The 115343-nt window shown below is 39.8% G+C and carries 103 protein-coding genes, 1 tRNA gene, 1 other RNA gene and 1 pseudogene (2 of these 106 only partly in view); 49 read left to right on the top strand and 57 right to left on the bottom strand.

Going from position 1 to position 115343, the window contains the following annotated elements; translation table 11 throughout:
- The 9 genes from G3341_RS03995 to G3341_RS03955 all read right to left on the bottom strand — a co-directional run.
- Positions 1 to 247, bottom strand: the start of a protein-coding gene (locus tag G3341_RS03995) for a fimbrial protein (RefSeq protein ID WP_230085829.1). 1361 nt of this gene lie to the left of the window's left edge; the window shows 247 of its 1608 coding nt (coding positions 1-247); it begins with the start codon at positions 245 to 247; its stop codon lies beyond the left edge, outside the window.
- A 12-nt stretch (positions 248 to 259) separates the two neighbouring features.
- Positions 260 to 2755 (bottom strand): TcfC E-set like domain-containing protein, encoded by a 2496-nt coding sequence (locus G3341_RS03990; RefSeq protein WP_163860743.1) that lies wholly within the window; start codon positions 2753 to 2755, stop codon positions 260 to 262.
- Between the two features lie 19 nt (positions 2756 to 2774).
- Entirely contained in the window at positions 2775 to 3461 is a 687-nt protein-coding gene (locus tag G3341_RS03985) for a hypothetical protein (RefSeq protein WP_208852756.1), read from the bottom strand.
- A gap of 93 nt (positions 3462 to 3554) precedes the next feature.
- Positions 3555 to 4178: a common pilus major fimbrillin subunit EcpA gene (gene ecpA / locus G3341_RS03980; protein ID WP_154623300.1), complete on the bottom strand. Its 624-nt coding sequence runs from the start codon at positions 4176 to 4178 to the stop codon at positions 3555 to 3557.
- Positions 4179 to 4395: 217 nt separating this feature from the next.
- Positions 4396 to 4716 (bottom strand): helix-turn-helix domain-containing protein, encoded by a 321-nt coding sequence (locus tag G3341_RS03975; RefSeq protein ID WP_154635647.1) that lies wholly within the window; start codon positions 4714 to 4716, stop codon positions 4396 to 4398.
- A gap of 1113 nt (positions 4717 to 5829) precedes the next feature.
- Positions 5830 to 6144, bottom strand: a complete 315-nt coding sequence (locus G3341_RS20840) for a helix-turn-helix domain-containing protein (protein WP_154635646.1) — start codon at positions 6142 to 6144, stop codon at positions 5830 to 5832.
- A 277-nt stretch (positions 6145 to 6421) separates the two neighbouring features.
- On the bottom strand, positions 6422 to 7087 hold the full coding sequence (gene ccmB, locus G3341_RS03965; protein ID WP_154621793.1) for a heme exporter protein CcmB: 666 nt from the start codon (positions 7085 to 7087) through the stop codon (positions 6422 to 6424).
- On the bottom strand, positions 7087 to 7704 hold the full coding sequence (gene ccmA, locus G3341_RS03960; protein ID WP_154621792.1) for a cytochrome c biogenesis heme-transporting ATPase CcmA: 618 nt from the start codon (positions 7702 to 7704) through the stop codon (positions 7087 to 7089). Before ccmA ends, ccmB begins: the two co-directional genes overlap by 1 nt.
- A gap of 29 nt (positions 7705 to 7733) precedes the next feature.
- A complete protein-coding gene (locus tag G3341_RS03955) occupies positions 7734 to 8909 on the bottom strand; it encodes an ion channel (RefSeq protein WP_154621791.1) in 1176 nt (391 codons plus the stop codon).
- Between the two features lie 379 nt (positions 8910 to 9288).
- Between G3341_RS03955 and cptA the strand changes: the two genes are divergently transcribed.
- A complete protein-coding gene (cptA, locus tag G3341_RS03950; RefSeq protein ID WP_154621790.1) occupies positions 9289 to 10998 on the top strand; it encodes a phosphoethanolamine transferase CptA in 1710 nt (569 codons plus the stop codon).
- Between the two features lie 103 nt (positions 10999 to 11101).
- Here the strand turns inward: cptA and G3341_RS03945 are convergent, their stop codons facing one another.
- A complete protein-coding gene (locus tag G3341_RS03945) occupies positions 11102 to 11710 on the bottom strand; it encodes a DUF421 domain-containing protein (RefSeq protein WP_163860742.1) in 609 nt (202 codons plus the stop codon).
- A gap of 308 nt (positions 11711 to 12018) precedes the next feature.
- Between G3341_RS03945 and G3341_RS03940 the strand changes: the two genes are divergently transcribed.
- The 4 genes from G3341_RS03940 (at position 12019) to G3341_RS03925 (ending at position 15995) form a co-directional block, all read left to right on the top strand.
- Complete coding sequence (locus tag G3341_RS03940; protein WP_163860741.1) at positions 12019 to 12564, top strand: hypothetical protein; 546 nt, start codon at positions 12019 to 12021, stop codon at positions 12562 to 12564.
- 172 nt (positions 12565 to 12736) lie between these two features.
- Positions 12737 to 13174, top strand: coding sequence for a GNAT family N-acetyltransferase (locus G3341_RS03935; RefSeq protein WP_163860740.1), 438 nt, complete (start codon positions 12737 to 12739; stop codon positions 13172 to 13174).
- A gap of 73 nt (positions 13175 to 13247) precedes the next feature.
- Entirely contained in the window at positions 13248 to 13514 is a 267-nt protein-coding gene (locus G3341_RS03930) for a DksA/TraR family C4-type zinc finger protein (protein ID WP_154623328.1), read from the top strand.
- 474 nt (positions 13515 to 13988) lie between these two features.
- Positions 13989 to 15995, top strand: a complete 2007-nt coding sequence (locus G3341_RS03925) for a BCCT family transporter (RefSeq protein WP_154623327.1) — start codon at positions 13989 to 13991, stop codon at positions 15993 to 15995.
- A 106-nt stretch (positions 15996 to 16101) separates the two neighbouring features.
- Here the strand turns inward: G3341_RS03925 and hpaR are convergent, their stop codons facing one another.
- Positions 16102 to 16554 carry a homoprotocatechuate degradation operon regulator HpaR gene (gene hpaR / locus G3341_RS03920; protein WP_154623326.1) on the bottom strand — a complete coding sequence of 151 codons (453 nt, stop codon included), beginning with the start codon at positions 16552 to 16554 and terminating at the stop codon, positions 16102 to 16104.
- Positions 16555 to 16959: 405 nt separating this feature from the next.
- On the opposite strand from hpaR, the gene G3341_RS03915 reads away from it, so the two are divergent.
- From G3341_RS03915 to G3341_RS03810, 22 genes are all read left to right on the top strand, one after another.
- Positions 16960 to 17589 (top strand): fumarylacetoacetate hydrolase family protein, encoded by a 630-nt coding sequence (locus G3341_RS03915; protein ID WP_154623391.1) that lies wholly within the window; start codon positions 16960 to 16962, stop codon positions 17587 to 17589.
- The gene (locus G3341_RS03910; protein WP_154623390.1) at positions 17589 to 18362 is read left to right on the top strand and encodes a fumarylacetoacetate hydrolase family protein; all 774 of its coding nucleotides are present in this window, start codon (positions 17589 to 17591) and stop codon (positions 18360 to 18362) included. The genes G3341_RS03915 and G3341_RS03910 overlap by 1 nt, the downstream gene beginning before the upstream one ends.
- On the top strand, positions 18355 to 19821 hold the full coding sequence (gene hpaE / locus G3341_RS03905) for a 5-carboxymethyl-2-hydroxymuconate semialdehyde dehydrogenase (protein ID WP_154623389.1): 1467 nt from the start codon (positions 18355 to 18357) through the stop codon (positions 19819 to 19821). Before G3341_RS03910 ends, hpaE begins: the two co-directional genes overlap by 8 nt.
- Positions 19822 to 19958: 137 nt before the next feature.
- Positions 19959 to 20840, top strand: coding sequence for a 3,4-dihydroxyphenylacetate 2,3-dioxygenase (gene hpaD, locus G3341_RS03900; RefSeq protein WP_154623388.1), 882 nt, complete (start codon positions 19959 to 19961; stop codon positions 20838 to 20840).
- A gap of 9 nt (positions 20841 to 20849) precedes the next feature.
- On the top strand, positions 20850 to 21230 hold the full coding sequence (locus G3341_RS03895) for a 5-carboxymethyl-2-hydroxymuconate Delta-isomerase (protein ID WP_154623387.1): 381 nt from the start codon (positions 20850 to 20852) through the stop codon (positions 21228 to 21230).
- Between the two features lie 9 nt (positions 21231 to 21239).
- Positions 21240 to 22466 carry a Bcr/CflA family multidrug efflux MFS transporter gene (locus G3341_RS03890; RefSeq protein WP_154623386.1) on the top strand — a complete coding sequence of 409 codons (1227 nt, stop codon included), beginning with the start codon at positions 21240 to 21242 and terminating at the stop codon, positions 22464 to 22466.
- The gene (locus G3341_RS03885; RefSeq protein ID WP_163860739.1) at positions 22463 to 23929 is read left to right on the top strand and encodes an NAD-dependent succinate-semialdehyde dehydrogenase; all 1467 of its coding nucleotides are present in this window, start codon (positions 22463 to 22465) and stop codon (positions 23927 to 23929) included. The genes G3341_RS03890 and G3341_RS03885 overlap by 4 nt, the downstream gene beginning before the upstream one ends.
- 104 nt (positions 23930 to 24033) lie before the next feature.
- The gene (gene hpaH, locus G3341_RS03880; RefSeq protein WP_154623384.1) at positions 24034 to 24837 is read left to right on the top strand and encodes a 2-oxo-hept-4-ene-1,7-dioate hydratase; all 804 of its coding nucleotides are present in this window, start codon (positions 24034 to 24036) and stop codon (positions 24835 to 24837) included.
- 9 nt (positions 24838 to 24846) lie between these two features.
- Positions 24847 to 25653: a 4-hydroxy-2-oxoheptanedioate aldolase gene (gene hpaI / locus G3341_RS03875; protein WP_163860738.1), complete on the top strand. Its 807-nt coding sequence runs from the start codon at positions 24847 to 24849 to the stop codon at positions 25651 to 25653.
- A 199-nt stretch (positions 25654 to 25852) separates the two neighbouring features.
- Positions 25853 to 27223, top strand: coding sequence for a 4-hydroxyphenylacetate permease (gene hpaX, locus G3341_RS03870; protein WP_154623383.1), 1371 nt, complete (start codon positions 25853 to 25855; stop codon positions 27221 to 27223).
- A 76-nt stretch (positions 27224 to 27299) separates the two neighbouring features.
- Positions 27300 to 28187, top strand: coding sequence for a 4-hydroxyphenylacetate catabolism regulatory protein HpaA (hpaA, locus tag G3341_RS03865; protein WP_154623382.1), 888 nt, complete (start codon positions 27300 to 27302; stop codon positions 28185 to 28187).
- Between the two features lie 452 nt (positions 28188 to 28639).
- Positions 28640 to 28966 carry a hypothetical protein gene (locus tag G3341_RS03860; protein WP_163860737.1) on the top strand — a complete coding sequence of 109 codons (327 nt, stop codon included), beginning with the start codon at positions 28640 to 28642 and terminating at the stop codon, positions 28964 to 28966.
- A gap of 41 nt (positions 28967 to 29007) precedes the next feature.
- The gene (bcsA, locus tag G3341_RS03855; RefSeq protein WP_163860736.1) at positions 29008 to 31119 is read left to right on the top strand and encodes a UDP-forming cellulose synthase catalytic subunit; all 2112 of its coding nucleotides are present in this window, start codon (positions 29008 to 29010) and stop codon (positions 31117 to 31119) included.
- Complete coding sequence (locus G3341_RS03850; protein WP_163860735.1) at positions 31112 to 33427, top strand: cellulose biosynthesis cyclic di-GMP-binding regulatory protein BcsB; 2316 nt, start codon at positions 31112 to 31114, stop codon at positions 33425 to 33427. The genes bcsA and G3341_RS03850 overlap by 8 nt, the downstream gene beginning before the upstream one ends.
- On the top strand, positions 33417 to 37112 hold the full coding sequence (locus G3341_RS03845; RefSeq protein ID WP_163860734.1) for a cellulose synthase subunit BcsC-related outer membrane protein: 3696 nt from the start codon (positions 33417 to 33419) through the stop codon (positions 37110 to 37112). Before G3341_RS03850 ends, G3341_RS03845 begins: the two co-directional genes overlap by 11 nt.
- Positions 37113 to 37114: 2 nt before the next feature.
- Complete coding sequence (gene bcsD / locus G3341_RS03840; protein ID WP_154622188.1) at positions 37115 to 37570, top strand: cellulose biosynthesis protein BcsD; 456 nt, start codon at positions 37115 to 37117, stop codon at positions 37568 to 37570.
- 18 nt (positions 37571 to 37588) lie between these two features.
- Positions 37589 to 38482 carry a GGDEF domain-containing protein gene (locus G3341_RS03835; protein ID WP_163860733.1) on the top strand — a complete coding sequence of 298 codons (894 nt, stop codon included), beginning with the start codon at positions 37589 to 37591 and terminating at the stop codon, positions 38480 to 38482.
- 107 nt (positions 38483 to 38589) lie between these two features.
- A complete protein-coding gene (galU, locus tag G3341_RS03830; protein ID WP_163860732.1) occupies positions 38590 to 39480 on the top strand; it encodes a UTP--glucose-1-phosphate uridylyltransferase GalU in 891 nt (296 codons plus the stop codon).
- A 487-nt stretch (positions 39481 to 39967) separates the two neighbouring features.
- On the top strand, positions 39968 to 40648 hold the full coding sequence (locus G3341_RS03825) for a LysR family transcriptional regulator (RefSeq protein WP_154635622.1): 681 nt from the start codon (positions 39968 to 39970) through the stop codon (positions 40646 to 40648).
- Between the two features lie 545 nt (positions 40649 to 41193).
- Complete coding sequence (gene hpaB, locus G3341_RS03820; protein WP_154622657.1) at positions 41194 to 42756, top strand: 4-hydroxyphenylacetate 3-monooxygenase, oxygenase component; 1563 nt, start codon at positions 41194 to 41196, stop codon at positions 42754 to 42756.
- Positions 42757 to 42775: 19 nt separating this feature from the next.
- The gene (hpaC, locus tag G3341_RS03815) at positions 42776 to 43294 is read left to right on the top strand and encodes a 4-hydroxyphenylacetate 3-monooxygenase, reductase component (RefSeq protein WP_154622656.1); all 519 of its coding nucleotides are present in this window, start codon (positions 42776 to 42778) and stop codon (positions 43292 to 43294) included.
- Between the two features lie 400 nt (positions 43295 to 43694).
- Positions 43695 to 46262 (top strand): TonB-dependent receptor domain-containing protein, encoded by a 2568-nt coding sequence (locus G3341_RS03810; RefSeq protein WP_244316474.1) that lies wholly within the window; start codon positions 43695 to 43697, stop codon positions 46260 to 46262.
- 142 nt (positions 46263 to 46404) lie between these two features.
- On the opposite strand, the gene G3341_RS03805 is transcribed toward G3341_RS03810, so the two are convergent.
- The 8 genes from G3341_RS03805 to G3341_RS03770 form a co-directional block, all read right to left on the bottom strand.
- Positions 46405 to 47628 (bottom strand): RhtX/FptX family siderophore transporter, encoded by a 1224-nt coding sequence (locus G3341_RS03805; protein WP_163860731.1) that lies wholly within the window; start codon positions 47626 to 47628, stop codon positions 46405 to 46407.
- Complete coding sequence (locus G3341_RS03800; RefSeq protein WP_154622653.1) at positions 47606 to 49036, bottom strand: PepSY-associated TM helix domain-containing protein; 1431 nt, start codon at positions 49034 to 49036, stop codon at positions 47606 to 47608. The genes G3341_RS03805 and G3341_RS03800 overlap by 23 nt, the downstream gene beginning before the upstream one ends.
- The gene (locus tag G3341_RS03795; RefSeq protein WP_163860730.1) at positions 49033 to 49287 is read right to left on the bottom strand and encodes a hypothetical protein; all 255 of its coding nucleotides are present in this window, start codon (positions 49285 to 49287) and stop codon (positions 49033 to 49035) included. The genes G3341_RS03800 and G3341_RS03795 overlap by 4 nt, the downstream gene beginning before the upstream one ends.
- Positions 49287 to 51428 carry a TonB-dependent siderophore receptor gene (locus G3341_RS03790; RefSeq protein WP_154622651.1) on the bottom strand — a complete coding sequence of 714 codons (2142 nt, stop codon included), beginning with the start codon at positions 51426 to 51428 and terminating at the stop codon, positions 49287 to 49289. The genes G3341_RS03795 and G3341_RS03790 overlap by 1 nt, the downstream gene beginning before the upstream one ends.
- A 103-nt stretch (positions 51429 to 51531) precedes the next feature.
- Positions 51532 to 52401, bottom strand: coding sequence for a helix-turn-helix domain-containing protein (locus G3341_RS03785; RefSeq protein ID WP_163860729.1), 870 nt, complete (start codon positions 52399 to 52401; stop codon positions 51532 to 51534).
- A gap of 93 nt (positions 52402 to 52494) precedes the next feature.
- Complete coding sequence (locus tag G3341_RS03780; RefSeq protein WP_154622649.1) at positions 52495 to 53715, bottom strand: cyanate transporter; 1221 nt, start codon at positions 53713 to 53715, stop codon at positions 52495 to 52497.
- Positions 53715 to 54179 carry a nucleoside deaminase gene (locus tag G3341_RS03775; protein ID WP_154622648.1) on the bottom strand — a complete coding sequence of 155 codons (465 nt, stop codon included), beginning with the start codon at positions 54177 to 54179 and terminating at the stop codon, positions 53715 to 53717. Before G3341_RS03775 ends, G3341_RS03780 begins: the two co-directional genes overlap by 1 nt.
- The gene (locus tag G3341_RS03770; protein ID WP_154622647.1) at positions 54179 to 54865 is read right to left on the bottom strand and encodes an ankyrin repeat domain-containing protein; all 687 of its coding nucleotides are present in this window, start codon (positions 54863 to 54865) and stop codon (positions 54179 to 54181) included. Before G3341_RS03770 ends, G3341_RS03775 begins: the two co-directional genes overlap by 1 nt.
- Positions 54866 to 54950: 85 nt before the next feature.
- Here G3341_RS03770 and G3341_RS03765 point away from each other — a divergent pair, with 85 nt between their 5' ends.
- From G3341_RS03765 to G3341_RS20615, 3 genes are all read left to right on the top strand, one after another.
- A complete protein-coding gene (locus G3341_RS03765) occupies positions 54951 to 55802 on the top strand; it encodes a LysR substrate-binding domain-containing protein (RefSeq protein WP_244316473.1) in 852 nt (283 codons plus the stop codon).
- A gap of 13 nt (positions 55803 to 55815) precedes the next feature.
- Positions 55816 to 56184 (top strand): DUF4440 domain-containing protein, encoded by a 369-nt coding sequence (locus G3341_RS03760; protein ID WP_230085794.1) that lies wholly within the window; start codon positions 55816 to 55818, stop codon positions 56182 to 56184.
- Between the two features lie 492 nt (positions 56185 to 56676).
- Complete coding sequence (locus G3341_RS20615) at positions 56677 to 56934, top strand: hypothetical protein (protein ID WP_244316472.1); 258 nt, start codon at positions 56677 to 56679, stop codon at positions 56932 to 56934.
- 170 nt (positions 56935 to 57104) lie between these two features.
- Here the strand turns inward: G3341_RS20615 and G3341_RS03750 are convergent, their stop codons facing one another.
- The 5 genes from G3341_RS03750 to tkt form a co-directional block, all read right to left on the bottom strand.
- Positions 57105 to 57509, bottom strand: coding sequence for a hypothetical protein (locus G3341_RS03750; protein WP_163860727.1), 405 nt, complete (start codon positions 57507 to 57509; stop codon positions 57105 to 57107).
- A gap of 158 nt (positions 57510 to 57667) precedes the next feature.
- Positions 57668 to 58744, bottom strand: coding sequence for a class II fructose-bisphosphate aldolase (fbaA, locus tag G3341_RS03745; protein WP_154623656.1), 1077 nt, complete (start codon positions 58742 to 58744; stop codon positions 57668 to 57670).
- 59 nt (positions 58745 to 58803) lie between these two features.
- Positions 58804 to 59967 (bottom strand): phosphoglycerate kinase, encoded by a 1164-nt coding sequence (pgk, locus tag G3341_RS03740; protein ID WP_154623657.1) that lies wholly within the window; start codon positions 59965 to 59967, stop codon positions 58804 to 58806.
- An 85-nt stretch (positions 59968 to 60052) separates the two neighbouring features.
- Positions 60053 to 61072, bottom strand: a complete 1020-nt coding sequence (gene epd, locus G3341_RS03735) for an erythrose-4-phosphate dehydrogenase (RefSeq protein WP_163860726.1) — start codon at positions 61070 to 61072, stop codon at positions 60053 to 60055.
- Positions 61073 to 61378: 306 nt separating this feature from the next.
- Positions 61379 to 63373: a transketolase gene (gene tkt, locus G3341_RS03730; protein WP_163860725.1), complete on the bottom strand. Its 1995-nt coding sequence runs from the start codon at positions 63371 to 63373 to the stop codon at positions 61379 to 61381.
- A gap of 550 nt (positions 63374 to 63923) precedes the next feature.
- Between tkt and G3341_RS03725 the strand changes: the two genes are divergently transcribed.
- A complete protein-coding gene (locus G3341_RS03725) occupies positions 63924 to 64319 on the top strand; it encodes a DUF6122 family protein (RefSeq protein ID WP_163860724.1) in 396 nt (131 codons plus the stop codon).
- A 115-nt stretch (positions 64320 to 64434) separates the two neighbouring features.
- Here the strand turns inward: G3341_RS03725 and G3341_RS03720 are convergent, their stop codons facing one another.
- The 14 genes and pseudogenes from G3341_RS03720 to dnaQ form a co-directional block, all read right to left on the bottom strand.
- Positions 64435 to 65118: a TenA family transcriptional regulator gene (locus G3341_RS03720; RefSeq protein ID WP_163860723.1), complete on the bottom strand. Its 684-nt coding sequence runs from the start codon at positions 65116 to 65118 to the stop codon at positions 64435 to 64437.
- 363 nt (positions 65119 to 65481) lie between these two features.
- Positions 65482 to 65864: pseudogene (locus tag G3341_RS20610) on the bottom strand (transposase); the annotation flags it as partial.
- Positions 65865 to 66148: 284 nt separating this feature from the next.
- Positions 66149 to 67183, bottom strand: coding sequence for a hypothetical protein (locus G3341_RS03715; protein ID WP_154624418.1), 1035 nt, complete (start codon positions 67181 to 67183; stop codon positions 66149 to 66151).
- A 226-nt stretch (positions 67184 to 67409) separates the two neighbouring features.
- The gene (locus G3341_RS03710; RefSeq protein ID WP_225829620.1) at positions 67410 to 67934 is read right to left on the bottom strand and encodes a fimbrial protein; all 525 of its coding nucleotides are present in this window, start codon (positions 67932 to 67934) and stop codon (positions 67410 to 67412) included.
- 35 nt (positions 67935 to 67969) lie between these two features.
- Positions 67970 to 68371 carry a fimbrial protein gene (locus G3341_RS03705; RefSeq protein WP_237069619.1) on the bottom strand — a complete coding sequence of 134 codons (402 nt, stop codon included), beginning with the start codon at positions 68369 to 68371 and terminating at the stop codon, positions 67970 to 67972.
- Between the two features lie 122 nt (positions 68372 to 68493).
- Entirely contained in the window at positions 68494 to 69018 is a 525-nt protein-coding gene (locus G3341_RS03700) for a fimbrial protein (protein ID WP_223854850.1), read from the bottom strand.
- 14 nt (positions 69019 to 69032) lie between these two features.
- On the bottom strand, positions 69033 to 69722 hold the full coding sequence (locus tag G3341_RS03695; RefSeq protein WP_004927229.1) for a fimbrial protein: 690 nt from the start codon (positions 69720 to 69722) through the stop codon (positions 69033 to 69035).
- A complete protein-coding gene (locus G3341_RS03690) occupies positions 69706 to 70455 on the bottom strand; it encodes a fimbria/pilus periplasmic chaperone (protein WP_042117401.1) in 750 nt (249 codons plus the stop codon). The genes G3341_RS03695 and G3341_RS03690 overlap by 17 nt, the downstream gene beginning before the upstream one ends.
- Positions 70456 to 70533: 78 nt before the next feature.
- Positions 70534 to 73068 carry an outer membrane usher protein gene (locus tag G3341_RS03685; protein WP_163860722.1) on the bottom strand — a complete coding sequence of 845 codons (2535 nt, stop codon included), beginning with the start codon at positions 73066 to 73068 and terminating at the stop codon, positions 70534 to 70536.
- Between the two features lie 67 nt (positions 73069 to 73135).
- Entirely contained in the window at positions 73136 to 73660 is a 525-nt protein-coding gene (locus G3341_RS03680; RefSeq protein ID WP_004927221.1) for a fimbrial protein, read from the bottom strand.
- A 74-nt stretch (positions 73661 to 73734) separates the two neighbouring features.
- The gene (locus G3341_RS03675; RefSeq protein ID WP_163860721.1) at positions 73735 to 74295 is read right to left on the bottom strand and encodes a fimbrial protein; all 561 of its coding nucleotides are present in this window, start codon (positions 74293 to 74295) and stop codon (positions 73735 to 73737) included.
- A 152-nt stretch (positions 74296 to 74447) separates the two neighbouring features.
- A complete protein-coding gene (locus G3341_RS03670) occupies positions 74448 to 74843 on the bottom strand; it encodes a helix-turn-helix domain-containing protein (RefSeq protein WP_163860720.1) in 396 nt (131 codons plus the stop codon).
- A gap of 1398 nt (positions 74844 to 76241) precedes the next feature.
- Positions 76242 to 76318 (bottom strand) — tRNA-Asp (locus tag G3341_RS03665).
- 114 nt (positions 76319 to 76432) lie between these two features.
- A complete protein-coding gene (gene dnaQ, locus G3341_RS03660) occupies positions 76433 to 77194 on the bottom strand; it encodes a DNA polymerase III subunit epsilon (RefSeq protein WP_154624045.1) in 762 nt (253 codons plus the stop codon).
- A gap of 54 nt (positions 77195 to 77248) precedes the next feature.
- Between dnaQ and rnhA the strand changes: the two genes are divergently transcribed.
- Positions 77249 to 77719, top strand: coding sequence for a ribonuclease HI (gene rnhA, locus G3341_RS03655; RefSeq protein WP_154624044.1), 471 nt, complete (start codon positions 77249 to 77251; stop codon positions 77717 to 77719).
- 66 nt (positions 77720 to 77785) lie between these two features.
- On the opposite strand, the gene G3341_RS03650 is transcribed toward rnhA, so the two are convergent.
- On the bottom strand, positions 77786 to 78511 hold the full coding sequence (locus G3341_RS03650; RefSeq protein ID WP_154624043.1) for a class I SAM-dependent methyltransferase: 726 nt from the start codon (positions 78509 to 78511) through the stop codon (positions 77786 to 77788).
- A 39-nt stretch (positions 78512 to 78550) separates the two neighbouring features.
- Here G3341_RS03650 and gloB point away from each other — a divergent pair, with 39 nt between their 5' ends.
- The 4 genes from gloB to G3341_RS03630 all read left to right on the top strand — a co-directional run bounded on the left by gloB (position 78551) and on the right by G3341_RS03630 (position 81940).
- Positions 78551 to 79306 (top strand): hydroxyacylglutathione hydrolase, encoded by a 756-nt coding sequence (gene gloB / locus G3341_RS03645; RefSeq protein ID WP_163860719.1) that lies wholly within the window; start codon positions 78551 to 78553, stop codon positions 79304 to 79306.
- A 78-nt stretch (positions 79307 to 79384) separates the two neighbouring features.
- Entirely contained in the window at positions 79385 to 80722 is a 1338-nt protein-coding gene (gene mltD / locus G3341_RS03640; protein ID WP_154624041.1) for a murein transglycosylase D, read from the top strand.
- A 567-nt stretch (positions 80723 to 81289) separates the two neighbouring features.
- On the top strand, positions 81290 to 81658 hold the full coding sequence (gene tomB / locus G3341_RS03635) for an Hha toxicity modulator TomB (protein WP_154635730.1): 369 nt from the start codon (positions 81290 to 81292) through the stop codon (positions 81656 to 81658).
- Between the two features lie 78 nt (positions 81659 to 81736).
- Positions 81737 to 81940, top strand: a complete 204-nt coding sequence (locus G3341_RS03630) for an HHA domain-containing protein (RefSeq protein WP_004927064.1) — start codon at positions 81737 to 81739, stop codon at positions 81938 to 81940.
- A 376-nt stretch (positions 81941 to 82316) separates the two neighbouring features.
- On the opposite strand, the gene ffs is transcribed toward G3341_RS03630, so the two are convergent.
- Both ffs and G3341_RS03620 read right to left on the bottom strand, forming a co-directional pair.
- Positions 82317 to 82413: signal recognition particle sRNA small type (gene ffs / locus G3341_RS03625), an RNA gene on the bottom strand.
- A 137-nt stretch (positions 82414 to 82550) separates the two neighbouring features.
- Positions 82551 to 83009 carry a YbaY family lipoprotein gene (locus tag G3341_RS03620; RefSeq protein WP_154622394.1) on the bottom strand — a complete coding sequence of 153 codons (459 nt, stop codon included), beginning with the start codon at positions 83007 to 83009 and terminating at the stop codon, positions 82551 to 82553.
- 324 nt (positions 83010 to 83333) lie between these two features.
- Between G3341_RS03620 and tesB the strand changes: the two genes are divergently transcribed.
- Complete coding sequence (gene tesB / locus G3341_RS03615) at positions 83334 to 84200, top strand: acyl-CoA thioesterase II (protein WP_154622395.1); 867 nt, start codon at positions 83334 to 83336, stop codon at positions 84198 to 84200.
- A 227-nt stretch (positions 84201 to 84427) separates the two neighbouring features.
- On the opposite strand, the gene amtB is transcribed toward tesB, so the two are convergent.
- The 5 genes from amtB to G3341_RS03590 form a co-directional block, all read right to left on the bottom strand.
- Positions 84428 to 85711, bottom strand: coding sequence for an ammonium transporter AmtB (amtB, locus tag G3341_RS03610; protein WP_154622396.1), 1284 nt, complete (start codon positions 85709 to 85711; stop codon positions 84428 to 84430).
- Positions 85712 to 85721: 10 nt separating this feature from the next.
- Positions 85722 to 86060: a P-II family nitrogen regulator gene (locus G3341_RS03605; protein ID WP_154622397.1), complete on the bottom strand. Its 339-nt coding sequence runs from the start codon at positions 86058 to 86060 to the stop codon at positions 85722 to 85724.
- Positions 86061 to 86251: 191 nt separating this feature from the next.
- The gene (locus G3341_RS03600; RefSeq protein WP_154622398.1) at positions 86252 to 88036 is read right to left on the bottom strand and encodes a SmdB family multidrug efflux ABC transporter permease/ATP-binding protein; all 1785 of its coding nucleotides are present in this window, start codon (positions 88034 to 88036) and stop codon (positions 86252 to 86254) included.
- Positions 88033 to 89778, bottom strand: a complete 1746-nt coding sequence (locus G3341_RS03595) for a SmdA family multidrug ABC transporter permease/ATP-binding protein (RefSeq protein ID WP_163860718.1) — start codon at positions 89776 to 89778, stop codon at positions 88033 to 88035. The genes G3341_RS03600 and G3341_RS03595 overlap by 4 nt, the downstream gene beginning before the upstream one ends.
- An 88-nt stretch (positions 89779 to 89866) precedes the next feature.
- A complete protein-coding gene (locus G3341_RS03590; RefSeq protein ID WP_163860717.1) occupies positions 89867 to 90328 on the bottom strand; it encodes an Lrp/AsnC family transcriptional regulator in 462 nt (153 codons plus the stop codon).
- 206 nt (positions 90329 to 90534) lie between these two features.
- Between G3341_RS03590 and queC the strand changes: the two genes are divergently transcribed.
- Positions 90535 to 91233 carry a 7-cyano-7-deazaguanine synthase QueC gene (gene queC / locus G3341_RS03585; RefSeq protein ID WP_154622400.1) on the top strand — a complete coding sequence of 233 codons (699 nt, stop codon included), beginning with the start codon at positions 90535 to 90537 and terminating at the stop codon, positions 91231 to 91233.
- A gap of 56 nt (positions 91234 to 91289) precedes the next feature.
- On the opposite strand, the gene G3341_RS03580 is transcribed toward queC, so the two are convergent.
- The 9 genes from G3341_RS03580 to bolA form a co-directional block, all read right to left on the bottom strand.
- Entirely contained in the window at positions 91290 to 91721 is a 432-nt protein-coding gene (locus tag G3341_RS03580; protein ID WP_154622401.1) for an acyl-CoA thioesterase, read from the bottom strand.
- A 205-nt stretch (positions 91722 to 91926) separates the two neighbouring features.
- The gene (locus G3341_RS03575; protein ID WP_163860716.1) at positions 91927 to 92289 is read right to left on the bottom strand and encodes a ComEA family DNA-binding protein; all 363 of its coding nucleotides are present in this window, start codon (positions 92287 to 92289) and stop codon (positions 91927 to 91929) included.
- A 147-nt stretch (positions 92290 to 92436) separates the two neighbouring features.
- On the bottom strand, positions 92437 to 94305 hold the full coding sequence (gene ppiD / locus G3341_RS03570; protein ID WP_163860715.1) for a peptidylprolyl isomerase: 1869 nt from the start codon (positions 94303 to 94305) through the stop codon (positions 92437 to 92439).
- A 174-nt stretch (positions 94306 to 94479) separates the two neighbouring features.
- Complete coding sequence (gene hupB / locus G3341_RS03565) at positions 94480 to 94755, bottom strand: nucleoid-associated protein HU-beta (protein WP_196713809.1); 276 nt, start codon at positions 94753 to 94755, stop codon at positions 94480 to 94482.
- 212 nt (positions 94756 to 94967) lie between these two features.
- A complete protein-coding gene (gene lon, locus G3341_RS03560; protein ID WP_154622405.1) occupies positions 94968 to 97412 on the bottom strand; it encodes an endopeptidase La in 2445 nt (814 codons plus the stop codon).
- A 207-nt stretch (positions 97413 to 97619) separates the two neighbouring features.
- The gene (gene clpX, locus G3341_RS03555) at positions 97620 to 98897 is read right to left on the bottom strand and encodes an ATP-dependent protease ATP-binding subunit ClpX (protein ID WP_154622406.1); all 1278 of its coding nucleotides are present in this window, start codon (positions 98895 to 98897) and stop codon (positions 97620 to 97622) included.
- Positions 98898 to 99008: 111 nt separating this feature from the next.
- Positions 99009 to 99629: an ATP-dependent Clp endopeptidase proteolytic subunit ClpP gene (clpP, locus tag G3341_RS03550; RefSeq protein ID WP_154622407.1), complete on the bottom strand. Its 621-nt coding sequence runs from the start codon at positions 99627 to 99629 to the stop codon at positions 99009 to 99011.
- A 555-nt stretch (positions 99630 to 100184) separates the two neighbouring features.
- The gene (gene tig / locus G3341_RS03545) at positions 100185 to 101489 is read right to left on the bottom strand and encodes a trigger factor (RefSeq protein WP_163860714.1); all 1305 of its coding nucleotides are present in this window, start codon (positions 101487 to 101489) and stop codon (positions 100185 to 100187) included.
- Positions 101490 to 101843: 354 nt separating this feature from the next.
- Positions 101844 to 102182, bottom strand: coding sequence for a transcriptional regulator BolA (gene bolA / locus G3341_RS03540; protein ID WP_154622409.1), 339 nt, complete (start codon positions 102180 to 102182; stop codon positions 101844 to 101846).
- Between the two features lie 242 nt (positions 102183 to 102424).
- Between bolA and G3341_RS03535 the strand changes: the two genes are divergently transcribed.
- From G3341_RS03535 to G3341_RS03495, 9 genes are all read left to right on the top strand, one after another.
- Positions 102425 to 103003, top strand: a complete 579-nt coding sequence (locus G3341_RS03535) for a YajG family lipoprotein (RefSeq protein WP_154622410.1) — start codon at positions 102425 to 102427, stop codon at positions 103001 to 103003.
- A 140-nt stretch (positions 103004 to 103143) separates the two neighbouring features.
- Positions 103144 to 104646: an AmpG family muropeptide MFS transporter gene (locus tag G3341_RS03530; protein WP_163860713.1), complete on the top strand. Its 1503-nt coding sequence runs from the start codon at positions 103144 to 103146 to the stop codon at positions 104644 to 104646.
- A gap of 250 nt (positions 104647 to 104896) precedes the next feature.
- The gene (locus tag G3341_RS03525; protein WP_154622791.1) at positions 104897 to 105670 is read left to right on the top strand and encodes an outer membrane protein OmpK; all 774 of its coding nucleotides are present in this window, start codon (positions 104897 to 104899) and stop codon (positions 105668 to 105670) included.
- 428 nt (positions 105671 to 106098) lie between these two features.
- A complete protein-coding gene (cyoA, locus tag G3341_RS03520) occupies positions 106099 to 107046 on the top strand; it encodes a cytochrome o ubiquinol oxidase subunit II (protein WP_154622792.1) in 948 nt (315 codons plus the stop codon).
- Positions 107047 to 107050: 4 nt separating this feature from the next.
- Positions 107051 to 109042 carry a cytochrome o ubiquinol oxidase subunit I gene (gene cyoB / locus G3341_RS03515; RefSeq protein WP_154622793.1) on the top strand — a complete coding sequence of 664 codons (1992 nt, stop codon included), beginning with the start codon at positions 107051 to 107053 and terminating at the stop codon, positions 109040 to 109042.
- The gene (locus G3341_RS03510) at positions 109032 to 109646 is read left to right on the top strand and encodes a cytochrome o ubiquinol oxidase subunit III (RefSeq protein ID WP_154622794.1); all 615 of its coding nucleotides are present in this window, start codon (positions 109032 to 109034) and stop codon (positions 109644 to 109646) included. The genes cyoB and G3341_RS03510 overlap by 11 nt, the downstream gene beginning before the upstream one ends.
- On the top strand, positions 109647 to 109979 hold the full coding sequence (locus G3341_RS03505; RefSeq protein ID WP_154622795.1) for a cytochrome o ubiquinol oxidase subunit IV: 333 nt from the start codon (positions 109647 to 109649) through the stop codon (positions 109977 to 109979).
- 12 nt (positions 109980 to 109991) lie between these two features.
- Positions 109992 to 110879: a heme o synthase gene (cyoE, locus tag G3341_RS03500; protein ID WP_070926781.1), complete on the top strand. Its 888-nt coding sequence runs from the start codon at positions 109992 to 109994 to the stop codon at positions 110877 to 110879.
- Between the two features lie 305 nt (positions 110880 to 111184).
- Entirely contained in the window at positions 111185 to 112552 is a 1368-nt protein-coding gene (locus G3341_RS03495; protein WP_163860712.1) for an MFS transporter, read from the top strand.
- 44 nt (positions 112553 to 112596) lie between these two features.
- Here G3341_RS03495 and G3341_RS03490 read toward each other — a convergent pair whose 3' ends face one another.
- Complete coding sequence (locus tag G3341_RS03490) at positions 112597 to 113088, bottom strand: YajQ family cyclic di-GMP-binding protein (RefSeq protein WP_154622797.1); 492 nt, start codon at positions 113086 to 113088, stop codon at positions 112597 to 112599.
- Positions 113089 to 113231: 143 nt separating this feature from the next.
- Here G3341_RS03490 and panE point away from each other — a divergent pair, with 143 nt between their 5' ends.
- Together panE and yajL are read left to right on the top strand one after the other, a co-directional pair.
- On the top strand, positions 113232 to 114143 hold the full coding sequence (panE, locus tag G3341_RS03485) for a 2-dehydropantoate 2-reductase (protein ID WP_154622798.1): 912 nt from the start codon (positions 113232 to 113234) through the stop codon (positions 114141 to 114143).
- On the top strand, positions 114106 to 114699 hold the full coding sequence (gene yajL, locus G3341_RS03480) for a protein deglycase YajL (RefSeq protein ID WP_154622799.1): 594 nt from the start codon (positions 114106 to 114108) through the stop codon (positions 114697 to 114699). Before panE ends, yajL begins: the two co-directional genes overlap by 38 nt.
- A gap of 58 nt (positions 114700 to 114757) precedes the next feature.
- Here yajL and thiI read toward each other — a convergent pair whose 3' ends face one another.
- On the bottom strand, positions 114758 to 115343 hold the final stretch of the coding sequence (gene thiI, locus G3341_RS03475) for a tRNA uracil 4-sulfurtransferase ThiI (RefSeq protein ID WP_154622800.1). 866 nt of this gene lie beyond the right edge of the window; 586 of the gene's 1452 nt are visible here — the last part of the coding sequence; its start codon lies beyond the right edge, outside the window — the gene reads right to left on this strand; the stop codon is at positions 114758 to 114760.

The following is a 115343-nucleotide window of genomic DNA, read 5'->3' as shown; positions in this document are numbered from 1 at the left end:
CGACAATTCCAGTATTCACATATCCCATATAGCCTAAACTTCGCTGTGAATCACCAGAATATCGAGTATATTTATTCGATCCCGAGAAACGCGGGTCTGTTGTTCTTGGGGTAATAAAAAATTCATTGTCAACGTTGTTTTCTATAAAAACATAGCTATTAGACACATTCGCCCCAATAGCAGTCACACTTGTTAAACCATTTAATATGGAGCAAATGAAAAATATAAAAAGTATATTTTTATTCATTTAAAATTCTCACTATCTTTTTGCAAGAGATGATTGAGGTTCGCAGGTGACATCACCAACCCACAAAGCACCGCGTGCACCTTCTAAATTTAAATCTGCCTCACAAATTGTTTTTTCATCATCTTGTAAGAGAGAAATGACAGGATAACGAACATCGACATCCATTGAAAATTCACCGTTCTTATCGGTTCTTGTTCTACCAATATGATTACGAATTGAAGCATATTTAATAAATTCACCGTCAGGTGATTTGAGTCGACCAAAGACGGTGACGAGTTGCCTAACTTCGGGTTGATAGAAAGCGATATTACCCGGGTATAATGTCACAGACTTATTTCTTCCTGAAATAATGTCAAAACTATCTTTAGATTTCCCATCATTCATTAATTGAATCTCATAATCTGAATATGGCGATAGTGGAATAAACGTATTTTTCCCACTAATTGGATAATTTTGACCGTTAACTTTTGCAACCATACTGCCATTACCCGTGATCGCTGAATTTATAATGATCCCTGATTTACCTTGTTGACCACTAGGCATGATCGTGCCATCACTATAAGCAATAGAACCTCTAGACGTTAAATTACCATTTAGCCTATCACCATCAGGACGATTAACTGTGATCGTTCCTGAGTTATATTTCATATCGTAAGAAGCATAAGCTAATGTAGAAAAATCAGACTCGCCATTATTCTTGTCACGGACTAACTTCGAAACAGAAAGCCCTGCATTTGTAATTGGTGAATCTTCAAAGTTCTTATTCGCATAAATATTAGCTTTGATATTACCATTGGTCGATGAAACCCCCGTGCTTAACCAAGTCGATAGAGGCAATGAGAAATCGAGATTAATGTATTTTTCGTTTGTACTGCTTTGGTTATCATAATGATAACGTTGAACGCCAGCTCTTAATCCAACCGTACCATAACGACCAGAAAATAATGTATTGCCATATTCATAGTTAATTGAATCGCTGCCTACACGACGGTCTTTGGTATTACTGATAGTAAAAGTCCCTGCTCGATCAATAATTTTGTCAAAATTGAAAGTACCACCATAGGAATAGCTATCCGCGTCATAAAGGGGTAAATCGCCTTTAATAACTGTTTTTTCTCTTGATGCCCACAGAGAACCGTATCCTTCAGGTATCGTCAGAGAAACAGTTCCAATATTTCTATGGCTACCATGATTTTCCATCATGCCTTGCCATGAAAGAGAGATGTATTCATTTAAAGCCACATTGATACTGGTTTCATTAACAAAAAATTTGTCAAAACCATAATTAGACATCGTTAAGCTTAAACCGGACAGTACCGGAAAACTTCTAGCAATAGAGATACCTAATAAATAACTCTTTTCTGGTGATTGGCTATGGGAATTTTCATTCCTGACATAATATTTTTTATCAAAATCAACATAGCCGCCGTATAATTCCCAGTTTGTTTTATCGAAATTTCGTCCTATCGCTCCGAATGACTTATTAATCGTTTGGTTCTGTGTCGTTACCACTTTGCCATCTACAACCGTTTCAATGGTGACATCATAAATACCATAAGGTAATACACTCGTATCAACCTCATAGTTACCCATCGGGAAATTTTGGATATTTAATAACTTGCCCTGCCGATAAATTCGAACCTCACCAGGACTATTTAAAAACGCATATATCGGTGTTAGCGATTGCTGTTTATTTGCCACAACACTTGATGAGTGATTACCAATTGATGCCGCATAAATTTTACTACTACTTAGCGTTGTTAAACTGGCAATAGACTGTAAATTCCATGTACTCATCAGACCTAATGCAAAGCGAAGACCATTAAAATCACGCTCATACATAGCCCGATAAAGCTCAACGTTAGAATTTGACTTGCCAATACTATAAGCTGAAGCATTAATATTTATATGATGCTCGGCAGCGGCAAATAACGTATCTAAATTGAAATAGCTACTGGATGAGTTTTTTGCGTTCTTTACATGGCTTTGGAAAACCCCCAAATCATAATTGACAACAGCTGAAAACCTATTTACTGACGAATCACCAAGTGAAAATCGTCTAACGCGTTCTTTAGGGGAGAATGCTGCTTTATCTACATCTAGAGATAAGTTAAATGAAGATATATTCAATTTCAAAGTCGCATTACTATCAATAGAAATATCACTGTTTTCGTCAAAAAACACATTATTCTTCTTTTCTAATGTTTCGATAAGTAAGCTATTTAATTGTGGTCCTTGTGTTGAATCAATAAGATGAATACTTGCTAATTTTATTTTATCATGTTCAATAACAATAACTGCATCGGCAATTTTATCTTCGCTTTGATTGCTACTAGCCGCATCGTTTAATCGTAAGAATACTGGCACAGACATGCCTTCCTCTAAGGCCATAACAAATGCAGGAGGAATAATATACCCGCCAATTTTAATGCTTTTTATGTCATTAGCATTAATAGAATTGGAAAAAATAATACTCATTATTGATATAGCAAGAACACTCTTACGCATGATTAAAGCCTATTATTCATTATTTGACAACAATGAACTCTCCTTTGTGCCAAATACCTACACTAGATTTCTTATTTGTGAGATCGACAAATTGTAATTTCACCGCTAAATTAGGCATCAAGTAATAACGCTCTCGACATATCCCATCCACACCACTTTTTTGTTTTGATGCTAAACAAGGACCAGATGCAACAACTCGAAACGTACTATTTCCTGTATTAGAAATCTGTGAGTTTGCATATTTATAATTGAATTTTTCTATTCTAGGCGATACGACAAGTATGGTACTAATTGTTGCTGAAGTCGTCGCCGATGCAGATTTCGCGCTTTTTGTTGCCGCGCTTTCTCCAATAGGATCGTCTTTCCAATTTAAGCGATAATAACGTTCTTTATCGTCTTTTGGCCCTTGATAAATAATTTTAAATACATCTTTAGCATTTCCTGGCAAAATTAAATTGGCAGGTGTTGATAATATTTCATTAGGATCAGTTACTGATACTACTTTTCCATTATCTAAAGGCGAATCTATTTTTTCGATAGTTAAATTCACTAATCTTGCTGTATTAACTGTATTTTCGACTTCTTTGGCTAATGTATCTTGGCTTGAGTCAATAATTTCAGTAATATTACCGACATTAACAGCCAAACTATTTTTCAATGGTAATAATGATAATAATATTGCGGCTACAGTTGTTTTCTTTATCATAATAAATAATTTAAAAAGAAAGACGATAAAGATACTATATCCTTATATTATCTTTATCGTGTCAGTTAATTAATAGACTAAGCGAATCAACAATTATGCTTCTGGAGCCGGCTCAACAGGAGAAAAATCACCATCCCACGTAGCAGTAAATTGAACTTTTACATCGCCATCCCAAGTACCATCAGTGAGTGAATTAAAGTCAGCTGCTGCACCTTCTGATTCAGCACCCGCGATAACGAATGTAAATTCACCACGGTCAGTTGCACGCTCAGAGCCATTGAAAATACCATCAGCAGCTAAGTTATCTAATCCAGATGTCAGATTTTTTGAAGTATCAATCAATACTGTGTCTGTTGTTTTACTGAGGTCTTCACCATTCCATTTAACACCAACAGTGAGTTTAGAATCATCCGTCGTTCTTGCTAATGTATTAGCAACAATCTTTGATGCTAATTTAAAATCTGTTGCGCCTGCTTGCCCTTGAATAGCAATGTCGAATGCACCATTTTGTTGGTTAAAGCTTTTTTGACCTTCAGCATAATTAAAGGTTAGGCTTTTTAATGGAGTTACAACTAACATGCTCGTTGTATCTTTAATCGCTGTTGCTTGCCAAGTTGCAGTTGCTTGAGCAGTACGAGTCTCAGCATTCGCCACTGTGGCAAAAGAAGCTGCAATTAATGATGAAAGCACGATTGACGTCACTTTTTTATTAAACATATTATTCTCTCTATTTTTATCTATTACACAAAAAAATTAATTGCATAGCATAAAGAATACTGTCATCAGGATTCTTTATTAAATACAATAAAAAACCATGATAATCATTCTATTTACTAAACGATTAATGGATCAAAACACATAGGATATAAAAATAAGCATCTACCCTAAGGTCATTATTAAAAAATATATGATATGAAAAACCTAATAGTTATAATCAGTTCCAAATTTTATTGGAGACATTATTTAAGATATGATAGTAAACCCTATCTTTTTTTATCGCATCTTTAATTCTTTCGTTATCATGCTCATCCATTACTGCATTAAACAAATCTTTCCATGTTTTATTTAATGCCAGCAGTATGCCATCTACCATTTCAAAAGTAAGTTTTGTCTGGCCGGTTTCATAACGAGAAACTTGCTGTTGACTAACATTTAACATTGTAGCTAGCTGGTAACCCGAATAGTTTTTTTCTTTCCTTATTCTTCTTATATACGCCCCGATTTTTTTATTTATTTCATCTGCCAGATAATCCATAAACCTTACCCTATATAAGAATAAATATGATTTTTGAAATACTTTAATGGATAAATCAAATTCACGCTCAAAATTTATTGTGGGGAGATAGTAAAACTAACATGTAAATTTGTATAATCGATTTCGATAATCAAAACCCATAAATAGAAAGTGGAAAGCTATTAAAATAAGTATTCTTAACAAAGACAGAAGACAAAAAAGCAAAAAAATCAACATTAACAAGAAGATATATGTATAACCTTTTTAAAAATAAGGTTTTATATTTACATTTAGACATAAACAACAATATTCAAACAGAAAAATTACTCCGATAATGATTAATTTGTTCAAAAATAAACCTAGTAATTATCTATTTGCTCAGTAAAAGTACTCTTTATAGGTGTTATTACTCATATTCAAACATTTTTTTAGGATTTTTCTGACCATAACCTATGTACAACGGAAAGCGCGTTAAGTTTTCCCGCGATCCCCTACAACAATATATTAGCCATAATTCATGGCTAATACTTGCTTACTAAAAAGATAGAGCACGGAAAGTCCAATAGAGCAGATGAGCATTCAGGAAGAACAGAGACTGATTGGCTTAATTTTTATAAATAAGGTTTGAAAAGCGTGACATGTGCAAAGGAAAGATAAGATAAAAATGTTTGAATGGCGAAATACTCGCTTCCTTTTAATAATACAATGGTGGCATAAATCAAAATTAGTTTATAGCCGTTACATTTGAGCTATGTGTTTATCATTTCTTTTGATTAGTTAAGATTACTTTATGTTTGCTTTTTATAAGAAAGGTTTAGCTTGATGTGCATCAAAGAGAAATGAGATTAGATTAACTGTTCTATAAAAAATTTCAGCTCATCCATTATGTAACGAATAAGAAACCACTCTTACTTTGTTGTAATGAATGAGCTGTTGGGTAATGTGAAATTCAACAGTATTTATACATCTCACGTAAATAACGTATTTTAATCCATGTGATTATGCACTCTAGATTAAAATTAATGCCCGATAGAATCCGATAAATTATCGCCATAATGCGGTACTGAAAACTGCATTCAAAGTATTACCCATTTAAGAAGACAAGCAAAGATAAAATTAGTTAATGATATAACGTTATGACCAATAGTATTTCGGTGTTTTATTAAGAACCTTCAGATATATATTATTCTCTTCTATCGTTTTTTCAGTCACAATCTGATTGTTAACGTTAACAGTTTTAGCTATAAAATCAGCCCAATCACCGTTTAACTCTATCATTAATTGATTAATCAACGTGATATTATAATTCACTTTACCCGTTTCATAACGAGAAAGTTGCTGCTGGCTCAAACCAAGCTTTTTCGCTAATTGATAGCCAGTCATTCCATTTTTTTTCCTCAAATTTTTAAAATATAACGAAACAATACTATTTAGTTCTCTATTATCCATTGATATATCCTTTATATTTTTAACACACTTTAAATTATACATCTAACCCGCAATATTTAAAGTCTTTTTCACAAGCGAGCACAATGAGATAAAACAATGAAAATATATTAATATTCAATTAGATAAAAAATAACGCACTGCAAATGTTAACGTTAACTTAAGAATATATATAAAAGACACAACTTATTACAAATTAGATATAACAACACATGCTAGGTAAATAAAAACATTCCAATGACCTAGCATATGTTGACGACTTGATATATTAACTGGGCTATTAGCTATTACTCACATTAAGCTTTAATGCCGCGGCAATTGCGATGGGAGAAAGGGTGACACTCGCGGCTAACAAAGCAGCCAAAATAGCTAAATAGCTATTTAGTGGCATATTAAAACTATAAGCTTCCATTGTTCCGGTTGCATAAATAAGCACGGGAATATATAAAGGCAACACAAGTAAACTGACAAGCACCCCGCCCTTTTTCAGAGATACCGTTAAGGCGGCACCGATCGCCCCAATAAAACTCAAAATAGGCGTACCAAGTAATAAGGTTCCTGCGAGTACTAATAGCGTGCTCGCATCAAAAGAGAGCATCAATGCAGCAATAGGTGATAATAAAATTAAGGGAACCCCCGTTACACACCAGTGTGCAATCACTTTCGCGAGTACCGTTATAAAAAGTGGATGGGGGGCTAACAATAGTTGCTCTAATGAACCATCCAAATAGTCATCCTTAAATAGACGCTCAAGTGAAAGTAATGAGGAAAGGATGGCTGCGACCCAAAAGATCCCTACGGCAATACGTGAAAGTAACTGAGGCTCAGGCCCAATACTTAAAGGAAATAATGTAATCACAATAAGGAAAAACCATAGAGGGTTCACTAATTCCGAAAAACTTCTAAACGCTATTTTTAGCTCTCTTCTGAAGACTAACCAAAACATTATTCATACCCGCCTGTCAGTTTTAACGTTCCAAAGTGTCCCGACATCGCTTGATGGGAAGTGAATAGAATTATTCCCCCCTGCTCTGCATGTTGATGAAAGCGTTCCGTTAAGCGTTTTACTCCCGCCACATCAATCGCTGTAAAAGGTTCATCTAATACCCATAAAGGGGATTCACTTAGCCATAGTCTTGCTAAATTAACTCGACGCTGTTGCCCAGCAGATAATTGACCGACAGGAATATCTTCATAGCCTATCAGAGACACTTCTTCTAAAGCAGACCATAACCCCTCTCCCGCTGCATGTTTATGATGCATTTGATAGTAAAACTGAAGGTTTTCATAAGGAGTGAGTAATGATTTGACGGCGGGTTTATGCCCTAAATAGAGTAATTGACGAGTAAAATCTTCTTTTAACTGATGAATAGATTGCTTTTCCCATAAGATGTCACCTTCATCGGGCTTTAAAAGTCCAGCTATCATGCGTAATAACGTCGTTTTTCCTGCGCCATTCGGTCCTTCGACTTGGAGAATTTGCCCTGGTTGCACAGTAAAATTAAGCTGCTGAAAAAGCACTCTATCTTGCCGCTGACAACTGATTTTCTCGGCAGTTAGCATAGTATATTGTTCCTGTTAGTTGCTCGGTGCTATTGGCTTTTCACCACTTTATTTAACAGAATATCACTAATACTTTCATTCGATATTGTTTCACCGCAAAGCACCTTCATCAAAACTTCTCCCCCGAGTGAAGATAATGAAAACAGCATATCGGGGTTAAGTAGACGAATTTTATCCATATTGCTTTCTTGGTTAACCAATACAATGGTTTTTACCCCTTCCTTCGCTAGCTGTTTCACACCTAATAAAGCGAAAGTACTCAAAGCATCACTATCCGTCATGATTAAAACGTATTTAGCCTGTTTAACATTGGATTCAGCTAATAGCTCAGTGCTTGTCGGATCCCCCGTCACAATATTATCCTTCTCAGGATAGTGTGTTCGATGGCTCTCTTGACAAATAACCGCAACAGGCAGTTCTCGGCTTTTGAGTCCTTGATAAACACTTACCGCCATCGGTGTACTACCGATAACAACATAATGATTTTTCATATAAGAAAACCTCTTACGAACAATTTCCTTTGTTCCCTTAGCGAGTAACCCAACCACATAAACCACTGATGTTGTAAAAATGGTAATACCAAGAATAATAACAGTGACCGTAAATACCCGAGCATCTGTTGAAACAGGAACAATATCGCCAAAACCAACCGTCGTCATACAGACTAAAGCAAAATAAAATGCGGTCGATCCATCTTTAACCACAGGCAAAAATTCATCACCAATATAAAGCGTGCCAAAAATAGAATAGAGCAACAAAGCGATAATACAGGTTATTGCGACAAAGCCTGCACTCGTTAAGCTGTGATGATGATAGCGTTTCCAAAATACACTAAGAGCGATAAATAGCGCTAATGAGAAGTAGCCTTGATGCACATTTTCCGTTGCAATTTTTAAATCAACAAATGAAATAATGGCTAATAGCAACAGTGAGAAAACCCAGGCTATTCGCGCGCCGTTGATCATAAAAAATGATAAAAAGACTAAAGATATTCCTAATAGAAAGCGGGGAATATCCAACAATTTCATAAAGCCGAGAGATTTAAGCCACTCAGTGAAGCCATTGGTTCGCCAATCAATATAGTATGTATAGGCACCTAACACAGGCTTAATGATCATATACCCATCAACAATGATGAGTATTGATATGACTAATCGAATAAATAAGGATGATTTCAGAAAAACAATAAATGCGTTATCTGACATTTTTCCTTCACCCTCTGATCACCTAGAATTACATAAACTCCTATATATCACATGTTGGTCAATGATGTTAGTTTGAATGGCGTGCTTCATTTAACTTTTAGCTCAATCTATTCATTTTTATTCTTCCTTGTACCCGCACCTATCCCCCTCTTAAACGAAACCATCAATCAACACCCCGTTAAACATAAGCGTAATCGATGAAGTTATTCTTTTTTTGATGATGTTTTTTTGATGATTAATGACCAAACATCAACCAAATCTAAATCAATTATTAGCTAATTATTTTATTGAACTTAAATTCGAAGATAATATCTAAAAAACGATTTTTGACATTTCTTCTCAATCGCCCAGCATAACGAGTATAAGAGTTCAATTAAATATGGTTAATTCTACGCACACGAAAAAATTTAGTTGGTCAGCCTTGTTCTGGCTGCTTATTTATTTTTGGTACTTCTCCTCTTTATTGCAAATTTATGTTGTTATCACCGGACAAAGCAATACCATCGGATTAAGAGATTCTTTACTGTACAGTACGCTTTGGTTAGTGCCCGCCCTGTTCTTTCCACAACGCATCAAATTAGTTGCTGGTCTTATCGGTATTATTCTTTGGCTTTCATCTGTCGTCGCACTGGCGTATTTTGTTGTATATGGACATCAAATATCGCAAAGCGTGATGTTCGTTATGTTTGAAACAAATACCAACGAAGCCGGTGAATTTTTACAACAGTACATTAGCTTTAAAGTTATTGCCGCTATTCTTCTCTACACTCTTGTGGCTATTTTCTTATGGACGAGACTTAAACCAGTCTCAATGCCTGTACCGGCGAGATTATTAGTTTCGTTATTGGTGCTGACAGTCTTATTTGCAATTCCTTATTATAACAAAGGAATTAAGCAAGATAGGCCAATCGCAAATGTGATGTCTTATGTCAATAGCAAACTTGCTTATGCTGCACCTTGGCAGTTTGTTAGTGGTTATTTCCTATATAAAAACCAATTAGCCAATATGGAAGAGCTGATTCGTGATAATAGCAAAATCCCACCATTGGAAAACTTCATCGATGCTAACGGAAATACCCCAAGAACGTTTGTTCTCGTTATTGGCGAATCAACAAGCCGTGATAGGATGAGTTTATATGGCTACCCACGCCAAACAACCCCAGAGCTAGAACAATTAAAACAACATTATCCAGATAATTTATCTGTCTTTACAGATGTTGTGAGTTCTCGCCCTTATACTATTGAAGCTCTACAACAAATTTTGACCTTTGCTTCTCAGACTGAACCTGAACTGTTTAATTCACGCCCTTCAATCATAAATATGATGAAACAAGCAGGGTTTAAAACATTCTGGATTACTAACCAGCAAACGATGACTGAGCGAAATACGTTACTAACCGCCTTTTCTCGCCAAACCGATAAGCAATATTATTTGAATAACGATATGGCTCAAAGCTCACGTATTTATGATGAAGTGGTGCTAGCGCCATTTAAAGAAGCGCTGGCAGATCCCGCAGAAAAGAAATTTATCGTTGTTCACTTGCTCGGCACTCATATGCGTTATGAATTCCGTTACCCTGAAGATAAAGCGGTATTTAAAGATAGAGATAATCTAGTTCCTAGTAACCTAAAAGAGAATGAGGTTGCTGATTACAATGCTTATGATAATGCACAGCATTATAATGACTACATTGTTTCATCTTTAATTAAGGATTTCGACTCATCAAAAGAAAATGGGTTTTTAGTCTTTTTCTCTGATCATGGTGAAGATGTATTTGATACACCGCCTCATGAAACTTTAGGGCGCAGTGAAGGTAAGCCAACTCGTGTTATCTATAATGTACCTTTCCTAGTATGGCAATCACCAGAATGGTTACAAAATCATCAATTTAATTTAAACGATAAAACCGATAGGCCTTATAGTACTATGGATTTTATTTATTCATGGTCTGATCTTGCTGGTTTTAACTATCAGGGTTATATACCGCAAAGAAGTCTATTTAGTCATGAGTTTGTACCACAGCCACGCTACATTGGCGATCCAGAGCAAAAGTCATCTTTAATGTTGTATGATGATTTGAAAAAATAGCCGTACACAACATGAAGAGCCATAAGGCTCTTCATGTTTATGTTTGCGTTTCTTCTGATTACTTTATTTTTCCATCTTGTAAGATGAATTTCACTTCCCCTTGTCAAAATTCAGCAAGAAATACCGATTCTGGATGTTCAATTCCCCGCTTAGCCATTTGCTGGGCTAACCAATCTTCATCTTTCTCTACTGACTTCAATTCATTGATTCTGGCAATACCGTCTTTCATAACAATAACAGATGGCATATTGGTAGGATCACAAATGACGGTTAACTGCCCATCCGGTTCAATCTGTACATAATAGATTTCTTGAAATGAGTGCACACCTTGTGCATGAATTTTTGATGATATATTCAAGATATCAATTTTATTTCCCTTTTCTAATATATTTTCCATGATGAAATTTCCCTTGCTAATAATGGGAATCGGATTACCTATAGTCACATTACGAATAAAGTTAAATTTTTTGGTTAAATAATTTAGCCCTGAAATAAATGAAACGCCGATAAGCAGTATAATAATATACTGATACAGTGGGATCGTATCGCTATAAATCACACCGCCGATGATCCCACCTAAAACAAAGTTCCCAATAAAATCGATCGGTGTCATTTGAGAGAGTTGGGTTTTCCCCGACAAATTCATATGAGTAAGAACAATAGCAAAACCAATCATAAACTTAACAATAACAAGCATATAGTAATAACTCATATAATACTTCCTTTAGCATTCCTATGGTTGTCTTAATTTTCGTTTAATAAAAAGATAACTCTCTAACTGCCGATTAATACTAGAGTTCAATTATAGCTAAATCACCAATCGCATTTCTAATATTAAGAAAAATATTGATATGAGACATTAAAGCTTTCACTTTATTTTTCGTTATAATTTTTCTTTTAATTCTTTAATTTAAACATTCAGAACCAACTGATTTTTAATTTTTAAAAATATGAGTTATATTTATATCATGCTACTTATAGTCAGTCCGTATCCACTCACACATGCTAAAGGAAATGTTTATGAAAAAGAAAATGCTTGGCTCTCTTATTCTAGCAGGTATTATCACTATGGCAGCGGGTTGTGATGATTCATCAAAAAAAGACCAAACGATGAAGCAAGCTGAAGAAAAAGTAGAGCAGATAAAAGAGTCAGGTGAACAGAAAGCCGCTGAAATCAAAGAAAAGGCAACAGAAAAAGCCGATGAACTTGAAAAACAAGCGTCAGAAAAAGCGAATGAGCTGTCCGACAAAGCGAAAGAACTAAAAGAGTCAGGTGAACAAAAAGCCGCTGACCTCAAAGATAGCGCTACACAGAAAGCCGATGAACTTGAAAAACAAGCGACAGAAAAAGCAAATGAATTGTCAGATAAGACCAAAGAGCTAAAAGAAGCTGCCGACAAAAAAGCAGATGAACTCACTGAGTCAACAAAAGACAAAATTTCAGAAACAAATGATAAAATCACCGAAAAAAGTCAACAACTGAAAACCGATGCAATTAATAAAGCCGATGAGCTAGCCACTGATGCTAAAAGTAAGACTGAAGAGTTAAAATCAGAAAATAAGTAATCATCTACTCATTGACTCTATTTCCTCAAAGCAGGCCTCCATCGGCCTGCTTTTTATGTGCTCTAGTCTTGTAATATAGAGAGCACAAAAATCGTATGTATTCTATCTCCATACCGCTATAACGCTTCAAATCTCGATAATATAAACGACTCATTTAGCAATAGAGGACAATATGCAAGTAAAATATAGCGTTGGCTATGCCTATCCCGAACTTGTCAATCATGCGTTTCAGCTACGCCAACAGGTGTTTACTCATGAACAAGGTTTCCCAGCTGACATTGATGTTGATGAATGTGATGACAACGCGCTACACGTCGTACTCTATATAGACCATACTCCCGTTGCAGTGCTGCGCTGTATTTTACTCCCCCATAAGGTCATCAAAGTAGGTAGAGTCGCTGTTCTCAAGCAACATAGAGGTAAAGGCCTTGGTCGTAAGCTCATGACGTTTGTTGAGCAATATGCCAAAGAGCACCAGTTCCAATCTATTGAGTTATCCGCACAGCACACTGCGATCGCTTTTTATGAGGCCTTAGGCTACCACACTCAGGGAGATAGCTATGATGAGGACGGAATGGCACATATCTATATGGTTTTATCATTAACATAGCTTCTACTCCCTTGAATTTTCTATTTTCGCCTCTATGATTAGTTGAAGTGATGCTTTTTTGTACGAGGCGATTATGGCTAATGGTTGGGCTAATGAAAATGCGGTTCAAGAACAAATCGACGCAACACTGAATGACGCTATTACTAAGGCACGAAATCAACTTCATACAGGGGAAAGCGCTAAGTTTTGCCTAGAATGCGGGGAACCTATCCCTATTGCACGTCGTCAGGCTCTTCCTGGCGTTCAATTGTGTATAACCTGCCAAAATATATTCGATAATAAAACTGCAACGTTTAGCGGATATAATCGTCGAGGGAGTAAAGATAGCCAGCTACGTTAAAAACGTTTGCTCCCTATTCCCTATAAAGGGTCGCAATATTCGCTCATCTTGCTGTTTTTTGCATATTATCGGATGAACAACGTTAACTTAATTAACGTTTCTGAGGGTTTTATCTAACTTTTTGTTAAATAGTCAAAAACATAACAATGATTACAGTTAATAATGTGATTTATAAGACTATATTTGTCATGAAAAATAGCACTATTTTCTGTTTATTTGAAATTAATCTTGGCATATGGCAGTATATCTGCCTGTTTTTTTGCAAATGGGGTATTAACTGTCAAAAAATATCGATAGCAAACTCAGTCAACTATCTGTCATTTCGCTATCTCTATAAACTGTTTCATTATTGTTCTTTCTATCGTTTCCCAATTGGGACCCTTTCGTAATTTCATTGGTTCATTAAGAAGGACAGCTCACCGCATACTCAGCTCATTTATTGGTATGCCAAAAATAAAATCAAAGAAGGTCGTTATGAGTCAAAATAGTACTGATTCGAAAAAATTTCGCTCAAAAATTAGTCCTCCCGTGTTTTATACCTCTGCTTTCGTTATTTTGGTGATTGTCGGCTTTGCTGCCCTCATGCCTGAAATAGCAGAATCTCATCTAAGTCATCTTCAACAAAACCTCTTCAATAATGCTAGCTGGTTCTATATTTTAGCCGTAGCTATCGTTCTTTTGAGTGTGACTTATCTGGGACTCTCTCGTTATGGACAGATAAAACTGGGACCTGATCATGCGCAGCCCAATTTTAGCTATGTTTCATGGTTTGCTATGCTTTTTTCTGCGGGGATGGGGATTGGATTGATGTTCTTTGGCGTTGCAGAACCTGTAATGCACTATCTCAATCCGCCTGTTGGTGACCCTCAAACCGTCGAAGCCGCAAAAGAAGCCATGCGCTTGACCTTCTTCCACTGGGGTCTACATGCATGGGCAATCTATGCCATTGTTGCGCTGATCTTAGCCTTTTTTAGTTACCGCCATGGGCTACCGCTAACATTACGCTCTGCGTTATATCCAATTATCGGTGAGCGTATCTATGGACCGATCGGCCATTTTGTTGATATTTTTGCTGTCGTGGGGACCGTTTTCGGCGTCGCAACATCACTAGGATTTGGTGTGTTGCAGGTTAATGCGGGTATGAATCATTTGTTTGGTTTACCTGTTAATCCGACAGTACAAGTTGTTTTAATTGTTCTTTTTACTGGTCTTGCAACACTTTCAGTAGTCTCTGGTCTTGATAAAGGGATCCGTATTCTCTCTGAATTAAACTTAGGTTTAGCCTTTATATTGATGCTACTGGTACTCTCTCTGGGACCAACGGTTTTATTACTTAAATCATTTGTAGAAAATACAGGTGGCTATCTATCCGAAATTGTAAATAAAACCTTTAATTTATATGCCTATGAACCTAAATCGAGCGATTGGCTTGGTGGCTGGACATTACTTTATTGGGGATGGTGGTTATCTTGGTCTCCATTTGTTGGGATGTTTATTGCTCGAATTTCACGTGGACGTACTATCCGTGAATTCGTCACCGGCGTCTTATTCGTTCCTGCTGGTTTTACATTGATGTGGATGACATTCTTTGGTAACTCTGCGATCAATCTAATCAAAAACCAAGATGCGGTTAAATTAGCAGAAACCGTACAGTCGGATGTATCCCTCGCACTATTTGAGTTTTTAACTTACTTCCCATTCTCTACCGTATTATCATTTTTTGCCATGCTGATGGTCATTGTGTTTTTCGTCACATCCGCAGACTCAGGTGCAATGGTTGTCGATACTTTAGCGTCAGGTGGGGATTCAAATACACCGGTTTGGCAGAGGATCTTCTGGGCTGGGTTAATGGGCGTCGTGGCCATTACGTTATTACTCGCAGGTGGTTTACAAGCCTTACAAACCTTAACCATTGCAAGTGCCTTGCCTTTCGCGATGGTACTTTTAGTGGCAATCTATGGTCTATTCAAAGCATTACGTGTTGATGCTTATAAGCGTGATAGCCAGCAACTTGCGACAATCGCACCAACCGCAAGCCGTAACCCTATTCCATGGCAACGCCGTTTGCGTAATATCGCTTATTTCCCAAAACGTAATCAGGTTAAACGTTTCCTTGGTGAGGTCGTTCATCCTTCAATGGAGATGGTTTCTGAAGAGCTTGCGAAACAGAATACAACTTGTCATATCTATGATGATAAAGATGACAGAATTGGCTTTGAAGTTGATTTAGGCGAAGACATGAATTTCCTATATGAAGTTCGCTTGCGCTACTATGTCCAACCTTCTTTTGCGCTTTCTGGCATGGGAACAGATAGTGATGATGAGAAAAGCGAAGAGCAAAAATATTACCGCGCTGAAGTTCACCTTAAAGAAGGTGGGCAGGATTATGATGTGATGGGCTGGACCAAAGAACAGGTTATTCATGATATTCTCGACCAGTACGAAAAACACATTCACTTCTTGCATTTATTAGGTAAATAATCGCTACGTGCGTTAGATAACTAAAAATAGCCCCTTAATCGAGCATAACTTGATTAAGGGGCTAGTGATTTTTACACGCTACCATAAGTAGAGCGACACGACGATTTTAGGCACTCTCTTTTTTATCAGCCATATTACTGTAATCAGGGCTTTCTAAAGCAATTAATTCATCTAACAGGGCCGTTAATTGCTGCATTTTTTCATGAGAAAATGCCTGCTCAATTTTTTGATAACCTTCTTCCACTTCTTGCCGTGCTTTGTCATATAGCGTCTGACCACCAGGCGTCAGAGAAACATAGAGTTTGCGCTGATCATTGAGTGGTTTTAAGCGAAAAATTAAGCCTTCTCGCTCCATACGAGTCAAAATACCCGTCAAACTAGGACGCAGAATGCAGGTTTTAACTGATAACTCATGGAAATCGATAGAGCGTTTATCAGCAAGTACTCGGATAATACGCCATTGCTGTTCAGTCAAATTATATGACTTTAAAATAGGTCGAAAGAACCCCATCGCGGTCTCTCTTGCCTGTAATAATGCAATTGTCAATGATTCATGCATAAGTCTAAAACTCACCACTCTAAAATGTTTATTTAATACCAATAGGTTGGTATTGGACTAGATATTGCGCCTTAACACCGCAAATTTTTTCAGTGATAGCCTATTCTATCTACTTAGAACCAAGGTTAGCACGGTAAAATAACAATCACAAAGAAAAACCCTAAAATATTAATGAGTAAATAATCCACCTTACTCACAAAAAGTTAATAAAAAGTTACAATAAAAAATCAAAAAAAATATCAAAACCCTGAATATTAAAGGGTTACATGAAAAAAATCCGAATATGTTAAAGAGATCACAATTAAAATTAACAATTCAGTTCACCTATTGCCAATTCCAAATTAATACATTATTAATATATTAACAATCATTCAAAATCTTTGTTTTTCTAATAAGGAGTTGTCAATGAAAGGCACCGTTTTTGCCGTTGCCCTCAATCATCAAAGCCAAGTGGAACACTGGCATGAGGCATTCGGGCAAGCCCCTTATAAAACCCCACCAAAAACACCGGTGTGGTTTATAAAACCGCGTAATACTCGAATTAACTCAGGGGATAATATTTTACATCCTGCGGGTGAAGTGGTGCAAAGTGGTGCAACACTGGCACTCATTATTGGTAAAAATGCACGTAAAGTCAGTCAATCTGAAGCCAAAAATTATATTGCAGGCTTTGCGCTAGCGAACGAAGTTAGTCTCCCAGAGGAGTCATTTTATCGCCCAGCTATCAAAGCAAAATGCTGTGATAGTTTCTGCCCTATTGGGGAAATGATTCAAACCGCTTTAGCAGCACCAATAGACATCATCACGCTTATCAATGGTAAAGAAGCCGATCGTTGGTCAACCAAAGATCTCGTTCGCGATGCCAGTGAATTAGTTGCCGCACTCAGCGAATTTGCAACTTTAAAAGAAGGTGATGTGATTCTGATGGGAACCCCTCATCAACGTATCACTATCCAACCAGGTGATGAAGTTACTGTTCAAGCAGAGGGCTTTCCAAGCTTACGCAATAAAGTTGTCGCGGCGGGAGGACAATAATGAAGCATGCTAAAATCCGTTATCAAGGTACTGAGTATTCAGTCACTGTTGGCGATAATGAAGAGATCACATTACCCAATGGCCAAGTCATTGCAGGTGATGACGCACATGTTGAATGGCTACCACCGGTCAGAGGAACACTGTTCGCCCTTGGCCTGAATTATGCTGACCATGCGACTGAATTAGACTTTAAGCCACCTGAAGAACCACTCATTTTTATCAAAGCAGACAATACGTTAACAGGTCACCGTCAAGTCTCAGTTCGCCCTGATAATGTCGAATACATGCACTACGAATCAGAACTCGTTGTCGTGATTGGCAAAGCGGCACATAAGGTATCGCAAGAAGACGCGATGGATTATGTTGCAGGCTATACCGTGTGTAACGACTATGCGATCCGTGACTATTTAGAAAACTACTACCGTCCAAATCTTCGCGTCAAGAGTCGTGACACTTTAACGCCAATTGGACCATGGGTTATCGACAAAGATCAGATTAAAGATCCGCACAATCTTGCGCTTTATACCTATGTTAATGGAGAACTGCGTCAAAAAGGGACGACGGCTGATCTCATTTTCAATATTCCATTTTTAATTTCCTACCTAAGTGATTTTATGACACTGCAACCGGGTGACATGATAGCAACAGGAACGCCAAAAGGACTTTCCGATGTTGTGCCTGGTGATGAAGTGATCGTTGAAGTTGAGGGTGTAGGCCGGCTGATTAATTATATTGTCAGCGAGAAAGAATATGAGGAACGTTGTAATGACTAAGATTAATCATTGGATTAATGGCAAAAATGTTGCCAGCAAAGACTATTTCGAAACCACCAACCCAGCAACAGGTGAAGTACTAGCAGAAGTTGCTTCAGGTGGACAAGATGAAATCAATCAAGCCGTTGCTGCCGCCAAAGAAGCATTCCCTAAATGGGCTAATACGCCGATGAAAGAGCGCGCTCGCTTAATGCGCCGCTTAGGTGAATTAATCGATCAAAACGTACCTGAAATTGCAGAAATGGAAACACAGGATACAGGTCTACCAATTCATCAGACTAAGAACGTATTGATCCCACGAGCTTCACATAACTTTGAATTTTTTGCTGAAGTTTGCCAACAGATGAACGGTCGCACCTATCCTGTTGACGATAAAATGATGAACTACACGCTGATTCAACCTGTCGGTGTATGTGCATTAATTTCACCATGGAACGTGCCATTTATGACGGCCACATGGAAAACCGCACCTTGCTTAGCTTTAGGGAATACCGCCGTTCTGAAAATGTCGGAGCTATCACCTTTATCTGCAAACCGTTTGGGTGAATTAGCACTAGAAGCGGGTATTCCTGCTGGCGTACTTAACGTGGTACAAGGCTATGGCAGCACTGCCGGTGATGCGTTGGTCAAACACCATGATGTTCGTGCTGTTTCCTTCACTGGTGGCACAGCGACAGGCCGTTTAATTATGCAAAATGCGGGTCTGAAAAAATACTCCATGGAACTGGGTGGTAAATCTCCTGTTCTCGTATTTGAAGATGCTGATATCGAACGTGCACTCGATGCTGCCCTATTTACCATTTTCTCAATTAATGGTGAACGCTGTACTGCTGGCTCACGTATCTTTATCCAAGAAAGTATCTATCCAGAATTTGTTAAACGTTTTGCAGAGCGCGCTAACCGCCTTATCGTTGGTGACCCTACCGATCCCAAAACTCAAGTGGGTGCACTGATCAGCGAACAGCATTGGAACAAGGTTTCTGGCTATATCCGTCTTGGCGTGGAAGAAGGTGCAACCTTATTAGCAGGAGGCCCTGATAAGCCAACCGATCTACCTGCTCATCTGAAAAATGGGAATTTCTTACGACCTACTGTATTGGCCGATGTCGATAACCGTATGCGTGTTGCTCAAGAAGAAATATTTGGCCCTGTCGCTTGCTTAATTCCATTCAAGTCAGAAGAAGACGGTTTACGCATGGCTAATGATGTTGAGTATGGCTTAGCCTCTTATATTTGGACACAAGATGTCAGCAAGATCTTACGTTTATCTCGCAGCATTGAAGCCGGTATGGTGTTTGTTAATACCCAAAACGTACGTGACCTGCGTCAACCATTTGGTGGCGTTAAAGCCTCAGGTGTAGGCCGTGAAGGCGGTGAATATAGCTTTGAAGTTTTTGCAGAAATGAAGAACGTTTGTATTTCCTTCGGGGATCATAATATTCCTCGTTGGGGTGTTTAATTCATTGAGATAATTAAATTATTGGTAATTCAATAATAAATATTTAATTTAACTTGTGCCCTAAATAGTTCGAGCTGTAGTTATGCAAATTCATTTTTTTGCTACAGCTCGAAATACGACGGGGGAGGTAAAAACTTATGGGTAAATTAGCACTTGCGGCAAAAATAACACATGTTCCATCCATGTACTTGTCAGAATTACCCGGCAAACACCACGGCTGCCGTCAATCCGCTATTGATGGTCACAAAGAAATCAGCCGTCGTTGCCGCGAACTTGGTGTTGATACTATTATTGTTTTTGATACTCACTGGTTAGTAAACAGCGCTTACCATATTAACTGTGCTGATCACTTTAAAGGGATTTACACCAGTAATGAGCTCCCTCATTTCATTCGCGATATGGAATATGAGTACGATGGTAACTCAGAGCTCGGACGTATGATCGGTGAAGAGGCGCGTAAATTAGGTGTTCGTGCTCAATCACATGAAATTCCAAGCTTAACATTGGAATATGCAACGTTAGTTCCTATGCGTTATATGAATAGCGATCGTCATTTTAAAGTGATCTCTATTTCTGCCTTTTGTACCTCCCATAGTTTTGAATCCAGCCGTAAGTTAGGTGAAGCGGTACTCACTGCCATCGAAAAATATGATGGTACTGTTGCAGTATTTGCGAGTGGTTCACTATCCCATCGTTTTATTGATGACCATCGTGCAGAAGAAGGCATGAATAATTATACCCGTGAATTTGATGAGCAGATGGATAAGCGCGTTGTCAAATTATGGCGTGAAGGCCGTTTTGAAGAGTTCTGCAAAATGTTGCCTGAATATGCCGACTACTGTTATGGCGAAGGCCATATGCACGATACCGTAATGCTATTGGGCATGCTGGGCTGGGATAAATACGCTGAAAAAGTGGAAGTGTTAACTGATTTGTTTGCTAGTTCAGGAACTGGGCAAATCAATGCCATATTCCCTCTGCCAAGTTATATCACTGATAAACAAGAAGCGAATGCGTAAGGAGTGATCATGCCGCATTTTATTGCTGAATGTACAGACAATATTCGTGATCAAGCCAATCTACCTGAGCTATTTGCTAAGGTAAACAGTGCATTAGCTGGAACAGGTATTTTCCCTTTAGGCGGGATCCGTAGCCGTGCTATTTGGTTAGATACTTGGCAGATGGCCGATGGTCAGCATGACTACGCTTTCGTCCATATGACACTCAAGATTGGCGCTGGACGTTCACTTGAAGATCGAGAGAAAACAGGCCAGATGTTATTTTCACTCATCAAAGAGCACTTCGCTCAGCTTATGAATGAGAGATATCTTGCTTTGTCATTGACTATGGAAGAGCTTGATCCTGTTTTGAATTACAAACAAAACAATGTTCACGCTCTCTTTAAATAAGGAAGCATGATGCCAGCTGCGTTCGATAGACAGATTCCTCGCTACTTAATTCCATTATTAGGTTCATTAGTAGCATTTGGACCATTATCGATAGATATGTATCTGCCCGCATTACCGCAAATGGGGAATGATCTCCATGCGACTCAAGGACAGATGCAATATACGCTCGGCGCTTTTTTTGCAGGCTTCTGTATTGGTATGCTGTTTTATGGGCCACTCAGTGATCTTCTCGGTCGTCGTAAGATGCTGTTAAGTGGCCTCATTATTTTTACACTCGCGAGTTTACTCTGTGCGCAAGCTTCATCGGCTAATACCTTAATTGCATTCCGTGCATTACAAGCCTTTGGAAGTGGAGCCGCCATTGTCATGGCTCGAGCGATCGCAAGAGATGTTTATCCTACGGCTGAACTCCCTAAAGTCTTGTCGCTGATGACGCTAGTCACCATGATCGCCCCGCTGCTAGCGCCGCTACTCGGTGGTTTTTTATTAATTCACTATCAATGGCAAGTGATCTTCTATCTTCTTGCGCTGATAGGACTTTGTTCCACTTGTTGTATTTTTTTCTTACTCCCTGAAACACTGCCGCATCAAGAGGCATCTCAAAACTTACTCCGCGTTGCATTCCATAATTATGCGCAAGTGCTGAGTGACAGAGAAGCGCTAAGCATTATTGGCACTATGGCTTTCTCTTTTGCAGGCATGTTCGCTTTTATTAGTGGATCCCCTTTTGTCTATATTAATTATTTTGGGGTCTCGGAACAGCATTACGGCTTATTATTTGGCTGTAATATTCTCGGCATGATAGCGGTATTACTGCTGAATGTAAGATTACTCAAGGTTTACAGTTTAACTCGCATACTCTGTCTACAAAGTGGAGCTCAATTGCTGTTTGGGTTATTTCTACTCATTTTCTACCAGCAAAGCCTGCCTATTATTGTTATTCTGGTCGTGCTGTTCTTATCGATGGTGAATGCTATCGGTACAAACAGTTTGTCACTGTTATTGCAGCATCGAGGAAAGATTGCTGGCAGCGCCAGTGCTCTTGCTATTTCAATACAATTTGCATTGGCGGCGCTAGCGAGTGTTGCTGTTTCTGTTCTACAGGATGAATCCCCATTTGCTATGGCGCTGGTTATGGCTGTCTGTGCCGGATTAAGTTTCACAAGCCAACGTTTTTCGGCCAAAAATGTCCGCTCACAGTTAATATCAGTGCCTTCGGAGAAAAAAGAAAAATGAGTATTAATGTCAATTCTACCTTATTCCGCCAGCAGGCTTACATCAACGGTCAATGGGTTAATGCCAACGATAATAGCCAATTCGATGTCACTAACCCAGCAAACGGTGAAATCATTGCAAAAGTCAGTAATGTAGGCGCAGCGGAAACCCAACAAGCCATTGATGCCGCTGAAAAAGCCCTACCAGCATGGCGAGCTAAAAGCGCCAAAGAACGTAGCCAAATTCTGAATAAATGGTTCCAATTGATGATGGATAATCAAAAAGAACTTGCTGAATTACTTAGCTGGGAGCAAGGCAAATCCCTCACTGAATCAATGGGGGAAATTGCCTATGGTGCAAGCTTTATTGAATGGTTCGCTGAGGAAGGTAAACGCGTTTATGGTGAAACCATTCCATCACCACTACCCGGTCGCCGTTTAGTCACGATTAAACAACCCGTTGGTGTGGTCGCCGCGATAACGCCATGGAACTTCCCAAATGCCATGATCACTCGTAAAGTCGGCCCAGCACTGGCAGCGGGTTGTACTATGGTACTTAAACCTGCCGCTGAAACACCGTTATCTGCATTAGCGCTAGCTGCACTCGGTGAGGAAGCCGGTATCCCTGCTGGGGTGTTTAATATTGTTCCTGGTACTGATGCAAAAGCCATTGGTGGGGTTTTGACATCCAGTCCAATCGTTCGCAAATTAACGTTCACGGGTTCAACCCGCGTAGGTAAGTTGTTGATGGCACAATGTGCCGATACCGTCAAAAAACTTTCATTAGAACTCGGTGGAAATGCGCCTTTCATTGTCTTTGATGACGCTGATCTAGATGCCGCTGTACAAGGCGCGTTAGCCGCTAAATTCCGTAATAGTGGACAAACTTGTGTCTGTGCTAACCGTATCTTAGTCCAAGAAGGCATTTATGATGAGTTTGCCAAACGCCTCGCAAAAGCTGTCAATGAGCTGAAAATAGGCCCAGCCACTCAAGCCGATTCACAGCAAGGCCCTCTGATTAATCAAGCGGCTGTTGATAAGGTGACCGAACACATTGCTGATGCGGTCTCGAAAGGTGCTCGTGTACTCACAGGCGGAAAACCGGCATCACTAGGCGGTTTATTCTTTGAACCCACTGTATTAGCTGATGTCACTGAAGCCATGGTCGTCGCCAAAGAAGAAACTTTTGGGCCTTTAGCACCATTGTTTAAGTTCCACGATGAGCAAGACGCTATTGATTTAGCAAATGATACCGAATTTGGCCTAGCCTCTTATTTCTATTCTAGAGATATCGGCCGTATCTACCGTGTTGCAGAAGCACTGGAAAGCGGCATGGTCGGTATTAATGAAGGCATTATTTCAAATGAAGTTGCCCCATTTGGTGGCATTAAGCAGTCAGGACTGGGGCGTGAAGGTTCACGTTACGGAATTGAAGACTATCTGGAAGTGAAATATCTCTGCTTTGGTGGGCTGTCGACTAACTAATTGAATTTTTGACAGATTACCGCACTGCCATAAGGGCAGTGCGGGTTAGAAAGCGCCCTACATTGCTTGCGTGGTAAGCAGAGTTCAACAGGAGCAATACTCGCATGTTACAAAAAGATATCATATCGCAAGTTGCACAGCGACTTAATCAGGCTGAGAAAACACGTGAACAGATCCGTCAGATATCATTGGATCACCCACAAATAACGATTGAAGATGCTTATGCGATTCAACGTGAGTGGGTTGGCTTAAAAATCGCTGAAGGACGTTCTCTAAAAGGCCATAAAATCGGCTTAACATCTAAAGCGATGCAGGCTAGCTCTCAGATTGATGAGCCAGACTACGGTGCACTTCTTGATGATATGTTTTTTGACGATGGCTGTGAAATTCCAACCGATCGCTTTATTGTTCCACGTATTGAGGTTGAATTAGCTTTCGTTTTAGCGAAACCATTAAGTGGACCCAATTGTACGCTGTTTGATGTTTATAACGCCACAGACTATGTCATACCGGCTCTGGAGCTGATTGATGCTCGCTGCCATGGTATTGACCCTGAAACAAAACGCCCACGCAAAGTGTTTGATACGATCTCAGATAACGCAGCAAATGCCGCGGTCATCTTAGGGGGCAGACCGATCAAACCACGTGATCTCGATTTACGTTGGATCAGCGCGTTACTCTATCGTAACGGTGTCATTGAAGAATCCGGTGTCGCTGCCGCAGTACTGAACCATCCAGCAAATGGTGTGGCTTGGCTGGCGAATAAATTGGCTCCGCATAATGTGCAACTTGAAGCAGGACAAATCATTCTAGGTGGTTCATTTACTCGCCCAGTGCCTGCTCGTAAAGGGGATGTATTTCATGTGGATTATGGTGTGATGGGTTCTGTTAGTTGCCGATTTGTCTAAGGAGATACCGTGGATATCCTACAAAATTCATTTAAACATGCCCTAAAAGAAGGTCGACCACAAATTGGCTTATGGCTGGGATTATGCAGTTCATACAGTGCAGAGCTTGTTGCGGGAGCTGGCTTCGACTGGCTGCTGATTGATGGTGAACACGCACCTAATAATGTGCAAACCATCTTAACTCAGTTACAAGCGATTGCCCCTTATCCATCACAACCGGTCGTTCGTCCGCCTTGGAATGATCCGGTGATCATTAAACAGCTATTAGATATTGGTGCACAGACGTTATTACTGCCAATGGTACAGAATGCGGAGCAAGCCAAGCAAGCTGTGCGTGCAACACGCTACCCGCCTGCTGGGATCCGTGGCGTTGGCAGTGCTTTAGCACGGGCATCTCGCTGGAATCGTATTCCTGATTACCTGCAACGTGCCAATGATGAGATGTGCGTCATTGTACAGGTTGAAACTCGTGAAGCGATCAATAACCTGTCAGAAATTTTGCAAGTTGAAGGCATTGATGGTGTCTTTATCGGCCCTGCTGATCTTAGCGCTGATATGGGCTATTCAGGTAATCCAAACCACCCTGATGTTAAAGCTGTGATCGAAAAAGCGATCGTACAAATTCGCGCAGCGGGCATTGCACCCGGTATTTTAATGGCAGCACCTGATGTTGCTGAACATTATTTAAAATTAGGTGCACTATTTGTTGCGGTGGGTGTTGATACAACATTGTTAGCTCGTGGTGCAGAAGCACTCGCAGCTCGCTTTGGCAATACCGTTACTGAGGTTACATCCAATACACCAAGCGTGTATTAATGAGTGCTAATACAGTAGTAAAGACTTCTTATGTCATTTTATTGATGTAATTTTTATTACCCTACAAATACACAATAAATGGCATAAGAAAAACAACATTAACAACCAATGTGCCGACAGGGCAGACATATTTAATGGCTGCCTCAGAGCCTTTTGTACCCATAACAGCATAAAATGCATATAAATGAGGGATTTACAAATGAGCAAATTATCCAACGTTGCTGAACCAAACCCTGCTGAGCAGCATAAGAATTTGACTGAGCCACAACAACGCGTTATTAAAAAGTTATTCCGTCGATTGATTGTATTTTTATTCGTACTCTTTGTTTTCTCTTTCCTCGATCGTATTAATATTGGTTTTGCTGGCTTAACCATGGGGAAAGATATTGGCCTAACATCCACCATGTTTGGTCTTGCAGCCACACTGTTTTATGCAACCTATGTCATATTTGGCATCCCAAGTAATATTATGTTGGGTATTGTCGGTGCACGTCGTTGGATCGCAACCATTATGGTGCTGTGGGGGATCGCATCAACAGCCACCATGTTTGCAACCGGACCGACAAGTCTCTATATCCTACGAATGCTAGTAGGGGTGGCTGAAGCAGGCTTCTTACCGGGTATTCTGGTCTATCTAACCTACTGGTTCCCTGCTTACTTCCGTGCGCGAGCGAACGCTTTATTCATGGTCGCAATGCCTGTCACAATGGCATTTGGCTCCCTTGCATCTGGCTATATTCTCGAAATGGATGGCATCTTTGACCTCAAAGGCTGGCAGTGGCTGTTCCTACTAGAAGGTTTCCCATCTGTCATCTTAGGTGTACTTGTTTGGTTCTATCTGGATGATTCACCAGAAAAAGCCAAATGGTTGACCAAAGAAGACAAAGAAAGCCTCCAAGAGATGATGGAACAAGATAAGTTAGAGCTTATCCAACCACATGGTTCAAAAAGCCATACTGCATTGCAAAATAAAAGCTTATGGAGAGAGATTTTTACGCCTGTCGTTCTGATGTACACTGTGGCTTATTTCTGCCTGACGAATACACTCAGCGCAATTAATATCTGGACACCACAAATTATGCAGAGCTTTAACGAAGGTAGTAGTAATGCCATGATCGGCTTACTTACTGCGATTCCTCAGTTCTGTACCATATTGGGAATGATTTATTGGAGTCGGCGCTCTGATAGGTTACAAGAGCGTAAAATGCACACGGCACTTCCTTACCTATTTGCCGCAGCAGGTTGGGTATTGGCAGCCTTAACACATCATCCCGTCATTCAACTTATTGGTATCATCATGGCATCGACGGGGTCATTTACAGCTATGGCGGTATTCTGGACAACCCCAGATCAATCTATTAGTTTACGCGCGCGTGCTGTTGGTATTGCCGTTATTAACGCGACAGGTAATATTGGTTCCGCGGTTAGCCCACTCTTAATCGGTTGGTTGAAGGATCAAACAGGTAGCTTCAACTCCGGACTCTATTTTGTCGCGGGTTTACTGGTAATCGGAGCTATACTGGTAGTATTGATACCAATGAAAAATTCACGCCCTAGAGCAACACCTTAATATTTAAGATAACGAAAAAGATTAGAGCCGCGCGATGATACCGTGCGGCTCTAATTGAACAGAACAATGGGAGAACATGGTCGTGTCATCATTAATAACTAATATCGATATCAGCAAAGATTATGATGAGACACAAGGGAATGATGATGTTCATTACCAAACATTCGGTAATATGGCGGCGTTTTTTGGCCGCGATATGCAAGCTCACCGACATGATGGCTTTTTCCAACTCCATTATCTGGAAACAGGTCATATTACATTACAGCTTGATGAACAACGTTATTCTGTTCAAGCACCATTATTTATTCTCACGCCCCCTTCTGTACCCCATGCTTTTTTTACTCAAGAAGATACTGACGGACATGTGCTCACAGTTAGGCAAGATCTAATAACGCCATTATTAGAGTCCCTCTACCCCGCAAATCCAGATATCGTTGCAATACCAGCGATTTGTTTATCTGTTGCTGATAAACCGGATGATCTAGAAACTTTTCGTCATTACTGGGCATTGATGGCTCGCGAATCCGCAAATAGTTACGCAGGCCGAGACCAAGTCTTATCCTCTTTAGCACAAGCTTTATTTACTTTTCTCTTACGTTCGATCCCACTTGACGATCACCCTATCAGTGGAGTGAGAGGAGAGCATCATCTCTTTCAACGTTTCAATCAACTCATTGACTCACACTACCATGAGCATCTTTCTATTCCTGAATACGCAAATAAACTCGGTGTTACCGAGTCTCGACTCAAAGATATGTGTCGGCGATTCGCTAACCGACCGCCTAAGCGATTAATTTTTGACCGCATATTACGAGAAGCGAAACGCATGCTATTATTTTGTGACAGTCCTGTATCAGAAATTGCTTACCAATTAGGCTTTAAAGATCCCGCCTACTTTGCGCGTTTCTTTAATCGCTTAGTGGGTGATTCACCAAGCCAATGGCGTGATAAAAACATTCATTAGCCAATCCATGACTTAACAAACGAGAAAGATAGATTGTCTATAACAAAAAAATCTTGATATTTTCATTTTATATATATCGTCATAAAAACAATCAAAGATGATTAATAATTAATCTAATATTAAATTATCAATTATTGTCGTATATAAATCATAATTTAGATTTTTTCAATATATATTTTCAGCTATTTTATTTATTCAAAATAGCTATTGATTTTAAAAGAACCAATAAATACTATTTATCCAAATTTCACAATTACATCATATTTAAAAATCAAGTCTCCGAATTCTATAATGTATCTCTATAGATTGTTTACATATTATCAATCAAAGCAATTTATCCAATATTATAACTAAATATTATATCAAAATAAGATGATTTACCTAAAAGACCATGGTAAAAATCATCCATTAAATGAGTAATTGCTTTGGTTATTTTTAGGGTAAGGTTAACTATGTACGATGATCTAAATTCATTAAGCCGCCAACTTAAAATGGATAATTTCGCCTTTCTTGAAATAGAGGAGAAAAATCATTCCAACAATGAGAAAACATTATCAAATATAACAACAAAAAAAGAACCTGTATTATCTGAGAATATAAAAGAGGAAGCCACATCTATCACTCAAGAAAAAACAGATAGCAATCAGTCCGCACAACCTGAACTTGATCATTTTATGGATTATAAGCATAACTATTATCATAATCCTGTAGCATCAGAGCCACACCTTGAGCGAATAGTTATTCTTAGTGACCTTTTTTCAAGCATTAGCAAGAAATAAAAGACATTAAATATAATATAACTTCATTATGAGTTAGCTATATGCAAAAAATACGCAACCTCTTAATATCTGCATTCTTTATAGTTTTATTTTTTCTATTAATCATTATCCCTCTAGATAGTGATAAGCAATTTATATTAGGTGGAATTTTGGTTGCATTTATATTTTGTATTGGCAGAATTAAAAACAAAAAAATGCAACTCATGATGATCTTAGTTTCATTACTTTGCACTTCACGTTATGTTTGGTGGAGAGCGACAACAACACTCTATTTTGATTCATATCTAGAATTATTTTTAGGTTCATTGCTATTTATCGCGGAGCTTTATTCACTCACCATTTTATTATTCGGTTATATTCAAACATATTGGCCATTACAAAGAAAAATAGAGCCATTGCCAAAGAATACTTCATTATGGCCAACTGTTGATTTGTTTATCCCTACCTATAATGAACACATTGATATTGTTAAAGATACGGCACTTGCTGCTCAATGCATCGAATACCCTAAAGACAAATTAAATATTTATATATTAGATGATGGAAAACGAAGTGAATTCCGCCAACTCGCAGAGGATATTAATGTTGGTTATATCATCCGTCCTGATAATAGCCATGCAAAAGCAGGAAACCTAAACCACGCATTAACAAAAACCAGCGGTGAACTGATCTGTATTTTTGACTGCGACCATGTTGCAACTCGGGTGTTTTTACAAGCAACTGTAGGTGCCTTCTTAGCAGATGAAAAACTCGCTCTAATACAGACCCCGCATTATTTTTATTCTAAAGATCCTTTTGAACGTAATTTAACAGCAGCCAAAAGAGTCCCACATGAAGGAGCCCTTTTTTATGGGCCAGTACAACAGGGTAATGATAATTGGAATGCTGCGTTCTTTTGTGGTTCATGTGCAGTTATTCGCCGTAGTGCACTCAAAGAGACAAACGGATTTGCAGTTGAAACGGTTACTGAAGATGCTCATACCGCCCTTAAATTACAGCGTAAAGGCTGGAATACGGCATTTTTAAATATTCCACTTTCTGCTGGCTTAGCGACTGAAAGATTAACTTTACATATTAATCAACGTATCCGCTGGGCTAGAGGAATGACACAAATATTTCGTATTGATAATCCACTGCTTGGCAGAGGACTAACATTTGTACAACGCATTTGTTATTTAAACGCAATGCTACATTTCCAATATGGATTACCTAGAGCTATCTTCCTCTTATCGCCACTCGTTTTCATTTTATTTAGCCTAAATATCATTTCATCATCGGCTACTTTAATATTTTCCTACGCCTTACCTCATTTGATCACATCAAACTACGTGAATTCAAAACTGGTTGGTCACTATCGTTATTCATTTTGGGGGGAAATTTATGAAACAGTCATGGCATTTCATTTAATACCACCAACCTTAATGAGTTTAATATCCCCTAAACTGGGCAAATTTAACGTCACAGATAAAGGCGACCTGACAGATAAAAATTACTTTGATCATCGTGCTGTCCGTCCACTGATTATTGTCGCTTTACTCCTATTATCTGGAATTAGTATTGCCTCCTTTAAATGGATTGTAGGTATCTATAAAGACATTGACGATGGCGTCATCATTATCAATCTTACCTGGGCTATTTATAGTTTGCTGATTGTTTTAGCATCAATCTCTGTGGCAAAAGAAACGAAACAATTACGTCGTGCTACTCGGGTTCCAGCATCAATTCCTGTTACTGTATGCTTTGCTGATGGCAGTCATATTGAAACTCACTCAATAGATTTATCCATGAGTGGCGCAAGACTTCATTTCCCCCTTGAGCATCACCATAAACGAGGGGTTATCACACAAATTGCAATTGGAATCGGTAAGGAAAGTGCATTAATTCCCATTAAAAAAGCTTGGGTTGACGAGCAAAAACTACGTCTAGAATTTGATCATTTAACCAATACGGTCCGGCGAGATGTTGTACGTGTTGTTTTAACTCGTGCAGATGCTTGGTTTTCCCCTCTTAGTCCTACTGATAAGCCATTAAGATCGTTTATAGATGTCCTGCAATGCGCATTTGAATTATTTATTATCCGCAGAAATAAAAAAATATTGGATAACTCGATTCTTCTTTCAAAACAGAATAATGAAGAGCGGCAACATGTTTAACTATCTTAAGCTTTTGCTTATCGCCTATACATTACTGACCCATACTACGGCTATTTTTGCTGTAGAACTTAGTGATGAAAATAATAAATTGCCCTCTCAATTAGCATTTTTATTAGATGATAATTTAGCGAATAACACAGAGGCGATTGAGACTACAGCAGAAGAAATTTCATTAAAAAAAATGGGATTAACGCATGGTGTCACTTTAAATGGCGATACTCTGCAATCAGGGATCAGTTTCACGCTCCCTTATGATTTTATTGCAACTCATGCAGAAATGCAGCTCGTCCTTTCCATCGATAGCGCTGAGAATATTGAAAAAGATAACTTACAGGTCACTTTAAATGATCAATCGTTAGGTGCAATACCGCTATCTCAAATTGGCAAAGATGAGGCTATTTTTACTTTTAAAATAGCAAACACAGTTTTATCCTCAAAAAATAACCTTAATTTTCAAATTATTAGCAATGATGACATTATTAACAACGAATGGACATGTCAGCGCCCAGATCTAAAAAATGTAACTCTCAAAATATCACCTTCAAGCATTATGGCGATGCAAGGGATACTCATGAATACACGAAAATCCCTAATGGACTTCCCTCGACCCTTTTTAGATCCGCTAAAAATTAATAAAAACGAACTCGCGTTTGTTTATTCCGCCTCGCCTAATCCAGATATTTTAGCCGCCTCAGCAATCGTTGCTTCTATTTTTGGGATCAAAAGCGAAGAAAAAGAGAATCACTTTCATGTTTATTTGGACCAAATCCCTGAAAAGCATGCTGTTTTATTTACAACAACCAATGAAATGATTGCGGGTTTATCCTTTGCGCATTCCGATGGTCCGCATTTAAAAATTATTGATAATCCTATCAATCAAAAATATAAAATTTTAGTCGTAAGTGGGCGTAATGCAGAAGAGTTACGACAAGCAGCTTACCAGCTTTTCACTGAGGATTTACCCGATGGCGATAGCGACCATTTACACGTTCCCGCTTATCGTTCTAAAAATCGATTAGCTTATGATGCCCCTAATTGGCTCCCACTCAAAAAATCTATTCCTTTTAGCCAAATAATGAAAACGAATGATGCGTTGCAATCTCGACTGTTTTTACTGGAGGAAAAGAATATTACTTTTCAAGTTCCTCCTGATACTTTCATGTTAACGGGGAATAAAATCCCAGTACAAATCAATTATTCTTTCGATAAAAAAAATTGGGTAGATATGAATAATTCGATATTAACAATTGCCCTAAACTATCAATTTTTAAAAAATATTTCTGCTCATAAAAACAGTGTCATTACTGCAATTACTGATTTCTTCGGTCATAATCAAAAAAACAGTACTATGCTCTACCTTGATAACTCAGGTTTGATTGGTGAAAATAAACTCAGCTTTTACTTCAATATTAAGACCGATGAAAATATCGCTTGTGACATTATCAATAATGCGAGTTTTGTTAATCAAATACTCACAAACTCAACTATTGATCTTAGCGATGCATCTCATTTTGGCGAGTTACCTAATACACATTGGTTTTTAAATGGATTATTTCCATACACTAAATATGCAGATCTCTCAGATACCGTTCTGTTATTGAACAGACAACCGGAAAAAGAAGATATTGTTTTAATGTTACAACTCATGGAGAAATCAGGTCGTATTACTGGTTTTCCCGTTAGTCATTTAACTATACTGAGTGATACTCAAAAATCACATAGTAAATTAAAAAATTCAAATATCATTGTTATTGCTAAAATAAAAGACATTCCAGCAGTAACATCGCTCATGAAAGGAACCTCCTATCACTATAGCAATGGAAATCTAAATATTATTTCACCTTCGTTATTCAAAAAAGTAAAACTACTGCTTTTAGGTGAGTGGAAAAATCAATTCGAAATAGTGAGTGATTTTCTATCAAATACTCATCAGTGGCGAGGCATACTCAGTTTTCAATCTCCATGGTCTTCAAATAAAGTTGTGACAATTTTGACTGCAACAAATACAGAACAGTTAAATAAGCTTTATAATGATATCAAAAAATCGGAAAGACAGCCGCTCGATGCGGGTGACATTCTCTTATTCAGTGACGCTGACAGTATTAAAAACTTAAGCATTAATCCATCATTTTTATCTGGAGAACTTCCTCCGCATAGATTAGTTCTATGGTTTTTTAGCCAACATTTATTCTTATTAATGGTTATATTGTTTAGTTCATTATTATTCATTAGCTTCTATTTATATAATAAATTTAAACAACATGAATCCAAACGTCTGACAAAGGTGAAAAGGGAATATGAAAGTTAATTTATTAATAAACACACTTATCACTTTGTTATGTGGAACATATTCATTATCAATATTGGCTAATTCATTAGAAAATGAAGTCGCCATCAAAATGCTTTTAGAAAAAGCAAATTATTGGCATAGCAAATCGAATTATCCTCTTGCTTACGATGCTTTATACAAAGTTTTTGCCATTGAACAATATAACATCGAGGCATTATATTTAATGTCCCATTACAAAATTCAACAGGGAAAAAAACAAGAAGCTATCCTCTGGATCAATAAATTAAAAAAATATTCTCCGAATGATCAGAGAATAGTCAAGCTCATGCGCCTCGATCCCCATAAAGATATCTCGCCTGAATCCTTACAACAGGCTCGTGAATGGGCGAAAAATGGTCATATCAAGCAAGCTATACAAGCTTACGATAAGCTATTTGCCAATCATCCACCTACTGGTGATCTTGCATTAGAATACTATGAAACACTCGCTGGCAGTAAAGCGCATTTAGATAAAGCGATTTTAGCATTAACCGAAAGAGTACAGCACTCCCCTTCTGATTTTAAAGCGCAACGTATTCTAGCGACTGTATTAACCTATCAGGAAAAAACACGACGCGAAGGAATACAAAAACTCTTTCAAATTGAAAATAAAAATGAAGTTGTGATTCATTCACTTAAGCAGGCTCTACTTTGGCTGCAACCTAATGAACAGGATTTACCCCTGTATCAGAATTTTATTAGTTTATCGCCAAAGGATGATAGCGTAATGGAGTATTATCACAGTCGTGTTGGAAATAACGAGACCCTTTCAGGATTTTCCTTACTAAATAAAGGGCACATTGCTCAAGCTAAACAGAAATTTACCGCTGTTTTGATGAAGGATCCTAAAAAAGTTGATGCTATCGCAGGACTTGGTTACGTGGCATTACATCAAAAAGATTACCAACAAGCAGAAAAACTACTGACTGAAGCGGCAAATAACACAAAAGAACATAAAAAAACACAATGGCTAAAAGATGCTCAAAATATGGGCTATTATTCAGCAATCGATACTGTGAAACAATTAATACGCAATAAGCAGTATGATAAGGCATTGATATTAATCAATGAAACTCATGCCAGTGATACACAACAACTCATCACCCTTGATTTATTTCGCGGACAACTTTATCGAGCAAAAAAAGATTATTCCAGTGCAGAATCACTGTATCAGCAGCTTGATAAAAAATACCCTAATAACAAATTAATAAAAGAGCAGTTAATTTGGGTGTTTGCAGAGCAAAAAAAATATGCTGAATTTGAACAATTACTACAGTCATTACCGCCTGCTGAGCGTCATGCTTACCAACAAAAAATAGATACCAGTGAACAACACCGACAAAGTGCGGCAAAGGCGCTCGATAACGGTTTAATCAGTGAGGCTGAACAGATTCTTAAGAACGCCCTTGTGAAAGCGCCTCAAAATGCTTGGTTAACCTTAGACTATGCTCGAGTGTTAATGAAAAAAGGTGAGCTCGAAAAAGCCAATGCCATGATGAATAATCTAGTTGCTAACTATCCGTCAGCAGCAACTTGGCATAGCGCTCTCATTTGGGAATCTGAACAGAACCAGTGGAATAACGTACTCATTTTAATTAATAAAATTCCGACTGAATTTCAGAGCGATGAAATCATCACACTCAAAAAACGGGCTACATTAAATAAGCAAATCGATATTGCTCAACATTACATTGATAATGGCAACTATAATGCCGCTTTAAATACATTGAGACATAATATCAACACATTACCAGATAATCCCAGTGATATTGGCCGTCTTGCTCAGCTATATATGGATGCCGGCGACAACCAACAAGCCGTTAATATTATTCGTCAAAATTTATCAGCAACCCCCCAGGGAAACTTAAAAGATTATACACAGCAGATTCTTATTTTACGTCGCTTAGGTTACTACTCTGAAGCAGAAAGCTTAATGAATACCCCTGCTTTACTGAGCGCGATGAGTGAAAAAGAAATCAGCAATATCAGAATAAGCTATCTCAGTGAACAAGCGGACTCATTTCGTGAAAATGGCTATTTGAATGAAGCTTGGCAAATATTAGCACCAGAAATAAAAAATGACCCTAATAACAGCAAGTTACTCCTAAGTACAGCGCGTATTTATCAAGCCAATGGCCAATCAGACCAAGCAACCGATATTTATCGCTATATTTTGTCCATTTCCCCCAAAAACCAAGAAGCATTAATTGGTTTAGTCAACTTAGCAATTAGCAATAAAAACATTACAGAAGCGAAGAAATACTTTGCTGATATCAAGCCGACGGACCATACCGATTATATCGTTCTATCTGCACGTCTCGCGCAACTTGCAGGGGATAATAACCAAGCTATAAAATTATTAAAAACCGCACAATGGGGATTAGTTCAACCACAAAAAAATCTCACTTATTTGCCTATCAATCATCCCTTATCTGGGGAAATGCAGACTTATCGCTATCAAAATAATCGGCAAAAAGAGCAACTCAATCACATCGAAACGTTGTTGGCAGATTTGCGGCAAAAAACATCTGTATCGATAAATAGTGAAGTACAGTTTACCCGTCATTCAGGGGAGTCGGGGCTAAGTCAATTAACTGAGCTCAAAGAAACAGTCACACTCTCACTACCATTATTTGATGATGTGAAATTAGCCCTAAATGTTTCGCCCTCGATGATGAGCTCAGGTAAAACCCCCGCAGAAAATGCCAGTCTAGTGGGGAGTGGTGCTTTGACGCGCGCGAATAGACGTAGCTTGGTAGAAAGTGATTTGCGAAATGATTTACATGCCGATGAGATTAATGAGCGTGCAATACAAGGCTTAGAATCAAGCATAATGCTCAAAGGTGATAACTTCCAATTCGATTTCGGGCATACCAATAGCGATGGCGTAATTGTTTCTTTGGTGGGAGGGGCAGAATGGATGCTCGAAACGTCACCAAACAGTCGGTTAACTTTTGGTGCAGAGCGAAGAGCCGTTACAGACAGTCTCCTTTCCTATAGTGGACTCATAGATAGCACAACAGGGAGAAAGTGGGGTGCAGTCACCCGTAACGCCGTTTCAACGCAATATGCTTGGGATGACAGCCAATATGGTGCATATGCAAAAGTGGCCATTAATAAATATATTGGTACACAAGTGCCTAATAACCAATCCATTGATTTAAATACGGGCACTTACATTTATGGCATAAATAAAAAGGATAAATCATTAAAGTTTGGCGCGAACGTTCATTATATGGGATTTGATAAAAACCTAAATCACTATACCTTAGGGCAAGCAGGTTACTTTAGTCCTCAAAGATATATTGCGATTTCTTTACCCGTTTCTTATGAACAAACGATAGATAAATTATCATTAAAATTAAACTCTACATTAGGCTATCAATCATATTCTTCTAATAGCGCGGATTATTATCCCACTGATAAGCGATATCAGGCAGAGTTAAAAAATTATTCTCAGAATGATGAATATATAGATTACATATATGAAAAATCCAGTGAAAAAGGGTTCAGTTACTCCATTAATTTTGACACTAATTATAAAGTTTCACCATCGTCATTTATCGGCGCTAATGTAAGCTACAATACTTTTGGTAATTACAACGAAACAAAAGCAAATATTTACTTTAAATATTTATTCGACAACGATATACTAGGAAAATAAAAATGATCTTTGACCAAGATAGTTATCTACAGCGCGGTTATAAGACAGGCTGGCATGATTTAATTAATTTTTTATTTATTGAATTTTCATCTGGCGAAACCAATGAAGGTTGTAAAACATTAAGAAAAATAGGACAACAACTTGGTGAGTTACATACTATTGAAAACTCAAATACATTAAGTCAGCTTGAGAAAAACATTAATACTGTTTTAGAGATGTTTAATTGGGGCTTTGTGAAGATGGCCCCCGCAAATAGCGAGTTATTAATTATGCATTGCGCATGGCCTCATGCACCAACATCTGTAAATAAAAAATGGCGAAGAGCTAGTGCTAGCATTTTAGAAGGGCTTTATACTCAGTGGTTAATAACCCAAGGTGGTAATAAATCAGTTCCCGTTTTATGGAATGAAAATGCCACTGAGGATATATTTATTTTTCGTTATGCTTTATTTAAATAAAGAAAAACGCTCATCGTTATGTTTGACATTAAAAAAAACCTATTAGTTAAAAACAAAGCTATTCCATTAAATTCAATTACAAATCAAGCAGTCATGATGCTGCTGATTAATAAATATGGAGAAATAGTTTACGCTAGTGAACTTTTTTTAACGCATAACCACTATACCCATGATGAAATCATGGGATATAAAATAAAAATAAAAACGGACCATTTTATATTAGAAAAGAATAATAGTCATGATATTTTCCGTTATAACGACTTTGAAAAGGAACTGTTTTTTATAAACAAAAACAATAAAAAGCTAGTGTTTATCACGAAACTAATAAAAACAAATATAAAGGGAGATAGCCAATTTAGATATTGCATAACATTCGTTGAAGTGACTAGATTAATAGCGAACAACAATAAATTACTTTTCCAAGTTAATCATGATTCTTTAACAAAGGTACTCAATAGATATGGATTTTATAAAAAAGCAAATGAAAAGATAAAATCAATAAAAAATAACATAGAAAGCTTTTACTTAGCAATTATTGATATTGATGGCTTTAAGCGTGTAAATGATACGTTAGGTCATCAGTACGGTGATTACTTATTAAAGAAAATGGCCACAAATATTAAAAAACTTTTGCCTAGCGACGCCATTTTAGCTCGGCTTGGTGGGGATGAATTTGCATTAATGATTAATAGTCATCAAAATGCCGATTACATCTTTTTAAACCTAGTTAATCGTATGAATTGCTATTCATACCGTTACTTAGCCATAAAGATATCCAATATAAGTATTAGTATCGGTGTTGCTCAATATCCACTACATGGATCCCATTTAAAGGTATTATTGAAAAATGCTGATATTGCTTTATATCAAGCCAAAAAACTAGGAGGCAATCAAACAAAAAGATATCTTTAAACCCGCTATCTAATTATTGCTATTAGAAAGCTAAAAAACTGTGCTCGTTGAGAACCATTTCAACCAGAACAAATTATAATAAATATTTTATTTACTAAGGATTATTTATGTTAAAAGCAGTAATACCTGTTGCGGGTTTAGGTACTCGCATGCTGCCTGCAACAAAAGCAATACCTAAAGAGATGTTACCCCTTGTAGATAAACCTATTATACAGTACATAATAAAAGAATGTTATATGGCCGGTATCAATGAAATTATCTTTGTTACTCATTCATCTAAACATTCCATTGAGAATCATTTTGATACTTGTTTTGAGTTGAAATCATTGTTAGAACAAAAAGGAAAGCAGCAATTATTAAATGAAATCGAGGGCATTTGCCCCAAAAGTATAAAGATAATGCATGTGAGACAAGGCTGTTCAAGTGGCTTAGGACATGCAATATTATGCGCAAAGCCATTGATTGGTGATAACGACTTTATCGTTGTATTGCCCGATGTCATTATTAATGAATATGACTGTAATTATGAATCTGATAATTTACCTGAAATGATTGACCGTTTTTACTCAACAGGCAAAAGTCAGATATTAATTGAGCGAGTCAATATAGAGCATGTGGAAAGTTATGGTATTGTCGATTGTCACCGAAGCGGTGACGAGAGTGACCGCTTTCATGATATCTCCGCAATTATAGAAAAACCAAAAAAAGATAATGCTCCATCAAATCTCGCTATTGTTGGTCGTTATATTTTAAGTAAACATATTTGGCCATTATTAGAAAAAACACCTATTGGGGTAAGTGGTGAGATCCAGTTAACAGATGCGCTTTCAATGTTACTGAAAACACACGCGATTGAAGGTTATCATATAAAAGGACGTTCTCATGATTGTGGTGACAAAATGGGGTATATGAAAGCATTCTTTGAATATAGTCGACAGCATCAAACTTTTGGTTATCAGTTTCATCGTTGGATAAAAGATCATGTGGAAGTTATCTAGTTATATGAATATATTCATACGATAACTCTTTTATGAATCAACTAAATCCAATCAGCAGTCTGATTTTCAATTTAACGTGCGAGTATAGATATTACTTTCTATTTTTTTGATAGTTAATTTAAAAACTATATTTTCATAAAATCAGGATTGGATTTTCATCATAAAAGAATAACTAACTTATTAATAATAGAGTTTATTTTTTCTATTAGTGCAAACTATTGCTAATTATAAGAGATATGTTTTGTTACTAGATAAATAAGCACGCCAATGAGTGAAAATCTTGTTTATTATAAAGTAAATAGACTAGCTTGAGATTTCATAATGAATAAGTTTAGTTATCAGTTAAGTCAACAATAATTCATAAAAGTGGTTATCTCATTGTGTCGTTAAGTTAACAACTTTTCATTTAATGTTATTAATGGACTATTTTAAAAAATTCATAAAATAACAAATCATATTTTATTTTAAATGACAGCAGAGGCAAAAAATGAACATTAGAGATCTTGAATATTTAGATGCATTAGGAAAGTTTCTTAACTTTAAAAAGGCCGCACAATACTGCAATGTTGCTCAACCAACACTAAGTATTCAAATCGGAAAGCTTGAACATTATCTAGGGTGTTTTTTATTAGAAAGAACAACACGTCGAGTTAATTTCACACCATTAGGACTACAAATTTTAGAGCACAGTAAAATTATTTTAAAAGAAATAGAGGAAATTAAAAAAATCGCTCAACAATCAACAAACAATAATGTAAAAATATTCCATGTTGGTATTTCTGATTCATTACCAGAGTATTTTATTTCTTATATTACCGAAGCTGTCTTAAGTAGTGATCCTAGCATCAACTTAAACTTAACTATTGATAAATCTGAAGTACTTTTTTCACAATTGGAATCTATGTCTTTAAATTTACTGATTGTTTCATCAACAAAATGCCCTGATAACTTTATCTCAGCTTCATTGATTAATTTTCCCGTGAGCCATCAAATGGCAATTCTTAAAGCAAATAATGAACAGCCAACAAGCATTCTAGGCTCATACTCGGAAATCAAATCTAAAATTTGTTTTAGAAATGGAGATAAAAATATGGATAATTACTTACACATTGGCAACTTAATCAATGAATCTATAGACGCTTTATCGAAAAAGAATCATATCGCCTAACCCCTTTTATTTAAAAGAAGCGTACTTAATATCGAACATGACATTTCGATATTAAGTACGCTTTAACTGAAAATATTCGAATAATTTTTAACCACACATTAGCAACTTTTTGTTAACCTATTTCGTTATTCTCACTTACCCACTATTCAACAAACAAGCCTATTTGAAATATAGGAAAAGTACTTTTATATCTATTTTATGGGATAAAAGGGAACCTAAGTAGTGTAAAATTTTATCAAAAACTAATGTAATTTTTAAATTTATTAAACAATTAATGAATTTTAACTACATGAATATAAAGATAATTATAAAAATAAAGCTTATTTCATTAAGATAAAAAACACTACAATGATCACATTATTATCATAAATCTTCAGTTTCAACGAAAAGTACCAGTGATTCTTTCTAAAATCTCTTTCCTATCTTCAAAGAACAGGCTTCAATTAAGAAACACAAAATAAACATAAAATTAACATAACTTAGATGCCAGCGAACCTATGTACCCAATTATACGCCGGCGCTCTTTGTGAGATAACGAGGTAGACATGAAACCAGAAGATTTTCGCTCAGATGCCAAACGTCCATTCACTGGCCAAGAATACCTAAAAAGCCTGCAAGATGGCCGCGAGATTTATATTTATGGTGAGCGTGTAAAAGATGTCACCACTCATCCTGCATTTCGTAATTCAGCCGCTTCGATAGGACAGTTATATGATGCACTCCATGATAAAGCAACTCATGACCAGCTTTGCTGGGGAACCGACACCGGAAACGGCGGCTATACCCACAAATTCTTCCGCTTCGCCAAAAGTGCCGATGAATTACGCCAACAACGCGATGCAATTGCCGATTGGTCACGCCAAAGCTATGGATGGATGGGACGCACTCCAGACTATAAGGCGGCATTCGCCAGTTGTTTAGGCGCTAACCCTGAGTATTACGGCCAATTTGCTGACAATGCGCGTCATTGGTACAAACGTATTCAAGAAAGTGGGCTGTATTTTAACCATGCGATCGTTAATCCACCTATCGACCGCCATAAACCCGCCGATGAAGTAAAAGATGTCTACATCAAACTGGAAAAAGAAACTGATGCAGGTATCATCGTCAGCGGCGCAAAAGTGGTCGCGACCAACTCGGCTTTGACTCACTATAACTTTATCGGTTTTGGTTCCGCACAAGTTATGGGAGATAACCCTGATTTTGCATTGATGTTTGTCGCGCCAATGGATGCCGATGGAGTGAAACTCATTTCACGCGCATCCTATGAATTAGTTGCAGGTGCAACAGGCGCACCTTTTGACTACCCATTATCAAGTCGTTTTGATGAAAATGATGCGATATTAGTGATGGATCATGTTCTGATCCCTTGGGAAAACGTCTTAATTTATCGTGATTTCGATCGTGCACGTAATTGGGCTGTACAAGGTGGTTTTGCACGTTTATTCCCATTACAAGCTTGTGTACGTTTAGCTGTCAAACTAGATTTTATCACTGGCTTATTACAAAAAAGCCTTGAATGTACAGGCGTTATCGATTTCCGAGGCGTACAAGCAGACTTAGGTGAAGTGGTTGCATGGCGTAATTTATTCTGGTCACTGACCGATGCAATGACTTCAGAAGCAAAAGCGTGGGAAGGCGGTGCATATTTACCAGATACTCAAGCGATTCAAACGTATCGAGTAATGGCACCAATGGCCTATACAAAAATTAAGAATATCATCGAAAGTAACGTAACGAGTGGTTTGATATATCTACCTTCTAGCGTGAAAGACATGAACAATCCAGAAATTGATAAGTATCTGGCAAAATATGTGCGTGGCTCTAACGGCATGGATCATGTAGAACGTATCAAGATCTTAAAACTCATGTGGGATGCGATTGGTAGTGAGTTCGGTGGACGTCATGAACTGTACGAAATTAACTATGCAGGTAGCCAAGACGAAATTCGTCTGCAATGTCTACGACATGCATATGGTTCAGGTAACATGAAGGCAATGACCGATATGGTTGACCGCTGTCTGTCTGATTACGATCAGCATGGCTGGAAACGCCCACATTTACATAACAACAATGATATTAATCAGTTAGATTCGCTGCTGAAGTAATCGGCAGCAGGAGGTCAATATGTCTTTAGAAAATGAACATCGCCTACGTTTCAGAGATGCGATGGCAAGTCTTGGTGCAGCCGTTAACATTGTCACCACGGATGGTACTGCCGGTTGTTGCGGTATTACGGCAACAGCAGTCTGTTCCGTCACGGACACGCCACCCACTTTGATGGTATGCGTTAACCGCAACAGTGCTATGAATGCGGTCTTTCAAGAAAATGGCCGCCTGTGTGTCAACGTGCTTAACCATGAACAAGAAGAAATGGCTTGCCACTTCGCTGGAATGAAAGGCTCGACGATGGAAGAGCGTTTTGCTTGGAGTGTCTGGGATAGAGGTATTTTGCAGCAACCACTCTTGAAAGATGCTCTAGCGAATCTAGAAGGCGAAATTACCCAAGTGCAAGATATTGGTACACATTCTGTTTACTTGGTTGAGATAAAGCAGATTATTGTAAGAGAAGAAGGTCATGGGTTAATTTACTTCAAGCGTAAATTCCACCCTGTTATGCACCAAGTACTAGCAGTCACTGCATAACCTTTATTACAATAATGAATCAACGAGGCACCGTATAGCACGGTGCCTTTTTTATATGATTCACATTCCCCCTCCTCCCTCTCCCTTACGCATTTAACCATGCCTATGCGAGTTCCTTACCTCTGAATTAATGCTGTCACCCCTCTATCGGTCGGGGATACACGCTAATTCGCAATCAATTCGTCCATTATTCATTGTGCCTAGCTATATTTTTAATATCCCAACAAAAATTATGTAATTATATCGCCTGCCTAAATGTAAATTACCTATGTTTATAATTTTTTATAATCAATATGTTAGTACAAACTCGCCTTTTAATGTTAATGATTAGTTAATTAATTGAATGATAATAATTATTATTTACAATCGCATTACCAATTAACTTTAAATAATAATCGTCATGAATAAACATTCCATGAGGCCTGTTTCTCGACTTCTTAAATTAATTATTGGTGTTAGTCCGTTTATGGCAAGCGGAATGATGGTTGCTTACGCTGAAACCCAAGTCTCAACTCAAGACATAACGCAATTAGGCCCACTAAAAGTTTCAGCAAAATCACAAAAAGAGTTGGATGCCGAGTTCCCTTATTTACAGCTCGGCTCTTCCTCTTATATCGATGGAAAAACAGTTGAAAGATTTCGAGGGAATTCCTCCGCTGATTTCTTACGTGGCGTCAGTGGGGTGCATCTAGGTGATATTCGTAACGGTGGCGCCCTTGATGTTAATATTCGGGGTCTACAAGGTCAAAGCCGCGTGCCTATTATTGTTGATGGAACACAACAATCAATCGATGTTTATCGAGGCTATGCGGGTGTACAGCAGCGGAGTTATTTAGACCCCGATTTGATTAGTCAAGTTAGCATCGACAAAGGCCCTACGCTTGCCACTGATGGGGCTGGCGCTATTGGTGGAGCAGTGCGTGTAACCACATTACAACCCGCTGACGTGATCCCTAAAGGCGAAACGTTTGGTGTTCGTTTAAGAGGTGGGATGGCAAATAATACCGTTTCAGAACGCTCAGGGTTTTATACAAAAATCAAAGATAGCGACGATGCAAATCAATGGCCGAATATGAACAGTCGATTCGGCAGTGTAGCGATGGCAACTGACCAAGATCGCTACCAACTCCTTGCAGCTTACGCTTATCGTAAACAGGGTAACTACTTTGCTGGTAAGCATGGTGCTGATCGCTACGAAAAAGCACATTATTCGACAACTGGCGGCACAGGAATGACGACAGCCGCAGTGATCGAAGCGTTTCCTGCTGGTAAAGAGGTACTTGATACACATAGCCGAAGTGAGTCTTGGCTGCTCAAAGGGATGGGGGAGCTAACTGAAAATCAAAAACTGGAGCTGATTTATCGCCGTTATGACGCAAGTTGGGGGGAAATTATGCCTTCAATGATTATGGCCCCGAACAGCAAAGGTGAATCAACACAGTTTGTTCCTAGTAAAATAACCATTGATGCTTTATCGGCAAAACACAATTTTAACCCTGATAATGACTGGCTCAACCTCACATCGGAGTTTTGGTATACGCGCTCAGTGAGCCGTATGTACAATGCCAACATCGGTAATGTTCCTGTGTTTGATTTATCAACAGAACAGCTACCTGATCCACAAAATGAAGAGTACAAACAAGGCTTATTATCGGATATTCGAGCTGATCGCTATGGCGTTAACTTAACCAATCGCTCTACGTTTGAAAGCCGTTTTGGTGAATTTAATTTAACCCTTGGCGGTTCTTTTCAACATGAAGATACAGGACCTAACTCCCCTATTTTAAAAGAAAATTTGCAGAAAAACCGTTTCTTACGTAGCGGCGTTCGCAAAGAGTACAGTCTTTCCAGTTCGTTGGAATATAAACCCGTAAACTGGCTAACACTTCAAGTTGGTGGTCGCTATACCGAATATAATGTGCGAGATAGAAATAGTACCGCTTACGCGGCAAAATCACGTACTCAAGAATATACGTTTGCCCGCCTGAAAAAGAATGGGGAATTTTTCCAAAAATGGCCCGAAAGTTGGTATATGGAATGGTGGCCTGATGAACAAGGTCATTACACCTTGGACTCATTAAAAAATACACCTTATGCCAATAGTACCCTAGGCGATAAATATGATTTCGATGACTTTGAGCGCGATCCTCGTCCACCAGAGCAAGCTATCTTGAAAAAAGAAGTCACAACCGAATACGCTTATACCAAACCAATGGAACGTCATGGACGCGACTTTAGCCCACAAGTCGGTATTGCATTTCATTTAGATGACACTAGCCAGTTATATGTGAAATATAGCGAGGCCGTTAAAAATCCAAGTATTTTTGAATCAACTCTTGGCAATTGGACTTCTGTTCCTGCGGCTGATTTAAAACCCGAAAAAAATAAAGTTTTGGAGATCGGGGCTTCCACCGTCCAACATTCAATGCTAACAAGTGATGATAAGATGGCTGCGAAAGTTGCTTGGTTTAAAAGTGATTTGCACAATATGATCACGCGTGGTTACCATCCAAATAATTCATCATGGCTTATTGAAAACGTCGACCTGTATAAAACTTCAGGGATCGAATATCACCTCTCTTACGATCAGGGTCGCTTCTATGCGGATGTCTCTGGAAACTACTACTTAGAAGCAAAGACTTGTGACGCCACAACCGCGAGTCGTATTCGTGGTTATGCCTATGGTGACCCAAACACACCTAATTGCGTCAATGGTGGCTTTGGTACTTCATTAGTTAATTTGACTAATCCCCCCAAATACACGATTAACACTACACTTGGCGTAAGATTATTAGAGGAGCGTAACTTAGATATTGGCGTGCGCCGTATTTATAATAGTGGACCAACGCATAAATTGAACCAGAATTGGCATACAGTGGGTATGACAGGAACACAATTAATTTATTTGTCGACAGTCACCTACGATGCCTATGCGAACTATCAGTTTAATCCAAATGCAGAACGGTAACTAACTTAACCAACGAATATTATGTTGATCCAATGGCATTGAGTTTAATGCCTGCTCCTGGACGAACCTTCACGGTAGATTTTACTTATCGATTTTAATGTCCCTCTCCTGCCTTTATAGGCAGGAGAGTTTTAAGCCTGACTTAAGCGGCTTCTTCTGTTTTCAATCGTTGCATATAACGGTAATGTGAAAAGGTAACCAGCAATGCGACAAAAGCGATACCAGCCCCCAACATAAAGCCGCCTGAATACCCTATTGCAGCGGTCAATCCCACGAGCATCATTGAACTCGCTAATTCACCAATATCACGAGTGCTTTGCACTGCGGTCATATCTGTGCCTGCTTGATGGTAACGTGATGCAAACTGCATGCCTGCGGTCATAATAGCAACAGAGGTAATACCTGCTGACAAGGAACCAAGAACGATACATGTCGCCACTAACCCCATCATCACACCATTCACTGATTGCACCATCCAAAGTAAAGAGGATAGCAGTGCAAACAGTAAACCGAATGAAAAGGCCCGCCAAACACCTATCTTACCAATCAGCCATGCGCCACCGCCGCATCCTAATATCAAGGTTACCATTCCACCAGCCATCCCCATTTTGCCGATCTCCGCTAAAGACCAGCCTGCATCATTGAGGAATAGTTTAGCCAATCCAAACCCTGAAACAGCAGTGACAGCGGATAACAGTGTTAATAATAATAATCGAGGAGCACCACGCCGTTTAAAGGTGTTTAACAGACTTGCTTTTTCAGCGACAACGCTTGTCTGTGTTTTTTTCAGTGGGCATACCACAATAAACAATAAGCTCAATAATGGTACGCACGCCAAAATTGCCAATGACATATGTTGGCCTAAAGAGTCGCTCATCATCATCAAGCCTGCGCCGCCAATAAAAAAGCCAGCCATCACCCCCGCTATCTGTATCGCATTAATTTTAGATAGCATTGCGCTATTGACTTGCTCTGCCGCCATTCCATCTGTGGCAATATCTTGGGTTGCACTCGCTAAAGAGGAAAGACAAAGTAATGCTACACACGCGATAGCATTTTCCACAGAAAACCCAATCACACTGAGTGAAAACATGCTCACAGTGACCACCACTTGCATTGGAATGATCCAACTTTTACGACGTCCTAATGTCTTTCCCCAATGGTTATCAACAAAAGGTGCCCAGAGGAATTTAATCACCCAAGGTAGTCCAACTAAGGGTAAAAAAGCTAATACACTCAGCTCACTGCCATCATGGCGTAAAAATGTCGGCAACGCATCCATTGCAACGCCCATTGGAATGCCTTGTGCAAGATATAATAACCCTAAGGTCACGACTAACTGTTTATTCTGTAATAGATCTTTCATATCCACTCCGATCACTTTTTTGTGGTGCGGACAATTTCGCAACACATACAAGTGCTAATAACAAAAATACGCCACAAAACAGCAAGATAAAATTAATTCGAGTCAAGTAGGCCGGCTGTTGCCATAGGGAACAAGCTAACGCGATGAAAAATAGCAGAGCAGATAATGAGGCAATCAGAATCAACATCTGACGTCTATGCTTAACCACCATACACATGACCCAAATGGCGCCCCAAAATAGAAAAAATACACGCATTGGCAATGAGAATGACAAGGACATCACGACAAGTAATCCGCTCGTTGACAACAACAATCCGCCACAACATCCCACTATTACCCCTGAAATAGGTGAATCTGAGTGCCGCCAGCACCACATTGCCAACCCACTTGCGACCAATACACAGCCGCTAAAGCCAGCAATAAAATGTAAAACGCTCAACACCATGTCGAGTTTCGGTAGCCATTGATATTGACCATAATGCAGTGGCTGGATACTGATAAAAGCACGAGTCCAAAATGCCTGCTCAGAAGAGTCTCGAATGCCCGTTAGCTGCCCTTTATGCAAATCGAAACGGTATTGTTCAAAATTCGCACTACTGGGTTGCCCTGCCCGCACGCCCCCCACAATCAACACGTTATCGCGGCGCATTAATATTTGAGGTGTGAATGATGGATAGGATTGTTCAAGCAATGTGAGAACTTGCTCGGGTTGGTAGCGGCCTTGTGTAGGCGGCTGGCTGGCTATCTCTCGAAAATCCCCCATCAATTGTTGCATCACTAATTGAGGATGATCAGGATTGACACTGCTTGCCAGCCCAACGGTACCTAAAGCGCCTACCCCTGATAATGCTCCCGTGACAGCAAACAGAATTAGCCATGGGTAACACCATAACCCCAACCCATTATGGAGATCATGGATCAATAAACGTAAATTTCGCCGACGCGGTATCTGCATCATGGAAGCTAGCTTACGTCGGTTAATAATAAAGCCACTGATTAAGAGTACTGCTAGTGCAAAACCAAATAGGCTGATAAAAATGCGTCCGGGGAAATCCATAAAGAGGCTCTTATGCAAAGTTACCAACCACATTGCGGGTGTATTTTGCACTAAAGGCTGGCCAGATATTGCGCTATAGCTGTTATCACATTGCCCTATTCCAAGGCAAAACGTGATCGTCGGATTAGCAGGTTGAGGTAGCTGCACTAATGTTGAGTCAGGCTGTCGTGCTAATAATTGCGATAATGGTAAGTGCTCGCCCGAAAGCGGGGCTTTATTCCACCAAAGACGCAAGGCGTCGCTGCCTAAGCTCCAAGTACCACTCAACATGATCACAAATAAAAAAACACCTAAAAATGCCCCCGCACTACGATGCAAATTAGACATCCGGCGTATAAGAGGTACCGTCATAATCCCCCCTGCCAAAACAGTATTAACAATGGAATTGGCCACCATCCATAACTGCGCAACAACATTTGCTGCCACCCTTGGGCCGTTAAACTGTAGACAAACATGACTATAGTGATAAAAACCGAAAGGAAAACAGCACCATAAAGGCGGTTTAATGGATCAACGGAAGGGTATAGCTGGGCTAATGATAGGGAGAGCACGACTCCCCCAATCAAAGTACCAATGACTGCGATGACACTGACTAATTTCATTAAAAATCAGCCTTTACCGTCAACATCACATTGCGAGGGTCGCCATAACGGTTATTCCATTGCGGTGAGAACAACCCGGAATAGTAGCGACGATCAAATATGTTATTTAGGTTAACGGCTGCTGTCCACGTTTCATCAATTTGATAACCTAAACGTGCATTAAACAGCGCATAGCCCCCTTGGCGTAAGGTGACATTGCCGTTGGTCGTGCTATAGGCACTTTGTGCTTGCATACCACCACCAACGCTCCATTTACGCTCATCCCAAGGAAGGTCATAATTTGTCCAAACCCGTAGCATATGACGTGGGGTTAAGGTGTTATAAGCATTCCCTTTATTTTGGCTATCATCACGATACTTGGTATCGGTGTAAGTATAACCAACAGAGACATCCCAAAATGGGGTAATGTAGCCAACACCTTCCAATTCAAAACCCTGACTACGAACCTTTCCACCGCTGATAAAGTAGTTATCGAAACCACCAGTTGGATGATCCGGATCTATTTGAGGGTTATTTTTAATATCTATTTGATACACCGCACCAGATAAGTTTACGCTGCCATTAAGCAACCCCGCCTTAATCCCTGTTTCCAACGTTTGCCCTTCCACAGGCTTAAGCATTTTGCCACTCCACGTTTTCGCCGTTTGTGGCTGGTACACGGTTGAATAACTGCTATACCAAGACCAATCTTTTGCAAAATCCCAAATCACACCACCGTATGGCGTGATACGGCCATTTTCCGTGAATTTAGCGCTTGGTGATTTCAGTTCCCACCAACTATCACGCGCACCAATAATCACCGTTACAGGCTCCACAACCTTAATTCTGCCCATCCCATATACGCCTTTTTGGGTCGTCTTGGTTGCTCCGGGTGAACTGTATTGGCCTATTTTAGGCTTAGGCACACTATGGGGATCCCAACGATAAACATTCACCGGAACATTCAGTGCAGGGTCAAACTCAGCGCTATACTGTTTTTCACTCGCATGAGAATAATTCACGCCCATGATCACATCATGTTTTTGCCCCCAACCTTCAACCTTGCCATTTAAGCTTGTATCTAGGCTGATTTGTTCGTTGCGGAATTTATACGCGCCTCCCATTAGCATGGCTCCATCCCCTGTTTCAGGGTCGATATTTCCCCATGCCCCCGCATAAATAAGCCTTGCATTAACGTGCTGATATTCGGTATTGAGCTTATACTGCCAATCATCGTTGATTTGGTGTTCAATGGCGGCAAAAGTACGGGTGGTATCCCATTTAAAACGATCCCAATCCACATCAAGATAGGTTTTACGAGGTAGATGTAAATCGCTGCCATCTTTCCCCATCGGCACACCTGCCATATTGGTTACTGAATCGATTGTTTGATATTGTGCTCCTACCCGCAGCAACGTGTCCGGCGTTAGGTCGGCATCAACAGTGGCATACATTAAACGCGTCTTCTGATCGGAAACATCATAGAAGAAATCTTTATCTTCCCATGCCATAACAAAGCGTCCGCGAACACTCCCCGACTCATTAAGCAAGCCACCTACATCGGCCTCACCCCGATAACGATTCCAACTCCCGGCCGTTAAGCTGAGTTTTGCCATGTCCTCTTTTGGCGCATGCTTACGCACCATATTGACTGTCGCAGCAGGGTTGCCCATACCGTGAAGCAACCCATTGGAGCCACGTAAAATCTCAACACGCTCATAGACCGCCATATCCTGTGGAGAGCTGGCCATATTACCGAGCAATGCCGGAACACCATCAATTTCAAAAGAGTCAATCTGGAAGCCGCGCACATAATAAGCGGTAGTCAACTTCACATAAGGGGCACTTGTCACCCCTGTCGCCCTTTGCATAACGTCATCAAGCGTTTGTAAGTTTTGTTTTTCGATTTGTTCACGATCAATCACACTGACCGATTGCGCCACTTCTCTTGGCTTTAAGGCTATTTTTCCTAATGTAGTGACACCCGGCTCAACATAGTCATCATCAACACTCGATAGGGTAGTGACTTGCATAACATCATGTTTAGATTGAGAGCTTTCTTCTGCCCCGACTGAAAAGGCCCACGGTGCAGTTGCCAAAAACAATGCACAGGGCGCTAATTTGAGCCCTGATAAGCGCTGAGAGTGATGAACAGACAACATTTTCTACCCTAAAAAAGTTAAATGATAATTGTTATCAATTTAGCAATTTATGGGATTGGTTACTTTCGAATGCCGGATTTTGTCTATCGCTATCCGGCAACAACTAACGTTTTTTGAGTTGATTTGGCGAGAGACCAAAACGCTTACGAAATGCAACAGAGAAATGGGCTGGGGTATAACCAACCTGATAGGCGATGGTCGAAATGTTGGCGTCATGCACCGTTAACAATTGATACGCGGTATCTAAACGATACTCCTGTAACCAACCATAAATACTATTACCAAATAACTGGCGGAAGCCTTGGGTCAACTTACGCGTATTCATGCCAACACGCTTAGCTAATACATCCAAACTTGGAGGGGATTCTAACTCTTGCATCAAAATAGCTTTTGCCATGTGTAGATTATCAATCTCACGTTGGCGTAATTTTGGGGCTGTTTGTACTGGTTCATGTAAAAAATGATGTAAACACAGTGCAGTAATTTCAGTTACCTTGGCACCTAAATAAAGTTGGTGTAACGAAGGATGGGTTGGACAAGTAAATAACTGCTGCGTCATCGCTAATACACTCGCAGGGATCGCGAAATGGCGTAGTTGAGCTTTATGAGAGGGATAGCAGCTATCAGGCAAAACTAATTGATGCTGTTCAAGCCACTCAGGTGAAATATCAATCATTGTATATTTCATTGGTTGGCAGGCGCGAAACAGGTTGCATAACTGATAGCTTTTCTGGCTGCCAGAGAGTATCAATGAGGGTGAATTCACTTCGACATTATGTCCAGAGCTGCTACGACAACCCATTGCGCCTTGATGTATGGCCACTAACTTCAGGCCTGCCTGTTGTTCTTCATCAATCCCAAGATCATGCGGGATCACAAACTCACCACGACTGATCCTGATAAAAGTACCAATCGAGTAATCTTCACGATGGGAATGAGCTTGATTAAGTTTGTCTTCAGAACACTGCTGCATGATCTTTTTCGAAACAAAGGCTATGTGCCTGCTATCTTGTCAAAGAAACAAGAAAATAACAATCATTATCATTTGCAATTTGTGCATTAAAACCTATTTGATACTGAATAGCTTAGCGTAATGTTTTGGATTAAGACGCAAAAAAAGAAATAATGTTATTAATATCATTAAGATATGTGCGCCCCATACCCAAGCGAAACTTTGGCTGATTTCATGTAGCCATGCGGCAAAGAAAGGACCAAAGGCCGCAATAATAAATCCACCAGCTTGCATCAGAGAGGTTAACGCGCCAGCGCTTGCAGGATGAGGCAAATGATCAAGAGACGTAATAATACTTAGTGCAAAACACCCACCCAGCCCTATACCGATTAAACAAACCCATAAAAAAGGCACTGAATGAGGAAATACCACTAAACCAGCAAAACCAATTGCTTGGCTACATAGCGTTACCACCAACCAAAATCGACGATCAATATTATGGGAAGCTAAAACAGGGATTAACAAAGCCGATAATGCTTGAAATACACTCAATAAAGCGACAAGTGAACCACTTTTTGCACTACTCATACCTTGTTCAATAAAAAAGGGGGCTAACCATGTTACGACTGAACCATATCCCGCATTAACAAGACCAAAACCAACCATAAGCAACCATGCTCTTGGTTTTGTTAAAAACTGCAAAACTGACCCTTTTCCAGCATGTTGATGAGAAGCTGAAGAGCGTATATTGGCAATAATGGCGAATAAAGCAAATAAAGCGGGTAATGCCATCCATGCTAAAGCGGCTTGCCAATGACCAGACTCATGAGTGCAAGATGGTATCGCTTCATGACATGAGAAATTAGCAATAAGGGGAGTTAATTGTGCACCTATTGCTCCCCCTGCCATCAACATCGCCGAATAAAGCCCTGTCATTGCGGCCATTTTTTGTGGAAAACGTAATTTAATTAATCCAGGAAAAACGGCTTGAATATAAGCGGCTCCGACACCACAAATAAAAGCCGTTATGAGCAATTGCGCACTGTCAGCAACAAATAAGCGGCATAAGGAACCGATGAACAACAATAACATTGCCAGACTAATACCTAAGCGCTCTCCCAGCCTTTGGTTAAGCGCAGGAACAATTAAGGCTCCTATTCCCATTAATAGCATAGGCAATAAGGTGAGTAATGAAATACCTTGATAAGTCATCCCCGTCGTTTGCATAATGCCATCAATCAGTGGGCCGGGGCCGGTCATAAACGGCCTTAAATTAATCCCGACCAATACGATTGTCAGTACTAAACCCAGCGATGCTGTTTGACGTTCACTCATTAATGTTGTTGTTCCCGCCAAAAAGTATAAAGTGCTGATTGCGTTTCATTTTCTGGCTTTAATTGTACAAAAGTCAGTCCGCTTTGCTGTTGTGGCTCCACTCTAAGTGCCTGTGCAATTGCTTCTGTTGATAAGCCAAATGGCTCTGCATCTTGATTTGAATAAGCGTAAATAATTCGTGAAATCCCTGCCATACGCATTGCCGCTAAACACATTGGGCATGGTTGTCCGCTCGCATAGACCACACAATCCTCTAATCGAGTGCGCTGAAGGATCTCCCCTGCTTGTCTTAAAGCCATTAGCTCTGCATGCGCTGTGGGATCACACAATTCAAGCATCTGATTAACCCCTGTTGCAATGACTTTACCATCACAAACAATCACGGCTCCGAAGGGACGGCCACCCGTTTTAACATTTTCTTTAGCCAGTGAAATTGCTTGTCGCAAAAACTGTTTATCTAACATTACTTAGCTCCTGAATTTTCAAGAATTTCAACTAGATTGTCATAACCCTTTTGCTTGGCCAACGCTAACGGAGATTTTCCTGAAGCGTCCGCTAAATTGACATCGGCGCCACCCTTGATCAATTGAGTCACAATAGCCGCATATTTTTCACTACCATCACCCAGTATGATTGCCTCTATCAGAGCCGTCCAGCCTAATCTGTTTACATGATTAACGTCGACTCCCGCATCAATTAAAGTTTGTACCGTTTTTACATGCCCGCGCTCTGCGGCAGGAATTAATGCTGTTCCACCATAGCGGTTAGTGCTTTTCAAATCCGCGCCATGGGCTAGGGTCATTTCTAAAATTTCCTGTAATCCCCTAGCCCCTGCATATAAATAAGGGGAATCTTGTATTGCATCGCGTGCATTCACATTGGCACCTTGTTCAATTAAAAATTGAGCCACCTCGATTTGATTAGCATGTGTTGCCGCCATTAAGGGAGTACGCAAACGTAAGTCTCGTTGCTCAATATCTGCTCCTTGTTGAATAGCTTGGGTAACCGCCGGCAAATCCCCTTTTTCAGCCAAAGCGACTAGAGATGATGAATTTGCCTGTGCAAATGATTTAACAATAAATATCAATGATATACTAAGAATAACTAACATATAGCCTAGCCATTTGGCTGGCAAAAATAGTGTTTTCATTGTCCCCCTCCTCTGCAATCTATTTAATCTACTGAAAATATATGCTATTTAAAAATTAAATATTCAAATGCTAGGTATCTATAAAATGAATACGTTATTAAATTTGGTCTTACTTAAAACTTTTATTGCGGTGGCAGAGACCGGCAGCTTCACTGTAGCTTCACAACATTTAAACTCGACTCAATCCACTCTGAGCCAACAGATCCAGCGCTTAGAAGCCTTAGTGGGCCAGCCTTTATTGATACGCGCCCATCGAATGCTCACATTAACTGAAACTGGTGAAATCCTGTTCAGTTATGCCAAAAAAATTATCGCACTCAATGATATGTTTTTTATGAAAATTACGGGCAATGCGGTGATCCAAACGTTACGTCTTGGTTTCCCTGAAGATTTTGCTTCTGGGCAAGTTACACCAACCCTTGCGACGTTTATGCGTGACCACCCGAACATTCGTTTAGAGGTTACCAGTGGTTTAAGCCGCCAACTTCATCAACGATACCAGCAAGGTGAACTCGATTTAATTATAGTGAAGCAACGAAAAGGTGAATTTAAGAGCCATTATCGTTGGCCAGAACCTTTATGTTGGCTAACAAGCGCTAATAATCAACATGTTAATGCCGATTCTTTGCCTTTGATTGTTTTCCCTGAAAATGGCTTGTATCGTAACGATATGTTCCGCTTACTGGATATTGAACAGCGCCCTTGGCATATTACCTATACTTGCACAAGCCTTGCTGGTATTCAAAGCGCCATTACCGATGGCCTTGGCATCAGTTTATTACCACTGCGAGCTAAGCTACCACAGCATCGTATACTGACTGCACAAGAAGGCTTTCCTGATGCAGAGGAGATGGAAATTGCTCTGCATGTCCATGGCAATTCAGAAGTGGTTTTAACGCTAGCTGAACGCCTAGCACGACAATTTGAACAACTTTGATAAAGAACATGATATGCAAAAACTCTTTGATCACCTAATCACACTAGAAAAAAAGCTACACCATTATTCAAATAGAGATAATTTAGAATTTCTTGAAAATATTCTGCACCCAGCGTTTTTAGAATTTTGCCGCTCTGGTGTGAGCGCCGATAAAACAGAGACACTTTTAGCCCTCACTCAAGCTAATAATTTATTGGAAATTCACTCCGAAAATTTCCAATGTGCACAGATAGATGCGAATACAGTGCTCATCACCTATTTAAGTTTTCAACTTGATAATGGGATACCTATTAAACAAACACTACGCTCATCGATTTGGAGCAAAAATCAGCACAACCAATGGCAGCTCCGTTTCCACCAAGGAACACCACGTTCGTTATAAATGCTTTTTTGCTGCATCGTAAACATCATTACGATGCAGCTTTCCTATGACATATAAACAAATTTCGTTTATTTACTCTATGCAATTTCATGGCTACTATTTTATTTGTTTATTAAAAATAATATCTAATAAATTTAAATAGTTAATGGAATAAATAAAAGGAATTTCAAATGAAAAGACCCCCTATTCGACCTAGCTACGCCCCTATAATTGTAATAGTGGTATACCTCATATATACCTGATACACACTGGGATCCACATTCAAAAGCATGGGAGTTCAATGATGTACAAGTTAATCATGACTTCATCCCAGCAAGCTTGCCGCCTGAAGTCAAGGATGCATTAAAGAACAATGTTTATCTTGTTTGTGGTGAAAAGAATTGTCCGTATCTTAAAGAGAAAAATTTTCAAGAATGAATGAAAGCGATCAATAGTGGTGATAAGACGGGTGCTTTAAGAATTTACAGTCAAAGATTTGCGCAATTCAGGAATATGAAAAAAAGCATGATTATGGCGAGTTTAGATAGAGCCAGAGTCGCAAGGAAAAGACAAGGTCCATGTGGTTATTCAGGGCCTATACAGTCAACAGGTATTATTGCAATGCCAGGGATATGGAGTGCGTGGAAAGATCTCCTCACAAGTATGCCAAATGAAATTACCAATACTCCCCATTCGTATACCGTTAATTTTAATAATTCATCAAACTTAGAGTCATCATTTGATGTGGGGATTAAATATCTAGTGGAATGAAAACGGTTAATACAGTGGGACCAGGAGCTTATCTTATTGAAGCTACTGGTGGTGGAACTGCAAGTATACGCATAAAATCACATTCAGTACCTATCACGGTCAGTATAAGCTTCCCTAAATAATTCATTATTTAACTATATAAAACTAAAAGAAGTACAACGTGATTTCTTTTAGTTTTTAGCATTTCGTCCATAACTTTCTAAAATATTATTTATTACTTTTTTATCCGAAAATGCCTGTCTATATCCATTTTCAGATTGTATTTCCCCTGCGATATACGTTTGAGAAATTTTATTTACACCGAAGTAAAGAGATACCTTTTTACCAATATTTTTACTCAGAAGAGAATTAAATCTTTCCGAACATTTAGGTGTTCTATTGATCTCAATATTCAAAACATAGTCATTTTTTAACTGTGAATGTCCCAATTGAAGTACAGAAACGCACTCTTTTTCTAAAATAAACTCATCATTTTCAAATTTATAGACGAGCCTATCGTTGTTACCTGTCACTGAACAACCTATTGATAAGACACCAACAATAGCGATTAAAAAATTCTGGATCCATCGACTCACTCAAATATCTCCTTTATAACAAATAAAAAATAATAACTTCCATATTAGCTTGTTATACATTTAGTTTTAGTGCTCAAAAATACAAAAATCCCCCAGTAAGATAACCCTACTGGGGGATTGATTTAGCGATTAGCTTGGTTAACCAAGCCTAAGCACAATTATAGAACGTCAACACAGTTCAGTTCTTTGAATGCTTGCTCTAAACGAACAACCATGGATTCTTGACCTTTACGCAGCCATACACGTGGGTCATAGTATTTTTTGTTAGGCTTGTCATCACCTTCTGGGTTACCCAACTGACCTTGCAGATAACCTTCGTTCTTTTTGTAGTAGTTCAGGATACCTTCCCAAGTTGCCCACTGAGTATCTGTATCGATGTTCATTTTGATAACACCGTAGCTAACCGCTTCTTTGATTTCAGCAGCGCTTGAGCCAGAACCACCGTGGAAAACAAAGTCTAGGCTGTTGTGAGGCAGATTAAATTTCTCAGAAACATAGTCCTGTGAGTTACGTAGAATTTTTGGCGTTAACTGGACGTTACCTGGCTTATAAACACCGTGAACGTTACCGAAAGAAGCCGCGATAGTGAAACGTGGGCTGATTGCGCTCAGTTTCTCATACGCGTAAGCAACGTCTTCTGGTTGAGTGTACAGCGCTGAACTGTCCATACCGGTGTTATCAACACCATCTTCTTCACCGCCAGTACAACCGAGTTCGATTTCTAGCGTCATGTCAATTTTTGCCATGCGAGCCAGATACTTAGCACAGATCTCGATATTTTCTTCCAGAGTTTCTTCAGACAGGTCGATCATATGTGAAGAGAACAGAGGCTTACCGGTTTTCGCGTAATGTTTTTCACCTGCATCTAACAAACCATCAATCCATGGCAGCAATTTACGTGCGCAGTGGTCAGTATGTAGGATCACAGGAACACCATAATGCTCAGCCATTTGATGAACATGATGTGCGCCAGAGATTGAACCCAGAATAGCGGCTTGTTGCCCTTCTGCTTTCAAGCCTTTACCCGCGATAAAAGCCGCACCGCCGTTAGAAAACTGAACAATAACTGGAGCACGTACTTTCGCTGCCGCTTCAAGTACGGCATTAATTGAGTCTGTACCGACACAGTTCACCGCTGGCAATGCGAAGTTATTTTCTTTGGCAACTGCGAAAACTTTCTGTACATCATCACCTGTGAGAACACCCGGTTTTACAAAATCAAAAATTTTAGACATTTGAAAAGGTCCTGTGTTAAACAGGCTGCCTACGCAGCCTGTTGTTCATGACAAATTAATTACGCTTTAGCACGTTCTTCCAGCATCACAACCGCCGGCAGTTTTTTACCTTCAACGAATTCAAGGAATGCACCGCCGCCTGTTGAAATGTATGAAATCTTATCCGCAATACCGAATAAATCGATAGCCGCTAATGTGTCACCACCACCCGCGATAGAGAAAGCTTCACTATCAGCGATTGCACGTGCAACGATTTCGGTTCCTTTACGGAAGTTAGGGAATTCAAAAACACCAACTGGGCCATTCCACAGAATGGTTTTAGCATTTTTCAGAATTTCAGCCAGACGCTCAGCAGACTCGTCACCTAAGTCGAGGATCTGCTCATCATCTTTAATTTTAGTACTTGATTTTAATGTCGCTTCCGCAGTTTCAGAGAACTCCGTTGCTACACGGACATCAGTCGGTACTGGAATATGGCAGTTTGCCAATAATTTTTTCGCTTCTGGGATCAGATCCGCTTCATATAAAGAACGACCAACATTATTACCTTCAGCGGCAATAAAGGTGTTTGCAATACCACCACCCACAATTAATTGATCGGCAATTTTAGAGAGTGAATCTAAAACGGTCAGTTTTGTCGATACTTTTGAACCACCGACAATCGCCACCATTGGGCGAGCAGGGTTATCCAGTGCTTTACCTAATGCTTCAAGTTCAGCGCTGAGTAGAGGACCAGCACAAGCAACTGGCGAGAATTTAGCAACGCCATGCGTTGATGCTTGAGCACGGTGAGCGGTACCAAAAGCATCCATGACATAAACATCACACAGTGCAGCATACTGTTTTGACAGCGTTTCATCGTCTTTTTTCTCGCCTTTATTGAAGCGAACGTTTTCCAAAACGACTAACTCGCCTTCCGCGATATCCACGCCACCTAAATAGTCTTTGACTAAACGAACCGGGTAATCAATCTTTTCAGCCAGATAGTCAACAACAGGTTGCAGTGAAAATTCTTCATTATACTCGCCTTCAGTCGGACGACCGAGGTGAGATGTGACCATGACTTTAGCACCTTGCTTGAGAGCAGTTTCAATTGTTGGTAATGAAGCACGGATACGTGCATCAGAAGTAACTTTGCCATCTTTTACAGGAACGTTTAGGTCAGAACGGATGAAAACGCGTTTACCCGCTAGGTCCAAATCGGTCATCTTAATTACAGACATGGTGAATCCTCTTGTTGATTCTCTATAAAGTTTTCATTAATGGCTGTGTGGGTCATAGTCTACCCTACCGTCTGTCAGCCGTTAATTAGTTGAAACCTGTTGCTGCCATCGCTAAAGTTGTATCTAGCATCCGGTTAGCAAACCCCCATTCGTTATCACACCAAACAAGGGTTTTAATTAAATGCTTACCGCTCACTCTCGTTTGTGTGCCATCAACAATCGCACTGTGCGGATCATGATTAAAATCCATCGAGACTAACGGTAATTCAGTATAGTCTACTATACCACGAAAATGTCCATGCGCGGCGCTTCGCAAGAGTTGGTTTACCGTTGCTACGCTAACATCACTGTGCACGGTAACACTCAAATCAATGGCTGTCACATTGGTTGTCGGTACACGTACCGATATCGCCTCAAAATGATTTTGAAATTTTGGAAAAATTCGCGTAATACCCGCTGCTAGCTTAGTATCAACCGGAATAATTGATTGGCTGGCAGCTCGCGTTCTTCTTAGGTCATGATGATAAGCATCGATAACAGGCTGATCATTCATTGATGCATGGATTGTTGTTACCGTGCCTGACTCAATACCGAACGCATCATCTAACAGTTTAATGATCGGAATAATACAGTTTGTGGTACAAGATGCGTTTGAAATAATTTTATCGTCAATTGTTAGACTATCATGATTAACGCCATAGACAACTGTCGCATCAAGATCATCCGAGCCAGGATGGGAGAAGAGCACTTTTTTAGCGCCCGCATCGAGGTGAGCTAAGCCATCTGCGCGAGAACCGAATGCCCCACTACAGTCAAGCACAACATCAACTCCAAGTTCTTTCCAAGGTAGCGAACTGATATCAGGTTGATGAAAGAGACGAATATTGTCATCGCAGACCTGCAACAGCGAACCGCTAAGGCGGACATCCCAAGCAAAGCGACCATGGCTTGAGTCATACTTCAGCAAATGCGCAATCCCTTCAGGGCTTGCCAGCTCATTAACCGCGACAACCGTAATTTCAGCACGTCGCCCAGACTCATATAAAGCCCTTAGTACACTCCGTCCGATCCGACCGAAGCCGTTAATCGCCACTTTTATTGGCATCCTACACCTTGAATTTCAACAAAATCACACGGCTGATAAGGATAACTGACTCACACAAACTCTACTGCTGATTTTAACGGTCAAACATCAAAAATGTGCTTCACTCGACACTTTTGAAATTTTTTAGCTTATTGACCACAGCAACTGAAACGGTTCAGCTATTTAAGAATTAGATTAAGGGATATAGACACAGAACGCAATAGTCAAAACACATGAAATGCACAAAAAAACAACGCCCCTACAGCAAAATTGATGTAAGGGCGTATTTCACTCTTTCTTACGACCCGTAATTAGGTCGTAAAATAATTACTTCAGCAATGACTTAGCAGCTTTCACTGCGCTTTCAACAGTGATACCGAACTCTTTGAATAGTTCTTCAGCAGGTGCTGATTCACCAAATGTATGCATACCAACGATAGCCCCATTGAGACCTGTATATTTGAACCAGTAATCTGCAATGCCTGCTTCAATAGCAACACGCTTAGTCACACTTGATGGTAGAACGGCTTCACGGTATGCCGCGTCTTGTTTATCAAATACCTCGGTTGAAGGCATTGAAACAACACGTACTTTACGGCCTTCGCCAGTCAGTTGGTCAGCGGCTTTCACTGCTAACTCAACTTCTGAACCTGTCGCGATAAAGATAAGCTCCGGCTGGCCATCGCTATCTTTCAGGATATAAGCCCCTTTCTCGATCTCCGCTAATTGCTTAGCAGTACGTGGTTGCTGCTCCAGATTTTGGCGAGAGAAGATCAGCGCACTTGGGCCATCTTTACGCTCGATAGCGTATTTCCATGCGACAGCAGATTCAACTTGGTCACATGGACGCCATGTATTCATATTAGGCGTTACACGTAAGCTAGCTAATTGCTCAACAGGTTGGTGAGTTGGGCCATCTTCACCCAGACCGATAGAGTCGTGAGTATAAACAAAGATACTACGCACTTTCATCAATGCAGCCATACGCACAGCATTGCGTGCATATTCAACGAACATGAGGAATGTTGCACCATAAGGAACAAATCCACCATGTAAAGCAATACCATTCATGATTGCTGACATACCGAATTCACGTACACCATAATGGATGTAGTTACCCGCTTTGTCTTCATTCAATGGTTTAGAGCCAGACCACATAGTCAAGTTACTTGGTGCTAAGTCAGCAGAACCACCTAAGAACTCAGGCAAGACTTTACCAAAGGCTTCTAAAGCATTTTGTGACGCTTTACGGCTAGCGATGTTGGCAGGATTTGCTTGCAGATTTTCAATAAATTTCTTCGCTTCTGCATCAAAATTAGCAGGCAATTCACCCGCCATACGGCGAGTAAATTCTTCAGCTAATTCAGGGAAGGCTTTTGCGTAAGCGGCGAACTTATCATTCCAAGCCGCTTGTTTTTCTTTACCAGCTTGACGGGCATCCCATGCTTGATAGATATCTTGTGGGATTTCGAATGGACCATACTGCCAGTCTAGATTTTTACGTGTTGCCGCAATTTCGGCATCACCTAATGGTGCACCGTGAACAGATTCTGTACCTGCTTTATTTGGGGAACCAAAACCGATCACGGTTTTACACATAATCAGCGTTGGTTTATCTGTTTCGCGCTGTGCTTCTGTGACAGCAGCATGAATTTGATCGGCATCGTGACCATCGATATCACGAATAACATGCCAGCCATAAGCTTCAAAACGTGCTGCGGTATCATCAGTAAACCAACCTTGTACATGACCGTCGATAGAGATACCGTTGTCATCATAAAACGCAATCAGTTTATTTAATTTCAGTGTCCCTGCTAGAGAGCACACTTCGTGTGAGATACCTTCCATCATACAACCATCACCCATGAACACATAAGTGTGATGGTCGACGATGTCATGGCCTGGGCGGTTAAATTGCGCCGCTAAAGTGCGTTCAGCGATAGCAAAACCGACTGCGTTTGCAATACCTTGCCCTAATGGACCTGTGGTGGTTTCAACGCCTGGAGTATAGCCATATTCAGGGTGGCCTGGTGTCTTAGAGTGGAGTTGACGGAAGTTTTTTAGCTCATCGATAGATAAGTCATAACCCGTCAGATGCAGCAAGCTATAGATCAGCATTGAACCATGGCCATTAGAGAGAACAAAACGGTCACGGTTAGCCCAGTGTGGATCTGCTGGGTTATGATTCATATAGTCACGCCACAGAACTTCAGCAATATCGGCCATGCCCATAGGCGCGCCAGGGTGCCCTGATTTTGCTTTTTGAACCGCATCCATACTTAGAAAGCGGATAGCATTAGCAAGGGTTTTACGAGTCGTCATTAGTATACTCCAGGTCGGATAAAAACGTACTTAAACCAATTTTCACAACGCAATACGGAATTATTGCACTTTTTCATAGGCAAACTATGAAACTAACGCAATTTGCTCCATACAGCAATTATTCGCTACATTTGTGCCCGCGAATCGTCAATAAATTAAGCCATTTCAGAGCTGAATCCTTTCCATTGCGCAAAATATCACTTAAAGATGAGTTTTTTGCGCAATTCATTACCCTTATTAAACCTGAGTTTACCATCAGGGATCAAGGTGATTTATGCTTCTTATGCATTTAGAGATAACAATAGTGATTATTGACAAATTTTGCTATGAAAAATTGGCTGATTAGATAGGAGATAAACATGTACTCTACATATCGAAACAAAAAATCCCCTTTCGTTATACGACTTGGTTATAATCTCGATACAATAGCAGCCCACTAGCCACCAGAAAATGAGTACATTTAGCTCAAACGCACTGAATAATCCAAGGCAGATAAGCATGAAGAAGAGATATCTGCTAATAAATAAAATAATGCATTAGAGGTTTAATTGTGGCATTTGAAATTTTTCGCAATATCGTGCACTACGGTTTTCATTTTTTAGTGCCAATCTTATTTGGCTATCTATTTTGGCGAAAAAATTGGAAATTAGCGGCATTATTGATGATAGCAACCATGGCGATCGATTTAGATCATTTACTGGCCGATCCGATTTTTGATCCTAATCGCTGCGGTATTGGTTTCCATCCGTTACATACTGGTTGGGCAGCTATCGCGTATGTGATGATATTTTTACTGCCATCATGGAAATTAAAAGCAATTGCGGTGGGGTGTTTATTCCATCTTTTTACCGATTCAGTGGATTGTTATATGGGGAGTTTAAAACAAAATACCACCAATATAGTTCTCATTGAGAAATATCATGAGCACAGAACCTCACTATATTAGTGGTTAGCCATATACAAACCAAAATCGGCTATTTATGATAATAAATATCCATGCTCATAAATAGCCAGATTCTACATTTAACCTATATTACTAAGAATAATAAATATCCTTGGAGCTACTTACTCATGCTCCGATAAAAACCAACATACGCATTAGCAAATAATTGGCAGCCAAATTTGATACCTTCTTTAATCATAAATTGATATTTTGGTTCATCCCAATATTGATTGACAACTTTCAAAAAATCTTCCGAGTGTTCAATATCCAGTTCTCGATGTAAGCCATAATGGGTGATCTTATCTTCTGGAAGCCAACCCTCTTTAGCTATCGCTTCAAATATCATGCACGATACATCAACAAATGTTCTCTCAATACCCGCATACATAGAAGCAGCAAAACGAAAATCACAAAAAGAAGAAACTCCACGTAATGCTTCATTAAAGATCCGAGCATTAGGTGGGGGGTTCTGTAAATCAATACTGGATATATCACCACCTAAACGTTCGATTAAAGTTATGATTGTATTTCCATGCACATTTTCCTTAACACCTTGACCGTGTTCTTCCCAAAGATTCCCCACCAAGGCAATTCGTGAAATAGGGTCGGATATATTGGCTATAATTTGTGCCATTGGCCTACTGAAAAAATAAACCATCGGTGCAAATTCTAATTGGCTATTTAAAAATTGTTCATGGGTCATTTCACCAGAAGTCAGAGATTTAAAATAGGGATTTTCAGGCAGATTTAAATCAAGTATAGATGATTCCAATTGGTTTTTTAATTCTATATTCAATGACATACATCAACCTCCAAGTTTATTTTTAGGGAAGAATACGTTTTTTATCAAACAAGATAAAAGTAAATTAATCATTTCCTTTAAAATAACCATGGCATATTTCAGTTACATTGACTTATATTTAATTATATTAATCATTAATAATTTATTAGCTCATTAAATTACCGATAAAAATAGCATCATAAAATATACAAGTTTAAATAATTCACATCATTAACAAAGTGAAATAACCATTCTAATTTCCAATATATAAATTATATTTCCATCACTTTAGTTTAATTAAAAGTACACGATGATATTTTGTCGCTTTTATGGAAGCTAAAAATAATTACGCCCGGGGTATTTTTACCGATTAACTGGATTGTGATATGAAAAGAGTTTAATACTAAACACGCTACATAATATTTGAATACGGTAGCTTTGGCTCAGTTTTTTAATTATCGCAAGTTGTTCAGGGAGTCTGACATCACCAGAAAAGTAGCCTTCTTTAAGAGCTCGTCATGCTTTTCGAGATGAGCAATTTTCTTTTTTAGTGCACGAATTTCAACTTGTTCTGGTGTCATTGCCGATGCTTTTGGCGAAATACCTTTACGCTCGTTTTTGAGTTGCCGCCCCCATTATCCAATGGTTGATTTACCCACGCCCATGGTATTGGCAGCTTCGGCCGCGGAACAATTTTAATCAATGACAAATTGAGTCGCTTCAAGTTTAAGTTCAGCACTTAAAAATCGTTTTATACGTTTTGCAATAAATGTCACCTGTTTTTTTATGAGGTAATATATCACCTCTGACTTGGTAACCAAATTAACTTTACTACTCCAAATTTTCATAAATCCAGTAAATTTCTGAGAAATGGGAACATATTCAATTTCTGTAGCTATTACTTATAAGATTAGTCTAATATGCACTCATTTCTCTAAATAAAAATACCGTTGATAGCACCTGCATATCCAAAATTAGAGCAAATGGCATCACTCAATTTGTAAATAGCAATGAAATTGATGTCACTTTATTATTTATTGTAAGATGCATTTCAATTAATTGTACCTATTACTACAACACTTGTTTGATATTCCCCTGCTGTAACACTCCCTGTAGACGATTTTAGCTGTCCATCAATTGTGAATGTCACTTCCCCTATCCCCGTATTAACGATCGATGACCCGCCTAATTTCCCATTTATACCAATAGAAGCATTAAAAGGGCCCAGTTTAACTGAATCTCCACCAACCACAGTAAAGGTAATAGATGCATCCTTTGTACAAGATACTGAGCCTATAGATTGAGCCATGTTTCCAGCCCAGTCATTCATGCCTACAGTTCCAAAGTTCAGATCAGGTAAATTCACATTACATACAGCTGGGATGTCAGGAATTAACCCAGAAGGAATATCAGTGCCACGTACAGTATTATAAAATAAAGACCGGCAAGTAGAACTGTTGACTGTATTTGATGTGCAAGCGATTACATTTGCCAAAGCAGTCATAGACCCATTACGAGGTAAAACCCGAGTATGATTATAACTTCCATTAGTGCAAGACCGATTGGCACATATACCAGATATACCCCGCCAAATATAAAATTTGTTGATGCTTGGTAATGGAATATTAACTGTCGGTAAATCGGATAAAATAGCTTGATTACATGGTTTATCAACCTTTATATACAGATTGGGATCATAAAATACATCACCAGACATATCCCAACGCATATGCCCGTAACTGTAATCATACCAGCCGTCAGACTCAGAAAAGTATAGAGTTCCATACAAATAACATGATGATCCTCCTGATACGTTAGAAAGCGTATTGTATTTAGCATCAATAGTCACTGCTCCACCGGAGTAGCCATAACTTTCAGCGGACATAACTCCAGAATCATACCCAACAGAATCGGTTATAGGACGCCGATCAATATTATCTTGGATTTTATATACTGTTCCAAATATTGAAAAAGACCCTTCACTATATCCTATTGCTCTTTGCGGAGTATTGTTCTGATTGAAGTAAGATGCCCCAATAGAAGTTAATGGAAAAGTGAATAGCAAAAGAGCTAACTGAATGCGCATTTATGGATTCCTTGTGTCGCTTGATAATGAATACTCATCAACGAAATCTATTTTGAAATTGAATACCAAGAAATTTGCCACCGCTTAAACTGTTATTGTGAGATAAATACTAAGCAATAGATGGCAAATAAATCACTACTAAACCTTAGCGAGCATTGACGTATATAGTCTTGCACTAGCCTGATAGAAAACACCCCGTCTCTACCCCGTAAAATGGAGCATCGCTTCACTGATATATCAACATATACGTCAGCGTCGCCGTAAAAAAACCCGGCTGAATGCTCTCTACCGTTGCGTCTTCCACTGCCTGTATATATGACCGTAACCGTATCGTCATATCCCCTTTTTTTATCGGCATTAAAGGCTCTACCTGAGTGTTATTAATGGGTAACGCTACACCACTCGGGGTTTCAAGACCTATCGCAATCCCACTAGCCTGACTTCCAGCATCCACATTCAGTAATCCATTGTCGGTCGTCGAAACACCGCTAAATTTCACTGCAATACTATTTCCCAAAGAAGTATCACAATCCGTCAAATGAAATTGGATGTCTTCCTTGCTATAACGACGTTGTCCATTCAGCAAATCCTTTGAATTAATATTGCCCCCAAAGTCAACTCCGAAGTTCTCATAATTCGGGTCAACCGTGCACGGCAACGCAATCAACGTTCCACTGTACTGAATATCATTACTGTTCGCCGCCTGAGCCACTGACGGTAGAAAACTGCAACACCACAGTATTGCACTCATCGACATCCAGAAAGTTCTCTTGTGATTGAATATCCTCATGGGTAATTCATCTCCACACTGGCCGTCGCGGTAAAATTCCCTTCATATAACATTGCAGACGGGTCAGTATCCTTCACTGGCACCGCATACAAGGGTAAAGTTGCAACGCCATTATCCGACATCGTTATCGGTGTCCCTGTGTTAGGTGGTATGACGACCCCTTGATGGTATAATCGAACCCCCAACCCGGTCTGACTAGCTTGCAAGGCTTTATTATCAAAACTCTCCGCGACCATCCCGCGATACTCAAGATATAACGCCACGGCATTCCCAAGCCCTGTTCCGCAACTCAGCGTCAAGGTAAAGTCTTGGCGATAGTTTTCGCCATTAATCTTGGTGATCCCCACCTCGCCAAACGGCACGCGGATCGGCTGGTCAACCCCGTCCGGCCCCGCCACATCACACGGCGGGTTTTGGATTAAGTTGGCGGTAAAGTTCACATCTACCGCATACGTCGTCAGCGGCATCAAGCCGCTTAGCCATAATGCCATTGCAGATATCTTAGCTTGTCGGTTCATCATTATTGATACTCCACACTCAACGTCGCGGATGCAGTCATCTGACCGTCATTAATCCCCCCAGTCCCACTGCCAATCGGTATCACACTAAGGGTTGGCTGAGTGCTATAATTAAAATGACGCCAGACGCCTAAATTCAGATTACTGTTACCCGCCATAAGGCGTAATCCTAAGTTCTGGTCCGAGGTGGACAACACATTCGCCGCTTGGCCACTCATGCGGGGGCCATCAAATTTCAGTTTTAAGGCTGGATTACTTGCTGCATCGTCGCAACTTAGAGTATACGGAATGTCAGTTTTTCCGTAGCTAACCCCATCGATGTTTTTTATGATCAGGTCGCCCATCGCCACATTGATGGGCTGTCCAATCCCGTCAGGCCCGTAGATATCACAGGTCTTCTCAACTACCGTGACCTTCACGGTTAAGGTATAGGTTTCTGCAAGGGTCGCCGCTGAACACAGCATCAAACTGCTCATCAACAGACTGGTTGCCAGCACTTTCGGCAGTCGACATCGTCTCATTGTCATAATGATGACCACTCCTACTCGTACAACATTTCAAATGCAATCAGCGCCGAATACGCCCCCGGCACAAGCTGCCCCGTTCTCACCGGCGTCACGTAATAGGTCAACTGACTTTGCCCTGAAGGCAATAACTGTGGCTCACTTTCTAACCCCAAAGGTAGCAGTGAACCATTTGGTGTCGTGATAGCCAGCCCCAATCCTTTTACCCCATTGACACGAGCGATATCCGGCATTGATGGCACACTATCTGCTAAAAAACGAATTTTGACTGCTGGTTGACTGGAGCTCCATGCTGTCATTCCCGTTTGTACATTATCTAAACGAGTCTCTGTTTCTAAACAGTCCTCTAACTCAATCTGAAACGGTACGGGTGCTCCTCTACCATTATGCTGCAAGGTACTGGTATCCAAATTCCCCATCTCAACTGATTGGTAACTAGATGTCATCGCTAGCCGACATGGGCTTTCCGTTAATGAACCAGACACGTACAACACACCATGCTGTCCATCGACATTCCAGTTATCTACTGGCCGATAGAGATTGCCATTATTATCCGCCGCCATGCCTGATAAACTGACGGTGCTGCTAAACATCGCTAGAAGTAAGCCGTATCGGAAAACGTTTTTTCTTTGTAAGTCTGTCATGCGCACTCCTTCAATATGGGCACCGTCAGTCGGGTGCTTACTCGAATTATTCGCTTTTACCATTTGGAACAACCTGACAGCTCGACACCTGACAGCGGAAGGTCAAATTAGGGCGTCCACCATAATCATTGATGTAAGTCAGTACGGGATTATTTCCTAATTGATTAGCGCTGATGCCTAAATCATCCTGTCCAAACGGTGGCACCATGACTGGTGTAAAATCTTTACCATCCGATGCTTTGCCATTAGTTGTCGCATTAATAATCGTGACGTAATACGGTGTGGGATTTTTCACGATATAACGTTCACCTTGTTTATCTAAGGTTAATTTGTCTTGCCATGGCGCACCGTTTTTTTCAGGTATTATCGCTTTAGGTCGATAAAACAGCTTCACTCGTGTTTGCAGAGCAATTTGTAATGTGTTTGGTTTATCGCTTTTTGGCGGTATTTCTCGTAAATTAAAATAAAATAAAGACTCACGATCTTGAGGTAACGAATTAATAGCAGGTAATGCTTCAATTTTTACTTGGCTTGATTTACCTGGCTCTATACGCTGTACGGGCGGTAATACAACTAATGGCGATTGGATCTTCTGCCCTTCCGCATTTTCAATCCACCCTTGCGCTAAATATGGTAACTGTTTGTTGTTATTTGAAATATTGAGTGAGATTGACTTTTGTCCACCATCAAAAATAACCCGAGTCCTATCCATCGATACCGCGGAATAAGCTGTGCTGCTAAATAATGCCAAACCAATTAACCCCATGGTTGTACGATAAGAAATCGTTAATTGCATAGTTATTTACCTTTTATTTCTGTGTTCTCTCTTGAGCCATGCTTTTCGTGAATTAGGCTATTCTTGTGCTGAATAAAACTATCTTTTCGCTATCACTGTTGATGCTGGTAACGTTGTCGGAATACACGGCAGTAGTAATGCTTCCTGTAAAGAACCTAACTGAATAGGAAAAGTGATCTGGCAAGCCTTATCTTCTCCCCATGTCACAGTCATCACACTCTGAGGGTTAATACCACTGATATAAGCACTTCCAGAATCACCCACAATTCCTGTGTTTTGCGCTTTACTGTTTTGTATTTGAGCGCCGAATGGCGGGTGGCTACCATCAGGCAATCGCAGTACAGTCATCGCTTTTTGTCCTGATACCACAGCAAAATGACGATAACCTACAGCGCCTTCTGTGAGCGTAGCTTGTACTACCGACTGCTGTGCTTCTACATTGTCTGGTAATGCATTTAAATCAATTTGAGCCTTACTACGGTAGTAACTACTCACATCACCAACAATGGCTTTACCAAACATATTCGAGGTGATCGGTGCACCTATCCCTTTGATCGGTACATCCGAAACACCATCGGTATCGACTAACATTCGCGTTCCTCCTAATGTATTAACACGATGAAGTCCGCTTCCCTCTGGGGTAAAAGTCATTCCACCGCTCATTGATAGACCAAATGCACTATATTGGTTATGCATATAACTCACATTAGCCGTTAAACGTGCGATATCAGCTTGATGGGTGATAAATGCACTCCCCGTTCCTCCTTTTTTGCTACTCCCGGCACTCAACTGGTATGTCGTTCGATCATTGATTCGGTCGTAATAGGTCGCCCGATTTGTCGTATCGTAGCGACTACTATTCAGCGAATACCCTACGTTGGCCCCGTTACTTAAGGGGAATGAGGTCGATAGATATATACTGTCATCCTTGACACCGTTATAAACACTGCGGTTTGCCGATAAGTTAACACTGATATTTTTAAGTGAACCAATATCCATATATTTCGACAGCATAATGCTGTAATAATCATTATCCGGCTGATCCCAATAAGTTTGGTGGTTATAGTTGAGGTATAACGACATTCCTAACTCGCCGAAATTTTTATTCAGCGATATCGTATATAACTCTTTACTCCCTCCATAACGCTCACCGGTTTTCAGTGCATTTAAGAAATCAGACATCGACATAAAGTCACGCTCGGAAAAGCGATAACCTGCAAATTGAATAGTGCTATCAATCGCCTCAAAACGTTTAGAGTAATTAATACGGTAAGAACCTCCGCTTAAATTCCCCATATTTGGTAATCGAGCAAAAGATTGAGTAACATCGAAAGATAAAGCTCCAAATGCCAATAAATCACGCCCAATACCCAGCGATACGGCATTGTAATTTTTACTATTCAGGCTACCGCCAAATAGTGACCAGCCATTGTTGACTCCCCACGAAAATTCACCCGTGACAAAAGAATCCCCTTCACTGTGACGCTGATAATTAGTTGGCTGGCCTAATGCTAATTTGTATTGTATTTGCCCCGGACGCGTTAAATAAGGCAAGCTAGCTGTATCTATTTGAAAGTCTTGAGTTGTACCATCTTGTTCTTTAACTGTGATATCGAGTTTGCCACTAACAGCATCACTCAAATCCTGAATACGAAACGGCCCAGGAGCGACTTGTGTTTCGTACAACACTCGCCCTTGCTGGCTAACTATTACCGTCGCATTTGTTTTTGCGATACCTGTCACTTCTGGTGCATAACCACGCAAATTTGGCGGGAGCATATTCAATTCAGAACGCACACTGGCGCCAATAAAACGAAATGAATCAAAGATATTAGAAACGAGGTAATCCTCCCCTAATACCAATTTAGCAGCGAGTGACGGCAATGCGCGATAGGCATAAAACCGATTCCAGTCAAAGTCTTTATTAACCGAATCACCAGAACCAGTCGCATGATTTAAACGACCTTGCCAATCAGCGCGAAAGCGCCAAGCCCCTAAGTTCACCCCTACAATACCATTTCCATTTAACGCATAACTATCGTGACCACCGTTATATGAATTATTGGCATTACCATTAATGTTATAGTCCAGCATCAACGCAGCAATTCCCTCATCCCAACGCGATGGTGGATCCCAGTTAGGCGCAGTGAATTCGAGATAAGCTTGTGGGATACTCACGTATAATGACGAGGTAGCTAAATCACCATGGATTTGCATCCCTGGTAAACTACTTGCTGTCAGACACTGTCCGTCATGCCACCATGCCAACTCTTTTTTTGCCGATGAAGTCAATCCAAATTGATCCGCTACCTCTGGCGATATACAAGCTGTACTACCTTGTGGATCATCTTCAGGGGGATAAAAAGGCACTGACACTTCTGAAAACTGCTCGCCATTTACCTTTAATGTTAAAGAATAGGTCCCCGGCATGATGTAACCCACACGAGAGAACTGCTCTAGATCGATGTTATTTTTATCTTCTAGATCTAGCACATCCGTATTGAATTCAATTGTCTCAGTTGCCCACAATGGCGTTGATAGACCATAGAATGAAAAAACAATGGCTAGGCCTAAGCGACTAAGGCGAAAAAATACAGGTCGTGAAGAAGACATAAATAACATCCCTAAAAATCAGGTTCAGGAAAAACGTAAGCTAAAAAGAAAAAATGACTTTTTATTATTAGTAATAATCCAGCTTAAAACGCAGTGCGCTTTGATATTGCCCCGGACGTAAAGGCTCTTTATCGGCAACTAGCCTTAACCCATAATTCAGTACAGTATTTCCCGGTGCGATAGTTTGTTTCTCTGTGGACTTCCCTGGATAAATAGGCTTCCCATCTGCATCTTGTAATAACAGAGCAACGCCACGCGCATCTCCCGACACCGTAAACCAATTACCAGAAGCAGGACCGTCAAAAGTCACCGTAAAAGCTTGCCAAGGAGAACCGGTATATGGCACTAAAGTGCAACCAATTAGCGTAATAGAGAAAGGGTGAACAGGACCTTGTCCTTGTTGGCGTATTGTTCCAACGGGTAAGATTCCCATGTCGACAACCTGTTCATAAGAACCGGTATCAATAGCACATGCAGAATCGACAATACTGCCATTCATGTTGACACTTCCCCATAGTGTGGAAGCTTGTGCTTGTACACTCGGTAAAGTGGCAAATTGACTAACAAGTAACATGACTAAAATAGCTTTCATAACCGAGTTCCCCCTCTTTTATATTTCCCCTAATCACGAAGTGACTTAGGGGAATACTTCATTGACAATAACGATTAGTTATAGGACAATGTAAAGTTGGTCACAGCTTGGAAACTACCCGGAACAACAGTCGCATCTGACATACCTTGTAGCGCAGCTTGAAAACTCAAAATGTTATTACCTGAGGTATAAGCACGCTCAACGGTTGAATCATTGATATTGATTTTTGCACCTGATTTATTCATCAATACAATACCTGCACCAGACGCATCACCTGTAATTTGAATTAATCCAGTATTGCTACCATTGTTTACCCACTCTGTACCTTCAAATTTCACTTCAACCATATTGTTATATTTTTGGGTAACGCCATCTTTATCTTTATATTCTGCGTTCAACGTGCAACCTTCGAGATGGATCTCAAAAGGCTGAGCTGCGGACATACCACCTTTCTGTAGGGTAACATTAGAAACCTGTCCTAAATCAATAGTTTGACTTTCATCTCCTGGAGCGATTGAGCATGGTGCTTCAATGATAGACCCCGTGAAAGTTACTGTCCCTTTTCCTGCATCCACAGCAAAAGCGGATGCACTCATTGCGCCAGAAATTAAGGTTGCTAAAATAATTTTTTTCATGATTGCCTCTGCAATATAAATATATCGTACTTAAAAAATAGGAATGTATTCACAATCCTTCAGACGTGTTTATTCCTAATTATTTAAAGATAAATAATTTAAAAAACTTTAAATAAAAAAGAATGGTGATATAAATAATTAATAGAAAATAACTAACCCCATAAGTTAGTTTGATCATACCGAGAAAAAGTTTCTAGCTGTTTTTTTAATTCTTCAGACTGCTCAGAAGAACTAAATACATTGTGGTACTGTACACTGATTTTCTTTTCCTTTTCGAACACCCGTAAAAAGACCTGATTAAAGAAATCAGTTAATGAAACATTTAATGCGTTTAAAATAACAATCAATGTATCTATTGTTATATTACAAACCCCACATTCATAGCGTGATATTTGTTGTTGGGAGACATTAACTACCTTAGCTAGCTCCTTTCCGGTCATCAAACGTTCTTTACGTAATTTATGTATTTCTTCTCCAATCGCTTTGGTAAAAACAGTTTTTGAATCATTGAGTTTATTTTTCGGCATTTGCACCGCACCTACTCTCACTATTTTTCTCCATGCATTAAATTAATTAACCTTACTACTCAAACAGTATTAAAATAAATATAACGAACGAAGATAACTAATAAAAACTGATACCCTTAGAAAACCAATTCATTTAAAAACCGACTAAAAATCGAATAAAAAACCTATTCTCTACACATTTTATGCAACTTTAAGGATATATGAATAAATAATATTGTATTATGTGTTACCACTGAATCAATGCCCATTAATTTACTTGAGCATTCACGCAAAATCAAACCTAATCCATCCCAGCTAGCAGTACAAACAACCACCAGATACACCGCTGGAGAGTAAATTAAATATCATAAAAGCTAGCTATATAGCTGGCTTTAACCGCATTCCTTTTTATGAGCATCCATATAAAATGGTTTTTTTAACCACAAAAACACCAATTAAGATGCAAATAAAGATGAAAGTTTTAAATTTAACAAATAGTCATAATTTTTAGTAAAAATATAAATTAATTAATTAACTAAATATCTCTAATAAAGTAACCGGAAAGCAAAAACAACATATTTTTCATATAGATACAAAACAAGATCTGTTTTTAAAAATAATAACAAATCTTCAAATATCAGATAAGTCACCTTCAATAGTTAACTTTATCTTTTGATTATACTAATAATACTCACCACGATTTCATCGTCGTTTTTAAAATAACAATCACCATAATTAAAAATAAACGTGTTAATTTTTAGTTAATTTCTAAATATTGAAAAATCACTATTAATTTAAATAATATAAATATGCAAAAAAAGTGAATATACCTGATTGTGTTTATTTATTATTTGAAAATTAAACATACTCATAGCGAGTATCAAAAATAGACAAAATTAAACGAAAAGTAAAATTTGAATTTTAAAAATAATTTAAATTGCAAACTATTATTATTATCAATAACAAAAAAGTAATCTTAAAGTCATAAGGAGATGAGTAAGTGATTTATAGATTATTTAACGAGATAGTTTATATCGCCAACAAAAAGAGAATTAAATCGATTTAAGCTATTCAGGATGGGAAGTACTCATAGATTGTAAAGCCAAATGACCCACACAAAAGGACGGGAATTAAAATTATCTAATCAATTTGGTTATAGTCATACCTCAACAGCTATCATTAATGTCATGTTAGCTTTCATCTGTTTATTTAGATTTATAAATTGCTTACGCGTAATAACAGTCTTATCTCAAGGCTTCGTTCTCTGTTTCATAAACTTTATTACTGACTAGCTGAGAAATCGTCATGAACACAGATTGAGATATCAAGAGCACTCCTATCACTACTTTTATGACGGATTTTTCTTTGACGTGTTTTTTTAAAAGGTTAAAAAGCATAAAAACAAAAAGCCCTGACTCTAAGAGTCAGGGCTTCGATATCTGGCGGAACGGACGGGACTCGAACCCGCGACCCCCTGCGTGACAGGCAGGTATTCTAACCAACTGAACTACCGCTCCGAATGTCCCTCTAGGGAACGAGATGCATATTACGAATACTTACCATGCCAGTCAATACTTTTTCTTGAAAAATCGTACAGTTGAACAGTTTTTAGCCTCAAAAGCGAATAAAGACTAATGAATAGTCTCTTCCTCATCTGGAGATTGTCGCCAAAGACAAGGTTTTCCCCCTTTCTTATCTACGATATCAAGTCGTTTTTCATGCTCAATAAGCTCTTCATCGGTCGCATAAAGCACTTTTAAACCACTCGTTGGACGCTCGATGCGTTGTACCTCTTCAACATAGCTTTCATTCGATGTGTCTGCTTCCATAGAAAAAGCTAAAGATGTCTGTCCCCCCGTCATCGCTAAATACACGTCGGAAAGGATCTCAGCATCCAATAAAGCGCCATGCAGTGTACGCTTAGTATTATCAATCAAATAACGATCACACAAAGCATCCAAATTATTTCTTTTACCTGGAAATATTTGTCGAGCAAGCACTAAACTATCGGTTATCTGGCAAAAATCAGCGGTAGGTGGTATGCCTCTATTTAATTTAGCAAATTCATAATCCATAAAACCAATATCAAAGGGAGCGTTATGGATAATGAGTTCAGCACCGCGAATAAACTCAAGGAATTCATCAGCAATATCAGCAAAAGTCGGTTTATCCTGCAAAAATTCATCACTGATACCATGCACTTCAAACGCTTCAGGATCCACTAACCGATTTGGTTTAATGTAGACGTGAAAATTACGGCCAGTCAGCCTACGATTGATGACCTCAACCGCACCAATTTCAATAATATTATGGCCTTCATAATGAACGCCTAACTTATTCATACCGGTGGTTTCGGTATCGAGGACAATTTGTCTTGTTATCGCCGTGCTCATAATGGGTTTTTGTGTCAAACTAGAGATTGATGAATAAGGTAGAGTTTAACAGAAATGACAAAGCAGGTAGAAATTTTCACGGATGGTTCTTGTCTGGGTAATCCAGGCCCAGGGGGGTATGGTGTTCTTCTTCGTTACCAACAACATGAAAAAACGCTCAGTGAAGGCTTTTTTTTAACGACGAATAACCGTATGGAGCTACTGGCTGCTATTGTCGCCCTCGAATCTTTAAAACGCCCATGCGATATCATTTTAACCACCGATAGCCAATATGTTCGCCAAGGGATTACTCAGTGGATACATAATTGGAAACGGCGTCAATGGCGTAAAGCAGATAAATCTCCTGTCGTCAATGTAGACCTTTGGAAACGCCTAGATGCGGCTATCACTCGCCATAAGATCGACTGGCGTTGGGTAAAAGGCCATGCAGGCCATCCTGAAAATGAAAAATGTGATGAGCTCGCTCGACAAGCAGCAGAGTCACCAACTCAAGAAGATACAGGTTACCAACCAGCTCAAAGTTAAATGTTAACTCGCCTATATTATTTGGACGAAATACAGCTCAGCGCATACATTATATTCTTTTGCATGCTATGAGTTCTTTGAGCGATCCGACATACGTTTTGTGGCACCTAATGCGGTACTTATTTTCACTTTGGGCTGTTTAAATTTTAGTAATGTTGGCGTTAATGGATAAGTACGCTTTCGTGCCACAATCACATTCAATGTCCCAATCCCCCCAATACGTTGATTCAACCAATTGTTAGGGCTGTGCCACGGAAATACCTGACAATTACAATGATAAAGCACTTCATAATTTAATAGACTAAGCCAATCGAATACCCTTAACGTTGGAAATAGACGACTACAATAAGGCTGTTGTTTACGAAGAAATGGCACCATTTTCCCAAGGCCTAATAAGCTAAATGGATTAAAGCCTGAAATAATTAACCAGCCATCATCAACTAATAGGCGGTCCACTTCACGTAGCATCCAGTGAGGGTCATGGCTATAGGCCAATACATGTGACATTAAGCATGCATCAATAGATTTATTAATAAAAGGAAGAGCTTGGGATTCAGCAAGAACATGGAAACGAGGGTCATCATTCCCTACACTAAACTGATGCGATATCATGCACTCTTCAGTATCGATCTCAGTGCTTAGATGTCCTAACTTAAGCAAATGAAAGCCAAACATTTTTGGCCACCAAGGACGAAGCTGATATTGTAGGGCTTGGCGGTATTGCCTCCCGAATGGGATATCAGACCAACTTACAGGCATCTGGCGTTTTTTTTCAATACGCGCTGGCTTCATCGAAATTCCCCTTAATCACAATATAGAGTAGAGGTCATTATGGAGTTAATACGAGTTCCTGCTTTAAACGATAACTACATTTGGATTCTTACGGATGCTAATCAACAGTGTATCATTGTTGACCCCTCAGAGTCAGAACCCGTCCTCGAAATATTGTCAGCAAAAAAGTTGACTCCTATCGCTATCTTACTCACCCATCATCATAATGACCATACTGGCGGTGTAAAAGGTATTCTGAAAGTGTTTCGTGATCTTCCTGTTTTTGGTCCCCAAGAAACGCAAGTAAAAGGAGCGACAGAATTAGTCAGTGATGGTGATAGTGTCAAAATCGATAATTTTGATTTTAAAATTATCGGTCTACCGGGACATACACTTGGTCATATCGCTTTTTATCACGCTCCTTATCTCTTTTGTGGGGATACCTTGTTCTCAGGTGGCTGTGGCAGAATATTTGAAGGTACACCAGAGCAAATGTATCAATCAATCCAAAAAATAGCCGCCCTGCCCGATGAAACACTCATCTGTTGTGCACATGAATACACCCTATCTAACCTTAAGTTTGCGCATCATATTTGGCCTGAAAACCAACAAATTAGCCAATACCAAGAAGAAGTCGCCGCTAAACGCAGTAAACAGCAAGCTACTGTGCCAACCACACTCAAAACTGAACGAAAAATAAATATTTTTCTACAGTGCGATAATGCCGAGCTGCAAAACAAGTTAAATATAAATCAAGCAAACCCACCACTTAGGGCCGTTTTTACCGTTTTACGTCAATTAAAAGATCATTATTAACGTTTAATTATTGTCTTCTTTGTGTCGGATAAGTATTATTGTTCGACTTTTACACATAAAACAAAGAATATTGACACAATGAAGACAATAGCGACGATTATCGCCATTGTTCTGCTGGCCGGATGCCAAGCTTCACCACAAAAAACCAAGCAGAACAAGTCTTCAGCAAACCACACTATAGAAAGCGTTGCTCCACATAATCAGGCAGCAAGTAGACAAACCTCAACAATAGATAGCGATCTTTGGGGTTATATCAGTGATGAGCTGAAGATGGATATACCTGATAATTCAATCATCAGGGAACAAGCCAGCAATTATTATACAAAACAAAGTTTTCTCTACGATGTCACATTAAGGGCAGAACCTTATATGTATTGGATCGTAGACGAAGTCAATGCACGTAACTTACCAATGGAATTGGCCTTAATTCCTATTATAGAAAGTTCCTTCAATCCAAAAGCAACCTCTCCGGCACAAGCAGCAGGTCTTTGGCAAATTGTTCCTATCACTGCCCGCTCTTACGGATTAAAACAAGACCAGTGGGTCGATGAGCGTCGTGATCTCGTGACATCGACTAAGGCTGCTTTTGATTTGCTCGAAAATTTAAATATTATGTTTGGCCATGATTGGGAACTCACACTGGCTGCTTATAACTGTGGTGAAGGATGTGTGTTGAATGCGATCAAAAAGAACCAAGCCGCTGGATTACCGACGGATTTTTGGTCGTTGTCCTTACCAAAAGAAACTAAACAGTATGTCCCTAAAATATTAGCGCTCAGCCAAGTATTAAGAAACCCTGAAAGATATCAAGTCAAATTACCACGCAGTAATAGAAGTCGCGCATTAACTCAGGTTGATGTAGGGCAACAAATTACCTTAACCCAAGCAGCAGAATTAACAGGTATCTCAGAGGAATCACTAAAAACATATAACTCAGGTTATAAGCGTGGTGTAACATCACCAAATGGTCCTCATTATATTATGTTGCCTACGGCAAAAGCAGAGCAACTTAAATTATCGCTTTCTGACCAAGCCGTTTTAAATAATATTCGTACTGCTGTTGCTCAAAACCAACTTAAACGATCAGCACCACAAACTAATGGCTTTACTCATAAAGTTGTTAAAGGAGAATCGATCGCAAGTATTGCTAAAAAGTTCAATACCACCAGTAAGAGTATTAAACAACTTAATGGGATGAAAACGGCGAATATCTATCCAGGACAAACCCTTAAGATAAAAGGCAGTGCACCTGCATCAAATAAGCGTAAATCCAAAACGTATAAAGTAAAGAAAGGCGATTCTTATTATAGTATAGCCAAAAGACATGGAATTAAGCTCAATGATTTAATGAGTTGGAATTCTGGGGTCAAAATGGCAGATCTAAAGCCAGGCGTTACATTGAATCTTTACCTATAAAATAATTTTTCTTTATGTACCTACCGATTAATCGGTAGGTATTACTTATTTAGTACCAAAAATTAATTATACTTATCAATATTGATATCATATTCAATAGCCGTTAATACCAAACCTATATTGTTAAAAAAATATTTTAAGATTATTTTGCAGATCGCTTTTTAAGTTAAATTGATCGTGATTTTTTGTAAACAAACGAAAAGTACTGCTAATCTGATATAAAACTCCCCCAGAATTGTGTTTAATCGATATAAATAGCACAAAAAGGCCTAGGTATACTTTTATTTTTGAAAAAAAACACCAGTCAGGTGGTGACTTATGTAATAAAAGTGCTATATTATTAGCACAGCGAAAACTGTTAGCGCTGCTAGCCCGTATTTGAATATTACAGATATAATTATTGATAATTCTAAAAAACTACACCTATTTTTTACAATTTTATATAACCTAAGATATTGATTAATAAATACTTAAGTTAATTATCAAGGTGTGTTATTTAGTTTGTACTCGATTATTTTGATATAGAAATACACATAGCAAAGGTTAGTCTCGCCTGCGGAGGTGATTATGGATGAATATTCACCCAAAAATTATGATATATCAGAGTTAAAATACTTGTGTAACAGTTTGAATAGAGAAGCAATTTCAAGCTTACAGAAAACAAATACACATTGGATAAATGATTTAAGCTCACCACAAAGTGTACGGCTCAATGAGCTTATTGAACATATAGCCGCCTTTGTATGGCAATATAAGATCAAACATCCAAAAGATAATCTCGTTATATCATTAGTAGAAGAGTATCTTGACGAGACTTACGATTTATTCGGTAGTCCGGTAATAACGTTAAGTGAAATTATTGACTGGCAGAGTATGAATCAAAATCTTGTCGCTGTACTTGATGATGATTTAAAATGCCCTGCAAGCAAGACCTAAAGATATTATTCACCACTAAATAAACTATAACATAGCATGTTATAAAGATTTTTAATTATCAATAAAAGAAAGGGTATTATGACCAAAACTGATTATCTGATGCGTTTAAGAAAATGCACAACCATCGATACACTTGAGCGTGTTATTGAAAAAAATAAGTATGAGCTTTCTGAAGACGAGCTGGAACTATTTTACTCAGCCGCAGATCACCGTCTTGCAGAACTCACTATGAATAAACTTTATGACAAAATTCCAGCCTCTGTTTGGAAATTTGTTAGATAACTACTTATTAATATGCTCAGATAATAACTGGTTATAGCCGGTAATTTATTTTATCGGCTTAATGTGTGTATTGACTTTAATTTATTAATTATTACAAAAAAATATCACCATTCTACATAGACTTTACTTATCTAAACATAATCGTTGCCCACTAGATAGATTTAGCTTTTAATGCTTAAACAATAGTGCAATGTTTATTCATAAAAATTTGTAGCGCCCTATAAATAATGGTCGAGCTATCCCATTCGTCGCCAAAATGAATAATCCATAACTTACACTTGTATTATGAATATCATTTTTAGTTGTATATAAGACTAAAAAATAATAAGGGATAAATGGAAGAAAGATAAGTGAACGGCTTATGATTGGGTGGGAGCCCTGCCAGCGACATCCCGGCACACACATCCCCTGCCATGGCTGCTTCCTTCCGGACCTGACCTAGTTAACAAGTTAGCGTTGCGGGAGAACCAACAGAGCCCCCATTGATTGCTTCCTAAAAAGCAGGTGGCATTATGCTTGATGATGACTAAAATAGCAAGGAAAGTGCTGTTAAGTGCTGGTTTATTACACAATAGCAAATCACTATTAAGCTTGATAAAAATAGACTCAATTATTTCGTAGGCTCAAGTACTAATTGAATATTATTTGTGACGCCATCATTCATCACTATACTTTCAGCCTTTGAAACAAACCATAAATCACCATCAACAGACACCGTAGCTCTTAGCGCAAGATGTGCATTCTGACGTACTTCATCCTTTTGGTAGCTCAGTTCAAAAGGAAAGACAAATTGCTTCTCTTTTACTTGATAATATTTTTGCGCCAAAATCAAATCAGGTAACTCAGCGATAGAAATATCAGCTAAGGTCACCGTAATTAATGCATTTCCAGGCAATACCGTTTGTTGCGGGATAACCATTTGCCCCTTGATAACCTTCGCATCCACACTTTTTTTCGTTGGATGACTGTGATGACCTAACTTTGTCTCATTCGCTTTATTATTATTACCTTCACACCCCCCTAAAAAAGCCAACGCGATAAAGCTAATGATAAATAGGTTTAATTTCATAATAATTGCCTAAAAAACAATTTGTTATCAGAGGATATTTACATTATTTCATTTTAGTTGTAATTTTTAACCACCAAAGATCAGATTATAGCCAAAAATAACTATCAATAAAATACTATCTCAAAATGTAACTGCGCATATCAAGATATAAATTTCATAAAAAAGTCATATTCAGCCTAGGCAATAAGGTGTTTCAAGTCGCAAGCCGCTATCCTCATCACTTTGCGACGTAAAATCGATAACACAAAAACAGTCTACCTATTTTTATGTATTAATGGGAAAATACAATCATCTGATATTTATTAATCAATATTCAAGGTTGCTATGAGTCCAGAATTACAAAATTTAATCAGCCTATTAGAATTGGAAAAGATTGAAGAAGGTATTTTTCGTGGTCAAAGTGAAGATCTCGGACTACCTCAAGTTTTCGGTGGGCAAGTCGTTGGCCAAGCCATGTATGCGGCAGAACAAACCATTCCTGAAGATCGCTTAATTAATTCATTCCATAGCTACTTCTTACGCCCAGGTGATAGCCAGCGCCCAATTGTTTATGATGTAGAGATATTAAGAGATGGCGGCAGTTTTAGCACACGACGAGTCAGTGCAATACAACATGGTAAGCCTATCTTTTTTATGACGGCATCTTTCCAATCCCAAGAGGATGGATTTAACCATCAAAATTTAATGCCTGAAGTCCCATCACCAGAAACATTAATCTCTCAAGATGACATCATCCAGCGTTTGGCTGCTCAGTTACCCGAATCTGTTAAAAAGTATGCTTTGCGCCCAAACCCTTTTGAGTTTCGTCCAATCGAGTTTTATAGTCCTTTCGACACTCCCCCACAGGAACCGTTTCGCTATATTTGGTTTAAAGCGAAAGGGCAATTGCCTGATATTCCATCATTACATAATTATTTATTGGGCTATGCGTCTGACTATAATTTTCTCCCCGCAACGCTCCAACCACATGGCCGTGGCTTTATGGAGAGAGACTTACAGGTTGCCACAATTGACCATTCTATGTGGTACCACCGCCCCTTTAAAATTGATGACTGGCTACTCTATGCTATAGAGAGTCCTTCAGCCTCTGGAGGCCGTGGGTTTGTTAAAGGACAAATTTATAACCAAAGTGGGGAGCTAGTAGCAACAGCGGTCCAAGAAGGGGTGATCCGTAAAAGAAAGCCGCGTTAATTGGCAGGTAAACCAACGCAAGTACTCACTAACTAAATAGGGTAAGATAGAAGGCTCACCTCTTATCTTATCCTTTTATATTAAAACTCTATTCGTTCATGCGTCACAGCCCTTCATTATTATTGTGAGAAGAGTATTTTCCATGTTTGAATGGCAGAATCTATTGATCTGCCATTCTTATTGGGTATATATAATGTGAGTACTAACTAACATCATATAAATACAAGTTAATTATAAGCACTCTCACCATGATAGGTAATATCGAGTCCCTCTCTTTCTTGTTCAACCTCAACACGTAAACCTGTTAGTTTATCCGCTATCAAAAATGCCAAATAAGCGACAATTGCAGTCCAAATCACACAGATTAGTATGCTAAATGCCTGAACACCAACTTGTTTAAGCATTGTCACTCCCTCGGCATAACCTAACCCTCCTAATGTTGCAGAGGTAAATACGCCTGTTAATAAGCAACCAACTACGCCACAAACACCGTGTACGCCAAAAACATCACATACATCGTCGACTTTTAACCAACGTTTTAAAACGACCACCCCCCATAATCCAGCAACCCCAGATATTAGGCCTATTACCAATGCGCCAGCAATTCCAACCGTACCGGCTGCCGGTGTGATGCCGACTAATCCAGCTAAACAGCCAGAACAAGCCCCCAATAATGACGGTTTATCTCTAAACACCCACTCCGCAAGTACCCAAGATAAAATTGCGCCGGATGCCGCTACAACGGTATTAATAAAGGCCAAAGCTGCAATAGAATTCGCACTTCCAGCAGACCCAGCATTGAAACCGAACCAACCAATAAATAAGATCGCGGTTCCCATAAATACCATCGGCAAATTATGGGGTTTTATGGCTTCTTTTCCGAAACCCGTTCTTTTTCCAAGTAAGTAAGCACCAACAAGCCCAGCGACTGCTGCATTAATATGAACAACTGTTCCCCCCGCAAAATCCAGTGCGCCATCTTGGGCAAGTAATCCCCCGCCCCATACCATATGAGCCATAGGTAAATAAGCAAAAGTTGTCCAAATAAAAGCAAATATCAGTATGGCTGAAAATTTAATCCTTTCGCCTAAAGCACCAACCACCAGCGCAACCGTTAAACTGGCAAAAGCCCCTTGGAATGCCACATGAACAAATTGTGGGATCGTTGCTGCTAAGCTTTCGACGCTAATTCCTTTAAGCATAAATTGGCTTAATCCACCGAAAAAATCATTTCCTTCACTAAAGGACAAGCTATAACCATATATCACCCAAATGACCGAAACGAGAGCAAAAATAACCATCGTTTGAGCCATAAGTGACAATACGTTTTTGCTTCTCAGTAATCCGCCATAAAATAAAGCGATACCAGGAATGATCATAAATAAGACCAATGCAGTACAAACCATCATAAATGCATTGTCGGCTTTATCTACACCGTCCTCAGCAGCAAACACATTCACAGGAAAACTCGCTATAAATAACCAACATAAAACCTGAAACAATTTACTCATCGCTGTTCTCCTATAGTGCATCGTCTTGTTTCTCACTCGTGCGGATACGTATGGCTTGCTCAAGGTCGAATACAAATATCTTCCCATCGCCAACCTGGCCTGTATTCGCCGCTTTTTCTATCGATTCAATGACCTGTTCTGAAAATTCATCTGAAACAGCGACTTCGAGTCGCACCTTAGGTAAGAAATCCACCGTATATTCTGCGCCACGATACAGCTCAGAATGCCCCTTTTGACGACCAAAACCACGGACTTCAGTAATAGTCAGACCTTGTATACCTATATCTGAAAGCGCTTCTCTTACTTCATCCAACTTAAAAGGCTTAATGATTGCGATGATATATTTCATTTTCCCTCCGGATAATATGATCCCCTGCCGATTCAGCTAAAGGTGCGCGATAGCAACATCACTGATTGCAAAAACCTTAAGGCAAATAACATGCCAAAATTAATTAGGCTTATAATTCAAACAGTAATGGCAAAAAAAAAGCCACTCTCTCGAGTGGCTTTTTTCTTATGCATTAAAAGTGTGCAAAATAATCAGTTCAATATTGTTTCAGGCTCAACATCATCATGTAAATTGAGCGATTCACCAACCTGCTGAAGTTGATACATTTGGTAATAGCGCCCTTTTTGTTGCAGTAATTGAGTGTGCTTTCCTTTTTCAACAATTGCACCACGATGAAGCACAACAATTTGATCGGCATCGACTATCGTGGATAATCGATGGGCAATAACAACTAGCGTAGTTGTCTGGCGAATAATACGCAGTGCTTTTTGGATCGACTGCTCCGTTCCTGAATCAATATTCGCTGTTGCCTCATCAAGGATCAGTATTTTCGGTGTTACCACTAATACTCGCGCCATGGCTAACAGCTGTCTTTGCCCAACTGACAGTGTATTTCCTTGTTCACCCAATAATGAATCCAAGCCATCAGGAAGTAAACGAACGTGCTCAGCTAGCTGCACAGTTTCTAATACTTGCCAAACTTTTTCTTGTGTTACATCACGCCCTAACGCAACATTATCAAAGAAGGAAGCCGCGAGTACGACCGGATCTTGTTGCACCATTGCGATGCCATTACGTAAAACTTGGTGAGATAGAGAGTGTAACGGTCTACCATCGAGTAGGATTTCACCTTGTTGCCAAGGGTAATACCCCATAATTAGGTTTGCGATGGTACTTTTACCGCTTCCTGTATGCCCAACAAGCGCAACAAAGCTATTCTCAGGCACATGAAGATTAATATCTGTTAAGACTTTTTTATCTTCGCGGTAAGCAAATGATAAATCTTGAATATCGATAGCCCCTCCCTGTAATGGCTGTACATTCTCGCCATAACCTTGTTTCGGGCTATCCATTAACTCAAATACGCGTTCCCCTGAGACCACAGCTTGCTGCAACATCGATTGCTGGGAAGTCAGCTCAATTAATGGCTCATTTAAGCGGCCAAGGTAGTTGATAAAGGCATAGAGCACCCCCACCCCAATGGTCGCTGTACCATCAAAACCGAATAAAAGTAGCAATCCGCAAAGCACTGACGCGGAAATTAAACTTAATAGGGGACGCAATAACACCCCATCGAGTTTTAATGCTTTCATTCTCGCGAGATAGTGATCTTGGCTTGCTTCAAGCATTTTCTCACCAAATCGAGCTTGTTGGCGAAATTGCTGAATAACCGTCATGCCATTAATCACTTCATTAAATCCATTATTAATATCGGCAAGATAAGAACGCACTCGACGGACAATGGGTGTACTCAATTTTTGATAGATAAGCATCACGACCACTACCGCAGGAAAGATCATAATGGCGACCAAAGCCATACGCCATTCCAGAGTAAACATAGCAACTAACATGGCACAAATTAGCGCTAAGCTACGGAACACAGTGGGTACGACGGTCACAAATAGATCTTTAATGACCTCTGTGTCATTAGTCACGCGAGAAATAATTTGTCCTACAGGCTGTTTATCAAAAGCACTCAACGGTTGTCTTAACGCCGAATTCATAACATCGGTACGTAAAGTCTGTACAACACCTACCGCTGATTTATTGAATAAGATAGTTTGATAATAATGAAGAAGTGCTGCAATAACCTGCAATAGCACAAAGCCAACTGCTAGATATATTGTGAGTGGCATAATGATTTGTTTCTTGGCAACCATGTTGTCAATGAAATAACTAATCAACAAAGGTCCACTCACTTCGGCGGCCGCAGCAACCCATAGCATGATAATAGCCAATGTCATCGTACTACGATGCGCTTTTCCATAGCTTAGTAGACGTTTTAAGGCTGGCCATAGTGGTTTTTTCTGACTCATAAATCACCATCCAAAGCCGCTTCAATTTGTTGATAATGATACATATCTTTATACCAACCCGGTTGAACAGTGAGTGTTGAATGAATACCTTCAGACACAATACTTCCTTGGGACAAGACTAAAATATTATCAGCCTCAACTAATGCAGATAGACGATGTGCAGTAATAATCAATGTCTTGCCTTCACGCCAACGGCTCAAGTTTTGTAAAATAGCATGTTCCGTCTGCCCATCAACAGCCGAGAGAGCATCATCTAAAATTAAAATTTCTGCTTTTTGCAAAATAGCTCGTGCAATCGAGAGCCGCTGTTTTTGTCCCCCAGACAACATAACGCCTCGCTCACCAACCTGTGTTTGGTAACCTTCCGGTAACCTCAGGATATCATCATGCACGCAAGCAATACGTGCCGCTTCCTCAATTTGCTCTATTGTTGCTTGTGGGCTACCTAATGCGATATTCCCTGCCACAGTATCAGAAAATAAAAAAGGAGATTGATTAACAACAGCTAATCGACTTCGCCATTCATTTAAGCGAATCTCAGGCAGCGGCTTACCTTGGTAGTGGATTTCCCCTTCAGTCACATCGAATTGACGCTGAATTAATGCAAGTAGTGTTGATTTGCCTGAACCTGTTGGTCCGCAAATTCCCAAAAACTGACCGGGTGGGAGTGTGAAATGAATATCATGAAGCGCGACCCGTTCCGCTTCTGGATAACAAAACGCCTTAATATGCGCCTGTAATTCTCCTCTTTCGCCTAGAAGAGATTGCTGACCATCTTCAATGTCTATAGGTTCATCCAGTAAAGCACGGATACGGCTATAGGCTGCGCTACCACGTTCAACGATGTTAAACATCCATGCCAACGCTAGCATAGGCCAAATCATTAATCCCAAATACATGACAAAGCTAGTGAGTTCTCCGAGAGTCAGCGTGTCATGCAGCACCATCCAACTCCCCCCAGCGATAGCCAAGAGGTTTGCCATACCGATAGCAATAAAAATCGTCGGGTCAAAACGGGCATCAACTCTAGCGACATGCATATTGCGTCGACCCGCCTCAGTCGCGACTTGTTCGAACTGATTTGATTGATGATCCTCAAGGCCAAAAGCCTTTATCATGCGAATGCTGGTTAAGCTCTCTTGTGCATGATTATTTAATGAAGAGAATGCACCTTGAGCATGTTTAAATCGATGATGTAATTGATCACCATAACGTTTAATCACTAACGCCATAATAGGCATTGGAATCAATGCTAATAATGTTAGTTGCCAACTAATTTCCACGCTCATCATGACCAATACAGCACAGCCCATAACTAATGAGTCAACAAATGTGAGCACTCCTTCCCCCGCAGCAAATACCACTCGGTCAACATCATTAGTGGTTCGAGCAATCAAATCTCCTGTTCGGTATCTTTGATAGAAAGATTGATTTTGTAGACTTAATTGACGGTAAAATTTTTGTCGTAATTGCACCGCTAGCTTATAAGACGCACCAAATAACCAAATACGCCAGACATAACGAAGACCGTATACAACAACAGCAATGAATAACATCAATGCCACATACGACACTAACTGAGTTGTAGCCATGGTTTGATTGCTAATCCCATCCACAACGATCCCCACAAGTCGCGGTGGAACAAGCTGTAAGATAGCTATAATGATTAAAAAGCAAACCGCACCAACATAGCGTCGCCATTCACTCAAAAAATACCAGCCAAGTTGTGAAAATAATCGCACTGAATTACTGCCTTGAATAAGATTTAATATTTGCCATGGTGTGGCATCCTAATGGTGCAAATGCTTAAGAAAAATAGGCGTAATACCATTAATCAGGGATAGGTAACACCGTAGTATACTTGATTTTTTCCATTGCAAAACTAGAGGTTACATCAATAAGCCCATGAACACCATTAACTAACTTTTTATAAAATAAGTCATAGGATTTCATATCTTTGACTTCAACTTGCATAAGATAGTCATACTCCCCAGCCATGCGATAAAACATAAGTACCTCTGGAAGCTGACTAACAAAAGAAACAAATTGCTCATACCACTCGCTGTTGTGATGCTGAGTTTTAATCATCACGATAACGGTTAGGCCCAAGCCTAACTTTTCGCCGTCGAGTAACGTGACTTTACTCCGAATATATCCCTCATCTTCTAAGCGTTTTAGCCTTTTCCAACAAGGTGTTGATGTTAAATTCACCGCTTCTGCAAGTGCATTCAAAGATAGACTGCTGTCATTTTGCAGCAAGCGAAGTAACTTTTTATCTATCTTATCTAACATATTTGCTCTCTTAATATTTATAAAAAAATGTCACGGTTACGGCTATATAATAGAATTATTTTACCTAAATAGACTGACAACAGCATAAATAATTTATCAATCTGTGTTAAAAGACAAAAATACCGCTATCCATCAAAGGCTAGCACCATTAACATGGCGCTATAGCAACCTGTATATTCATTTTTGTTGGAGTAAGAGGAATATTTATGAAACGCGCTGTTGTTGTCTTCAGTGGTGGTCAAGACTCGACGACTTGCCTCATCCAAGCGTTAAAAACTTATGATGAAGTCCATTGTGTCACTTTTGATTATGGGCAACGTCATCGCTTTGAGATTGAAGTGGCCCAAAAGCTCAGCCATTCACTTGGAGCAACTGCACACAAGGTGCTTGACGTCACTCTCCTCAATGAACTCGCAGTGAGCAGTCTAACTCGTGATAATATTCCAGTGCCTGACTATCAAGAAAGTGAGTCTAGCGGATTACCCAGTACATTTGTTCCGGGGCGAAATATTCTTTTTTTAACGCTAGCTGCCATCTATGCCTACCAAGTGCAAGCGGAAGCCGTTATCACCGGGGTTTGTGAAACGGACTTCTCGGGCTACCCTGACTGTCGAGATGAATTTGTCACCGCACTTAATCATGCCGTCAATCTAGGACTGGCGAAAGACATTCGTTTTGAAACACCGTTGATGTGGCTAAATAAAGCGCAAACTTGGGCTTTAGCTGATTTTTATGGTCATTTAGACACAATACGACAAGAAACTCTGACTTGCTATAACGGCATACAAGGAGACGGCTGTGGAGAGTGCGCTGCATGCCATCTTCGCAGTAAGGGCTTAAACGACTACTTGAGCGATAAAGAAACTGTGTTATCTTCACTCAAAAAAATGACTAAACTCATCTAGTTACCTGAATATAAGGGGGCTAGAAAAGAGAACTCTTTCCGGCCCCCTTGAATGCGTTAAGCGTCAACAAACGCTTCAGCGTTAGCTTGTGACAACAATTCAAGTTTTTCGAGTAACTCACCATCAATACTAATGGCTTTATTTAACGATAAATCAATAAATACAAAAGTCACCATTGCATCAGAAACAACCTCTTTCTTTCCTTGCCGTTCACGAATTATTTGCTGATAACATACCGCACTTCTAGCACCAATTTTCTCAATACGTGTAGTCACGACTAATTCATCACCAATGACTGCACCATGAAAATAGTTCACATTGATATTAACCGCAGCCATTGTCAGCTTTTTCTTCAGGGCCCATCCAATGAAATCATGTTGCTCCATCCAAGCCCAACGATCTGACTCATAGAACTCAAGATAGCGTGCATTATTAACATGCTGGAAAACATCAATGTGGTAACCTCTAACTTTAATTTGCGTTGCCATAACTACTCCGACCAGTTGTCTCTGTTTACAAAAACATAACAAATAATTATGACTCTTGCTGAAATAATCTATTTTATGTGATACGCATCAAATTATTTATTTAACAAAATATGAGTAATACAAAAAGAACCTGTTCATAAACATGATTCATATCACCCATTTCACGGTATGAAGTGCTCACATATTAATGTGAGCACCCCACTTGTTATAAGGTCAATTTACTTCGGTTTTTTTCTAAAAATGCAGGCCCTATTCCACGCACCTCTAAAATATTTTCAATAGTATTAAATGCCCCATATGTATTTCTATACTCAACAATTGCCTTTGCCTTTTGTATACCAATACCATGAAGCTTTTTTGCTAATTCTTCCGCACTAGCCTGATTAATATTAACTTGGGCGATGTTATCGACACCCGCTGGTAATGTTTTTTCTTCTTGAAAATGTTTGTTTGTCATCGTCTTATCAGGCTCGATTTTTTTAGCTAATACGGCGTGTGAACACATCAACATCGAGGAAATGACGACGATACTCCCTAGTAACTGCTTTATAGATTTCATCCATGTCATTGGCTTTCTCCTGTTTTAAATTGAGATAGCACAATGCCAAAATCAAAAGACAAACGCTGTTTTCGCTTAACAGAAATAAGAAAGGCCACCCAAAGGTGGCCTTAAGATAGATTCAATTACAATTGTAATTGCGAACAGCGTCTCAAATTACTCGAGGTTCAATACTTCAACTTTGGCTTTCTCACGCAAGTTAAGCATCAACGCTTCATTTACCGCACTGCCCATCATACCTTGGTACTCTTTGGTCAGTTGGGCTAGCTCTTCATCAGACGCTTTACCTAGGATCACTTTATCAAGCTGAATAATGACTAAGTTATCTTGTGCATCTCGAGCCGTCGTATAAGTCACCTTACCTTCGCTTGGTTTCGCCATCGCCATTGCTGCACCAATAATTGGTGTTTGAGGCATCATACGAGAAACGGTTTCAGGAGCAGTAAACTTAACATTAGCAGCGCTCAATGCAGCCTCGCCTTTACCTTCTTTCAGTGCAGCGACTAATTTATCGCCTTCTGCTTTTAGCTCAGCATCTGCTTTTTTACGTTTAACTAATGCTTCGATTTGAGATTTAACGGTTTCGAATGATTCAGTTTGTTCCGGCTTATATTGGGTAACACGGACGACAAACGCACGGTCACCTTCAACATTAATCACATCCGAGTTAATCCCCGTTGAACCATTTTTATCCACTAAACGCTCACTAAATATTTCGTTAATGACTTTAGGGAAGTTTAAAGCGGCCGGTGGATTATTTTTATCAAACCAGTCGGTGGTTACCACTTTTAAGCCTGATACCTCTTCTACTGACGCTAAAGACTCATTGTCATTCGTCGCTGCTTCACTGACTTTTTGTTGCAAGTCATAAAACTGTTTAACATTTTTATCTTGCGTTAACGTCGTCTTAATCGAGTCTTTGACTTCATCGAAAGGTTTCGTGCTTTCAGGCTTAATATCATCTAAACGGAAGATAACAAAGTTTGAGCCAGACTTGATCGGCGCAGAAAGTTGCCCTTTCTCAGTTAATTTCGCATTCGCAATCTCAGCGGGTGTTGAGGCTTCTTCCATCCACCCGATCACACCTTTATTGCCGGCACTAAACTTATCCGTTGATTTCTCAGAGGCTAACACGTCGAATTGCGCCCCCGCTTTTAGCTGATCAAGGATTTCATTCGCTTCTTTCTCTGAAGCAACCTGAATCATACTGTAGTGGTTTTGCTGAGCCTGAGTATAATTTTTCAGATTTTGATCATAATAAGTTTTTATTTCTGCATCAGAAACGGTCAGTTCAGGTAGAGAAGCGGCATCAATCTCAACATAGCTGACCTGAACTTTTTCAGGAGAGATAAAACTGTTCTGATTCGCATTGTAGTAATCTTTTAATTCATCTTCAGTCGCAGTCTGTTTAGCTTCAATATCAGCTAATGACAGGGTCGCTGTACGAATTTCACGTTCTTGCAAAAATAATTCAGCGTAATTTTTCACTTCTGAAGGTAAAGCAAAGTCACTACCAGTAAATGCCTTAGCCAATTGAGCACGCACTAAATCAGTACGAATTTGCGCCGCGAAATTATCCGCATTGACATTGTACTGGCTTAAAATATTACGGTATTTTTCACTATCAAATTTTCCATTCGTTTGGAAAATCGACATAGCAAAAATGGCTCTTTCTATCTGAGCATCACTCGCTGACAGATTTAACTCATTAGCGTACTGATTGATTAATTCGTTATTAATCAAGTTATCCAAAGCTTGTCGGCGTAATAATTTCATGCTTTCTTCATTACCCGCAACTTCAGAAAACTTATCTCCCAAATATTCTTGTAAAGATTGACGCTCTTGTGCGAAAGCCTGTTGTAGTTGCTCCCTGCTAATTGGCTGCCCATTTACTTCAGCAGCATCATTACTTGTACCGCCAATCATGTAACCAGCAACCCCTGTCAGCACGAATGACAGGATAATGATAGCCAGTATCAGTTTGATAAAAGGACTGTTCACCTTCGTGCGTAGATTGTCCATCATAAAAAGGCTTAACTCCGCTTTGTTAAATTCAATTTCCTAATAATACGCTAATCTTAACTCAGATTGAAAAAAAAGCGCACCATTTCCATGATGCGCCTCTATATTAGCTGATTAATAATTTTCAGTCAGTGAGTGTTTTGAAAAAAAATAAAACAATCCCAAAATAAAACTGAATTAGCTATTAACTGCGTCTTTTAAACCTTTACCCGGACGGAAAGCAGGTACTTTCGCCGCAGCGATCTTAATCTCTTTACCTGTTTGTGGGTTACGTCCTGTGCGAGCGGCACGTTCACGAACGGTGAATGTACCAAAGCCAACTAAAGCAACATCATCACCTTTGCTCAGTGAACTAGTGACTGATGCAACAAACGCATCAACAACACGGCCAGCTGCAGCTTTAGAAATATTCGCTTCAGAAGCGATTTGATCAATCAGTTGAGACTTATTCACTCTTATCATCCCCATATTAGTTTTGACTATGATCTTAATTAGGCTATTAAGCTAATTAATGATGCAGCCGTTATATCAATCCTGAATGCCAATGGCAAGAGAACAGATTACATCCAAATAATTATCAGAATCATCGTTAAATTAGCGACGAAAAAAAAGGCTGACAACCCCTAAATAGGTTATCAGCCATACTTTTATGCAAACTTCTTGATTCAGCTCACTCTTTTTGACTTATTTTTTACAATTTCCACACCAAATGGCGGGTTCGCTAATGCCAAAGAGAGGACTTCCTCAATAGTTTTAACAGGGTGAATTTCCAAATCAGCAATCACATTTTCTGGAATTTCTTCCAAATCACGTTTGTTCTCAAATGGAATTAATACCGTTTTAATACCACCACGATGTGCTGCAAGTAATTTTTCTTTCAGTCCACCAATTGGTAATACAAGACCTCTTAGCGTAATTTCACCTGTCATTGCGACATCCGCTTTAACAGGATTACCTGTTAAGCAGGAAACTAAGGCCGTTGACATAGCAATACCTGCACTTGGGCCATCTTTCGGTGTCGCACCTTCAGGTACGTGAACATGAATATCGCGTTTCTCATAGAAATCGCTATTGATGCCCAGTTTTTCTGCTCGAGCTCGAACAACAGTCAACGCAGCTTGAATAGATTCTTGCATCACTTCACCTAATGAACCAGTATAAGTGAGCTTACCTTTACCAGGTACACAAGCTGTCTCAATCGTTAACAAGTCACCGCCGACCTCGGTCCACGCCAATCCGGTGACTTGACCTACACGGTTTTCCGTATCGGCTTGACCATAATCAAACTTACGAACACCTAAGAAATCCTTCAGGTTATCAGCATTAATTTCGATATGTTTCAGCTTCTTATCCATTAATAAGGACTTAACCGCTTTACGACACAGTTTCGAAATTTCACGCTCTAAACCACGGACACCAGCTTCACGAGTGTAGTAACGGATAATGCCAATGAGTGCACTATCATCAATCGTTAGCTCATTCTTTTTCAATGCGTTGCGTTGGATTTGCTTCGGCAGCAAATGCTGCTTAGCGATATTTAGTTTCTCATCTTCTGTATAGCCAGACAGACGAATAACTTCCATACGATCGAGCAACGGCGCAGGAATATTCATCGAGTTAGACGTAGCCACAAACATCACATCAGAAAGATCGTAATCAACTTCCAAATAATGATCGTTAAATGCGACGTTTTGCTCAGGATCTAACACCTCGAGTAATGCAGAAGCAGGATCACCTCGCATGTCAGAAGACATTTTATCAATCTCATCTAACAGGAACAGCGGGTTTTTCACTCCAACTTTTGCCATTTTCTGGATCAGTTTACCCGGCATAGAACCGATATAGGTACGGCGGTGACCACGAATTTCCGCTTCATCACGTACGCCACCTAATGCCATGCGAGTGTACTGACGGCCTGTTGCTTTTGCGATAGATTGACCAAGTGAGGTTTTACCTACCCCTGGTGGTCCAACCAAACATAGGATTGGGCCTTTGATCTTACTGACACGGCTTTGTACCGCCAGATACTCTAGGATACGTTCCTTAACACGCTCTAGGCCATAATGGTCTGTATCTAGTACTTCTTGCGCCTTAACAAGGTCTTTTTTCACTTTGCTACGAGCATGCCATGGTACCTGAACCATCCAATCAATGTAGCTACGCACTACTGTGGCTTCTGCTGACATTGGAGACATCATTTTTAGCTTTTGCAATTCTGCTTCAGCTTTTTCATGAGCCTCTTTTGGCATTTTTGCTTCTTCAATTTTGCGTTTCAGCGCTTCGTATTCATCGGGCGCATCATCCATTTCACCAAGCTCTTTTTGAATCGCTTTCATTTGCTCATTCAAATAATATTCGCGTTGGCTTTTTTCCATCTGCTTTTTGACACGGTTACGGATGCGTTTCTCAACTTGCAACAGTTCAGTTTCAGATTCCATCATGGCCATCAGGAATTCAACACGCTCAGCAACATTCGCCATCTCTAACACACGTTGTTTATCGGCCAATTTAAGTGGCATATGAGACGCTATGGTATCCGCTAATTTATCGAGTTGATCTTGTTCAATCGAATGCAGCGATGTCAAAACTTCAGGTGGAATTTTTTTATTCAGTTTAATATAGCTTTCGAACTGATTGACAATAGTGCGATAAAGAACCTCTTGCTCTTTTTCATCAAGAAGTTCTGCGACTTTAGCTTGAGCGCTATCTTCATTGTAAAAATCATCTGCATCTTCAGCTTGTTTCACAGCTTCAGGCTGCAAATATTCTGCTTGTGCTAAGAAATACTCGCCATTGTCAGTTAAGCTGCTTATACGCGCTCTTCTTAAGCCTTCAACTAATACTTTAACTGTCCCATCGGGCAATTTCAGCATTTGAATAACTGAAGCTACGGTACCAACAGAAAATAAATCATTAACCCCAGGCTCATCAGTTGAGGCCTCTTTTTGGGCTACCAGCATTACTTGCTTGTCATGATCCATCGCTGCTTCCAGACTGTGAATGGATTTTTCACGTCCAACAAACAGTGGGATCACCATATGTGGGTACACCACTACATCACGCAGAGGCAATACAGGTATTTCAATGCGTTCGGAACGCTCAGGATTCATAAAGCTCTCTCTTCGTTTAGCTTGCGCTAGTTTAAGGGTTTCCAACTATTGCTTAAAAAAGTGTATTTAAAAAGCAAAGAAACCACACTCAGAATATAAACTATATGGGGATAAGATTTTAGCATTCAATGGGTACTTGAAGATAAAAATGAAATGAGGGAGGAACCCTCATTTCACTCATAACTTGTCGTTGCTAAATCCTAGGCGTTAATTATCACCGGAGGCTTGAGCATCAGGTTTGCTGTAGATCAGTAATGGTTCTGATTGTTCATTAATGACATTTTCATCAACAACGACTTTTTCTACATTATCCATAGAAGGCAGGTCATACATTGTATTTAGCAATGCCGCTTCAACAATAGAACGTAAACCACGAGCCCCCGTTTTACGAGCCATTGCTTTTTTAGCAATCGCTTTTAACGCTTCTTCACGGAACTCTAATTCTGTCCCTTCAAGGCTAAATAGCGCTTGGTACTGTTTAGTTAGCGCATTTTTGGGTTCTTGAAGGATCTGAATAAGCGCCTCTTCACTCAATTCCGTTAAAGTTGCCACCACTGGCAAACGACCGATAAACTCAGGGATCAAACCAAATTTGATCAGATCTTCAGGCTCTGTTTGTGCTAACAATTCACCTTCAGTAATTTTCTCGGATTCGCCTTTAACCTCAGCAGCAAAACCAATACCTGAACGCGTATTTAAACGCTGACCGATCACTTTATCGAGCCCCGCAAAAGCACCTCCACAGATAAATAAGATCTTAGAGGTATCAACCTGTAAGAACTCTTGCTGAGGATGCTTACGACCACCTTGAGGTGGAACGGCTGCAATTGTCCCTTCAATCAATTTCAACAACGCTTGTTGTACCCCTTCACCTGAAACATCACGGGTAATTGAAGGGTTATCAGATTTACGTGAAATTTTGTCAATTTCATCGATATAAACAATACCACGTTGCGCTTTTTCTACATCGTAGTCACATTTTTGCAGTAATTTTTGGATGATGTTTTCAACATCTTCACCAACATAACCCGCTTCGGTTAAGGTGGTGGCATCTGCCATCGTGAAAGGCACATCCAAGTAACGAGCAAGGGTTTCAGCCAGCAATGTTTTACCGCTGCCTGTTGGGCCAATCAGCAAAATGTTACTTTTACCAAGCTCAACACCTTCGCTGGTTGTATCACCATTCCGTAATCGCTTGTAGTGATTATAGACGGCGACAGCCAATACTTTTTTCGCCTGTTCTTGACCTATCACATAATCATCAAGATGCTCTCTGATCTCATGTGGGGTAGGTAATGCACTACGCTCACGATGAGGAGCCAGTTCTTTGATCTCTTCACGGATGATATCGAGGCATAAATCGACACATTCATCACAAATATAGACTGACGGACCGGCAATCAGCTTGCGGACTTCATGCTGACTTTTTCCGCAGAAAGAGCAGTACAACAGTTTACCTGACCCCTCTTTGCGCTTATCTGTCATCAGTTGACCTCACTTATCGTCAATTTTCCCCCGTTTATTCACTATCTTGCGCGATAAAACGGAGGAATAAATTTCTTTGATATTAATTAAGTATGTATAAACCTTAGTTAATTAACGGCTAGTATAAATATGGTCAACCAAACCATACTCTTTAGCTTCATTTGCAGACAAGAAACGATCGCGCTCTGTGTCACGATTGATTTCTTCGACAGGCTTACCAGTGTGCAATGCCATTAACTCATTCATGCGCGCTTTCACTTTCAGAATTTCCTGAGCGTGAATTTCGATATCGGTCGCTTGTCCTTGATAACCACCGAGTGGTTGGTGGATCATCACGCGAGAATTTGGTAGGCAGAAGCGTTTACCTTTAGTCCCCGCAGCTAGCAAGAATGATCCCATAGAACAAGCTTGTCCCATACAGATCGTACTAACATCAGGTTTAATAAATTGCATTGTGTCATAGATGGACATACCTGCTGTAATCACGCCACCTGGGGAGTTGATGTAAAGCTGGATATCTTTTTCTGGGTTTTCTGCTTCCAAAAATAGCATCTGTGCGACAATTAAGTTCGCCATATGATCTTCCACCTGACCTGTCAGGAAGATAATACGTTCTTTTAACAGACGTGAATAAATATCGTATGAACGTTCACCCCGAGAGGTCTGCTCAATGACCATTGGCACGAGTGCCATTTGGGATGCTAGATTTTCCTGACCGCCAAAATATGACATCGAAATCTCCTATTAAAAACTTTCTGGTGCTTGCGCCTAAATTTGCTGTTTGTTCGACTTTTACGCATTCTAAGCAGCAAACAAACAGTTTGTCTTTAAAAATTATCTATCTCACATATTTTCACTGCTATCTCATTTGATTATTTCTTTGTGTTTAGCCTAAAGACCCTCAAAGAAGTGTGCATTAATGAGATGAATTATGCTGTAGAAAACAAGACTCACTGTAAAATAGTTTAACACAAGTCTGTAAGGATTCACGGATTTGTTCTGTAAGATTCACCCAGCCTAACAGCCGATATAATTAGAATATACAGCAACATTTATAATAAAATTAGGGCGAAAATGTTATTTTCAAGACTATCTTCGCTTGTCCTCTAAAAATTAGCTCGATATTAAGGTAGATACTCAGACACTCGAGGAACAAAAATCACGGTATACCTTGAACATAAGCGTACCACGCTATCAACCTAATCTGAGAGATGACGCCGATATCATTGACAAAAAACCCGCAGCATACGCCACGGGTTTTTTATTTATAACGCGGATAAAACGAAATTAACCAGCTTGAACTTGGTTCATCAGTTCATTGAAGTTAGTTTCTTTTTCAGTCACTTTAGCCACTTCCAGAATTTTCTCAACCGCTTGTTCTTCAAGAGCTAAGTTACGAACGCTATTCATCAGCTCATTGTTTTTGCTGTAGTATTCGATAACTTCAGTTGGATCTTCATAAGCTGAAGCCATTTCTTCAATCAGAACTTTAACGCGATCTTCATCAGCTTTCAGTTCGTTCGAATTGATCACTTCACCTAACAGTAGGCCGATAACAACGCGACGTTTCGCTTGTTCTTCGAACAGCTCACGAGGCAGTTCCATCGCTTGTTTCTCGTTACCACCGAAACGTTGTGCAGCTTGACGACGCAGAACATCGATCTCACCATCAACCACCGCAGTGGGAACTTCGATGTCATTCGCATTAACCAAACCATCCAGAACCTGAGCTTTAATACGGTTACGTACCGCATTTTTCAGTTCGCGTTCCATGTTTTTACGCACTTCCGCGCGCAGACCGTCTAAAGTGCCGTCAGCAATACCGAAACGCTTGATGAATTCTTCAGTGAATTCTGGCAGTTCACGCTGTTCAACTTTCTTCAGAACGATAGCAAACTTCGCTGCTTTACCTTTCAGGTTTTCAGCGTGGTAATCTTCTGGGAAATTAACTTCGATATCGAATTCTTCACCCGCTTTGTGGCCAACGATGCCATCTTCAAAACCAGGGATCATACGACCTTCGCCCATAACTAGTGCGAAATCTTCTGCTTTGCCGCCTTCAAATTCTTCACCATCGATTGAACCCGTGAAGTTAATTGTGATACGCGAATCAGCCGCTGCGGCTTCAGATGTTTCTTTCCACTGAGCTTGTTGTTTACGTAGCGTTTCCAGCATGTTTTCAAGATCTTCATCTTTAACAGTAACAACTGGTTTTTCTACTTCGATAGTTTCCAGACCTTTTAGTTCGATTTCTGGATAGACTTCGAATTCAACTGAGTAAACAAAATCTTTACCATCTTCCAGCATTTCAGGCTTGTAGCTAGGTGCACCGGCTGGATTGATTTTTTGTTCAATGATTGCGTTGATGAAGTTACGTTGCATCACATCGCCCAGAACGTCTTGCATAACAGACGCGCCGTAACGCTGTTTAACGATGTTCATTGGCACTTTTCCTTTACGGAAGCCATCAACACGTACTTTCTTCGCGACGTTAACCAGCTCGCTGTTTACTGCTTTTTCAATATCGGCAGCAGGAACGGTGATTGTTACACGACGCCCAAGGCCTTGAGTCGTTTCAACAGAAACTTGCATCTTCTTACCTCAAAAAAAATCTTAGTGATCGGTCTACTCCAGAGTTAAGCCATTAAATCATAATGACCTTCTCCCTTCCAGAACCGGGGGCGTTGCTTACACAACGGTCATCCCTGATATCAGAAGCGTCCCGAAACCTTACTGAAAATTAGACGCGACATTATACCGATGCAGATGCCCCGAGTCGAGAAAAGCTGATAAAAGAAGCGATTATTCCTCTTTATTTGTGACTTTTCCGACTAAAAAAAGCACTCCCCAAGCAAATTGGGGAAAAAACATACATCGATATTAATGCCAACATTCATAAAATGACATAAATCGTCTCATCATAATAACAGTCAAACAGCGAATCAATCAGCTGTTTATTTTACCGCCACCACGACAGGCGGGAGAATTCAGTGCCGTATCCGCTAAATTATGCCACTCTGAAGGGGTATAAGTATGTAGCGCTAAAGCATGGATACTTCCCGCTAATTCATCTGCCAAAATAGCATAAATTTCACGATGACGGCCAACCATACGTTTGTTTTCAAATTTTTCACTGACCAAAACCACTTTAAAGTGGCTTTCTGAGCCCGCAGGAACATTATGTTGATCGCTTTCATTGATCACTTCAAGATAAGCGGGTTCAAAGGCTGCATGCAGCTTTTGCTGAATATGTGATTGCATATTTAGCGGTGCATCAATCCCCATAAAAATCACTCCTTTGTTCAACCACCATTGACGTTTTGTTATCTTTTTTTGTAGTGATAGAGGACAATCGCGCTACAATGATATGATAACTACCACTTTGACGAATTTTTCTCGAAATGGTTGTCTAACCTTTCAGAAAACCCGTCAGGGTGAAACTATAACCCTAGTTAAATGTATAAGGGTTCGTTAGGTTGCACCATAACGGAACAACCCCAATTAGGAAAGATGAACTGGAAAAAATTATGTTAAGAAAACTTTGTTTTCCTCTTTTTGCACTATTTCTTCTAGCTGGTTGTGCAACAAGCAGTAATACTTTATCACTCGAACCCAAGATTACTTTGCCAGCACGAAATCCGACGCTGAATGCAACCGCAATTAGTGTTAGCAGCGTAGATAGTCGGCCTTCAAAAGCACTGACAGAAATCAACCGTAATGGAAGTTTGGTGGTGCTGTCCCCTTCCCGTGATCCACGCTATTTAATGCAAGAAGCGGTTGAAAAACAAATGGCTGCTCGCGGCTTCATGGTGTCATCTCCTGCCAATGTCAACTTGGTCGTTCAACTGAACCAATTAAACGCCCAAGTCAGTGAAGGCAGTTTACGCCATAATATTACCGTGAATTCTAGCGTAACGGTTACCGCAACAGCACCGAATGGTTCCACCAAATCACGGACATTCACACGTAATTACAATAACCAAGAATTACTGGGTGCTAGCAACGATAAAATTGAAAAAGCGATCAATCTTGCACTCACTGATCTGATCAACGATATGGCTAATGATCAAGAATTGACCCAATTTATCAAACAAAACGCTCGATAATGATTCGAGACGATGTTTTGTCATACATTAAGTGCCTATCTCTATAGAATAGGCACTTAATGAAACGGTGAATAGCGCCTTCACCATTATTCAATAACGGAAAGCCTTTTATTTAGCTCATAACCAATCATAGGAAGATTATGTCCCGTGCTTTTTTACCCAATTCAGTCATTTTAATCCTATTAGGTTTTGTATCCGGCCTTCCGTTAGCACTGACTGCTGGCACGCTACAAGCTTGGTTAACGGTTGAAAATATCGATATTAAAACGATTGGTTTTTTTTCACTGGTTGGTCAAGCTTATGTATTAAAGTTTCTTTGGTCTCCAATGATGGATCGGTATACCCCGCCCTTTCTTGGCCGGCGTAGAGGATGGTTACTGACCACACAAATCCTGCTTATTTTCAGTATCGGTGCAATGGGTTTTATGAATCCATCAGACCATCTATGGTGGCTAGCAGCGCTGGCTGTTATGGTCGCTTTTTGTTCTGCCTCACAAGATATTGTCTTTGATGCCTATAAGACGGACCTGCTCAGCGCGGAAGAACGAGGCTTTGGTGCCGCAGTCTCAGTGATGGGTTATCGCATCAGTATGCTGGTGTCTGGTGGGCTAGCATTATGGATGGCAGATAAATTCCTCACATGGCAACAACTTTATATGGTGATGGCAGGGCTGATGCTCATTGGTGTTTTTGCGACTCTGCTCGCCAAAGAACCAGAAGATAGTGGCACCCCGCCAACCTCACTGAAAGATGCGATTTATAAACCGCTTGCCGAGTTTTTTAGCCGCAACAATGCCTGGCTAGTCCTCTTATTATTAGTATTCTATAAGATGGGTGATGCATTTGTGATGGCGCTTAGTACTAACTTCTTATTGAGTGGCCTTGGCTTTACCTTAAGTGAAGTTGCTGCGGTCAATAAAACTGTCGGTATGGCAGCAACCATCTTCGGGGCATTGTTTGGCGGTTACCTAATGAAGAACATGAGCCTATTTAACGCCTTATTGGTGTTTGGTATTTTGCAAGGCGCCTCAAATATCGGCTATTGGTTCCTTGCGGTCACACCACCAAACATTATCAGTATGGGTTCAATCATTGTTATCGAAAATATTTTTTCAGGAATGGGAACCGCGGCGTTCGTGGCATTACTCATGACTCTATGTAATAAGTCATTATCTGCAACACAATTCGCTTTACTCTCTGCACTTTCGGCTATTGCTCGAGTGTATATAGGCCCTGTTGCCAGTATTGTTGTTCTTTCTTACGGCTGGCCAACCTTCTATCTGATTTCTATTATTGTTTCGGTGCCCAGTATTCTGCTCTTGCTTGCCTGTAAAACCTCGTTGAGCTATACGCAAACCACTGGGTTATTCCAACGCAGGGAGCTGTATCCACAAGCTTATAAAATTGCCGTTTATATCCTCTTAACCGCAATTGCTATATTAGCGCTATGGCTATTAACACTATTAGTTACCTCGTTTGCTACAGTCAAAATTTACTTATTCACCAATCAAATATCCCTTTGGCTTGCCTTACCTGAATATAAGAATTTCATTTTCAATACAGGCGCAAGTATTGGCGCACTCAGTTTAATCATTGGTGGCTGTCTCGACTTCTTTGCAGTACGCAAGATAGTTAAGAAATAAATTATTAACTCAATCAATCATCCCGAAGTGAAATTAATTCATTTCGGGTTTTTTCTTGACCTTTTAAATTAGATCTGACTAGCAAATTTTGATATCCCCACCTTCATAGCGTGATGCATATCACCTATTTAATGAAATATATTTTTTAATTACAAATTAAAAGCCTAACATCTCACACGTTAAGGGCTAATCAGCCTTATGGCTGAATAACAAATAAATATCGTTAATACTCAAACGAAAATAATATATCATGAAAAAACAACTTCTCTGCGTCGCTGCACTTGCGTCTTTAGCTGGGGCGGCAAATGCTGACGACTTTCTTGGCTATCAGAATGGTTTCGCGGACATCAATGTCAATTATTTAGACTGGTCTCACCGCACCGAAACTAAATCAGAAAACACCACTCGCAAAAAAGATTTTGCCTACATTGAGTTAGAAGGCGGAGCTAACTTTAATTGGGGTGAATTGTATGGATTTTTTGATGTCGAAAATCCATTCCACAAACGTCGTACTGAGCCTGGCCGTAACCAACGTTACACCATCAAAACGACAGGTCGTTTCTATCTAGGCGATAGTGGCTTTAACGTTTATGGTCATGTTTACGGTACTTGGTCAATGCCAGGTGCTAAATATGGCGGCAATTTCCATGAAGTCAACACATTATATGGCTTAGGCTACAACACTTCATTCGGTGATCTGTGGTTCAAACCATTCGTTGCATTACATTATGTTGACCAAACTTTCTACTCAGGCAATAACGGCTATGTGGTTGGTTGGGTTGCAGGTTATGGCTTCAAGATGTTTGAAGAAGATTTCATGATCACTAACTGGCATGAAATGGAATTTGCTCGTCATAAGCGCTACGGCAACGGTGGGCGTGACGGCGTCAATGGTGCTCTCGCCTTTTGGTGGAATGCAACACCACACTTAGCTGCGGGTGTGCAATACCGCTATGCTGACAATAAGCTAGGCGATGATTTTTATCAAGACGCAATCATTTATACATTAAAATATACATTCTAAGTGTTTATATTTAACTGTAGAAAAATTTAAAAACTCTCTTTTCTTTTCAAGAAAATAACAATTTTTCTTAGTTGTTTTAGCCGATAAGATGGCCTCAAGCCTCTTATCGGCGTTAAAAGCCGTATTTTCACCTACCATTTTATTTAACAATCAGATCAGTTGTTTTAATTTTTGCTCATTTTTGTATATATTTTTCTTTGAAAAAAGACAAAGATATTTTAGTATTAGTCCTGTTTTAGCAAAATATACCTATAATCTGCATGACTTTTAACTATTTAATCATAAGTTCTTCACATGTGATCATATTAACATAAAGAGCTAACAATCCCGTTTCTTTACCTTACAATTGTTTACACTCACATAACCTTACCGTAGAATGCCCCCACTGATGAAACGACAATTAGAATCTTTGTCATTTGGGGTCGTGGATGAGACTTATGAACTACAAAAAAAGCATTGGGGCACTCTCACTTGTTGTCGCTACCTTATTATTAGGTGGTTGCGATATGGTGTTGATGGACCCTAAAGGCGCCGTTGGCGTTAAACAAAAAGAGCTGATTCTTATTGCAATCGGCTTAATGCTGGTTGTTGTCATTCCCGTTATTTTCATGGCGTTTATTTTTGCTAGAAAATATCGTGAATCCAATAAATCAGCAACTTACCGTCCTAACTGGGCTCACTCAAATAAAATTGAGTTAGTCTGCTGGACTGTTCCTATCATCATTATCATTATTCTAGGTACAATCACTTGGAAAACGACTCATGAGCTTGATCCATATCAGCCATTAGTCAGTGATCAGGAACCTGTCACAATTGAAGTTATTTCCGCTGACTGGAAATGGATTTTCATCTATCCAGAGCAAGGTATTGCAACAGTTAACGAAATAGCATTCCCTACCGGTGTGCCAATCAACTTCAAAATCACATCTGATTCGGTGATGAACTCGTTCTTCATTCCATCTTTAGGTGGCCAAATCTATGCGATGGCAGGTATGCAAACTAAACTTCACTTAATTGCCAACGAACCTGGTACCTACAAAGGCTTCTCAGCAAGCTATAGTGGTCATGGATTCTCTGACATGAAGTTTAATGCTATTGCAACACCTGATCGTCAAGGTTTTGATGAGTGGGTACAAAAGGTAAAAGCTTCACCTAAAACTATGGATACAATGCAAGCTTTCGACGAAGTCGCTAAGCCTAGCATGAATGTTCCTGTTACCTACTTCTCTAGCGTGAAACCAAATCTGTATGAAGACATCATTCTCAAGTTTGGTCATGAGCACCATAAAGGTCACGCTCCTGCGGACAAGAAAGATGAAGCCGCAGGTCAATCTATGCATATGAGCCATAATGCTCATACAGGCGCTGAGGAATAAGGGCATGTTCGGAAAATTAACACTAGATGCTATTCCGCTCCATGAGCCAATTGTCGTCGTGACATTGATTTGTATCATTCTCGGCGGCCTTGCGCTTCTAGGTGCGATCACCTACTTCGGTAAATGGAAGTGGTTGTGGAAAGAGTGGTTAACCTCTGTTGACCACAAAAAAATTGGTGTCATGTACATCATTGTTGCAATGGTCATGTTGTTCCGTGGTTTCGCGGATGCCATCATGATGCGTGGTCAGCAGGTACTTGCTTCTGCTGGTCAAGAAGGGTTCTTGAATCCTCATCACTATGACCAAATTTTTACCGCACACGGCGTTATCATGATTTTCTTCATGGCAACACCATTTGTTGTCGGTCTGATGAACCTTGTTGTTCCTCTGCAAATTGGTGCACGTGATGTTGCGTTCCCATTCCTGAACTCACTGAGCTTCTGGTTCTTCGTTGTCGGTGTTGTGCTGATTAACATCTCTTTAGGGGTGGGTGAATTCGCACAGACAGGTTGGTTAGCTTATCCGCCTTTATCTGGCTTGGAGTACAACCCTGGTGTCGGGGTCGATTATTGGATATGGAGTCTCCAAATATCCGGTATTGGTACACTATTAACAGGGGTTAACTTTATCGCGACAATTATCCGTATGCGTGCACCGGGTATGTCGATGATGAAAATGCCAGTATTCAGCTGGGCAGCACTCTGTACTAACGTACTGATCGTTGCAGCATTCCCTATCTTAACAGTCACCATCACACTACTGACTTTAGACCGTTATCTAGGTACCCATTTCTTCACTAACGATATGGGCGGCAACATGATGATGTACATCAACCTGATTTGGGCTTGGGGTCACCCTGAGGTGTATATCCTTGTTCTACCTGTATTTGGTGTATTCTCAGAAATTGCAGCAACCTTCTCGAAAAAACGTTTGTTTGGCTATACCTCTCTGGTATGGGCAACTATCGTTATTACCGTTATGTCGTTCATTGTATGGTTGCACCACTTCTTTACGATGGGCTCGGGGGCAAACGTCAACGCCTTCTTCGGTATCGCTACGATGATTATCGCAATCCCAACTGGGGTTAAGATCTTCAACTGGCTGTTTACCATGTACCAAGGTCGTATTGAGTTCAAATCACCGATGCTATGGACTGTCGGCTTCATTATCACCTTCTCTGTTGGTGGTATGACTGGGGTTCTACTTGCTGTACCTGGTGCAAACTTCGTTCTACACAACAGCTTATTCCTGATTGCTCACTTCCATAACGTTATCATTGGTGGTGTGGTATTCGGATGTTTCGCTGGTATGACTTACTGGTTCCCGAAAGCTTACGGCTTCACGCTGAATGAGAAATGGGGCGTTCGTGCCTTCTGGTTCTGGATTGTTGGTTTCTTCTTAGCATTTATGCCGTTGTATATCCTTGGCTTTATGGGTATGACTCGTCGTTTAAGCCAAAACATTGACCCAACGTACCACGGTATGCTGGTTGCAGCGGCTTGCGGTGCAGGTCTAATCGCAATTGGTATTGCATGCCAAGTTATCCAAATCATCGTGAGTATCCGTGATCGTCATGCTAACCGTGACTTAACCGGAGACCCATGGGGCGGACGTACTCTGGAGTGGGCAACTTCTTCTCCACCACCATTCTACAACTTCGCTATTGAACCTAACGTTCAAACGCGTGATGCTTGGTGGGATATGAAAGAAAAAGGCATCGCTCATAAGAAACCTGCTTCATATGAAGAAATTCATATGCCGAAAAATACCGGCGCTGGCGTGATTATCGCGGCATTTAGCTTGGTTTTAGGTTTCGCGATGATCTGGCACATCTGGTGGCTCGCAATCGTTGGTTTCGCTGGCATGATTGTTACTTGGATTGCAAAAAGCTTCGACGAAGATGTTGATTATTACGTACCTGTGGCTGAAATCGAAGAAATCGAGAATAAGCACTTTGAAGACTTACGTAAGGCAGGTGTGAACGATGTCAACTAATACAATGACTAATCAAAACTTAGCCCATGCAGAGCATGGGCACCATGATGCAGGTGGGACAAAGGTATTTGGTTTCTGGCTCTACATAATGAGCGACCTGATTCTATTTGCTTGCTTGTTTGCAACTTATGTTGTTCTAGCCGATGGCACCGCTGGTGGTCCTGAAGGTAAAGATATTTTCAGCCTGAAATTCGTTCTGGGTGAAACATTCTTACTTTTATTCAGTAGTATTACCTATGGCTTCGCAATGATTGCGATGCATAAAGGGAAAATCCCAGCAGTCAACTTATGGCTATTCGCAACCTTCCTGCTAGGCCTTGGGTTCGTTATCATGGAAGTGTACGAGTTCCATGAACTGATCGCTGAAGGACTGGGTCCTGACCGTAGCGGTTTCCTATCAGGTTTCTTTGCTTTAGTTGCAACACATGGTCTGCACGTAACAGCAGGTTTGATCTGGATTATCGTTATGATGATTCAAGTCACTCGTCGTGGCCTAACTGACGTGAACAAAACGCGTTTGAACTGCCTTAGCTTATTCTGGCACTTCTTAGACGTTGTTTGGATTTGTGTATTTACCGTTGTTTATCTTCTGGGGGCTATTTAAATGAGTCATGCAAAAGATGCTCACACTGGAGCAAGCCACGGTAGCGTTAAAACATACCTGATTGGCTTTATTCTATCCGTCATCCTGACAGTGATCCCATTCTGGATGGTGATGGAAGGTACTGCATCACAAGCCGCTATCCTTTGGACTGTTGTCGGTATGGCAGTTGTGCAGATCCTTGTACACTTAGTCTGTTTCCTGCACATGAATACATCATCAGATGAGCGCTGGAACCTGATTGCATTTCTGTTCACTATGCTAATCATCGGTATCGTTGTTGTTGGCTCTCTGTGGATTATGTACAACCTGAACATCAATATGATGCTCGACTAAAGAGTTGCCGATATGTTTAAGCAATACCTGCAAGTGACCAAGCCAGGAATTATTTTCGGAAATCTAATTTCTGTGATCGGCGGTTTTCTACTTGCCTCAAAAGGCACGATTGATTATCCGCTGTTTATTGCGACTTTGCTGGGTGTATCACTGGTCGTGGCTTCTGGTTGTGTTTTTAACAACTATATCGACCGTGATATCGACCGTATCATGGAAAGAACGAAGAATCGCCCTTTAGTTAAAGGGCTGATTGACCCGAAGATTAGCCTGATTTACGCCGCTGCATTAGGTATTGCTGGCATGCTGCTACTTCTTGTAGCAGCGAATGCTCTGGCAATGCTCCTTGCGGTGATTGGTTTCATCGTTTATGTAGGTATCTATAGCCTATATATGAAACGTAAATCAGTCTATGGCACGCTAATTGGCAGTTTATCTGGTGCAGCACCTCCTGTTATTGGTTACTGTGCCGTCACAAATGAGTTCGATACCGGTGCATTGATTCTGTTATTGATCTTCAGTTTGTGGCAGATGCCACATTCGTATGCTATCGCGATTTTCCGTTTTAAAGACTATAAAGCAGCCAATATTCCTGTTTTGCCTGTTATTAAGGGGATCTCTGTGGCTAAAACCCATATCTTCTTATATATCTTGGCATTTATGGTCGCCACACTGATGTTAGCTATCAGCGGATACGCTGGTTATAAATATTTAGTTGTTGGTGCGGCTGTTAGTCTTTGGTGGCTTGGCATGGCAATCTCCGGATTTAAAACCGAAAATGATGACCGTGTTTGGGCTCGCAAACTGTTTATCTTCTCCATTGTGGCTATCACATCGTTGAGTGTCATGATGTCTGTTGATCCAACAGTTTCAACCGATACTGTTATAGCTTTAGTTAGATAAATTCTAACACGCAGTTACTCTAACGGCAGGCTAGTCCTGCCGTTTCATTTAGTCACCATGTTTTCGAACGTTTTTATTTGACGAATCGACCTACCCTATCGAATAACTTTTATGTTTTAATACCCGCTTATTCATGCCTAGCATAGCGAGATAATGCCTTTCTATGCTCAAAATAATAACTAACAATATTCTAATTTGTTGTAATAAGGCAAAATGTGACTAATTCCTAGATAAATACATTCATAACTGACCAGGGTTAGTGAATGAAGCCAACACAGCTACAGCTTGAAGTATGACGAGTATTTATGAAAGATAACAAAATGACCACCTCCGAACTCCGTGCTACATGGGGGTTAGGTTCAGTTTTCTCCCTACGTATGTTAGGGATGTTTATGGTATTACCCATTTTGACCAGCTATGGTATTCATCTTAAGGACTCATCAGAATTTTTGGTAGGCCTAGCGATTGGTATTTATGGCTTAAGCCAAGCTATCTTTCAGATACCGTTTGGTTTAATGTCGGATAAAATTGGTCGTAAGCCCTTAATTATTATTGGGCTAGTTATCTTTATTATTGGTAGTGTGATTGCCGCTCTCAGTGATTCCATATGGGGCATTATTATTGGCCGAGCCTTGCAAGGTGCTGGCGCTATTTCTGCCGCCGTTATGGCATTACTTTCCGATTTAACGCGTGAGCAGAATCGAACCAAAGCAATGGCTTTTTTAGGAATTAGCTTTGGTATCACTTTCGCTATTGCCTTAGTATTAGGCCCGATCATCACTCATTGGATTGGGTTAAGCGGGCTATTTTGGGGAATCACCCTATTAGCAGGAGGCGCTATCATCGTTACCCTGTTTGTTGTACCGAATAGCCGCCAGCATATTACTAACCGAGAATCCGCTTTTGTTAAAGGAAATTTACGGGCGGTCATTACTCACCCGCAATTATTGAAACTCAACTTAGGCATCTTAAGCTTACACACCTTGCTCATGTCCAGCTTCGTCGCTTTACCTTTAATGATGAGCGATGCGGGATACCTAGCCAAAGACCATTGGAAAGCTTACCTTATCACCATGCTGGTCGCTTTTGTTTCAGTGCTTCCCTTTATCATCTACGCTGAAAAACACCGAAAAATGAAGCAAGTGTTTTTATTCTGTATTGTGATACTGGCTTTAGCTGAAATAACCTTATGGCTGTCAGGAAGCCATTTGTGGGTGATTTTCGTTGGCTTACAACTGTTTTTTGTTGCCTTTAATATTATGGAGGCGATCCTTCCTTCTTTAATCAGTAAAGAAGCTCCCGCAGGTTATAAAGGTACCGCAATGGGGGTTTACTCCACCAGCCAATTTCTAGGTGTCGCTATCGGAGGGATACTCGGCGGTTGGTTATATGATATAGATGGCGCAGCCGCGGTATTTATCGGTGGATTAGCAGTAACAGCCATTTGGTTTGTTGTTAGCTTAACCATGAAGCAACCACCTTATGTCAGCAGTATTCGCCTTGTGTTACCACCTCAATTTAAAAACACCGCTAAGTTACAAGCACTGCTCTTATCTCAACCCGGTGTACTTGAGGCCGCGATTATCCCTGATGAAATGGGCGTCTATGTGAAAGTGGATAGAAAATTGACCTCCCGAGAACAACTCGAGTCTATCATCAAAGACCAAATATAATCGCTATAGCCCACAACGATAAATGCTGTGGGCTTTTTTACGTGTTAGTCTCGGAAGTTAGTAAATTGGAATGGCTGGCCTAAATTACCAGAACGGACGAGCGCCATTACCGATTGCAAATCATCACGTGATTTACCGGTTACTCTCACTTGCTCCCCTTGGATCTGTGCCTGTACTTTCAATTTACTATCTTTAATTAGCTTCACGATTTTTTTGGCTGTGGCAGTATCAATTCCCTGCTTTAGGGTCACTTCAACACTGTATGTTTTACCACTATGCACAATGTCATCAGGGACATTCAATACAGCACCATCAATACCACGTTTTGCCATTTTTTCACGTAAAATGTCTAATAGCTGCTGAACTTGAAAGTCTGACTCACTAGTGACCTTAATTGATTCGCTTTTTTCATTAAGTTCGAAGCTCGCCGTCACATTTTTAAAATCCCAGCGAGTGGTTAATTCACGATTAGCATTTTCAACCGCATTGCGGACTTCATTCATTTCTACTTCAGATACAATATCAAATGATGGCATAGTTATGACCTCCTGATAATCAATGCGATGCATGATAGCTGCTTTCTATTGACAGCAAAAGTACTATACTGGAAATATGAGTTTACATATGTCTATATCGTTATATTCTTACAAGCTTAGAAGAAATGGTTCATAGGGGAAATATGAAAATAACGCTTATAGGTTGTGGTGCCATCGGCAAGCTGTGGGTTGCCGCATTAGCTGAACAAGGGCATGATATTCAAGGATGGTTACGTATCGCTCAATCCGATATATTTGTTGATGTTAATGAGCCTGACGGGCGTATTTTTCGTGAATTAATCCCTTGTAACAACCTTAATCACTTACATAATAGTGAACTCGTTATTGTCTGTTTAAAAGCATGGCAAGTGTCCGATGCCTTACTCCCTTTGCTTCATAATATCCCCGAATCCTGTCCAATTTTATTACTGCATAACGGCATGGGAACGCTTGAGGAATTAGGCCCTTTACGGCATCCTTTTTTATCTGGCGTGACCACCCACGCTGCGTGGCAAGAAAATAATCAGGTTTTTCATGTTGCGAACGGCATAACCCATATTGGTGCCATCAATTCACTTGCTGAAAATTACTATCCGATTGCCGATATTTTGCATGAAGCCCTACCGGATGTTGCATGGCATAACCAAATTTTAAATACGTGTTGGCGAAAACTGGCTGCAAATTGTGTTATTAACCCATTAACCATCCTTTATGATTGTAAAAATGGTGATTTACTTAATCATCCAGAACAAATCAATACGCTCATCGATGAGATTTGCCAAGTGATGGCAATTGAAGGGCTACATACCGATAAAACTCAGCTCGTTAATTATATTTATGGCATCATTCACAATACAGCCAATAACTACTCTTCAATGCTGCAAGATATCCGTAATAAACGCCGTACAGAGATTGATTACATTACTGGCTACCTGATTAAACAAGCGAGAGCTCACGGGCTTCATACTCCTGAGAACGATCGTTTATACCATTTAGTTAAACAGCGAGAAGAAAAAAATGACGGTTTCCGTGCTGATATGCATCGCCAATGGTAGTGAAGAAATAGAGACAGTCACTACAGCCGATCTATTAGTTAGAGCAGGTATTAAAGTAACTTTAGCCAGCGTGACTGATGATGGCTCTGTTAATATAACAGCGTCGAGAGGACTCAAAATCATCGCTGATACGCCTTTAATTAGGGTTGCCGATGATCCTTTCGATGCAATTGTGCTTCCGGGTGGATTAAAAGGTGCAGAGGCCTTCCAAAATAGCCCTCTCGTCATTGAAAAAGTAAGACGTATGCATCTTGATGGCAAAATTGTTGCCGCAATCTGCGCCGCACCTGCGCTGGTATTGGAATATCATCAATTATTTCCCATGGGGAATATGACATGTTTCCCAACCCTACAAGATCAGATTGCAGCCAATAAATGGGTTGATAAACGAGTGTATTTTGATGAGCGAGTGAATCTATTAACCAGTCAAGGTCCTGCAACTACCTTTGATTTCGCCTTAAAATTGATTGAGTTGCTAGTTGGCCGTGATATCGCTGGCAAGGTTGCATCTCAATTAATTTTACCTAATGGGATTAATGATTACTTAGAGCAGTAATGACAAAAAGCCGAAACAGCGTAGCGGGATCGGCTTTTATCTTATAGAACGTAGCGAGTTACGGGCGATAGACTTTCACATTACTAAAGCCTTGTTCTTGCAGATACAGCGCTTGCAAGCGGCTCATCACACCACGATCACAGTACAGTAAATAAGTCTTTTCTTTTGGTAAATCACCAAACTGCGTTCCCAGTCGATAGAATGGAATATGTTTAATTTCAATTCCCTCGATCGACAATGGATTATCTTCATGCTCATCCACAGAGCGAATATCTAAAATGATTTCATTGTCTGGTGAAAGCTCACTCACCATTTCCACTTCTGTCACTTGTTCGCGACTTTCTTGTGCAATCTGGCGGATATCAATATTTTGTGCGTGTTCAACCACATCGTCTAAAATACTGAAATCAAAATTTGCTTCTTCTGCTTCAATTCTCGCTTTAACCGCTTTAACGGTAGGACTTTTCGAAATCACGCCACAATATTCAGGCATCGTTTTAGCAAAATCCTCAGTACCGATTTGGCGAGCTAGTTTGATGATATGCTCTTTGTCATGAGAAATCAGAGGACGCAATACCAACGTATCTGAAGCATTATCAATCAAACGTAAATTGGTCAGTGTTTGGCTTGATACTTGTCCTAAT

The organism is Providencia vermicola, from assembly GCF_010748935.1.
GTDB lineage: Bacteria > Pseudomonadota > Gammaproteobacteria > Enterobacterales > Enterobacteriaceae > Providencia > Providencia zhejiangensis.
The sequence above is the reverse complement of the archived record's forward strand: the minus strand, read 5'-3'. Positions and strand labels throughout refer to the sequence as shown.

Bases quoted from the DNA above. Each gene is read 5' to 3' on its own strand.
- G3341_RS03695 (WP_004927229.1), bottom strand. From the start codon at position 69,722: ATGGTAAAAGCGAATAATTCGAGTAAGCACCCGACTGACGGTGCCCAT.
- G3341_RS03810 (WP_244316474.1), top strand. From the start codon at position 43,695: ATGAATAAACATTCCATGAGGCCTGTTTCTCGACTTCTTAAATTAATT.
- G3341_RS03715 (WP_154624418.1), bottom strand. From the start codon at position 67,183: ATGCGCATTCAGTTAGCTCTTTTGCTATTCACTTTTCCATTAACTTCT.
- G3341_RS03805 (WP_163860731.1), bottom strand. From the start codon at position 47,628: ATGAAAGATCTATTACAGAATAAACAGTTAGTCGTGACCTTAGGGTTA.
- fbaA (WP_154623656.1), bottom strand. From the start codon at position 58,744: ATGTCTAAAATTTTTGATTTTGTAAAACCGGGTGTTCTCACAGGTGAT.
- G3341_RS03505 (WP_154622795.1), top strand. From the start codon at position 109,647: ATGAGTCATGCAAAAGATGCTCACACTGGAGCAAGCCACGGTAGCGTT.
- bcsD (WP_154622188.1), top strand. From the start codon at position 37,115: ATGATCTTTGACCAAGATAGTTATCTACAGCGCGGTTATAAGACAGGC.
- ppiD (WP_163860715.1), bottom strand. From the start codon at position 94,305: ATGATGGACAATCTACGCACGAAGGTGAACAGTCCTTTTATCAAACTG.
- mltD (WP_154624041.1), top strand. From the start codon at position 79,385: ATGAAGACAATAGCGACGATTATCGCCATTGTTCTGCTGGCCGGATGC.
- G3341_RS03700 (WP_223854850.1), bottom strand. From the start codon at position 69,018: ATGACAATGAGACGATGTCGACTGCCGAAAGTGCTGGCAACCAGTCTG.
- G3341_RS03790 (WP_154622651.1), bottom strand. From the start codon at position 51,428: ATGTTGTCTGTTCATCACTCTCAGCGCTTATCAGGGCTCAAATTAGCG.
- amtB (WP_154622396.1), bottom strand. From the start codon at position 85,711: ATGAGTAAATTGTTTCAGGTTTTATGTTGGTTATTTATAGCGAGTTTT.
- rnhA (WP_154624044.1), top strand. From the start codon at position 77,249: ATGACAAAGCAGGTAGAAATTTTCACGGATGGTTCTTGTCTGGGTAAT.
- G3341_RS03925 (WP_154623327.1), top strand. From the start codon at position 13,989: ATGAGTCAAAATAGTACTGATTCGAAAAAATTTCGCTCAAAAATTAGT.
- hpaH (WP_154623384.1), top strand. From the start codon at position 24,034: ATGTTACAAAAAGATATCATATCGCAAGTTGCACAGCGACTTAATCAG.
- G3341_RS03765 (WP_244316473.1), top strand. From the start codon at position 54,951: ATGAATACGTTATTAAATTTGGTCTTACTTAAAACTTTTATTGCGGTG.
- hpaD (WP_154623388.1), top strand. From the start codon at position 19,959: ATGGGTAAATTAGCACTTGCGGCAAAAATAACACATGTTCCATCCATG.
- yajL (WP_154622799.1), top strand. From the start codon at position 114,106: ATGACGGTTTCCGTGCTGATATGCATCGCCAATGGTAGTGAAGAAATA.
- G3341_RS03580 (WP_154622401.1), bottom strand. From the start codon at position 91,721: ATGGCAACGCAAATTAAAGTTAGAGGTTACCACATTGATGTTTTCCAG.
- G3341_RS03530 (WP_163860713.1), top strand. From the start codon at position 103,144: ATGTCCCGTGCTTTTTTACCCAATTCAGTCATTTTAATCCTATTAGGT.
- G3341_RS03680 (WP_004927221.1), bottom strand. From the start codon at position 73,660: ATGAAAGCTATTTTAGTCATGTTACTTGTTAGTCAATTTGCCACTTTA.
- ccmB (WP_154621793.1), bottom strand. From the start codon at position 7,087: ATGTTTTGGTTAGTCTTCAGAAGAGAGCTAAAAATAGCGTTTAGAAGT.
- clpP (WP_154622407.1), bottom strand. From the start codon at position 99,629: ATGTCATATTTTGGCGGTCAGGAAAATCTAGCATCCCAAATGGCACTC.
- G3341_RS03690 (WP_042117401.1), bottom strand. From the start codon at position 70,455: ATGCAATTAACGATTTCTTATCGTACAACCATGGGGTTAATTGGTTTG.
- G3341_RS03510 (WP_154622794.1), top strand. From the start codon at position 109,032: ATGTCAACTAATACAATGACTAATCAAAACTTAGCCCATGCAGAGCAT.
- tesB (WP_154622395.1), top strand. From the start codon at position 83,334: ATGAGTCCAGAATTACAAAATTTAATCAGCCTATTAGAATTGGAAAAG.
- G3341_RS03490 (WP_154622797.1), bottom strand. From the start codon at position 113,088: ATGCCATCATTTGATATTGTATCTGAAGTAGAAATGAATGAAGTCCGC.
- G3341_RS03525 (WP_154622791.1), top strand. From the start codon at position 104,897: ATGAAAAAACAACTTCTCTGCGTCGCTGCACTTGCGTCTTTAGCTGGG.
- hpaC (WP_154622656.1), top strand. From the start codon at position 42,776: ATGTCTTTAGAAAATGAACATCGCCTACGTTTCAGAGATGCGATGGCA.
- pgk (WP_154623657.1), bottom strand. From the start codon at position 59,967: ATGTCTGTAATTAAGATGACCGATTTGGACCTAGCGGGTAAACGCGTT.
- G3341_RS03780 (WP_154622649.1), bottom strand. From the start codon at position 53,715: ATGAGTGAACGTCAAACAGCATCGCTGGGTTTAGTACTGACAATCGTA.
- G3341_RS03910 (WP_154623390.1), top strand. From the start codon at position 17,589: ATGAAGCATGCTAAAATCCGTTATCAAGGTACTGAGTATTCAGTCACT.
- G3341_RS03795 (WP_163860730.1), bottom strand. From the start codon at position 49,287: ATGAAATTAGTCAGTGTCATCGCAGTCATTGGTACTTTGATTGGGGGA.
- cyoE (WP_070926781.1), top strand. From the start codon at position 109,992: ATGTTTAAGCAATACCTGCAAGTGACCAAGCCAGGAATTATTTTCGGA.
- tomB (WP_154635730.1), top strand. From the start codon at position 81,290: ATGGATGAATATTCACCCAAAAATTATGATATATCAGAGTTAAAATAC.
- bolA (WP_154622409.1), bottom strand. From the start codon at position 102,182: ATGGGGATTGATGCACCGCTAAATATGCAATCACATATTCAGCAAAAG.
- clpX (WP_154622406.1), bottom strand. From the start codon at position 98,897: ATGACAGATAAGCGCAAAGAGGGGTCAGGTAAACTGTTGTACTGCTCT.
- G3341_RS03825 (WP_154635622.1), top strand. From the start codon at position 39,968: ATGAACATTAGAGATCTTGAATATTTAGATGCATTAGGAAAGTTTCTT.
- galU (WP_163860732.1), top strand. From the start codon at position 38,590: ATGTTAAAAGCAGTAATACCTGTTGCGGGTTTAGGTACTCGCATGCTG.
- queC (WP_154622400.1), top strand. From the start codon at position 90,535: ATGAAACGCGCTGTTGTTGTCTTCAGTGGTGGTCAAGACTCGACGACT.
- G3341_RS03535 (WP_154622410.1), top strand. From the start codon at position 102,425: ATGTTAAGAAAACTTTGTTTTCCTCTTTTTGCACTATTTCTTCTAGCT.
- G3341_RS03710 (WP_225829620.1), bottom strand. From the start codon at position 67,934: ATGAGTGCAATACTGTGGTGTTGCAGTTTTCTACCGTCAGTGGCTCAG.
- G3341_RS03990 (WP_163860743.1), bottom strand. From the start codon at position 2,755: ATGCGTAAGAGTGTTCTTGCTATATCAATAATGAGTATTATTTTTTCC.
- G3341_RS03775 (WP_154622648.1), bottom strand. From the start codon at position 54,179: ATGTTAGATAAACAGTTTTTGCGACAAGCAATTTCACTGGCTAAAGAA.
- tkt (WP_163860725.1), bottom strand. From the start codon at position 63,373: ATGACGACTCGTAAAACCCTTGCTAATGCTATCCGCTTTCTAAGTATG.
- G3341_RS03975 (WP_154635647.1), bottom strand. From the start codon at position 4,716: ATGGATTATCTGGCAGATGAAATAAATAAAAAAATCGGGGCGTATATA.
- G3341_RS03650 (WP_154624043.1), bottom strand. From the start codon at position 78,511: ATGAAGCCAGCGCGTATTGAAAAAAAACGCCAGATGCCTGTAAGTTGG.
- G3341_RS03720 (WP_163860723.1), bottom strand. From the start codon at position 65,118: ATGTCATTGAATATAGAATTAAAAAACCAATTGGAATCATCTATACTT.
- hpaB (WP_154622657.1), top strand. From the start codon at position 41,194: ATGAAACCAGAAGATTTTCGCTCAGATGCCAAACGTCCATTCACTGGC.
- G3341_RS03835 (WP_163860733.1), top strand. From the start codon at position 37,589: ATGTTTGACATTAAAAAAAACCTATTAGTTAAAAACAAAGCTATTCCA.
- G3341_RS03985 (WP_208852756.1), bottom strand. From the start codon at position 3,461: ATGATAAAGAAAACAACTGTAGCCGCAATATTATTATCATTATTACCA.
- G3341_RS03600 (WP_154622398.1), bottom strand. From the start codon at position 88,036: ATGAGTCAGAAAAAACCACTATGGCCAGCCTTAAAACGTCTACTAAGC.
- hpaA (WP_154623382.1), top strand. From the start codon at position 27,300: ATGGTCGTGTCATCATTAATAACTAATATCGATATCAGCAAAGATTAT.
- G3341_RS03930 (WP_154623328.1), top strand. From the start codon at position 13,248: ATGGCTAATGGTTGGGCTAATGAAAATGCGGTTCAAGAACAAATCGAC.
- G3341_RS03940 (WP_163860741.1), top strand. From the start codon at position 12,019: ATGAAAAAGAAAATGCTTGGCTCTCTTATTCTAGCAGGTATTATCACT.
- G3341_RS03605 (WP_154622397.1), bottom strand. From the start codon at position 86,060: ATGAAATATATCATCGCAATCATTAAGCCTTTTAAGTTGGATGAAGTA.
- G3341_RS03885 (WP_163860739.1), top strand. From the start codon at position 22,463: ATGAGTATTAATGTCAATTCTACCTTATTCCGCCAGCAGGCTTACATC.
- G3341_RS03850 (WP_163860735.1), top strand. From the start codon at position 31,112: ATGTTTAACTATCTTAAGCTTTTGCTTATCGCCTATACATTACTGACC.
- hpaE (WP_154623389.1), top strand. From the start codon at position 18,355: ATGACTAAGATTAATCATTGGATTAATGGCAAAAATGTTGCCAGCAAA.
- G3341_RS03935 (WP_163860740.1), top strand. From the start codon at position 12,737: ATGCAAGTAAAATATAGCGTTGGCTATGCCTATCCCGAACTTGTCAAT.
- G3341_RS03760 (WP_230085794.1), top strand. From the start codon at position 55,816: ATGCAAAAACTCTTTGATCACCTAATCACACTAGAAAAAAAGCTACAC.
- G3341_RS20840 (WP_154635646.1), bottom strand. From the start codon at position 6,144: ATGGATAATAGAGAACTAAATAGTATTGTTTCGTTATATTTTAAAAAT.
- G3341_RS03675 (WP_163860721.1), bottom strand. From the start codon at position 74,295: ATGAAAAAAATTATTTTAGCAACCTTAATTTCTGGCGCAATGAGTGCA.
- G3341_RS03845 (WP_163860734.1), top strand. From the start codon at position 33,417: ATGAAAGTTAATTTATTAATAAACACACTTATCACTTTGTTATGTGGA.
- hpaR (WP_154623326.1), bottom strand. From the start codon at position 16,554: ATGCATGAATCATTGACAATTGCATTATTACAGGCAAGAGAGACCGCG.
- ecpA (WP_154623300.1), bottom strand. From the start codon at position 4,178: ATGTTTAATAAAAAAGTGACGTCAATCGTGCTTTCATCATTAATTGCA.
- G3341_RS03860 (WP_163860737.1), top strand. From the start codon at position 28,640: ATGTACGATGATCTAAATTCATTAAGCCGCCAACTTAAAATGGATAAT.
- cyoA (WP_154622792.1), top strand. From the start codon at position 106,099: ATGAGACTTATGAACTACAAAAAAAGCATTGGGGCACTCTCACTTGTT.
- gloB (WP_163860719.1), top strand. From the start codon at position 78,551: ATGGAGTTAATACGAGTTCCTGCTTTAAACGATAACTACATTTGGATT.
- dnaQ (WP_154624045.1), bottom strand. From the start codon at position 77,194: ATGAGCACGGCGATAACAAGACAAATTGTCCTCGATACCGAAACCACC.
- panE (WP_154622798.1), top strand. From the start codon at position 113,232: ATGAAAATAACGCTTATAGGTTGTGGTGCCATCGGCAAGCTGTGGGTT.
- lon (WP_154622405.1), bottom strand. From the start codon at position 97,412: ATGAATCCTGAGCGTTCCGAACGCATTGAAATACCTGTATTGCCTCTG.
- G3341_RS03945 (WP_163860742.1), bottom strand. From the start codon at position 11,710: ATGAGTTATTACTATATGCTTGTTATTGTTAAGTTTATGATTGGTTTT.
- G3341_RS03955 (WP_154621791.1), bottom strand. From the start codon at position 8,909: ATGTCAGATAACGCATTTATTGTTTTTCTGAAATCATCCTTATTTATT.
- tig (WP_163860714.1), bottom strand. From the start codon at position 101,489: ATGCAAGTTTCTGTTGAAACGACTCAAGGCCTTGGGCGTCGTGTAACA.
- G3341_RS03785 (WP_163860729.1), bottom strand. From the start codon at position 52,401: ATGCAGCAGTGTTCTGAAGACAAACTTAATCAAGCTCATTCCCATCGT.
- G3341_RS03590 (WP_163860717.1), bottom strand. From the start codon at position 90,328: ATGTTAGATAAGATAGATAAAAAGTTACTTCGCTTGCTGCAAAATGAC.
- G3341_RS03620 (WP_154622394.1), bottom strand. From the start codon at position 83,009: ATGAAATTAAACCTATTTATCATTAGCTTTATCGCGTTGGCTTTTTTA.
- ccmA (WP_154621792.1), bottom strand. From the start codon at position 7,704: ATGCTAACTGCCGAGAAAATCAGTTGTCAGCGGCAAGATAGAGTGCTT.
- G3341_RS03495 (WP_163860712.1), top strand. From the start codon at position 111,185: ATGAAAGATAACAAAATGACCACCTCCGAACTCCGTGCTACATGGGGG.
- cptA (WP_154621790.1), top strand. From the start codon at position 9,289: ATGGTTAATTCTACGCACACGAAAAAATTTAGTTGGTCAGCCTTGTTC.
- hpaX (WP_154623383.1), top strand. From the start codon at position 25,853: ATGAGCAAATTATCCAACGTTGCTGAACCAAACCCTGCTGAGCAGCAT.
- cyoB (WP_154622793.1), top strand. From the start codon at position 107,051: ATGTTCGGAAAATTAACACTAGATGCTATTCCGCTCCATGAGCCAATT.
- G3341_RS03575 (WP_163860716.1), bottom strand. From the start codon at position 92,289: ATGACATGGATGAAATCTATAAAGCAGTTACTAGGGAGTATCGTCGTC.
- bcsA (WP_163860736.1), top strand. From the start codon at position 29,008: ATGCAAAAAATACGCAACCTCTTAATATCTGCATTCTTTATAGTTTTA.
- G3341_RS03630 (WP_004927064.1), top strand. From the start codon at position 81,737: ATGACCAAAACTGATTATCTGATGCGTTTAAGAAAATGCACAACCATC.
- G3341_RS03800 (WP_154622653.1), bottom strand. From the start codon at position 49,036: ATGACGGTACCTCTTATACGCCGGATGTCTAATTTGCATCGTAGTGCG.
- G3341_RS03895 (WP_154623387.1), top strand. From the start codon at position 20,850: ATGCCGCATTTTATTGCTGAATGTACAGACAATATTCGTGATCAAGCC.
- G3341_RS20615 (WP_244316472.1), top strand. From the start codon at position 56,677: ATGAAAAAAAGCATGATTATGGCGAGTTTAGATAGAGCCAGAGTCGCA.
- G3341_RS03915 (WP_154623391.1), top strand. From the start codon at position 16,960: ATGAAAGGCACCGTTTTTGCCGTTGCCCTCAATCATCAAAGCCAAGTG.
- G3341_RS03685 (WP_163860722.1), bottom strand. From the start codon at position 73,068: ATGTCTTCTTCACGACCTGTATTTTTTCGCCTTAGTCGCTTAGGCCTA.
- G3341_RS03770 (WP_154622647.1), bottom strand. From the start codon at position 54,865: ATGAAAACACTATTTTTGCCAGCCAAATGGCTAGGCTATATGTTAGTT.
- epd (WP_163860726.1), bottom strand. From the start codon at position 61,072: ATGCCAATAAAAGTGGCGATTAACGGCTTCGGTCGGATCGGACGGAGT.
- G3341_RS03890 (WP_154623386.1), top strand. From the start codon at position 21,240: ATGCCAGCTGCGTTCGATAGACAGATTCCTCGCTACTTAATTCCATTA.